We start from the raw sequence: 113,728 nt of genomic DNA on the forward strand, positions 1-113,728 counted from the left end.
CCGCCGCTCAGCAGTCAGGCCCCCACCATCCGCGTACCGCATAACACCGGCATACCGCAGGGATCACCCAACGTCACCACCCGAAGGCAATCCGAGAAGGTCAGTAACCATCTACAACGCTGAACCGAGTGATCGTCAGGTGGGGTGAACTTCCATTCCGCCTGGGAGAAGACGACAAAGAACCCCCAGGTCACAGACCTGGGGGTTTCGTGTGGAGCGGGTGACGAGAATCGAACTCGCGCTCTCAGCTTGGGAAGCTGAGAGCATTTGTGGTCGGTTAGGGGCGGTGACCTGGGCGAACTGTTGGGTGGCGGCCTCGCCTGGCGGGGCCTGTCTCACCGTGGCTCCCCGCTGTTCCCCGCTCGTTCTGGTGCGGTTGTGGTGCGGGTTGGCACAGCTACAGCGACGATCGTTGGGAGTGTCGGCCGGGGCTGTCGCCACGGAGTCCGGCGCAAGCGCCTTCGGAAGGTGCCACTCGGGGAGGGGACATGCCTCGCCGGGGCGGCAGCCGCTGGCAGTCCCAGCAGGCCGTGCATCACTCACACTGCCCCGGCTGACCCGTCGTTCTGACACGTTTCGTGTGAGGGGGACTTCGCTGTGCGAACCCGCCTGGCACACCGATCCCAGAGCAATTCCCCTAATTTCTGACGATCTTTGACAGACGGTAGCCATGATGACTCTCAGGCTGTGACACCGCCCGCGCCGCTCCGCAAATGGTCCCCGACCGCGCGCACGGCGCGAGCCTTGGACAGAGGGGGTAGACATGGCTGACTCGATTGAGGATTGGTACGCACAGTACGACCTGCCAGGGGGCGACCTCACGAGGGCCCCAAATTACCACTACAGCGAAGATGACGACCCAGTCCGCACCTCAGCAGGAGGGGCACTCGTCTACGGCGCACCAGAGCCTTACCGGGAAGATCCCCTCGACTGTGCTGGTTGTGGACACACGCACCCAGAGAGCCTTGATGAACGAGGTCGCTGCCCCTACTGCCGCTGACGACGAGCCATGGACGGGAACGAACGAGACCGAGGTCCCAGTTCAATGCCGGCGCGGCCTCAGTACAGCAGAAAGGCCCGGGCGGATGCCTGGGCCTTCTCCATGGAGCGGGTGACGCTAATCGACCTCGCGCTCTCAGTTTGGGAAGCTGAGGTGATCTGGGGCCTGCTGAAGGACTGACCTGGGGGGAAGGCATCAGCTCCAGGTGACGGGTTCCTCAATTCCCCGCGGTTCCCCGTACGATCCGGCACGGGTCTGGCACGACCTCTTCGTCCCGAACTATCGGCGGGAAGGTCATTGACGGTTCTCAGGCTGCTCAATCAGCCGTGCACGGATTTGGACGTACAACCCTGGTTACTGAGGTTGCTGTACTTCCGTGCTGTACAACTTCGACCTTCTGACGGGCGCTGGCGAGGTTGTTACGGCTTTTCATGGTGTTGGGGTGGGTGCCGCCCAGGACTTGCTTGTATTGGGCGAGGGTGGCCTTGTGCAGGGGGATGGCTCGTCCCGGATCCCTCGCCGACTCGTAGCCGACTGGTCGCCTCAAGTGTCAGAGACGCTTGAGTAGTTCAGCCTTCTTCTCCGCGAACTCCTCGTTCGTGAGGATGCCGGCGTCGTGGAGCGACGCGAGCTTCGCGATCTGCTCGACAACATCCGGCTGAGGTGCGGCCCCGGCCGGTGCCCCATGCTGGCCTCGCTGGATCACCGAAGAAGCGAGGTCCAAGATCTTCTCGGTCACGCCAGGCTGCTCCGGGAGGAGCTCCGATGACTCGGCCTGCGCGGAGGTCTCAGTTACGACCTGCTGGGCCTCGAGCAATACGGAGAAAATCATGAACAGCTTCCCCGGCAACTCAATGATGGACTGATTGCCGTCGGCCCAGTTCACGCGGACGGTGTGCCCGGATTTCAAGGAAGCACCGAGGCCAGCACCGACAGCCTTACCGATCATCCCAGGCAGAGCAGCCGCGGCAGCTTGGCCCATGACGCCAGCGCCACCTTCCCTGGTCGAGAGTGTCTCCCACTCGAGCACGGTCTCGACGTTGAGCTTGTGCCGCTTGAATGGGTTGCGTGGGTGCTGGATCGTGAGTCCGCCGTGGCCTGAGAGAACGCTGCCGCTCGCCAAGTGACCGCCCACCACGCGTCCCTGGTTCGTCAGCGTCTGCAGAATCGCCATTCGCGAAACGTAGAGCAAGACTTCGACCCGAATCAAGCCCAGAAGATCAGCCTGACGTCGTCGACGGGTCGAGAGGCTCAGGCGGGTCGTCGTATGACATCTGAACCTCTTTGAAGACGAAGAACTGGCGCGAGAGGCACAAGCCCGAAGATTCGCAGCGCCGGCGCCGTGACTCTGGCCGTGGGCTCGCGCCCGAACCAGGTGGGAGCCCCTACACCACTTCCCTGGACGCAACCCACAGCTACTTCTTCTTGCCCTGGGTCTTGCCTGAGATCTTGGCGACCTGCTGCTTCCCAGCTCAGGGGTGGTGGGCTCATACGCCTGATCGTCCACGCTGGTCGTCGTTGGCCGTTGTTGAGCAACCTCGGACGGCCCAGGGACGGCCCAGCTTCGGCCCGCTCGACTGACGGCCGGCACCCTCGACACGCCCCGCCTGAACCTCAGCCACCGAAAGTCAGCCACGACGGCGGGAGTGCCGACCGACCGGGCGCGCGTGGCCTCGCTGTACCCCCACCAGCCTCAGCCACGCTGCCGGTGCCATCGACCAGAGGGGTCTGCTGCAGGGTTGGGTGACAGGTCGGTCACGCGGCCCGGAGGGCCGATGGGGTGCTGCGCGCCGAGGTCATGCGGCGCGCGGGTGTGATCAAGAAGCTGCCGCGGGACCTGTGCCCGGACAAGCGCATCACCCGCTCCATCGCCGACAAGCGCTCGCTCAAGCTGTGGCCGCTGGTCGGCGTGTTCGACGAGTGCCAGAACCTGTTCGCCCACCCCAAGTACGGCAAACAAGCCGGTGACGACGCCGAGTTCATCATCAAACTCGGCCGCGCCCTGGGCGTGATCCTCATCCTGGCCACGCAGCGCCCCGACAAGGACTCGCTCCCGACCGGGATCAGCGGCAACGTCTCCATCCGCTTCGCCCTCAAGGTCGCGGGACAGGTCGAGAACGACATGATCCTCGGCACGTCCGCGTACAAGAACGGCGTGCGCGCCACCTCCTTCCGCCCGGAGATCGACGCCGGTAACGGCTACCTCGCCGGCGCGACCGCGCTGCCGGTCGTGGTCCGTACCGCCTACCTGGATGACAACGCCACCCACGCCATCGCGCAGCGCGCGCACGCTCTGCGCAAGGCCGAGGGCACGCTGTCCGGGCACGCCCTCGGGGAGGACGCCGAGAGCACGTCGGGACCGTCGTACGACCTGCTCGCCGATGTGGCCGCGGTCGTCCCGCCCTCGGAGAACCGGGTGTGGAACGAGCGGATCGCTGCCCGCCTCGCGGAGCTGCGGCCGGAGATCTACGGCGGCTGGAAGGGCGAGAACGTCACCTCCGCGCTCAAGCCGCACGGCATCAAGACCACCGGTGTGGCCGGGACGACCGACGACGGGGAGCGCACCACCCGCCGCGGCATCGTCCGCGACGACCTCACCATCGCGATTGCGGAGCGTGACGAAAGCCGGGGTGCCGCCTAGCCCCGATCGGCTGCTACCGGTAGCGGGCTCGCCTGCTACCGGTAGCACCCCCGCTAGCACCCCAAACAGCACCCGATCAGGGATCTAGCGGACAGCACCCCACCTGCGAAAACCCCGGAAAACGGCCCGGAGGGACCCCGATGACCCCCATAGCCCTCGCTATCGCATGCCTACTCACCATCACACTCTGTTACGGCACTCTGTGTGCGGGGAGCCCGTTCGGCACCTGCCGCAAGTGCAACGGCTTCGGCTTCGCCACCACCACCGACCGCAAAGGACGCCCCAAGCGCGGCAAGCACTGCCGCCGCTGCAAGGGCCGCGGCAAACGCGTCCGCATCGGCCGATGGATCTACAACCGCGCCTCACGGATCTACCGCGCAGGCATCCGCTGACACGAAAGGAGGCCACCCCATGGCCGTGACCGTCTCCCTGGTCCTGCTCTTCGGACTCGTCCTGTTCTTCCTGCTCCGCTCCAAGTCCCTCGGCTACGGCGCCGCGTTCATCGCCGCGATGTTCGGGTTCTTCCTCGCCTCAACCGGCGCCGCCGGACCCATCAACGAACTCACCCGCGCCGTCATCAACGCCATCCCCGACCTGTGACAGGAGACCGGCCGTGAACGAACAGATCATCGCCCGGCACTGGCTCGCCCTCATCGCCCCCAAGGCAGCGCCCGCCCTCGCCACGTCCACCGTGCTGATCCTGGCCCGCATCTGGAACGCCAAAGGCGCCGAACACTCGATCGGCAACGCCGTGTTGATGGCCGCGCTCTCGCTCGCCGCCGCCACGGCCGGCGTGTGCGCGAGCATCGGCCGCGCCGGAGACCCCGTGATCGCCGGAACCGCGTTCGCCGCCTCCGGAGGGCTCGCCCTCGCAGGCGTGGCCGGATACGCCGACGGCACCTCGCTGCCGCTCCTGCTGTGGGTGCTCGCCACCGCCGCCGCGTACGGGCTCGCCGCGCGGTACTGGCGAGACGACCGCCGAACGCGAGTGGCGTACGAGCGGCACGTGAGCGACCGGCGCGAGGAACGCGCCCACATCGAGCACGTCGAGACGATCCGCGCCACCACGCAGATCGAGGTGGCCCGCACCGGTGCCGCCTACGCCGAACAGCTCGCCCAAGCCCTCATCACCCGCGCCGCCCTGCCCGGCTTCGACGCCCAGGCGCTCGCCAGCGCAGGACTGCCCGAACTCCCGTCCTTCAGCACCGGCAAGGAGTACTGACCCATGTTTGAAATCCGCATCATCTGCGACCCGGCCGACACCGTCCGCGTCAGCGAGGTCCTGGCCGCTGCCTTCACCACCGGTCCGGCGCGCCAGCACCCCACTCGCGACGGTCAGCGCGCCCGCCTGTACCTCACCGCCGACCACCGTCCGGCGCCGGAGTCGTGGCCCGCGCCGGAAGAGGCGTACGCGCTCGCCCCGAGCATCATCAGCGAGATCGGATGGACCGCCCGGACCGCAGCCGACAGGCCGTTCTTCGACGCGCTCAACCGGGAGTTCTGGCTCCGCAAGGCCGCGGTGCTGGACCGCATCGCGCTCAGCAACGAAGCCGACAACACCGCCGGCGACGCGACCGACCTCGCCACCCGCGCCGCACAACGGCTGATCGAGCTGGACGCCGCGGCCGCCGTCAGCGACCCGCGCGCCTACGTCCGCCAGCAGTACGCCCGTTGGGCCAAACAGCAGCAGCGCGCGCAGCTGGTAGCGGCGGGCCGTTGCCCGAACTGCCAATGGCTGGAGCGTGACTGCAACTGCGCTGATCACCCCGACGCCTAGCAACGCCGCGGCGGCGGGACTCCCCAGCAAGGTCGCCCGCCGCCGCGGTTCTCCCTGCCCATCCGAAGACAGAACAGGAGAACCACCAGCATGCCGTACCCGGATGGCTCTGCCCAGCTCACCGCCGCCCTTGACGCAGCGTCGCGTGGCTGGCGCGTCTTCCCTCTCATCCCCGGCGACAAGCGCCCGGCCGTCTCCGACTGGGAGACCCGCGCCACCACCGATCCGGACCGCATCACCGGAGCATGGTCCGTCGGCGCGTTCAACGTCGGTGTCGCCACCGGCCCTTCCGGTCTGATCGTCATCGATTTGGACAGGCCCAAGCACCCCGAGGACACCCCGCCGGCCGCATGGGCGGAGCACGGTGTCAGCGACGGCGCCGACGTCCTTGCCGTGCTCTGCGCAAGCCACGGCCAGCCCTTCCCCGCCGACACCTACACCGTTCGCACCTGGAGCGGCGGCACCCATCTGTACTTCCTCGCCCTCGAGGGCGAGCCCCTGCGCAACACCGCCGGGGACAGCGCCCGCGGACTGGGCTGGAAGGTCGACACCCGCGCATGGGGCGGACTCGTCGTCGGCGCGGGCAGCACCTTCGCCGGACACCCGTACAAGGTCACCCGCCACGCCCCTGTGGCGCCCCTGCCGGACTGGCTCGCCGAACTCCTGCGCCCGGCCCCGCTGCCCCCGCAGACCCCCATCACCGTCGCCCTCACCGGCCACGGACGACGCACCGCCTTCCTCCGCTCCGCGATCAACGGGGAAGTGGAGCGGGTCACAGGCTCCGGCCCGCACGAGCACAACAACGCGCTCTACATCGCCGCCGTCGCCCTCGGGCAGCTCGTTGCCGGAGGCGAGCTGAGCGAAGCCGACGTCACCGGCTGGCTGCTCACCGCCGCGCTCCAAGTCGGCCAGGGCGAGCGCGAGGCACGGCGCACCATCGCCTCCGGCCTGCGGGCCGGGGTACGGCGTCCCCGGACGGTCGCCGCGTGAGCACCCACCCGATCCCGCCCCTGCACCTGTACTCCGTGCCCAGCGATCCCCAACCGTCGGCCGTGCCGCCGCCGAAGCGAGAGCGTCCGCGGACCGCATGGACGGCTGATCAGCTCATGGCTGCGGACTTTCCCGAGCCGAAGTGGGCAGTGCCCGGCATCCTCGCCGAGGGCGTGAGCCTGCTCGCCGGACCGCCCAAGGTCGGCAAGTCCTGGCTTTCCCTCGGACTCGCCCTCGCTGTCGCAGCCGGAGGCCAGGCCTTCGACTCCGTGCCGGTCGACGGCGGCCCCGTGCTCTACCTCGCCCTGGAAGACACCCCGCGCCGTCTCCAGACCCGCATGGGCAAGCTCCTGGGAGGCCAGCCCGCGCCCGCCGGGCTCACCCTCGTGACTGAGTGCCCGCCTTTCCCCCAGGGCGGCACAGAGGCCATCGCGCAGTGGCTGGACCGTAACCCCGACGCCCGAATGGTCGTCATCGACGTGTTCGCCAAGATGCGCGGCCAAGCCCCACAGGGCGTGTCCGCGTACGACGCGGATTACGTCGCCGTCGGCTACGCGAAGCGCCTTGCGGACCACTACGGCATTGCGGTCGTCCTGGTCCACCACGTCCGCAAGGCAGGCTCGGACGACTTCCTGACGGAGGTCTCCGGCACCAACGGCATCGCGGGAGCCGCGGACGCAACGCTCGTACTCAAGCGGGCCCGCGGGCAGGCGGACGGCATCCTGCACGTCACCGGCCGCGACGTAGACGAAGCCGAGTACGCCCTCAGCTTCCAACCCGCCTCCGGCGCCTGGCACTTGCTGGATGGCCCGGCCACCGACCACACCGTCGGAGACACCCGGGCCACGATCCTCCGGCACGTCCGTGCCCACCCCGGCGCGAAGCCCAAGGACATGACAGGCGAGCTGCCGCACGTCGACATGGACACGATCCGCCGGACCTGCGCCCGCATGGCCGAGGCGGGACAGCTCACCAGGGACGCCGGCGGCCGGTACTACCCGGACACCGAGACCCGGACATAGGGCGCCCCGGAGGTGTCCGAGCTGTCCGGCTGTCCGGTTAACCCCCCTGAGCTGCAAGAACGCCCCGGACAGTCGGAATTGGAGCTGTCCGGGCTGTCCGGGTCGACCGAAGCCGAAGGGACGGCGGTATGAGCACCCGCGCGCTGGACGAGAAGTTGACCGTCGCCGAGGTCATCACTGATCTGAAGGTGGCTCCGTCGACCTTCTACCGGTGGCGCCAGCTCGGCAAGGGCCCGCGCTCGATCAAGCTGCCGAACGGCGACGTGCGCATCCGCAGGTCGGAATACGAGCGGTGGCTTGCGGAGCGGGAGGACGCCGCGTGAGCACGACCGAAGACACCCCGGCTCTCCGCCCCCACGGGGAGGGCCGGCCGGGGTACTCCCTCGACGTCCGGCTGTGGAAGGTCACGAAGGTCGACCGCAAGGCACGCCCGTATCAGCTCCGGTGGGTCGTGGGCGGGAAGGTGAGCAGCGCGACGTTCGCCACGTCGGCACTCGCCGAGAGCCGACGCTCGGAGCTCCGGCAGGCCATGCGGCGGGGCGAAGCGTTCGAGATCGCGAGCGGACAGCCTGAGTCCGAAGTCCGTGCGGCGGCTGAAGCGGTGGCAACGGCGGCTGAGGCCGAGCCGTCGTTGCGGTGGTTCGAGTTCTGCCGGAAGTACGTCGCCGGTCGGTGGCGGATGAGCGCCGCGAAGACGCGTGAGGGCATGGCGGACGGGCTCGCGGCCGTGGCGCTGGCCATGGTGAAGCGCGGGGACGACGCTCCTGACGACAAGGACCTGCGGCTGGCCTTCCGGTGGGGGATCGTCCCCGCGAACGCGGGGGAGGATCCGCCGGCCGAACTGAAAGCCGCGTACGAGTGGCTCACGACGCAGGACAGGCCGGTTGCCGACCTGGCGGACGTCGAGGTGTTCGAAGACGTGGTGTACCGCCTCAGCTACCGGCTGGACGGCACCCCGGCGGCGGGAGAGACCCACAGACGGCGGCGCCGCGCCTTGAACACGGCCCTCGAACACGCAGTCGCCGCCAAGGAACTCCCAGAGAACCCGCTCCACGGAGCCCGCGGGAAGCGCGTGGGCTCCGCCGGGGTGGTGGACCGCCGCGTGCTCGTGAACGCCGTACAAGGGCGCCAATTACTTACGGCCGTCTCGTACGTCGGCTCTTGGGACCGCAGCCGCGGGCGGCGGCTGGTGGCGTTCTACGGGGCCCTGTACTACGCGGGGCTCAGGCCCGCTGAGGCGGTCGGGTTGAGGCTCTCCGATTGTCACCTACCGGAGAAGGGTTGGGGCACGTTGACGCTGCGGGAGACGCGCCCTGTCTTGGGCAAGCAGTGGACCGACTCCGGGGAACGTCACGACCGTCGAGGATTGAAGGCGCGGGAGGCCAGGAGCGATCGACCGGTGCCCATCCCGCCCGTCCTGGTGGTGATCCTGCGGGCACACCTGGGCGCGTTTGGCACGGCCAAGGAAGGGCGCGTGTTCGGCAATGAACGCGGGGGAGTGGTTGGCTCCTCCACCTACTGGCGGGTGTGGGAGGAAGCGCGAGAGTACGCGCTCTCACCTGAGCACGTCTCCTCGCCGCTGGCCGGACGCCCGTACGACCTGCGGCACGCTTGCATCACCCGGTGGCTGAACGCGGGGGTACCGATTGCCGAGGTAGCGCGGCGGGTCGGCAACTCTCCAGAGGTGATTCATCGCCGCTATTACGGTTGTATCGACGGTCACGAAGAGATAGCCAACTCCAAGATTTCGGATGCGTTGGAGGCAGACGGTGATATCGCATTGAGTTTGTAACGCGATCTTGATGATGGTTTGGTCGGCCGTCATCTTCCACGATTCACTGCCGAGTACTCGCACCTTCCCGACAGTCGAGTCACCTTAGAGCTCATAACACGATCATGAGCAGGCCTTCTTGAGGCGTCGCCAGCACAGGCTGCAGGCGAGGGAGACGAAGGCGTCGTGGAGTTCGGTTCGGCGTTCCCAGCGGACGGCGAGTCGTTTGAAGTGGTGGAGCAGGGCGAAGGTCTGCTCGACGACGTAGCGGAGCTTGCCCAGGCCCTTGATGTTCGGGGCGCCCTTGCGGGAGATGACCGGCAGGATCCGCCGCTTGCGGAGCTCCTCGCGGTTCGGGTTGGAGTCGTAGCCCTTGTCTCCGAGCAGGGCTTCTGGACGCCTTCGAGGACGACCGGGGCGGCCGGCGACGGGTGGGATGTGGAGCTTGGCGCCGGGTTTGCCCCGGTCAACCGGATTCGGCCCTACGAGCTGACCCCCGTTTTCGCCCGGACCGAGGCAGAATCAACCAGGGCAGCGGACCAGTCGATTCTCCTGCGGCACCCAGCCGGTCAAGGACTTCGTTGTGGAGGCGCCGCCACAAGCCGGCTCTTGTCCAGGCAGCGAATCGGCGGTGCGCAGTGGCCGGGCTCACGCCGAAGCAAGGCGGCAAACGACGCCAAGCACACGACGTGGTCAGCGCATACACGATCGCGCAGAACACTTTCCGGTCCGCCACCGGAGCCGTTCCACCGCCCTGCCGTCGCGGCTTGAACGGTGGTATCAGCGGTGCCGCAATCTCCCACAGCCCGTCAGGAACGAGTTCGCGCTCAAGATCCACAGCCATGGTTGGCGATCATGCCTCAAAGTGGCTACGCGCGATGTCGGCCCGTCCGGGAGTGCGACGGCTGCCCAGCGCGGTCTTCTAACCTGATCGCGTGATCGACTACGACGATTCCGGCCGTCCTATGGTTCAGGTGGGAGACTCCGGGCCCGCACGCCTACTGCTCTCGGAACCGGCCCGACGGTACGAAGACGAACCAACGCTCGACTTCCTCGTCAGGGCCCACGGGCCCTGGGGGAACGTCGAGACCTCGGTGGAGACCTGGGACGGCGACGGACTCCACACCTTCCTCGCCTCACTTGCCGAAGACTTCCGGGGCTGGGAAGGAGTGCGCACCTGGCACTCCCTCTGCTACGACCTGACCCTCTCAGCGGAACACCAGGGTGGCCACGTCCAACTGACCTGGGGCATCCGCGATCGGGCACCCTCCGAGGAATGGCAGTTCGAGACCAACACGGCGCACGCGGCCGGGGAGGACATGCGCAACCTCGCCGCCGAAATCCACACGTTCATTGCGAGCGTCGCGGAGTAGCTAGCTGAACCCCACCACATGAGATGACGCCTAAAGGGACTTGCGGGCCGTGATCGAACCGCTGAGTCTGCAGCGCGCGGGACGTCCGCTCTTACTTGCCGAAACGGCGGGCAATCGCACCGTTAAGCCCCTTAATCCAATCAATGAAGTCCGACCCCTCCCATCCAAGCGCGAAACGGGCGTAAATTACGCAACCAATAGATGCGGCGAAGATGAAGTTGCCAACCCATTTTGCGGCCTTTGTTGCGTACTTTTCCAGGACGGAAAAATCGGTGCCCTGTGTGATGTTCACGTCGCGTCCCGCCGCGTACAAGTGGGAGTTGTCATGAGCTTCGCTGTGCATGGCGACGTACCGCTGGTCATTGTGCTGAGGTGGGTATTCGTTGAACTGCCAGTCGCGGCTGGGGTAGTTCTCGCCGGGGCGTGGTGCTGCGCCGTAGTACTCGGCCCCATCCGTATACTCGGTAGGCGGCACTTCACGGCGACCGAACTCATCTGGCTGATAGTCACTCATTGCTGTTGAAAAAATTCTGGTCTTGACCTGCCATGAAGATTCGGCTGTTGTTGTGAGCGTATCCTGATTGACGTATGCTGGCTTGATTCGCTTGCGGAGCGCGTAGCGACTCGGCTAGAGCGCGAATTGCAGCTGGGTTCATCTGCATTAGAGTGACCGCCTCGGAATGCCATTGCTCGCTAAGGAGTCGTTCGAATTGACTCCTAGAGTCTCCTGACAGCCTCATCAGTTCGCTGCGATTCATCTGCAGCATCTGTTCGGTTGCTTGCGCCCTGTCGGGTTGAAAGCGCTGCCATATATCGAGGACTCGAGTGCGGGTCTCCTGCCAGGCATCTGTAGCCATCGCCGCTACGATAGCGCCACCAAATGTGGTTGCTAGGGCTACAACTTCCGGATCCATGCTGCCTCCGCTACGTTCCGGGGCAGCGCCGCCCCAGTAAGAGAGACTACGCGTAGAGGCCAGTCGGGCGGCATAGGACATTTGAGTTCAATGCTGCCGATCAAAGACGTAGCCGCGCTACGTCCGTTTAATTGCACCTACTGTCGGCTACCCAATCGACGCTCTCTCGTGGCAACGCAGCGACAGAAACCCGTATGTCACGTCCACTTGGCATGCCGACCGCCTCGTCCGCGCATCGAACTGCGTCGCATACCGCAAGGTCGCGGAGATGCCCAAGGGTGACGACCGTGAGGCGGCAGAAGCGAGGTTGAAACGCCGTGGCGGCCTGCGCGGTGGCGCAGGGCGGCAAGCCCGGCGGGTGGGAGGTCGCGGGCCACTGGAGCGCGCAGCTGCGGCACGTTGCGTGTATCGCGAATAGTGCGTGGCTAGTGAGAGACAACGAGAGAGGGCGGGAATCAGTGAGACTGACTCCCGCCCTCTACTCTCGGCATCCGCCCTGGTCAGCGCTTGATTTCTGCTGTTCCTAGGCGAGTGCCCCCGGCAGGATTCGAACCTGCGCACACGGCTCCGGAGAGCATGCAGACACCGGGGTGCATTAGCGGCCTGACCTGCGGAGCAGCCAGTGAGTGCCCACGCTGGCCTCAGGGTCACGCACTGCTCACGCACGCGTGACGCACGGGGGTACCGGTAGCGCACTGGTTGCGGACCAGGGGCGCACGATCTTCTTCTACGTCGTCGTTTTCGTGCAGTTCCTGTTCCTGGCCGTCACGCCGATGATCGGCGCGTTCCTCAGACCATCCAGCTCCGGGGAACGCTGCTGCGTGGTCGGCGCGGTGGGAGCGGGCGTCCTGGTCCTCCTGACCCTGTGAACCCTCATCGACTTCTGGCCCCTGTACATCGGCACCACCATCCCGATCGAACCGTGGCGGTCAGGGATGTGGCTCGATGCGTGGGTTTAGCCACGCAGACGCACAATGAGGGCGCTACCAACGGTCGTGCCCTTGTGGTCGTTGTTGGCCGTTAGCCGTTGTGGTCGGTCGCCCTCGGCCGGCCCGAGGACGGTCCAGCCATCGGACCAAACCACGGATAGCTTGCGCGCGATTGTGAGCCGACAGGATCTGCTGACCTGCTAAAACCTGACCGATCGGCCTTGAGACCACATATGGCTCAGCCGGAACCGACCCCTTCGCAAGCGCCACAGGCTGCTCAGAGCCGATGTGCCTCTCGCTCAGTCAGCCGAGTGCGTCAAGCTGTTGTGGACGTTCAATCTTGGTCAGCCCTGGGCTTAGCCCAGCCAGCGCCCACCCACCTCAAGACAGGCAACCATCGCGCGTTGTACCTTGTCATCGGTGTAGGAGACGACCAGGGAGGAAGCGTGCAGGAGACACGCCCGCCAGAACACGACCAGATGAGCATCGTGTTCCTCGGCTCCTTCAACCCCAAAATCTTTCAACCTGCTTGGTTCGCAGCACAGGGCCTCATTCGCCAAGAGGAGGCGACTGAGGCCCAAATTGAAGTTATCAGCAATGAAATCTGCGTCTTCGAAACAAGCTGGTTCCGGCTCGAAGTTTTCAACGAGCGATGGGCCATGATCAGCCGCGCAACTCCTGCCATTGAGATGTTGCGTGATCTCGTTGTGGCGACCTTTGAAATCCTGTCGCACTCCCCAGTGGCAAAAATCGGGTTGAATGCGTACGGGCATTACAGCATGCCAAATCGCGAAACGTTGGATAAGTTCGGGCATACCGTAGCGCCGAAAGACGAAATTTGGGGCCCTGTACTGGAAGATCCGAGACTTCTGACGCTGACAGTGACGGGCCAAAGAACGGACGGCTTCAAGGGCGCAGTTCGCGCAAAGGTTGAGCCTTCCTCCCGAGTCGATGACGGCCTCTACGTAGAGGTGAACGACGAGTACGTCAACGGGAATTCTGATTCGGCAGACTGGGCTATCAAAATCGTCAGCGAAGAGTGGGAAAATCACCGGGATAGGGTCACTTCGATTCGCGAGAACGTCGTCACCAAGGCATGGGGTATGCGATGACTGTCACAGCTTCAGAAGCAACGCGCATCGATGAATTTAACGCAGCGTCTGGTCAGCATCCCGCCACCGCCACATCTAATTCACCCCTCTCGCACACCACGCCTACGATTCTTCCGCCATCTAGCTTGGAGTCTGTGAACTCACAAACCCCATCAACGCTAGATTCGCGGCCCAAACGCTACAGCTACGATCGCACTCACAAGATTCGGCGACGCAAAGACAGCAAGCAGTTCATTCCCTTGGCTCGCTGGGAAGGAACCGTAGTCGAGCGCTACGACTCATACTTCGTGGCGGAAGTAATTGACCTAAACACAGACGAATCAGCTACGGCAGAATTCGACCTGGCGGAACTGACACCCGGAGATGTCTACCTGTGCGAGCCCGGGGCGCTCTTCTACTGGACTATCGGCTACGACGTGAAAGAGGGAGGGCAGCGCAGCCGGGTATCCGTTCTGCTTTTCCGACGGCTAGGTCCAACCGCAAAGCGAGTGTAGAGCTTGTCTAACGGCACTTCCTTGCAAGGAATCTCCACCTCTCCTCCTGCATCGGATCAGGTAGAAATCAGTGTCTTTGGGCCTGGCGTGGGGGAATGTGTTGTCATCCACCTCGGCAACGCAGAATGGATGGTGGTTGACTCATGCGTGCAGACAGGTTCAAAATCACCTGTCGCGATCGACTACCTCAAACAACTGGGCATAGATGTAGCCGACTCAGTCTCCACGGTAGTCGCCACACACTGGCACGACGATCACGTCAAAGGAATTTCTGCGCTTCTGGAGGAAGCGTCACAAGCTCGATTTTACGCCGCAGGGGCTTTTCGTCGAGACGAATTTCTGGCAGTGGCGCAGCGAACTCACCTAATCTCCAAGTTCTCTTCGGGTGTCGCAGAACTTTCTGCCGTTCGTAAAATTATTTCTCAGCGCAGAGAACTAGGTGGAGGACCGCTAGAGCAGGTTAGCGCTGTCCAAAGAATTTCTTCCGACCCTGGTCGGGCGGTTCAGGAAATCTGGGCGCTTAGTCCCTCCGCCGAGGATGCAGAGCGCGGTATCGAACACATCGCCTCCATAATCGACAATCAGAATGGGAAAGCATCGCGAATCCCGAGCCTACCTCCAAACGACGTCAGTGTCGTTCTCCATCTTGAGACGGCTGCGGGCGCGATTCTCCTCGGGGGAGATTTGGAGCATCATCGGGGAACGCGGACGAGGGGATGGCATGCCATCCTCGACCACCCGGGGCGCCCAACCAGTAAAGCCACGTTCTATAAGGTTCCCCACCACGGATCAGAGAACGCAGACTGTCCAGAAATTTGGCAACACTTGCTTGCAGAACAGCCCGTTTGTGTAATGACTCCATTCGAGCGAGGGAAAACGCCACTACCTCGCCAGTCAGACATCGGGCGTTTGAGGGAAAACGTAGATCGTGTATTCATTACAAGCGCACGACGCTACGCCTCCACGCGGAGAGATGCCAGTGTTGAAAAGGCTATCAGAAGCGGAACGCGTTCTTTCCGGCCGAACAGCTTGAAAATGGGTCACATTCAAGTGCGAGTCATTGATGGAAATTGGGACGTTCGCGGGAATGACTCGGCGGCCATGTACTGAATCAAAGTCGTAGATGGGTGAATGCGAGACCTCCCAAGTTTGGGAGGTCTCGCACCTCAGCCTTGGAAGCCGCCGAGGCTTCCCATGTGCCAGGGGCTCACCAGATCGGACCACTGGCTTGTCACTGCGGCAGGAAGCCGGGTTTGTCCTGCCCGAGGGCGCGGAGCCGCGCGACGTAGTCCTTAGCGGCTGGCTCCGAGCTGTATCGATGTCTCATCTCGGCAGCAAGTTCACGGCTAGTCATGATCAGCGATGGCACCGATTGGCGATCGCCTTCGAGAGCACGCTCCCCCATGAGAAGCGCCTGCTCCAGGTCACCGTCACGGGCAGCCGTGACCCCGAGCGTGACGCGGGCTTCCGCGTTCCGCATCGGCGAGCGTTCGATGCCATCAAAGTCCGTGCCAGTCCGGAGAACTTCCTCGGCCAGCGTTCGCGCTAGCTTGTCCTCGCCGAGCAACCGGTAGCAATCCATCGAGTAGAAGTCGAACTTGGCAGGGTCCACCACGAAGTGGTTATCCAAGTTCTCGGGGTGTGGCATCCCTTCCAACAGGCGTCGCCCTTTGTCTAGAGCCACCTCAACCTGCCGGCGGTCACCAAGTCGCGCCCACGCCTTGGCCTCTTGGCCCGCGAGCTGGACGGCAACACCGTGGTGCGGCGCCGCCTCCGCGCCGGCTCGCGCCGCTGCGATGACGCCGCGGTAGTCCCCCGTTGTCAGAGCGAACCAAGCCCGCATCTCGTGCGCCCACCCAGCCACCTCGGCATGATCCGCCTCTGTTGCGAGTGAGAGCGCCGCCTGCCGCGTCGACTCGGCCGCATGGCGATCACCGGTGTCGTACTCGACGCACCCCACAAGCAGCGCAAGCCAACCAGACATCGCAAGCACCTCGCGGTGCTGAGCCAGCGTAAGGCTCTTGGAGTGCAGCTCGACGACGCGCCGAAGCCACTGCCGCCCTTCGATGAGGAGCTGTTCACTCGGCATGAAGGGATACTCCGAGCACAGCCGGTCAATCGTGATCCTCAAGGCATCGAGCGTGGCAGCGTCGACATCGGAGCGATTGAGGCGGCTGACGATCTCCAGCGTTTCCATGCCGCTCGCCATCAAGAAGGGGCAGGGAAGAGGGCATGCGTCACCGTGCCGAAGAGAGCTGCGATGAGCGGCTGATAGAAGTCATTCGGCGTCTGGCCCGACTCCCAGCGCTTCCACTGGCGGATCATGCTTTCGTCCGCTGGCAGCTCCGTCGGAGCGTGTGCGCGCAGCGCCCTCACCGCGTCACGTTGCGACCAGTCGCGCGCCATCCGTTCGGCAGCGATGCGCCGCGCCCATGCGGGCCTTGCGTCGGTCATGCGCCCTCCTTCGAGTGCCTACACCGAGTCTCGCGCGCGAGCAGGGGGGACAGGGAAGGTGACAGAGCGGTGTCACTGGACATGTCCCCGCCCTCAGTCCTCCGCCCCCAGGCTGTCACTTACCCCACACGCTGTGTCGGCCCCATTCTGGTTGCAGATCAAGCGCCACCCGGTACGGAACGGCTCTCAAGCGCTTCGAGTCGTTCAGTCAACGCCAGGAGTTGGGAGCGGATTTCTTTGATGTCATCCCGCACGTCACCACTGGGGGCAGAGCCGTCGCCGACGAAGTTGCCGAGGTTCCCCGCTGACACGATCAGCCCCTCAGCTCGAAGTGCGGCCAGCCCGTTCTGGATGGTCTGGCTCGCATACCCGAAGCGGTCTATCAGCTCCCGCTGAGACGGAAGTTTCTCCCCCGGCTTCATCCTCTTGATGTCGTCCCGGAGTTCGTCCGCGACCTGCATCGCTTTCGACTTGGGCCCTCCTGTGGCAGTCATGCCTTGAGGTTACCCATCACAGCGAACTAGCGCGCATCACTCCGCAAGGGTTGTGCACCACAGCAGACTAGTGCAAGCTAGTCAGTGAGGGCCCATCCGATCAAAGAGCCTCCGTTTGATCTGCGTCAGCGCCCGGAGGAAAGCCCCGCGCGGGTGAGTACGAAGGAAGTGCTCGTTGGTTGAGAACTCAACAGTGTGACTAGTTCGACGGGGCTCGCCCCGTCTCCGTTGCGGTCCGGGTGATGGCCGCTGGCAGCAACACCTTCGCGGTAGGTGCACCCGTCCTGCCCTTGCGTGTCAGCTCTGGAGAACAGCCGAGCGGATCATCTCTCCCTTGCCGGGAAGTCAGTCGTTCGGCTGCCATCTGGTACGCGCTGCCCTCCTGACGTCAGACGATGACGCCCCCGAATTCCCGGCTCGGGACCGGACGGCTGTACCAACGGCAGTCCGGTGAAGTCCGGTTGCACGAAGCCCCGACAGGGTTCGACTCCCTGACGGGGCGCGCCGGCCGCCGCTGCGCGGTCGCCCCGCGCGGCATGCGCGGACCCACTTCCTTCCCTGAAACGGCGAGCGGTCCCCGGGTGGCACCCCAGGGACCGCGGTGGGGCCGTTTCCCTGCGAGAGGACATCGACCCATGAGGTACATCGGTGCTGCTCAGGCGGGTGTTACCGCCGACACCGACCGCGAGCCCTCGGACGCCGAACTGGACGTCATCGAGAGGGAGATTCCGCTGATCCTGGCGGAGGTCGACCTGTTGGACGTTCAGATCACGACCCTTGACCGTGTCCCGAGCGAGGTGGACACCCGGCGTCTGCGCCGCGCCCGGAACCGGGTGCTGACCCTGCGCCCGGACCTCGCCAACAGCACGTCCACCGCGAGCCTTTCGCGAGGTGCCGCATGCTGACGACGGCCGCTCGCCCCGAGGTGCTGGCCGACCACACCGGCCGGCCCAAGCCCCTGCTGTCCAGTGCGCTTCCCTACGAGCAGGCTCGGTTAAGTGTGGCCTTCCATGAGGCCGGTCACGCCGTGCTGGCCATGTCCTACGGCATCCGCGTGGTGGCCAGTGAGGTTGTTGCCTGGACGGCCGAGAACGGCCGTTGGGCGATGACGGGCAGCACCACGTACGACCTCGGCGAGACCCATGCTTGGCGGTTCGCCGCACAGGCTGCCGCCGGGGAGATCGCACAGGTCGGCTACCTGATGGCCCACGGGCTGTGGACGCCGGAGCGCGCTGCCGCCTGCTCGGCACCGCATGACCGTGAGCAGGCCGTCGACATCCTCGCCGGGTTCGGGTTCCGTCTCGGGCGGGACCACGTTCCCGCAGGTGGCAAGTCCTGGGGGATGGTCCAGGGCATGGCGCGCCGCAAGGTCGGTCATCTGTGGCCCGAGATCCGCACCGTGGCGCACGCCATGAACGACCGGACCGTGCTCACCGGGGACGAGATCGCGGCGCTGACCGGTCGGTCCAACCCGCCGTTGCCGGGGGGTGCGTCATGACGGCCGAACCGAACGCCACTCCCATCGGGGTGCCGCCGCTGAAGCGGGCGGAGAAGGGCGCCATGGGCCTGGCCGCGCTGGCCGCCGCCGGTGTGGGCGCCCTGGGTCTGGCATCGTCGTTCGACGCGGTGACCGGTGCCGCCGTGCGCTGGGACTTCGGGCACCCGTGGATGCTCCCCGTGGGCATCGACGTGGCCATCCCGGTGTTCACTGCGGCGAACCTGCTGCTCATCCGGCTGGGGATGCCGCTGGCCTGGGTGCGGTTCGTGCCCTGGGTGCTCACTCTGGTCACGTGCTGGCTGAACGTGGCGGCCGGCCGCGAGGTGGCCGCGAAGGTCGCGCACGGCACGATGCCGCTGCTGTGGGTGGTGTTCTCCGAGATCGCTGCGCACATGTACGCGGTCCGGATCGGCGCGGCGACGGGCCGCCGGATGGAGAAGATCCGCAAGTCCCGCTGGCTGCACGCCCCGTTCTCCACCTACGCCCTGTGGCGGCGTATGGCGCTGTGGGAGGTCACCTCCTACAGCACGGCGCTTGAGCTGGAGAAGCGCCGCCTGTTGGACCGTGCGGCGATGCGCGAGCAGTACGGCAAGGACTGGCGCAAGACCGCCCCGGAGCGTGAGCGGGTGCTGTTGCGGCTGGGCCAGTTCACCCAGGCGGACCCTGCCGCCGGCACGGTCCAGCCTCAGCCGGCCCCGGTCCCGGCGTCCGCCCCCGTCCCGCAGGAGCGGACGAAGCCCGCCCGCAAAACGACCGGCACCACGGGCAAGGGCAGGACCAAGGCTGCCCAGCGCACTACGGCCGACCTGCTCGCCGAAGCCCGCACCGTCACCACCGACTGGGCGGATACCGACGTGAACGCCGAAGCGCTGCGCAAGGCGCTGCGCTGCGGTTCGGGACCGGCCCGGCAGGTCCGCGACGCCCTGCTCGCGGAGCGGGCCGACGGCCGCGCCCTGCACCCCGTCACGGACCCGTCCGACGACGACCAGGAGGTTGCCGCGTGAACACCCTCGCCACGCTCCTGCTGTCTGCCGCACCGCTGGCCGCCGGATGGGCGGTGCACGTGCGCTGGCTGCTCGGCTGCCTGAACACGGCCCGCCGCGACCCGCTGACGGGTCTGGTGACCCGGGACGGGTTCACCCGCCGGGCCGCGATCCTGCTGAAGGACCCGCGCGCGGTCGTCGTCCTCGCAGACGTCGACCGGTTCAAGCAAATCAACGACACCCACGGTCACGCCGCCGGAGACGTACTGCTGAAGGCGACCGCCGAACGGCTGGCCCGGCACGTCGGCGGTGCTGGGGTCGCGGGCAGGCTCGGGGGCGATGAGTTCGCCGCAGTCCTCATCGACGAGCACGGCACCGCCGCCGACCTGCTGGCCGTGCTCCACGGTGTCCTCGCGCGCCCCGTCGACGGCCACGACCCTGGCTTGCACACCACGGTCTCTCTCGGCTGGGTACGGGCGGCGGACTTCGCCGAGGACGGGCTGTCCGGTCTGCTGCGGCGGGCGGATGAGGCCATGTACGCGGCCAAGCAGGGGCGTGCTGGGCTGCGCCGTGCCGGTTTGGGCCGGCTGTTCGCCACCGTCACCGGCCGCCGTTCCGGCCGCACCGGTGCCCGCACGGGTGCCCCGGTCGTGGCGGTGGCCGCATGAGCGAACCTCTCGCCGCCGTCGCCACGTGGCTGCCGGTGATGGAAGCCGCCGGCCGCCGCTGCCAGTGCTCGGGCCAGTGCGGCAACCCGCATGCCAAGGGGGAGGGCCGCTGCCCGCGCGAGCACGACGGCTACACCAGCAAGCACGGCCACCGCATCCGCCTGATGGCCGCACCGGCCGACCCGTCCATGCCGCCGACCCGGGCCGTCACTCTGCCGCCGTCGGAGCTGCGGGCGTGGTGCCCGGAGTGCTACACGGCCGCCATCCGCCGCGCCGCTGCCCCGGCGGTCGAGGCGCCGGGCCTGTTCGACCTCTGACCTTGAATGGGAGATCAGGCATGAGCCTGACGTTCACTGATCTGTTCTGCGGCGCGGGTGGGTCCTCGACGGGCCTGGTCGGCGCCGGGCTCGAACTGCGCCTGGCCGCCAACCACTGGCAGCGCGCGGTGGAGACGCACGCCGCAAACCACCGCCAGGCGGACCACCTGTGCGCGGACATCAACAACTACGACATGCGGCGCCTGCCCCGGACGGACATCCTGTGGGCCTCGCCGATCTGCACGGAGATCTCCCCGGCCGGCGGCAGGCGCCGCACCCACGGCCAACTCTCTTTGGAACTGGGGGAGTACGGGTCGGTGGAGAACGCGGGCTGGGAACGCACCCGGGCCACCGCCTACGACGTGATCCGGGCGACCGAGGTGCACCGCTACGCCGCCGTGCTGTGCGAGAACGTCCTCGAATTCGCCGTGGACTGGGAGCTGTTCGACTGGTGGCGCAGGGGCATGGAAATGCTCGGCTACCGCTCCCAGGTCGTCTCGGTGTCATCCGCCCACATCGGCGGCGAAGACAACCTCCCGGCACCTCAGTGGCGGGACCGCATCTACATCGTGTTCACCCGCACCGACGTGCCTGTCCCCGATCTCACGCCCTCGCCGCTGGCTCACTGCACCGAGTGCGGGCAGGAAGTGCGGGCAGTGCAGACCTGGCGTAACGGCCGCCGGGTGGGCAAGTACAAGCAGCAGTACGACTACCGCTGCCCGAACACGGCCTGCCGTCACGCCCTGGTGGAGCCGTACGTGCGTCCGGCCGCGTCCATCATCGACTGGTCCAACCTCGGTGTGCGGATCGGCGACCGCGGCGCGCACGGGCTGCGCCCGCTGGCCGCGAACACGGTCAAGCGCATCCGTGCCGGGCTGAACCTGCTCGGTGAGACGCGGATGGTCCTCACGGTCAACCACAGCGGGCACGACGGCCGCGCGGTCCCCGCCGACACGGCGCCACTCGCGGCCCGCACGGTCAAGATCGGCGACGCGGTCCTCGTACCGACCGGCGGCACCTGGAACACTCAGCCGACTCTTACGAGCGAGCCGATGCGCACCAGGCTGGCCAACCCCAAGGGGTTCGAGGCGCTGCTGACCCCGCCGCCGGTCGACGACTCGTTCATCGTCACGCTGCGCCGCAACGCCACCGCCCGCCCGGTCTCCGCACCGGTCGACACGGTGACCGGGCAGGGGCGGCACCACTGGCTCGTCATCCCCTACCGCAACGCGCTCGCCAAGTCGGCCGGCGAGCCGCTGCACACACTCGGCACCAAGGACTCCGCCGGGCTGCTCGGCCCGGCCCCGGAGCTGGACGACTGCCACTACCGGATGATCCAGCCGCGCGAGCAGCTGCTCGCGCAGCGCTTCCCCGCCGACTACATCGTCCACGGCAACAAGGGCGAGCAGACCATGCAGGCCGGAAACGCCGTGTCCTGCAACGTCGCCCAGTGGATCGGCGAACGCGTCACCGAGGCATTGGCCCGCACCGCAGCCCACGCGGCCTAGCTACTACAGGCTGTCCAGGATTCCCAGCACGGCCTTGAGGATTCGCGTCCTGCGGCGGTGCGCCTTGCTGCAGAAGCGTTGGCGGCGCCAGCGGCTTCGCGGCTGTGGCACCGGCGTTTGGCACCACCTGCACGGCCGTGTCCCGTTCTCAGATTCCCCCATGCCGCTCACCGTAGCGGCGCCGTGCGGGGTCCGTCCGTCCACCTTCTACAGCGTCGTCCGGACCCCGCCCTACCTCCCTCTCGGAAGGACCCTTCAGTGAACCACCCCGACGACAACGAACTCTTCAACCGGCTGGAAGCAGAGATGACAGCCGACTCCAGGGCCGAGGTAGTCGACCTCGGCAAGGCGCGGTCGGCCCGCACCGAGTCGGGCGACCGGTCGCCCGACTCGCTCGCGGACGGGTCGGGCGATGAGTCGGCCGACCCGAGTACCCGGGTGATGGTCGACCGCGAGACGCCGACCGCTACCGGTCCGGGCTATCTCGGTCGGCTCGCCGGAGCCAAGCGCCGGGCGGTTGTCCCGCTCTGGCTGAAGTCGCTGGCGGAACTCAAGACCGCGTCCGCGTGGGTGGCCCGCCACTACGCGCACACCGCCGGCTATCATGCCCTTCGCACCCCGGTCTACGCCGCTCGCCTTGCCTTCCGGGCCCCGACGGGCGCGGCCCGGTTCGTCGGCGGCACGATGCGGTGGGTCGCCGACCGTGAGGGCGAGCCGGTCCGCCTCGCCGCCGTCCGCCGCGAGGACGCCGCCGAGTACCTGAAGCTGTCGCGGCAGCGCGACGGCCGGGTGAGGCTGCGCACCATCGTGGCCGTGCTCGCCCTGTTCACCGGAATCGGTGCCGCGCTCGCCCTCTACGTCCTCGCCCCGGACTGGCTCCAGGCGGTGTCGGTGGCCGCGGTCGTGCTGGCGTTAGGCTCCGCCGGACGCCAGGCCGATGCCCCGGTCGTCCACAGGGCTGTGGAACTTCCCGACGCGCCCAAGCTCACCTCGGACATTGTGCTCCGGGCGCTGGGGGCACTCGGTATCCCGGCGATCAACCAGGCGCGGGGCAAGGGCCGGGACGGGTTCGCGTTCACCGCCCCGATCACCCGCGACGGGCCCGGCTGGCGTGCCGAGGGGGACCTGCCGTACGGCGTCACGGTCACCGACGTGATGGACCGCCGCGAACGCCTCGCCTCCGGGCTGCGCCGCCCGCTGGGATGCGTGTGGCCCGAGGCGGTGCCGGACGAGCACACCGGCCGTCTGGTGCTGTGGGTGGGCGATCAGGACATGTCCAAGACCAGGGCGCCCGCGTGGCCGCTGGCCAAGGCGGGTTCGGTGGACCTGTTCAAGCCCGCCGCGTTCGCCACCGACCAGCGCGGACGCTGGGTCGAGGTCACCCTCATGTACATCGCCGGGGTGATCGGCGCGATCCCGCGCATGGGCAAGACGTTCCTGCTGCGCCTGCTCCTGCTGCTCGCCGCCCTGGACCCGCGCGCCGAAGTGCACAGCTACGACATGAAGGGCACCGGCGACCTGGACCCGGTCGGCGACCAGGTCTCCTACCGCCACCGGGCCGGAGAGGACGAGGAGGACTTCGAGTACGCGCTGGCCGACATGCGCGAGGTCCGCGGCGAGCTGCGCCGCCGGGCCAAGGTGATCCGCTCGCTTCCCCGGGACATCTGCCCGGAGTCCAAGGTCACCACCGAGCTAGCGAACAAGCCAGCGCTGGGACTGCACCCGATCGTGATCGGGGTGGACGAGTGCCAGAAGTGGTTCGAACACCCCAAGTACGGGGCCGAGTTCGAGGAGATCTGCACCGACCTGGTCAAGCGCGGACCGGCCACCGGAATCGTGCTGCTGCTGGCCACCCAGCGCCCGGACGCCAAGTCGCTGCCCACCGGGATCAGCGCCAACGCCTCGGCCCGCTGGTGCCTGAAGGTCATGGGCCAGCTGGAGAACGACATGGTGCTCGGCACGTCCTCGTACAAGCGCGGGGTGCGGGCGACGATGTTCTCCTGGGCCGACAAGGGCATCTGCTACTTCGTCGGCGAGGGCTCGGACGCCCGCATCGTGCGCTCCGTGAACGTCAACTCGGTGCTGGCCGAGACCATCGCCCTGCGCGCCCGCGCGGCACGCGAGAAGGCGGGCACGCTCGCCGGACACGCCCTCGGACAGGAACCGCAGGTCAGCGAGGCGGCCGGATACGACCTGCTCGCCGACATCCTCGCCGTCGTCCCCGCGGAGGAGCCCAAGGCGTGGTCGGAAACCGTCGTCGCCCGGCTCGCCGAACTGCGGCCGGACGTCTACGGCGGCTGGGACGCCGAAGGACTGGCCGCAGCCCTCAAGCCCCACGGCATCACCACCGGCCAGGTATGGGGCAAGACCGAGTCCGGCAAGGGCGCCAACCGGCGCGGCATCGAACGCGCCCGCATCACCACAACGATTGCGGAGCGTGACGGAAAGCGGGACGCGGGCTGAGCGGAGAACGCCGCTAGACCTAGCACCACACCCCGCTAGGTCTAGCGGCACCGCTAGCACCCCACATCACACGTGATCAGGCCGCTAGTGCCTAGCGGCCCATCAGCGGAAACCCCGAAAACCCGCCCGGAGGGCCCGTCATGACCCCCATCCTCGCCGCTGTCGCCTGCCTGATCGCCGTCACGTTCGGTTACGGCGGGCTGTGTGCGGCCTCGCCGTTCGGCAACTGCCGCAAGTGCCGCGGTATGGGCCACGCACTCAAGACCGACCGCAAAGGACGCCTCAAGCGCGGCAAGGACTGCCGCCGCTGCAAGGCCACCGGCAAACGCATACGCGCCGGCCGCTGGCTCTACAACCGCTGGGCCCGCATCTACCGCGCCGGCACCGGCTGAGCACGCGACCGGCGACCGCCCGTCATGAGACGGACCCCGCTCCTAGCTGGAGCCAGGCAGGCACGGCCGCCGGTCTGTCGCCCCGAACTTGCCAGCACCCAGGGCGCGCAGAGCCTATCCACCCGCTCACCTCGCCCGGAAACGAGTTCCCGTGATCCTCAACATCTCCGCCGTGCTGCTGTTCGGCGCCGCGTCCGCCCTCGCCGTCAAGACCAAGTCCGCCGGTGGCGGCGCCGCCCTGGTGCTGTTCCTCTTCGGCTTCTTCGCCGCAGGAACCGGCGCCTACGAACCCATCCACAACCTCGTCCAGGCGTCCGCCACCGCGCTGGCCGACCTCGGCAACTGACGGGAGAGACCATCGTGAACGAACCCATCGTCACCCGGCACTGGCTCGCCCTCGCCGCACCCAAGACCGCACCCGCCCTCGCCACCACGACCGTCCTCGCCCTCGCCCGCGTCTGGAACGCCAACGGCGCCGAACACTCCCTCGGCAACGCCGTGCTGATGACCGCCCTGTCCATCGGCGCCGCCGCTGCGGGCGCGTGTGCGAGCGTCGGCCGCGCCGGAGACCCGGTCATCGCGGGCACCGCGTTCGCCGCCTCCGGAGCGCTCGCCTTCGCCGGCGTCGCCGGATACACCGACGGGCTCCCGCTCCCGCTGCTGCTGTGGTCCGTCGCCACTGCCGGCGCCTACGGCCTCGCCGCCCGCTACTGGCGCACCGACCGCCGCACCCGCACGGCGCACGAACGGCACGTGAGCGACCGCCGCGAGGAACACGCCCACCTCGAACGCCTGGAAGCCATTCGCGGCACCACGCAGATCGAGGTGGCCCGCACCGGCGCCGCGTACGCCGAAGCCCTCGCGCAGGCCCTCACCGCCCGCGCCGCACTGCCCGGCTTCGACCCGCAGGCGCTCACCGCGGCCGGGCTGCCCACCGTCGTCGGCCCGGTCGGCGACGCCCCGCGCGGCATCGCCGCCGCGCCCGCCGCCCATCAGATCCCCACCCACACCGAAAGCGAGTGATCCACATGTCCGTGGGAGAGACCCCCGTCACCATCGTCGGCAACCTGGCCGCAGACCCTGAACTGCGCTTCACCACCAGCGGCGCCGCCATCGCCAAATTCTCCGTCGCCTCCACCCCGCGCAGCTACGACAAGACCACCAACCAATGGCAGGACGGCACCGCGATGTTCCTGCGGTGCACCGCCTGGCGCGACCTCGCCAACCACGTCGCCGAGTCCCTGACCAAGGGCATGCGCGTGGTCGTCACCGGCCGCCTGCGCCAGCACAACTGGAAGACCGACCAGGGCGAGAACCGCTCCATGCTCGCCCTGGAAGTCGACGACATCGGCCCCTCGCTGCGCTTCGCCACGGCCACGGTCGAACGCGCCCAGCGCAACGGCGCCGGATCCGCCCCGGCCAACGACGCCTGGAACAACGCCGCACCCGCTCCCGGCGGATGGAGCGCATCCGCTTCGGCCGGTGCCCCGGCGACAGGCGACGAGCCGCCGTTCTAGAAACGCCCGGGGCGGCCGTCTCTCACCACAAGACCACCGCCGCCCCGGCTCTCTTGTCCCTTCGACAGAACAGGAGACCTCCAGCATGACACCCACAGGCAAGACCGCCTCCCCGCCTCCCTCGGACCGTCCGGACGGGAACCCCCTGCGCACCGCGCTGTACCTGGCCACCGCCGGAGTGCCGGTGCTGCCCCTGCGGGCAGGGAAGGTGCCGTTCGGCAACTGCCGCGCCTGCGCGAACGGCGCCTGCGGCGGCCGGCCGCACATGAAGAGCGCGGGCCCCTGCCAGTGCCCCTCGGTGTGCCACGGATGGGCCGCTGCCACCACGGACCCCGACGTGATTACCTCCCGCGCGTGGGCCCCGGCATGGCGGCAGGCCGTCTCCATCGCCTACCACCCGGGCGGCGCGGGACTGACCGTCCTCGACCTGGACAACGCGGCGGCCATCGCGTGGGCACGCATGACACTCCAGGCCACCCGCACGGTGCCGACCGCCCGCGGTCAGCACTGGCTCTACCGAGGGGCCATGCGGTCCGTCAACGCGGTCCGGCCCGGCGTGGACGTCAAGTCGCTCATGGCCTACGCCCGCTGGCTCGGCCCCGGCGACGGCATCATGACGGACCTGCCGTCCGCCGTCCGCGCGCTCGCCGTGCGAGAAGAGGCCACCCCACCCCGGGGGAGGGTGGCCTCTTCTTCCAGCGCGCACCCACGGTGGGACCGGACCGTTGCCAGCGGGTGCAGGCACACTGAGCAGTACGTGCGCACCGGCCTGGAACACGGGCTCGCCCTGGTCCGCAGCCACACCGAATCCGGCGCGGGATCGCAGGCCTTTCAAGTGGCCCGGTTCCAGGCCAGCCGGCACGCGCAGTGCCCCGGACCCTGCGGGCTGGACGCCATCGGCGCGCAGATCATCGACGCGGCCGTCTCCGTCGGCGTCCCCGAGCGGTACGCCCGCCGCGCCGTCGCCAACGGCCTCAACGCCGTTACGGACGGGGCGACATGAGCACCAATCCGATCCCTCCACTGCACCTGTACTCGGTGCCCAGCGATCCTGAACAGGCCCCGCGCGAGCTGCCCAAACGGGAGCGCCCGCGCACCGCCTGGACAGCGGATCAACTCATGGCCGCAGAGTTTCCCGAACCCAAGTGGGCAGTGCCCGGCATCCTCGCCGAGGGCGTCAGCCTGCTCGCCGGACCGCCCAAGGTGGGCAAGTCCTGGCTGTCCCTCGGCCTGGCCCTCGCGGTCGCCACCGGCGGGAACGCCTTCGGCTCCCTGCCCGTCGACAGCGGCCCGGTGCTCTACCTCGCCCTGGAAGACACCCCGCGCCGTCTCCAGACCCGCATGGGCAAGATGCTCGGGAACCAGGCCGCTCCGGCCGGACTGACCCTGGTGACCGAGTGCCCGCCCTTCCCCCAGGGCGGCAGCGACGCCATCGCCAACTGGCTGGAGCGCAACCCGGACGCCCGCCTGGTCGTGATCGACGTCTTCGCCAAGATGCGCGGCCAAGCCCCACAGGGCGTGTCCGCGTACGACGCGGACTACGTCGCGGTCGGCTACGCCAAGCGGATCGCCGATCACTACGGCATCGCCGTGGTGCTCGTCCACCACGTCCGCAAGGCAGGCTCGGACGACTTCCTGACCGAGGTGTCCGGCACCAACGGCGTCGCCGGCGCCGCGGACGCCACGCTCGTGCTGAAGAGGGCGCGGGGCCAGGCGGACGGCATCCTGCACGTGACCGGACGTGACGTGGACGAAGCCGAGTACGCGCTTCAGTTCCGAGCCGCCTCCGGAGCCTGGCAGATGCTCGATGGCCCGGTCACCGACCACACCATCGGCGACACCCGCGCGGTGATCCTCCGCCACGTTCGGGAGAACCCTGGTACACGCCCGCGGGACATCGTCGCCGCACTGCCGCAGCTCGATGCCGAGAACGTCCGCCGCACCTGCTCGCGCATGGCCGCAGACGGACAGCTGACCAAGGACGCCAGCGGCCGGTACTACCCGGACACCGAGAGCCGAACACAGGGTGCGCCGGGGGTGTCCCAGCTGTCCGACTGTCCCAGTACCGCACCTGAACTGCACGAACAGGTGGGCCAGCCGGAATCGGGACTGTCCCACCTGTCCCACTCCCGTTCCGCTGGTGAGAACTCGGAAGGAACCGACCGTGGCGCGTGACGAGATGCTCACGATCTCCCAGGTCATAGAGGAAATCGGCGTGCCTCTGTCGACCTTTTACCGCTGGCGGCAGCTGAGGAAGGGCCCCAAGGCCATCAAGCTCCCGAACGGTGCCGTACGTATACGCCGTTCGGAGCTGGAGCGCTGGATCGCAGCCTTGGAGGAAGCCGCGTGACCAATCGCAAGGCCAACGCAGTTCCGGGCGCTCGTGGAGGCGAGCGCCCGGCCGGGTACGAAGAGCCCATCCTTTCCACCGACGTCCGAGTCTGGAAAGTCAGCAAGATCTCCAGCAAGACAGCGCCGTACCAGCTTCGTTGGGTCGTCGCCGGAAAAGTGCGCCACGCGACTTTCACGACAACGGCGCTTGCCGAGAGCCGCCGTGCGGAACTGTGGCGGGCTATGCGCAAGGGCGAAGCCTTCGACGTGGAAACCGGGCTTCCCGAATCGGAACTCCGGGCAGCGGCAGAGAAGGCGATCACCAGGCCGGACTCGTCATGGTGGGACTTCTCTCGCGAGTACATGGCAGTGCGCTGGCGCACCGCCGCAGCGAAGACGCGTGAGGGGCTGGCGGACAGTCTCGCTACCGCAGCTCTCGGCATGATGGGGGAGAGCCCCGGCACGCCGGCCCTAGAAGACGTGCGGCGTGCCGTGCGGTGGGCCGTCGTACCGGCTCACAAGGATGAGCAGCCTCCACCGGACCTGGAGAAGGCTTGTGCGTGGCTGGCGAGTCATTCTCTTCGTCTGTCGGCTCTCAGGGACTCCAAAGTTGTGCGTGACGTCCACTACTGGCTGTCGTTCAAGCTGGACGGCAAACCGGCGGCAGCGGATACGTACAAGCGTCGCCGTCGCGGATTCAACACGGCCATGGACTACGCGGTTCAAGAGGGATACCTGGAAGGGAATCCACTGGCGGGAGTGAAGCGGCCTGCTTCTAGCGGGAGCGATGCTGTGGATCCGAGGGTCCTGGTCAATGAGGTGCAGGGGAGCCAGCTGCTCACGGCTGTCTCGTACGTCGGCTCGGTGCACCGCAACCGGGGGCGGCGCCTTGTCGCCTTCTTCGGTTGCATCTTGTACGCGGCGATACGTCCGGCCGAAGCGGTCGGACTCCGGTTGTCTGACTGCCAGCTCCCTGAAAAGGGATGGGGGACGCTCACTCTCTGGGAGACGCGTCCGATCTCGGGTAAGAAGTGGACCGACTCAGGCGAGCGGCACGACAAGCGAGGGCTGAAGTCGCGGGAGTCTGGAACGGACAGGCCGGTACCAATCCCTCCCGTTCTGGTAGCGATGCTACGAGCACACCTGAAGGAGTTCGGCACCGCTAAGGACGGGAGGATCTTCCCCAATGAGCGTGGGGACCTACTCGGTACCTCTAGCTACTGGCGGGTGTGGCAGGAAGCCCGGCCACTAGCACTCCCACCGGACAAGGTGGCTTCGCCCTTGGCTCGGAAGCCGTACCACCTGCGGGCCACGTGCATCACGAACTGGCTTCGTGCCGGTCTCCCAGTAGCGGAGGTGGCCAGGCGCGTCGGTAACTCGCCGGAGGTCATCCACCGCCGATACGCCGGCGTCATCGACGACAGTGAAGCAGAGAACAATAAGAAGATCGAAAAGGTGATGGGATGGGAGGGCACTTAAATGGAGGGCGCCGAGCGGGTAGCCGATGGCGCGAGTTCCACCTCTGGCGCTAGGGCGCCCTCGTTGGTGCGGAGCAGGCACTGAACCGCGTTACAGATCTCTCTGCGCCATTTGGCGGCTCGCTCCGCTTCCCGCGCGGTCCGGTCCCTGGTCGGGCTTGCGCTCCCGTCCACATCCTTCTTCAGCCCGGCCGACGGACCGTACCGCGTGCACAGCGATCAGCCACGTAACGGCAGAGGAGAGGCCGTTGTCGCTCTGGCGGGCGGGCGTACCACTCCATCAAGACAAAGACCAGCCTAGAACGCGGGCTTTGGACATCTCGGCCACAAGTAGTCAACTGGTCTCTACACTGAGTCGACCGTGATACGGGTGAAGGGTGCGAGGTGGGGGCGGGGATGAGTACCGAGATCGTACCGGTGGTGCAGCAGGCCTGGCCGTACATCTCAGCAGCGCTGGCTACATACGGGGGTGCGGTGCTGGTCAGGACGGAGAGTGCGGCGGCAGAAGCCACGGCAAATGTCGGACGCCGGATTTTGCATCTGTTGTGGCGCCGCGGTGATGAGCTGGAGCGGGCTGCGTTCGAGGAGGTTGTACAGGAGGCAGCGGCTGCCCAGGAGGACGAGGACGCTGCCGGCGCACTGCGCCAACAGATCAAGCGGACGCTGCGCGAGGACGCCGAATTGCTGCGACAGGTGACCGCGCTGCTGTCCGGTGTCGCGCCGGTGACTAACATCGCATCCGGGACACGGGCAGTCGCTGCCCAGCGCATCGACGTAGTGGTGACCGGCGACCACAACCAGGTCACCAAGTGAATGGTGCACCGCCACCGAGGGAACCGGAGCAGACTGCCGCCTCGGGCGAACGATCAATCGCTGGACGGGGCATCAACGTCGCAGTGACTGGCGATAACAACCAAGTTCACCAAGTGATGTTGTCGGCTGCGGAGGTACAGGCAGCGAAGGATATCCACGTACCGCTGGGCGCTGGCTATCTGCCGAGTCCAGCACACGGGGTATTCGTCGGTCGACACAGGGAGTTGGAGCGGCTGCGTGTGGCTCTAGCCCGGCAAGGTGAAGCAGCCGTGACCCAGGCTCAGGCTGTGCACGGCCTGGGCGGAATCGGTAAGAGTGCTTTGGCCCTGCACTACGCCCATCGCTACCGAGGCGCTTACAGCCTGGTGTGGTGGATCGCTGCCGCCTCTCCCGAACAGATCGACGCCTCTCTGGCAGCCCTAGCCGTGCGGCTGCACCCACAGTGGGCGGCCACCGCTCAACCGGATCAGCGCACAAACTGGGCGATCACCTGGTTGCAGTGGCATCCCGAATGGTTGCTCGTCTACGACAACGTCGAAGACCCTGAACACCTGCGCCCATACTTGGGCACTCTGAGCGGCGGACATCATCTAGCCACCAGCCGCATAGCCGTCGGCTGGCACACCATCGCGCCTACCCTTCCTCTAGATGTCTTGGCTCCCGACGCTTCGGTTGACCTGCTGTGCACCCTGGCCTTGGTGGGCCAGTCGCCCACAGACCAACAGCGGCAGGACGCCGCAGACCTAGCCGCAGACTTGGGGTACCTACCCCTGGCTCTGGAACAGGCTGGGGCGTACTTACATCAGACAGGCATTGATTTCGCCACCTACCGCCAACGGCTCGGCCTGATGCTAGACAGAGCCGCCGATGGTATCGACCCTGAGCGGACCGTCGCCCGCATTTGGAACCTAACTTTGGTGGCCATCACCGCCCGCAATGAGTTGGCAGTAACTATTCTGTACGCCTTAGCTTGGCTTGCCCCGGATCATTGTTCACGCACCCTGCTGACACCGCTCGCCTCTGACGTAATTGAGCTAGATGAAGCTCTGGGTGTCCTGCGGGCTTATAGCATGGTTTATTTCAACCAGCAGACCGTGAACGTCCATCGGCTTCTACAGACGGTACTGCGTCAACGTGCCGCGATTCAATCTCGCGGAGGCGAAGCGCCTTCTGGACTCACGGAAGCCGAAAATGTTTTGGCCGAAGCTGCAAGTGCGGCAGAATTCACGGAGGCGGTAAGTAATCCCATTTGGGATTCCCTGGCCCCGCATGTCATAGCCCTAGCGGAAAATGCGCCAGCGAGTCACGAATCTGCGACTTTGATGGATCTCTTTTGTGATTTCGGTGACTATTTTCACGCGTGCAAGCAGAATTCTCGGGCTGTGCCCCTCTGGGAGGTCGTGCGAAATCGACTCACGCAAGAAATGGGTGAGGTCCATCCGAGTACCTTGATTGCCTGTAATAATCTTGCTGGCACCTATGTGGCTGCTGGAAAATATGTTGAGGCAATATCAACCTGGGAGAGTGTTAAGACCGCATGCGAACAAGCCCTAGGGGAGGTGCATCCCACCACTCTATCCATCTATAACAACCTGGCATATGCGTACACGATGTGTGGGGATACGGATAAAGCTATTCCCCTTTACAAAGTCACCCTTTCCCGACGGGGAAGGATTTTGGGGAGGGTGCATCGCGATACGCTGGCGGCGTGCAACAACCTCGCTTATGCTTACCAAGAAAATGGAGATCTGCGCCAAGCCGTCTCTCTTTACGAAGAGACCCTAAGGGAAACCGTGGAATCCCTGGGGGAATTCCATCCGGACGCCTTGAATACGATGAATAACCTCGCTGGCGCCTACGAGGCATCCGGCGACGGAGAGCGCGCCATCATTCTCTATGGAAAAGTTGTTGCTCATGCCGATCGGGTATTGGGAGCTACTCACACGGATACACTCCTTGCTCAGACTAACCTGGCATGCGCTTACATGAAAGAGGGTGATCCTGTAAAAGCGGTTCCAATGCTGCAAAAAGTGCTCGCTGTGGCCGAGAAAACATTGGGTGAAGGGGACCCCTATACCCTCATTATTCGAAGTAATCTTGCATATGCGTACGGGGAGATCGGGGAAGCAGAGCGGGCGATCTCCGCTTATGAGGATTACCTCACTCAAGCGGAAAGAGTGTTAGGTGATGACCATCCCCATGTTGAGCTGGCTCGAGAAGCCCTTACTGATCTCCAAATAAGTCAACAGAGAGGCGAATGATGTAATGGCTAGGATTCAGACGCAGGTTCGCCGCGTGCTGGTGCACACGATCAGCCTGTTGCTGTCTCCGGCGGGGAACCGTACGTAGGGCCAGGAGTCATCGACAGCCCTGATCTGCCCCATGCGAATAGGCTGCTGATGCTGGCCGCGCAGCTCCATGGCGCGCTTCAGGTTCATCGATGCCCTGGCGGCGTGTGTGCCGCAGTCGGGTCCGTAGATAGGTGAGTCGCTCAGCAGGCAAAGCGCTGTCCCGGACTGCGTGGAGAGTGGAGCTACGAGGAAGGGGCCGGCGCGTGTTTGGCCCACACGCTCCTCACACGTGATCCGTGCGCAACAACGAGAGAGGGCGGGAGTCAGTGAGACTGACTCCCGCCCTCTTCTCTCGGCATCCGCCCTGGTCAGATCCCAAATTTGGGAGGTGATGTGGCGAGTGCCCCCGGCAGGATTCGAACCTGCGCACACGGCTCCGGAGTGGATGCCTAGATCAGCTGGCGTGACCTTCTGGCCTGCGGTGGAGTCCCTCAGCGGGTTTTAGCGGTACCGAGTGTGTCGGAGGTGTGTCGGACGCCCTCGCGATGCCCGAGTCGTCAAGCCGGTGAACCTGCGTCAGGTCTACTCGGTCCGTCGGCCGTTCAAGGCAGCCTCGCCCGTGTCTGCGCCCACCTCACGCTCGTGTGCGCCGTTGTCACCGCGCCTGCGCCTGGGTAGGCTGCGCCTTGCCATGCGGACCTGGGCTGAAGTGCTGGGGCTGACAGCAACCCGCCGTTGACCATGCGAACGGGCAAGTAGCTCGTACGACACGTCAATTGGCAGGACTTCCCATTACTTGTGGCCGCATTGGTGCGCGTTTGTGCTGGTGCGGCTTCTGAGACGTGATGTGAGACAAAAGTGATTTATTCGTTCATCGCGCACACGAGTCCGGGGCGGAGCAGAGTGTTCGCCCTTGTGAAAGGTCCTCGCGAAGAGTTGGAGGCAGTGACCACGCTGGGAGCTGGCGATCTCCATCTAACCGAGGAACTGGTCGACGCGCTCAACGGCTTCCTGGCCGACCGGGACGATACGGCTATCGGCGTAGTCCTGAACCGAGTCCCGAAGCCTGTGCGCATGGCCACGCAGCGATACCTCAAGGAGAAGTGCCCGCCGGTGCTCGGAGCCTTTAGTGGGTTCGGTCCGATCGACGTGGTTCGCCCTGCTGTCTACTTCAGAGACATCGATGATGAGCTGGAGGAGTATCTCGAGGGTGCATACATGATCGGGCTCGGTATTCGCATGTCGAACGAGCGGGACAGCGAAGGTGACGTCGAGTGGGTTATGCAGTTGCTCAGCGATGAAGTCTCCGTGCCAGCCAGCGCCGAGCCTCGCACATGGGAGCTTCCCGCAGAAGCGAAGCTCCTGCAGACCTGGACGAGTAAGCAACGCAACGGCCCTGTCGGCCCCGTTCGCGGCGCGCTCAATGTGGCGGAGGAAGCAAGCGGCCAGGGGCGTTGGGTAAGGATCCATACGTTGCTTCACAGCGACCGCGATGTCGACTTCGAGGGCAACGGAACTTCGGAGTTCGTCGTCGACGTCTTCGATGCGCCTATCCCGCTGCAGCGCTTGGAGGAGTAGTGGGTGGTACTGCCGTGCTCGGCAGTCACGGCTGTTGAGCGCGGCAGCTCGGCTGCCGCAGTCGCCGGAAGCTTCGCGGCCCAGCGAACAGGTCTTGTGGGTCTGGCACGTCTGCACGGACGCTTGCGGCGGCTCAGCCTGCGCCAGGCCATGGGGGGGGCTTACCAGGACGGTGGTTATGCCGGCCTCCTGTCTGCGCCCTCACGAGCCAAGCCAGACCGGAAGTCGCCTCCGGCTCCTACGCCCATTGGTGTCCGGCTTCGCCGGCAGCTGTAACACGCGGGGGGCGCCCGGGGTGTTACAGCCTCTCGGAGCCGGGCAGGGCGTTCGATGCCGTCCCATGGACGCGGCCGCAGCACGCCCTTGCTCTGTTAGGCGAGCGCCGTATGGTCGACTCAAACAGACACGGAGGTTAAATGCCTGAACAGGTAGGCGAGTTCAGATGGTGGTGGATCAAGTTACGCAACCCGAGAGATGCGCGGTTCTTCCTGTACTACGCCAACAGTGGGGCTGCGGACGCTCAGGTTCTACGGGTATGCGATCGAGACGGCCTTGATCACGCGGTCTTGATCTGGAACATCTGTCATGGCTCCCTGAATGGCAGCGCCAGGGGCTGGGACGTCGGCTCATGCGATGGGCTCTGCGTGCGGGACCGGGCTACGACTGGGTCACGTCAAGCCAGTCGCCTGACGGCCAGCAGTTCTTCCCTGTGCTGGCACGCGAGACCGGCGCAGCGCTTACCAACAAAGGGAAGACGTGCGCGCACATCGACGTGGCGAACCGGGCCTTTCCCCGACCTCGACTCGTACGCGATATCTGAGTGCGTCCGCCCCGACCCGGACACCCCGGACGCCCTCTATTCAGGCTGTCCGGGCGATAGCGCAGGTGAGAGCCATAACCGGACAGCCGGATAGTGCGGACACCTCCCAGCGCGGTTGCATCGGACCCGGACAGTCCGTCCGGCCCCTCTCCCGTTCACTGCCGCACGCTGGTCATGGCCGCGGTTACACGCAAGAGGTGCTGGCCCGCCTGGTGGGTCGGAGCACTGACTGGCTGGCGAAGATCGAGACTGGCCGCAGGAAGCCGCCAGGATCGAGGCCGTGGGGCGAGCGCTACGGTCGGCGTCGTCGACCTCGTGGTCTGGGCCGGACAGGTGCGTGTGGTCCGGGCGACGGGGCACTTGGAGAGTCGTTCGGCGGCTTGAGGGGGGCGACGGGTTCAGGCGGTTGGCCATCGACAGTTTCTAGACCAGGCAGGAACCCGTGGTCGGGGTTGATACGACCGTTTTGGGCGCGCTCGGGTACTGGCAGGATGCGGCGTCGATTCAGTTCAGCTACATCGATCAGGGGTGAGGCCAAGATGCGGTCGAGTAACTCCGCTTGCTGCGGCTCAAGGGCAGTTACGTGACTGAGTACGGCGAGTATCTCCACAAGTTCCCGACTCCACTCGTGCTCCCAGTGTTCGGGGCGCTCGCGGTCGAGTTCACTGGTCACCTTGCCAGCGGTGCGGTTGCTGCGGTATGCGAGCCAGCTGTCGAGTACGTTGCGTCCGCCAGTGGTGTAGTTGCGCATGCGCGGCGTGACGCCAGTAAAGATGCCCTCTTCGATGATCAGGCGCTCGTTTTCGGGGTCGTAGTTGATAGCGGAGGGGAGTTTGTCAGGCGCGACTTCTCGGGCGTACGTGATCTCGGGGTGCAACCGTCGCCACCAGTTTGACGTGCCTGCTGGGCGGCCGTTGCCGGCGTCGATGCAACGTGTGCCGAATGTGGAGGCCCACAGAATGTGGTGGCCCAGGCTGACGGCTTCATGCCAGAGGTCGCTGGCGGCGGTCAGGGGTATGCGCACGCCCGGTGAGTTGAGGTCGTCTGCATAGCGCTCGGTGAAGGCGGGATGGGCGGTGACGGCGGCCATGTAGGCCAGCAAGTCTTCAGGGAGGACTTCTCTAAAGCCGTAGGAGTTGGCGAGGTGACGTAGCAACCCGGGGGCGATGTTGGGCGTGCTGTCGGCGTGGACGAGCGGCAGAACGCGACCGCCGTTTCCATTGAAGTAGTGCATGTCGGGAATGAGGGCGGTGAAGAGCAGCGCCGGCCCCGTCTGCAGCCGCTGCGAATGCTGTTCGACGACGAAGAACTGGTCATCGTGTGCGGCATGCCATAGTTCTGGACGGGAACGGTCTATGACGCGCCCGTCGGGTATAAGCCACTGGCGGTCGAAGGCTCTACGGGCGATACGTACTGGAGTAGGACACGGACCTTGTTCGTCGCGGAGGAGAGTTCGTGGATGGGGGTGGCCGGGTATCTGGAGGGCTTCCTTGTTCAGGGCGCGGTCGCCGGTTTCTTTGAATAATTCTTGTTGCGTGATGGGATCGCGTTCCTGGATGAGGCGGTCCCATCGTCGGTGCAGCACAGATTTGGATGGGCTGATGACCCAGTTCCGATTAGGCTTTATACCCGGCTTGCGCCAGGGCATGAGGTCAGTGAGGGCGGGAAACGCATCCCAGCCGCTGCGGGATGCAGGTGTGAAGGGGGCATGCTCGGCAGGCCGGGATGTCTGCCAGACGGGACCTGCAATATGTAAGTCGTGTAGTTGCTGTTCTTTATCATGGCGGGTGCCTTGGACGGCCGTGTAGTGGACGGGGGCGAGTTGGTCTCGACGTTCGCCTTGTTTACGGACGAAGATGGCGATGGCCAATTCCTGCTGGACGCCAGGGAAAAAGCGGCTGCTGAGTGGGGGCCTCTTGGTTTCAGGAGTGAGGTCGATGACCCAGCCCTCGGTGCAAGTGCGACGCAGGTATGAGCGCATTCCCTGAAAGCCGGCGCCGCGAATGAACCCGCCGGTGCTGACGAAGCAGACAACGCCGTGGCGGTCGTCTTCGTACTGGTCAAAGACTTTGTGAGTGGCCCAGCGCCAAAAGTAGGTGCACAGGCTTTTCAACTTGTTCTCGTACACTCCTGCCGCGCCGCGCAACCGGAAGGCGTCCAGGGGCGGGGACCCTCGGTCTGGAGATCCGTTCTCGATCCATCCTCCCTGGCCCTCTGCCTGTTCGCGGTGGGGAGGGTTGCCGATGACTACAGTGATGCGCTCCTCGCGCTGGATGGTGCTGGCGGCTTCAGCGTTGTCGCGTAAGGGACCCCACAAGGCACCGTATCGGGTGAAGAGCTCGCTTGGACGCCAAGGGTCGGCGAGGGTGTCGGCAAGATGTAGACGCATGTCGCTCAGCCGGACCCGAGCGTTAAGAGAACGCAGTATCTGTCCGACGCGCATCTGGGCGACAGCGAAGGCACCCATCTGCTTTTCAAAGCCGATCAACCGGCTTGCAAGTTCTTGTACGGATTCGGCGCGGAACCCGTCATTGCCGCCCTCGGATTGCTTGCGGGCTACAAGGTCGATGATGCCGGTAAGGAAGGTGCCGGTGCCCATGGCCGGGTCGATAATGGAAACGCCAGGGTCGGCGAAACCGTCCTGGCAACCCAGCGTGGTGATCAACACCTCATCGACAAGACGGATCATCTCCTTCATCAATGGTGCCGGGGTGTAGTAGGTGCCGGAGTTCTTACGGAGGTCGGGGTCGTACTCCTGCAGGAAGTGTTCGTAAAGGTGCACGTGGAAGCCGGGGTCGCTAGAAAGGGCACTCTGCCAGTCGATGGCATCGATGACGCGAACGAGCATGTCGAGGCTGTCGCGAAATTCTCCCTCGACTTGGTCTGTGAGAATCTGTAGGGCGCGCCCCATGACGGAGTGCTCCGCTCCCAGACGCCGACCGACCTCATGCAGGCTCATCTTGGAGAGTGTGTTGCCGTGCCCATCGGCGATGTCCGAGCTGGCTAGCAAGAGTGCGAAGGTGACGGATTGGGCGTAGCGGTCGGCGAAGGACGCACGTCTGTCCCGGTCATCGGTACTGGGAAAGAGATCGACTTCAAGGTTGGATGCCAGGTCGGTGAAGGGGCGCCGATGGCGGGGGACGCGGGCTTCGGCGTCGAGACGGTCGTGGACGGCATCTCGTAGAAGAGTGCACAGGGGGGCTACCTGGGCAACCACTTCCCGCATCGACGTCAACGGATGCGGCTGCCAACTGAAGAACGCTGTCAGCATTGATTCAAAGGCGGCTTCGCTGGCTACCGGTAGCCGAAGGCGGACGCCTGCGGTACGCAGATCGCCCTCGAGGTGGATGGTTTCGCCATGCTGCCGGCCGGAGCGGTACATGATCCATGTCTGGCCGTTGGTGTATATCAAGTTGGGCAGCTTTGCCATGCCCTCCCACTGTCGGCGGTCGCGTTGATTCAGCCCGCCGGGATGGATCACGCTCTTGTCCGGGCTCTTCAGCTCGACGTAGCCGACGATGTTGCGCGACAACTTCCCGATCCGCACAGCCAGGTCAGGGCGTATTCGGTGCGCGGCGATAGCTACCTCGGCATGCAGGACAGCCTGCAACCCCAACGCGCCTGCCGCGTCGACGAGAAGCGTCTCCACGGCGCGGCGTATCGCGGCTTCCTTCTGCCCATGCAGCAGTGCCTGCTTGCAGGTTGCACCGAACTGACTGACGATTTGCCGAAGCCCGTCCCTGCGCTGCATCCCGCCCCCAGAGGCCAGCACACTCCCGGTGTCCAACTCGACACACGGTAAGGGCGCGGTCACCAATCGTCGAGAGCGCCTCAAGGCCGCGTACCTCGAACGTCTACGACAGCGCCCACTCCTCCACGGGCCTTGATCAGGTAGGGAAGATTCCACCCCATCCCTCGTGAGGCAGACCGGATCGGAAGTCGCCTCTGGCTCCTACGCCCTTCGGAGGTCGGCTTCGCCGACGGGCTGAAACTTCTCCCCGGGTGTTACAGCCTGTCTGTGGCCGGACAGCCCGGACAGCGGCCCAACGATCTGTCCGGCCCATTGGCGCAGGTGAGAGCGCTAACTGGACAGCCGGACAGCTTCAAGCACCGGTCCTTCAGACCCGGACAATCTGTCCGGGTTCGCTCCTGCTCAGTGCCTCACGCTCATTGTGGGGCTGTTGGAGGCCGAGATCGCCTACTAGCTCCCGGCCGCGTCGGTACCGTGAGAGACGCCCCTACTCAGCAGCGGGAGGCAACACCCCATGCGTGGTCTCGGAGATCACCTCAGCATCGGCGAGCGCATTGCGTTCTACCGCAAGCGCCGCGGCTATACGCAGGAGGTGCTGGCCGGCCTGGTAGGTCGTAGCACTGACTGGCTCGCGAAGATTGAGACCGGGCGCCGGAAGCCGCCGCGTATCGACATGCTTGCGGAGTTGTCCCGCATCCTGCGAGTCCAGCTCGGGGATCTGCTTGGGCAGACCGTCCTCATGGAGGATGAGCGGCAACAGGATGACGTCCCCGCTGTGCGTGACGCCCTCATGAGCCCGCGTCGCCTCTCACGCCTGCTGTTCGGTCCCGATGCAGAGGCTCAGCTCCCGACTCCCGCCCCTATGGCCGTACGCGTGGAACAGGCGTGGAACGACTACCAGGGCGGACGGCTCGGCACTGTTGTTGCTGCGCTTCCTGCATTGCTCCAGACGGCGCAGGAGCTGGAAGAGCGAGCCGCGCGGCACGGCGAAGAGCGCGGCGACTGCTGGGCAGTGTCGGCCCGTACGCATCATCTCGCGGCTACAACACTGGCGAAGGTCGGGGAGTCGGACGTCTCTTGGCTCGCTGCCGAGCGGGCGATGCGAGCCGCTGATGAGTCGGACGACCCGCTCGTGCTGGCGTCCGCAGCACGGTCTGGCACGCATGCCCTGCTTGCCAACGGGCGCTACGACGACGCCCTTGAACTGGGCAACACGGCTGCGGCCTGGCTAGCGTCCCAGGTGTCCGTGCACGATCCAGCGGCGCTCAGCCTGCTTGGAATGATCCATCTCCGAGCGGCTGTCGCCGCAGCGCGGCATCAGGACCGGCCGACGGCTACGGGCCTTTTAGATCGTGCCGAAGAACTCGCAGGCGACCTCGGGTCTGATGAGAACTATTGGCAGACCGGCTTCGGGCCAACCAATGTCCTGCTCCATCGCCTGTCCATTGAGCTGGATCTCGACAATGTCTCGTACGTTGTGGAGCACGGCCGAATCAACGTCGACCACATGCCGCAGGAGCGCAGCGTCTCGCACCGCATCGATTACGCACGTGCTCTGTCGCTTGCCGGCCAGGGCGACGAGGCATTCACAGCGCTGCGTATGGCTGAGCGCACTTCGCCGCAGCTTGTGCGCAACAATCCGAGAGTGCGCGAGACGCTCAGGGATTTGATCAAGCAGTCACCCGTGACCGGTGGATCGCGTTCATCCGAAGTATTCGTGATGGCTCAGCGGTGCAGGGCGGTGCAGTGAGTTCAGGTAGGCGCGGGGTGCTCGGCGTGGTCGGATCGGCGGCTGGAGGTGTAGAGGCGCTGCGTACTGGCCTTGTCGAGCCAGCGATGACGCGAGGCTGGCAGGTGGCTGTCACCCTGACGCCGACTGCTGGTCAGTGGCTGCGGATGAGCGGCGAGGTTGACCGGCTGGAAAAGCTCACCGGCCTGCCTGTGCGTGACGAACCGCGTCTGCCTGGTGAGGCTCGACCGCATCCAGCGGTCGACTGCTACGCGGTCGCTCCTGCTTCGGCCAACATGGTTGCCAAGCTCGCGGTCGGCCTGATGGACAACCAGGCTCTGACCCAGGTTGGTGAGGCTATCGGCACCCTCGATCTACCAGTTGTCGTCTTCCCGCGCGTGAACGCGGCGCATGCTCGCCATCCCGCGTGGCAGGGCCACGTGGACGTCCTCGTTGCCGGGGGAGTTCGTATCGTCTATGGCCCCGATGTCTGGCCGTTGTACGAGCCAAGGGAAGCGCCGGCCGGACGGGAACTGCCGTGGGCGGCCGTTCTGGATGCCGTGGACGCAGCCACTCTCTGACGTCTCGTCAACCTGTCTGACCTGCATGAGAAGAGGACCCGGACACTCTGTCCGGGTCCTCGCCTGCTGAGGGCCGCATGCTCGTGGGCATGCCAGGGATCAACGATCGGATCGGTGAGTTAGGAGGCTTAACTCCTGCGGAACTTGCCGTGATTGAAGCGAGTTTGAGCAAGGCGCGCGCCACGGCAGAGCAGCTGGTGAGGCGTGCGGATGAACTCACTGCGAGGGTGGAGTCTCGTCGCCGACAAGGTGTTCCAGGCGGTCCAGCCGCTCACCGAGCAGGCGAAGTGCGTCATGAATCGAGCTGAGCTCTGCCGCGAGGGCGGTGAACGCCGGACTACTGCCTGGCTCGGTCCCGAGCGGCAGCGATGGGTCGCGGACGAACGTTCCGCGGCCCTGTTGAGTGAGAACCAGCCCCTCGTCGCGGAGTTGGCCATACGCGCTCTGCACAGTCATGAGCTGCACGCCGAGGTCTTTGGCAAGTTTGCGAGCGGCGGGGAGCTGATCTCCCGGGTCGTATCCGGGGCGCGGTCCCGTGATCTTCTCGCGGAATTCCGCAGCGATCTCCTTGGCCGTGGGTGCCTGCCTGTGCGCGTCTGGGCTCTGCTCCATAGGTCCGAGAGTAGCTGGACCTAGGTCAATCTCCGGTTCTCGGGCCGACCCTGTTGACAGTCAGATTGACATAGGTCAATCTGAAATTGCGACGCCGGGACTCCCCAGCAAGGTCGCCCGACGTCGCGGCCCTCCCTGCTCCTTCGACCCTGGAGAACGTCCATGCGCACATACGTAGGCCATCAACAGGCGGTTTCCGCTGATGACTTCGTAGAACTCGCCCTTGGCACCCCGGTTGAGCTGTGGCTCGGGGTAGAGGGCGAGACGGACGAAGAGCGCGCGGCTCGCTTGGATGCGGCGCGCGACATCCTCGCCGATAACCCGGAGCTGCCCGACGACGTGAGCCGGATCGCCGCTGAGGCGATCGAGGCGTACGCACCGGAGCTGTTCAACGTCGTCCCGCTGACCCGTCCCGCCGGCCGTCGCCCGGTGCGCAAGGGGGCGGCGGCATGAGCGAGGATCCGAACTTCCAGGACCGCATGTTCCTGGAGAGCGAGGCCGTCTACCAGCGCATCCTCGACGGCCAGGTCGGAGACGTGGAAGCCGAACTGATGGAGGCCCAGCTCCGGGCATCGCAGGACGGTGAGAGCGCATGAGCGCGCCGGAGACCATCGGGCGTCGGGCCGTGCCGCCGTTGACGACGCCGGAACTGTGGCTGTTAGGCGCGGTCGCCTTCCTTGCGGCCGGGGTCGGCGGCCTGGGCTTGGCCTCTTCCTTCGAGGCGGTGTCCGCAGCCGGAGCGCGCTGGGGGTTCGCTTCCCCGTGGATGCTGCCCGTGGGCATCGACACGGCGATCCCGGTGTTCACCGCGGCGTTCCTGCTGCTGATCCGTACCGACATGCCGCTGGGCTGGGTGCGGTTCGTTCCGTGGGCGCTGACCGGGGTGACGTGCTGGCTGAACATCGCGGCCGGGCACTCGCTGTCCGCGAAGCTCGCGCACGGCACGATGCCGCTGCTGTGGGTGGTCCTGTCCGAGGTGGCCGCGCACGTCTACGCCTCCCGGATCGGCGCCGTCACCGGCCGGCGGATGGAGAAGATCCGCCGCTCTCGCTGGCTGCTCGCCCCGCTGTCGACGTTCGCCCTGTGGCGCCGCATGACGCTGTGGGAGGTCACCTCGTACGCGGACGCGCTGGGGCGCGAGCGTGAGCGGCAGTTGGCCCGCGCGGAGCTGCGCGAGCGGTTCGGCTGGCGGTGGCGTTCCAAGACGCCGCGGCCGGAGCGGGTGTTGTTGAAGCTGGGTGAGCTGGCCCCGGCCGGTGACGACCTGTCGCCTGTTCTGCCGCAGGACCCTGAGCCGCCGCAGCAGGAGACGTCCAAGCTGCCGCGCAAGCGCACCGCCAAGCCGAAGACCAAGACCGGCAAGGCGCCGCGGACTCCCGCTGAGCTGCTCGCCGAGGCGCGCGAGGCTACGGCTGGATGGGCGGACGACGCGATCAACGCTGAAGCGATCCGCACCACGCTGCACTGCTCGGCCGCGAACTCCCGCGTGCTGCGGGACCTGCTGCTCAGTGAGCGCGCGGACGGCCAGCGCCTGCACCCCATTGACAGCACCGACGACGGCGAGCGCGGCGAGGGGGCGGCAGCATGAGCACCCCGGCCACCGTCCTGCTCTCCGCACTGGCCCCGGCCGCGGGCTGGGCTGTCCACGCCTGGAGGCTGCGGGCCCGTCTCGACACGGCACGGCGTGACCCGCTGACCGGCTTACGGACCCGCGACGGATTCACCCGCCGCGCCACCGTCCTGCTCAAGGACCCGCGCGCGGTGGTGGTGCTGGCCGACGTGGACCGCTTCAAGCAGATCAACGACACCCACGGGCATGCGGCCGGGGACGCGCTGTTGAAGGCGACCGCCGACCGGCTCACCCACTACGTCCAAGAGTCCGGTGTGGCTGGGCGGCTCGGGGGAGATGAGTTCGCCGCCGTCGTCATCGATGACCACGGCACCGCGGGCGACTTGCTCGCTGTCCTGCACGGCGTGCTCGGCCGCCCGGTCGACGGCCAGGACCCGGCCATGCGGACCACGGTCTCGCTCGGCTGGGTACGTGCCGCGGACTTCCCTGACGATGACCTGTCGGGGCTCCTGCGGCGCGCTGATGAGGCGATGTACGCGGCCAAGCAGGCCCGCGCCGGAATGCGCCGGGCCGGGCTGGGTCGGCTGTTCGCCACCGTCACCGGACGGCGCGCCGGCCGGACCGGCGCCCGCACCGACGCGCCGGTTGTCGGGGTGGCGGCCTGATGTCCACGGCCTTCGGCAAGTGCTACGACCCCAACGGCACCCGCTTCGGCGTTCCCACCTACCCGTGGCGTTTCGCCCCGGACGGCTACGCCACCCGCCGCCAGCTCCGGGACCGCGGGCTGAGGCCCGGCGGACAGCCGATCGCGGCGCAGGTGATGCGCCGCCATCGGGGCCGGAAGTCCGGGGTGCAGGTCGCCTACCTCTACCGCGTCGACCGGGCCCGCCCGGTGCGGCCGATGACCTCCCGCAAGTGGGGCGCGCTCGCCCTGGCGATGCTCGCCCGCCGCACCTGCCCGCAGTGCCAGTTGGACGCCGGATACGTCATCCCGACCTCGCTCGGAGCCTGCGTGTCCTGCGCCTACCTCGAGGAACAGCGCGCTGCATGACCAGCACGGCGGGCCCGACTGCCCACCTCCTACAGCGACGGCCGGGCCCGCCCTTTCCCTCCCGAGAGAAGGAACTGTCAGTGAAACACCCCGACGAGGACAACGAACTCTTCAACCGGCTCGAAGCCGAAATGACCGACCCCGTCGCCCCGTCCGGGGGCGAGGTGGTCGACCTCGGCAAGGCCCGCACTGCGCGTGGCGAGTCGACCGACCCGAGCCCCGACCAGTCGGCCGACTCCCGGCCGTCGCAGTCGGCCGACCCGGAGCCGACCGAGTCGGCCGACGGACGGCCGACCCTGGTCGACAGCACGGTGCCGACCGTGTCCGGGCCCGGCGTCATCGACCGGATCAAGAACTCCAAGCGGCTGGACGTCTTCCCGGCCTGGCTCAAGTCGGCCGCGGAGTTTCGGGAAGCGCTCGGCTGGCTGGCCGGGCACGCCTGGCACACCGTCGCCTTCCACGCGGTCCGCGTCCCGTTCGTCTACCTGCCCAAACTGATCTGGCGAGCCCCGCGCGGCGCCCTCAACTCGCTGGGCAGGGTGGGCCGCTGGTCCGTGGACGCCGAGGGTGAGGCGCTGCGGCAGTACACGGCTACGAACGAGCAGGTCGACGAGTACCTGAAGCTCTCCCGGCAGCGGGACCGGCGCGTGAGGCTGCGGATGATCCTCACCGTCCTCGGTTCCCTGTTCGCCCTGGGCATGGCTCTGTTCCTGGTCTATGGCGCGGAGCCGGTGACGCAGGTCATCGCCGCCGCGGTGGCGGTGCTCGGCTTCGGGTTGGCCGGGGCGCCGGCGGATGCTCCGCTGGCGACGCGGGCGGTCGTCAAGACCGAGGTGCAGAAGCTGACCAGCGACATCGTGGTCAAGGCCATGGCTTCCATCGGCATCGGCCAGATTGCTTCCGCGGTCGCCAAGGGCAAGGACGGCATTCAGTTCGCCGCTCCCATCACCCGCGAGGGCCCCGGCTGGCGCGCGGACATCGACCTGCCGCTCGGCGTCACGGTCGCGGACGTGGCCGACCGGCGGGCCCGACTGGCCTCCGGCCTGCGCAGGCCGCTCGGGTGCGTGTGGCCGGACGCCGACCCCAACGAGCACGAGGGACGCCTGATCCTGTGGGTGGGGGACCGGGACCTGTCCAAGACCGGCATCGTTAAGTGGCAGCTCGCAGGCGCCCGCAGGCACGACATCTTCAAGGGCATCCCGTTCGGCCTGGACCCGCGCGGCCGTGGCCAGTCGGTGCCGATGATCCAGCACAACGTGCTGATCGGCTCCCAGCCCGGCCAGGGCAAGACCGCCTCCGTCCGTGTCCTGGCCTGCGGGGCGGCACTGGACCCGTCGGTGGAAATGTGGCTGCACGAGCTGAAAGGCACCGGCGATGTCGACGCCCTCGCCTGCACCTGCCACCGGTTCGTCTCCGGCATCGACGACGACTCCATCAAGTACGCCGCCGACTCCCTCACCCTGCTGCGCGCCGAGGTCATGCGCCGCGCAGCCGCGATCAAGAAGCTGCCGCGGGACCTGTGCCCGGACAAGCGCATCACCCGCACCATCGCCGACAAGCGCTCGCTGAAGCTGTGGCCGCTGCTCGCCGTGTTCGACGAGTGCCAGAACCTTTTTGCCCACCCCAAGTACGGCAAACAGGCAGGTGAGGACGCCGAGTTCATCATCAAGCTCGGTCGCGCCCTCGGGGTGATCCTGATCCTGGCCACCCAGCGCCCGGACAAGGACTCGCTCCCGACGGGGATCAGCGGCAACGTGTCCATCCGCTTCTGCCTCCGCGTCGCCGGGCAGGTCGAGAACGACATGATCCTCGGTACGAGCGCGTACAGGAACGGCGTGCGCGCCACCGCGTTCCGACCGGAGATCGACGCAGGTAACGGCTACCTCGCCGGTGCCGGCCCCCTGCCGAGCGTGGTCCGCACCGCCTACCTCGACGACCCGGCCACCAACACCATCGCCCAGCGCGCCCTCGTCCTGCGCAAGGCCGAAGGCACCCTGTCCGGCCACGCGCTCGGTGAAGACGCCGAGAGCACCTCGGGTCCGTCGTACGACCTGCTCGCCGACGTCGCCGCGGTCGTCCCGACCTCGGAGAAGCGGGTGTGGAACGAGCGGATCGCCGCCCGGCTCGCGGAACTGCGACCGGAGATCTACGGCGGCTGGAAGGGCGAGAACGTCACCAGCGCGCTCAAGCCGCACGGCATCAAGACCACCGGCATCGCCGGGACCACCGACGACGGCGAGCGCACCACCCGCCGCGGAATCGTTCGCGACGACCTCACCACCGCGATTGCGGAGCGTGATGGAAACCGGGGCGCCGCCTAGCCCTGCACCACCGCTACCGGTAGCGGGTCCACCTGCTACCGGTAGCACCCCCGCTAGCACCCCAAACAGCACCCCACCTGTGATCTAGCGGATAGTACCCCACCTGCGAAAACCCCGGAAAACGGCCCGGAGGGACCCCGATGACCCCCATAGCCCTCACTGTCGCCTGCCTACTCGCCATCACACTCTGTTACGCGGCTCTGTGTGCGGGAAGCCCGTTCGGCACCTGCCGCAAGTGCAACGGCTTCGGCTTCGCCACCACCACCGACCGCAAGGGACGCCCCAAGCGAGGCAAGCACTGCCGCCGCTGCAAGGGCCGCGGCAAACGTGTCCGCGCTGGCCGATGGATCTACAACCGCGCCCAGCGGATCTACCGCGAAGGAACGCACTGACAGCGGACGCGAGACGGCCGACGGTGCCCGTCATGAGACGTACCCCGCTCTTTGCAGGAGCTAGGCGGGCGCAACCGTCGGCCAGCCGCCGAGGGCTGCCAGCACCCCGGGGCCCGACGCATCCAACCAACCCTCTCAGCGAACCGTCAAAGGAGATTCCCGCCGTGGCCGTCACCGTCTCGCTCGTGGCCCTGTTCGGACTCGTCCTGTTCTTCCTGCTGCGCTCCAAGTCCCTCGGCTACGGCGCCGCGTTCACCGCCGCCGGGTTCGGCTTCTTCCTCGCCTCCACCGGCGCCGCCGGACCCATCAACCAACTCGCCGTCGCCCTCATCGACGCCATCCCGCACTCGTGAGGAGTGGGCACGTGAAAGAACAGATCATCGCCCGGCACTGGCTCGCCATCATCGCGCCCAAAGCGGCGCCCGCCATCGCCACATCCACCGTGCTCATCCTGGCCCGCATCTGGAACGCCAACGGCGCCGAACACTCCACCGGCAACGCCGTGTTGATGACTGCGCTCTCGCTCGCCGCCGCGGCGGCCGGCGTGTGCGCGAGCATCGGCCGCGCCGGAGACCCCGTGATCGCCGGAACCGCGTTCGCCGCCTCCGGCGGACTCGCCCTCGCGGGCGTGGCCGGATACGCAGACAGCCCCTCGCTGCCGCTGCTGCTGTGGGTGCTCGCCACCGCCGTCGCGTACGGGCTCGCCGCGCGGTACTGGCGCGACGACCGCCGCACGCGAGTGGCGTACGAGCGGCACGTGAGCGACCGGCGCGAGGAACACGCCCACATCGAGCGCGTCGAAGCCCTGCGTGCCGGAGCGCAGATCGAGGTGGCCCGCACCGGCGCAGCCTATGCCGAACAGCTCGCCCAAGCCCTCATGACCCGCGCCGTCCTGCCCGGCTTCAACGTCAAGGCAGTCGAAGCCGCCGGACTGCCCGGACTCCCGTCCATCAGCACCGGCAAGGAGCACTAACCCATGTTCGAGATTCGCATCATCTGCGACCCGGCCGACAAGGATCGCGTCAGCGAGGCCCTCGCCGCCGCCTTCACCACCGGTCCGGCGCGCCAGCACCTCACCCGCGACGGCCAGCGCACCCGCCTCTACCTCACCGCCGACCACCGCTGCGAGGCGGAGCCGTGGCTGGCGCCGGAAGAGGCGTACGCGCTCGCGCCGGACATCGTCCGTGAGATCGGATGGACGCTGCAGACCGCCCGCGCCGTAGCGGCCGGCACCTACACGTCCCGCGAGTTCTGGCTTCGCAAGGCCGCTGTGCTGGACCGCATCGCCCTCCAGGACGAGAGCGAGGGCATTTCCACCGCCGCCGCAAACGCGGCCCGCAAGCTCATGGACTTTGACGAGGAACCGGTGCGCTGCGACCCGCGCGCCTACGTCCGTCAGCAGTACGCCACTTGGTCCAAACAGCAGCAGCGCACGCAGCTGGTAGCGGCGGGCCGTTGCCCGAACTGCCAGTGGCTGGAGCGTGACTGCAACTGCGCCGATCACCCCGGCGCCTAGCAACGCCGCGGCGGCGGTACTCCCCAGCAAGGTCGCCCGCCGCCGCGGTTCTCCCTGCCCATCCGAAGACAGAACAGGAGCATCCCAGCATGCCGTACCCGGACGGCTCTGCCCAGCTCACCGCCGCGCTTGACGCAGCGTCCCGTGACTGGCGCGTCTTCCCCCTTATCCGCGGCGACAAGCGCCCGGCCATCTCCGACTGGGAGACCCGCGCCACCACCGACCCGGACCGCATCACCCGCGCCTGGTCCGTCGCCGCCTTCAACGTCGGCATCGCCACCGGCCCCTCCGGCTTGATCGTCATCGACCTGGACAAGCCCAAGCACCCCGACGACACCCCGCCGGCCACTTGGGCCGAGCACGGCGTCACCGACGGCGCCGACGTCCTCGCCGTACTCTGCGGGCGCCACGGCCAGCCCTTCCCCACCGACACGTACACCGTCCGCACGTGGAGCGGCGGCATTCACTTGTACTTCCTCGCGCCTGAGGGCGAGCCCCTGCGCAACACCGCCGGGGACAGCGCCCGCGGGCTGGGCTGGAAGGTCGACACCCGTGCGTGGGGCGGACTCGTGGTCGGCGCGGGCAGCGCCTTTGCCGGCCACCCGTACGAGATCACGCACAACGCCACCGTGGCGCCCCTGCCGGGTTGGCTTGCCGAACTGCTGCGCCCGGAGCCGCTGCCCCCTCAGACACCCATCACGGTTGCCCTCTCTGGGCGCGGCCGGCGAACTGCCTTTCTCCGGTCCGCCGTCAACGGGGAAGTGGAGCGGGTTACCGACTCCGGACCGCACGAGCACAACAACGCGCTCTACGTCGCCGCAGTCGCCCTCGGACAGCTTGTCGCCGGAGGCGAGTTGCGCGAAGTCGAGGTCATCGGCTGGCTCCTCACTGCCGCGCTCCAGGTCGGCCAGGGCGAGCGTGAGGCGCGGCGCACCATCGCTTCCGGGTTCCGGGCCGGAGCCCGGCGCCCCCGGACGGTGGCGGCATGAGCGCCAACCCCATTCCGCCCCTGCACCTGTACTCCGTGCCCAGCGACACCGAGGCAGCCCCGGTCCCGCCGCCGAAGCGGGAGCGCCCGCGGACCGCATGGACGGCCGATCAGCTCATGGCTGCCAGCTTCCCCGAGCCGAAATGGGCCGTGCCCGGCATCCTGGCCGAGGGCGTCAGCCTGCTGGCCGGACCGCCCAAGGTCGGCAAATCCTGGCTCTCCCTTGGACTGGCGCTCGCGGTCGCCGCTGGAGGCCAGGCGTTCGATTCCGTGCCCGTCCAGGGCGGACCCGTGCTCTACCTCGCGCTGGAGGACACCCCGCGTCGCCTTCAGACCCGGATGGGCAAGCTCTTGGGCGGACAGCCGGCACCCGCCGGGCTGACCCTGGTCACCGAGTGCCCGCCCTTCCCTCAGGGCGGAACCGAAGCCGTCGCGCAGTGGTTGGACCGCAACCCTGACGCCCGCATGGTCGTCATCGACGTGTTCGCCAAGATGCGTGGACAGGCCCCGCAGGGCGTGTCGGCGTATGACGCGGACTATGTCTCCGTCGGCTACGGGAAGCGCCTCGCGGATCACTACGGCATCGCCGTCGTCCTGGTCCACCACGTCCGCAAGGCAGGCTCGGACGACTTCCTGACGGAGGTGTCCGGGACCAACGGCATCGCTGGCGCGGCAGACGCCACCCTCGTACTGAAGCGGGCCCGCGGGCAGGCAGATGGCATCCTGCACGTCACCGGCCGCGACGTGGACGAAGCCGAGTACGCCCTCAGCTTCCAAGCCGCCTCCGGTGCCTGGCACTTGCTGGATGGTCCGGTGTCCGACCACACCGTCGGCGACACCCGTGCCACGATCCTGCGCTACGTCCGTGCTCACCCCGGTGCGAAGCCGAAGGACATGGCGGGCGAGCTGACGAACGTCGACCTCGACACGATCCGGCGCACCTGCAACCGCATGGCCGACGCCGGGCAGCTCGCCAAAGACCCCAGCGGCCGGTACTACCCGGACACCGACACCCGGACACAGGGCGCCCAAGAAGTGTCCGCACTGTCCGGCTGTCCGGTTACAGCCTCTGACCAGCACGAACACCCCGGACAGGCGGAATTGGAGCTGTCCGGCCTGTCCGGTGCGGACAAAGCGGAAGGGATGGCGGAATGAGCGCCCGCACGGTCGACGAGAAGATGACTGTCAAGGAGGTCATCGATGATCTGAAGGTCGCCCCGTCGACCTTCTACCGGTGGCGCCAGCTCGGGAAGGGCCCCCGCGCGATCAAGCTCCCGAACGGTGATGTGCGGATCCGGCGGTCCGAGTACGAGCGCTGGCTTGCGGAGCGGGAGGACGCTGCGTGAGCACCGAGAACGACACCCGAACCGGGCGCCCTCGAGGGTCGGCCCGGCCGGGCTACTCTTTCGACGTCAAGCTCTGGAAGGTGTCCAAGACCGGCCGCAAGTCCCGCCCGTGGCGCCTGCGGTGGGTGGTCGCCGGACAGGTGCACAGCGACACTTTCACCACGGCCGCGCTCGCGGAGAGCCGGCGGTCGGAGCTCTGGCAAGCCATGAACCGGCGCGGTGAGGCGTTCGAGATCGCATCGGGCCTGCCGGAGTCCGAGGTGCGCTCGGCAGCGGAAGCAGCCGAAGCGGCCCGGGCCGAACCGCTGTTGCGGTGGTTCGAGTTCTGCCGGAAGTACGTGGCCGGGCGGTGGCGTACGAGCGCGGCCAAGACCCGTGAGGGTATGGCGGACGGGCTCGCCGCCGTGACCCTCGCCATGGTCAAACGCGGAAAGGAAGCTCCCTCGGATGAGTACCTGCGGTTGGCATTCCGATGGGGGATCGTGCCCGCGAACGAGGGGGTGAATCCGCCGGCTGATCTTAAGAGCTCGTACGACTGGCTCACCACGGCGGGCCGGCCAGTCGTGGACCTGTTTGACACCGAGGTTTTCGAGGACGTGCTGTACCGCCTCAGCTACAAGCTGGACGGCATGCCTGCGGCGGGCGACACGTACAAGCGGCGGCGCCGTGTCCTGAACACCGCCCTCGAACACGCCGTTGCCATGGGGGAGCTACCTGAGAACCCTCTACAGCGGGTCCGCCGGAAGCACATCGGTTCCAACGCCGTCGTTGACCGGCGTGTCCTTGTGAACGCAGTCCAGGCCCGCCAGTTACTCACCGCCGTCTCCTACGTCGGATCGTGGGATCGGTGCCGTGGGCGGCGTCTGGTGGCCTTCTACGCCGTGCTGTACTACGCCGGGCTACGCCCTGCTGAAGCGGCCGGGCTTCGGTTGTGGGATTGCCACCTCCCAGAGACGGGTTGGGGCACGCTGACGCTGCGGGAGACGAGACCCGTCTCCGGTAAGCAGTGGACCGACTCCGGGGAGCGCCACGACCGTCGGGGTCTCAAGGCGCGGGAGGCAAGCACTGATCGGCCGGTCCCGATTCCGCCTGTGCTGGTCGCGATCCTCCAGAGGCACCTAAATGAGTTCGGTACGGCGAGAGAGGGACGCGTCTTCGGTAACGAGCGTGGGGGAGTAGTCGGCTCATCCACCTACTGGCGGGTGTGGGAAGAGGCGCGGGAGTACGCGCTCCCCCCGGAGCGCGTTTCCTCGCCTTTGGCTGGGCGTCCGTACGACCTGCGGCACGCGTGTATCACACGCTGGTTGAACGCGGGGGTACCGATTGCTGAGGTGGCCCACCGGGTTGGCAATTCCCCGGAGGTGATCCACCGCCGCTACCACGGTTGCATTGACGGGCACGAGGAAGCAGCCAACGAAAAGATCTCGAAGGCTCTGGAGGCGGAAGGGGATCCCATCTGACACGGTGACGAATTACGGTAATCGAGTAATGTGGATTTCCGTAATTCGTCGACTTCATCCCGCTTGGACTACGGCTTGCACTTTCGGGCCCAGCCAAGCCAATTCGGGGTGATTCTTGATGCGCTCGAATAGGGCCTCAGGGGCTCCCGTTTCGCGCAGCATGCACAAAATGTAGAGCCAATAAAGAGACTCGGCTAGAAAGTACTTCGCGCCTCCTCCTTGGTCTGGTCGCTTGCCGAGGTGATGGCCGATGTCATTCCGGTTGGACGCTGCGACGACGGACCAGGATTCCGAGTCTCCAACCAGGGTACTGAAAGGATCTCCAGCTAGCTCGCGGCAGTGCTTCAGGGCCCCGAGGAGCTTTACGTTCTTGTTGCCGATGCGGGCCCTCGCGAACGCTTCGATAGCCGTTGCGCGATGAAACAGGCGGTCTTCAACGAAGAGGCCCTTGCGGTATCGACTTGCCATCACCCTGCCGAGGGTGCTGCGATGGCGATTGACTGTCTCCATCCACTTTGCAACGCCTTCGATCCCACCCAAATCATCGAAGGTGAAGAACATGTCCGACGGGTGAATCTTCCCAGGCTTCTTGCTCGAATCTCGTGGGATCCACTCAGTAAAGAAGCCAATTGGCATTCGGTGTTGAGAGCCATCCGAACCGAGTGCAACGTCCGGGTGCGAGAAGGTGAATTCGTCGTACTCGGCGACGCGACCTGTAGCGATGCTGACCAAGTCTTGCATGTCGCTCGCATATTCGATGGCGAGTGAAGTTGAAGTCAACTTGGGGAATTCGAAGGAATATACGCAAGATTCACGCAGTGATTGTTCTGTTCCCGTGTGTGGTGCTGAGCCGACACGATGCTGAATCTTTAGAGAAACGCCGTCAGATAGCTTCGCGGTGTGATCGGGTTGCTTATGTACTTGCAGCGACGCGAAGGGCATTCCTGCTTCCTGCTCCTGGATGCCATGGTGCTGGATAGTGATCCCTTGGTGCCCTACCCATTGAGTCAGATATCGCAGGTTTACCGTGACGCGATCGGCGTTCGGTTCATCCGGCTCGGTGTAGTGGACGCCCCTAAATACCTGATGGACGTGAATCTTCTCAGTCTCTCCGCCTGGCGAGAAGAGAGAGCCCTTGTAACTCTTTTGGTAACAGTCCTCGAGATGGTATTGCTTCCCATCTGCGAGACCGTGAATGCGTTCGTAGGTTTCATCATGGGAGCCGCGTGCTGAGGTGAATGAGCCGATCAGGCGCAGTTCTGATCCAGAGTCTGGGGAGTGCGAAAGAATCCCCGCCACCTTCTGGTCTTCGTGGTCCGGGAGCCACCACAGCCCTTCTGCTTCGAAGGTGCGCAAGCTCTCTGGCATGGAAGCCTCCACGAAGGTGACGAGACGGGGGGTGAGCCTCGCTCTGGTTCTTGATGACAGCAGGCTCTCGGTGGCGCTATGCGCCCTATGGGACCAGTGCGTGCCATGTCAGGTTTGAAAGAGACTAGGAACCCAGGAGTTGTGCAGCAACCAATTTGAACGGTCCCGCAGAGGGGCCTGTCGGCATCTGCCGCGGCAGCAAGAGTGTGTCGGAGGTGTGTCGCGAACGCTGAGAGGCAACGAGAGAGGGCGGGAGTCAGTGAGACTGACTCCCGCCCTCTTCTCTCGGCATCCGCCCTGGTCAGCGCTTAATTTCTGCTGTTCCTAGGCGAGTGCCCCCGGCAGGATTCGAACCTGCGCACACGGCTCCGGAGGCCGTTGCTCTATCCCCTGAGCTACGGGGGCGTGTCGGGCGCTTTGTGTGCGGCGACGGGTAGAACCCTACCAGCTCTTTCCGGGGTGATCGCCACGCCTTTTGGTCGGGGGCGGATGGTGTTGCGGGGGCGGCAGGGAGGGGTGAGGGGTGAGTGAGGGAGTAGGGGTGGAGGCCGGCACCGGTGGTGGGGGTGGGGTCGGCTCGGGGGCGGGGCCGCACGGGGTGGAAGTGGGGAAAACCCGGACGCGGCGGTGGGCGCGGACCTACTCTCGATGTGTGCCAGGCGTGTCCGGGCGGGTGCTTGTTGTGGACGACAACAAGGTCATCCGGCAACTGATCAGGGTCAACCTCGAGCTGGAGGGTCTCGAGGTCGTGACCGCGGCTGACGGTGCCGAGTGTCTGGACGTCATCCATCAGGTTCGGCCCGATGTCGTCACCCTCGACGTCGTGATGCCCCGGCTCGACGGTCTGCGTACCGCCGCTCGCCTGCGGGCCGATCCCCGGACCCGGAATCTTCCCCTCGCCATCGTCAGCGCCTGTACGCAGTACGAGGTCGAGAGCGGGCTCGACGTCGGTGTCGACGCCTTTCTCGCCAAGCCCTTCGAGCCGTCCGAACTCGTCCGTCTTGTAAGGCAGTTGATGGAAGGGCGCGATCCGGGTGAGGGCGCCGGTGGGAGCGCCGGTGGCGCCGTCGAGGAGACCGAGCGCGCGGGGCGCACCGGGCATCATTGAGTCGCGTCACCTAGTGGGTCGGCGCCAGGCTTCTGGGAGTCCGTCACCGAGTGGGCGGGCGTCAGGCTTCACCGAGTGGGCGGGCACCGGTTATCGCGGGCACCGGTCATCAATGAGTCGCGCCGTCACGTCGTAAGCGTCGTAAGCACCGGTCCCGCTCACTGAGCCGTGTCGTCACCTGTCGCCTCGGCCGTCCGTATCGGGCTGCTCGGCCGTCCGTCGAGCGGTCCGGGTGAGGTCGGCCGTCACTCATTCACACATACGCCGGACCGGCGGGTTCATCCGTTCGTGCGCGCCGCGCCCTGGTCGTCTTCCACTTGGACCTCTTCCACTGCTCCGCACATTCACGGATTCCGGCTCAGCCGCCGATATGCCCTTGCTTCGCCCCGGCCCGGCTCGTCGATCGCGGTTCGACCGTGCGCCGGTCGTGCGTCGGTGGTCCCGGCTCGGGCCGGCTCAAGAGCATCGGCATCCCGACCGACCCCAGCGGCCGCAACCGCAAGCCGCGCTCCGCCGAGCGCCCCGGGCGGCCGCGGCCGCAACCCGCGCCGCGCTCCACCGACCGCCGCCCCCCGGCAGCCCGCAGCCGCAACCCCAACCGCGCCCCGCCGAGCGCCCCCGACTGCCACAACCACAAGCCGCACTCCACCGACCGCCCCCGCAGCCCCTCCGGCACCGACACCCCCGGCAACCGCCCCCCGGCACCCCCGACAGCCGCCCCCGCGCCTCCCCCCGGCACCGACACCCCCGACAACCGCCCCCGCGGCCCCCGGCAACCGCACCCACCCCCCGCCCCCCCCCGTCCACATCCCGGACCATCCCCCAAACCGGCTCGCTTTCCCACCCCCCTCCTCCCCTAGGCTTGTCCCGTGACTCCCGTCGAGCTCTCCCGTACCGTGCTGCGCGCGGTGCGTCGTGCTGTCGACGTGGGGGAACTGGGTGGTGTCTCCGTGCCCGAGAGGGTCGTTGTCGCGGCGCCGGGGCCCGGGGGGTGCGGGGACTACGCGAGCAACGTCGCGCTCCGGCTGGCCGGGCAGGCTCGGCGGCCGGCGCTCGAAGTCGCCGAGACCCTGCGGACCTACATCGCGCGGGAACCCGGCGTCGCCGACGTGACCGTCACCGGACCGGGGTTCCTCAACATCACCCTCGCGGGTGGCGCCTCCGCCGATCTGGTGGAGGCGGTGCTGGAGCAGGGCACGCGGTACGGGCACGGCGACTCCCTGACCGGGCAGGTCGTCGAGCTGCGCGTGCCGTACGACACGCGGGCCGAGATCGTCGCCGACACCCTCGTACGGATCGTCGCCACCCAGGGCGGCCGTGCCGAGGTCCGGCACTCCGAGCCCGTGAATCTCCGGCCCGTGCCCGCGCCCGAGGACCCCGCCCCCCTCGGTCACGACGCCGCCCGCTGGGCGCTGCTCCATCCCGCGCCGCACGACCGGCCCCGGATCAGCGCCGACCACCTCCTCCAGCGCGAGAGCAACCCTCTCTTCCGCGTCCGCTACGCCCACGCCCGCACCCGGGCCCTCCACCGCAACGCCGCCACCCTCGGCTTCACCGGTGACTCCAGGGGCCCCGACCCCACCCCCGCCCCCGGCGAAGCCGATCTCCTCGCCGCCCTGGCCGAGTATCCGCATGCCCTGCGTCTCGCCGCGCGGCATCGGGCGCCCGACCGGCTGGCGCGGCAGCTCGTCTTGACCGCTGACGCGCTCCTCGGTTTTCAGCACGCCGTGCTGCCGCTCGGCGACGAGAAACCCTCGGCCGCCCACCGTGCCCGGCTCGCGCTCGCCGAAGCCGCCGGGGCGGTGCTGGCCGGCGGCCTGTCCCTGCTCGGCATCAGCGCACCCGAATACCTTTGACGAAGTAGAGAGCACCGCAGACATGAGCCGTTCCGCACACCCCGCCGGCCCCCGTCACGCCGACGTCCTGCCCGAGGGCCACTACAGCGCCCCGCCCGCCGACCTCAACGCCCTCGACCCGAAGGTGTGGTCGCACACCGTCAGCCGTACGGAAGACGGTGTCGTGAGTGTCGGGGGACTCGAAGTCACCGCGCTGGCCGAGGAGTTCGGCACTCCCGCGTACTTCCTCGACGAGAGCGACTTCCGGGAGCGGGCGCGGGCCTGGCGCACCGCGTTCGGGCACGACGCCGACGTCTTCTACGCGGGCAAGGCCTTCCTCTCGCGAGCCGTCGTACGGTGGCTGCACGAGGAGGGGCTGAACCTGGACGTGTGTTCCGGGGGTGAGCTGGCGACCGCCCTGTCGGCCGGGATGCCCGCCGACCGCATCGCCTTCCACGGCAACAACAAGTCCGAGCACGAGATCCGTACGGCCGTCGAGGCCGGCGTCGGGCGGATCGTGCTCGACTCCTTCCAGGAGATCGTGCGGGTCGCGCACATCGCGCAGTCCCTGGGCACGCGGCAGCGGGTGCAGATCCGGGTGACGGTGGGCGTCGAGGCGCACACGCACGAGTTCATCGCCACCGCGCACGAGGACCAGAAGTTCGGGATCGCGCTCGCCGACGGGCAGGCCGCCGAAGCCGTACGGCGGGCACTCGCGCTCGACGCGCTCGAACTCGTCGGGATCCACTCGCACATCGGCTCGCAGATCTTCGACATGGCCGGCTTCGAGGTCGCCGCCCGGCGCGTCGTCGCGCTGCTGGCCGCCGTGCGCGACGAGCACGGCGTCGAGCTGCCCGAGATCGACCTCGGCGGCGGTCTCGGCATCGCGTACACCAGCGACGACGACCCGCGCGAGCCGCACGAGATCGCCAAGGCGCTGAGCGAGATCGTGACCCGTGAGTGCGAGGCCGCGAAGCTGCGTACGCCGCGGATCTCCGTGGAGCCGGGGCGCGCCATCGTCGGCCCGACCGCGTTCACGCTGTACGAGGTCGGCACGATCAAGCCGCTCGACGGGCTGCGCACCTACGTCTCGGTGGACGGCGGCATGTCCGACAACATCCGCACCGCGCTGTACGACGCCGAGTACAGCGTCGCCCTCGTCTCGCGCACCTCCGACGCCGAGCCGATGCTCGCGCGCGTCGTCGGCAAGCACTGCGAGAGCGGGGACATCGTGGTCAAGGACGCATTCCTGCCGGCCGACCTCGCGCCGGGCGACCTGATCGCGGTGCCGGCCACCGGCGCGTACTGCCGGTCCATGGCCAGCAACTACAACCACGCCCTGCGCCCGCCCGTCGTCGCCGTGAAGGACGGCGTGGCGCGCGTGATCGTCCGCCGTGAGACGGAGGAGGACCTCCTGCGTCTCGACGTCGGGTGACGTCGGGCGACAACGGGTGACGTCAGGTGATCGGATGGACCGGATCCGGCGGGTGCGGACCGGGACGGAAGATCTCCTGTCGTCACCTACCAGAAAAATGAAATGGACGTCTCACGATCCGGACGAAGGGTAGAAACTCCCGTCCGGTGAGTGAGACTGGTCCAACCGAAGACGGTATGAGGAAACGAGGTCGGATGATGCGTACGCGTCCGCTGAAGGTGGCGCTGCTGGGCTGCGGGGTTGTCGGCTCAGAGGTGGCGCGCATCATGACGACGCACGCCGACGACCTCACGGCGAGGATCGGCGCCCCCGTCGAGCTCGCCGGGGTCGCCGTCCGCAGGCCCTCCAAGGTGCGCGCGGGCATCGACCCCGACCTGATCACCACCGACGCCACCGCTCTCGTCAAACGCGGGGACATCGACGTGGTCGTCGAGGTCATCGGCGGCATCGAGCCCGCTCGCACACTGATCACCACCGCGTTCGAGCACGGCGCCTCCGTCGTCTCCGCGAACAAGGCGCTGCTCGCCCAGGACGGAGCCGCCCTGCACGCGGCCGCCGAGGAGCACGGCAAGGACCTCTACTACGAGGCCGCCGTCGCCGGCGCCATCCCGCTGATCCGGCCGCTGCGCGAGTCCCTCGCCGGCGACAAGATCAACCGGGTGATGGGCATCGTCAACGGCACCACCAACTTCATCCTCGACAAGATGGACTCCACGGGGGCGGGCTACCAGGAGGCCCTCGACGAGGCCACCGCGCTCGGGTACGCCGAGGCCGACCCCACCGCCGACGTCGAGGCGTTCGACGCGGCCGCCAAGGCCGCCATCCTCGCCGGGATCGCCTTCCACACGCGGGTGCGCCTCGACGACGTCTACCGCGAGGGCATGACCGAGGTCACCGCCGCCGACTTCGCCTCGGCGCGGGGGATGGGCTGCACCATCAAGCTGCTCGCCATCTGTGAGCGGGCCGCCGACGGGGGCTCGGTGACGGCGCGCGTCCATCCCGCGATGATTCCGCTGACCCACCCCCTCGCCTCCGTGCGCGGCGCGTACAACGCCGTGTTCGTCGAGTCGGAGGCCGCCGGCCAGCTCATGTTCTACGGGCCGGGCGCCGGCGGCGCCCCGACCGCGTCCGCCGTCCTCGGCGACCTGGTTGCCGTCTGCCGCAACAGGCTCGGCGGTGCGACCGGCCCCGGCGACTCCGCGTACGCGCAGCTCCCCGTCTCGCCCATGGGCGAGGTCGTCACGCGGTACCACATCAGCCTCGACGTGGCCGACAAGCCCGGTGTTCTCGCCCAGGTCGCCACCGTCTTCGCCGAGCACGGGGTGTCCATCGACACCGTGCGCCAGTCGGGCAAGGACGGTGAGGCCTCCCTCGTCGTCGTCACCCATCGCGCTTCCGACGCGTCCCTCGCCGGTACCGTCGAGGCGCTGCGCGGCCTCGACACCGTGCGGGGTGTCTCCAGCATCATGCGGGTTGAAGGAGAGTAACCAGCAATGACCCACCAGTGGCGCGGAATCATCGAGGAGTACCGGGACCGGCTTCCGGTGTCCGACAGCACGCCGGTCGTGTCGCTCCGCGAGGGCGGTACGCCGCTCGTGCCCGCGCAGGTGCTCTCCGAGCGCACGGGCTGCGAGGTCCACCTCAAGGTGGAGGGTGCCAACCCGACCGGGTCCTTCAAGGACCGCGGAATGACCATGGCCATCACGCGGGCGAAGGAGGAGGGCGCGAAGGCCGTCATCTGTGCCTCCACCGGCAACACGTCGGCGAGCGCCGCCGCCTACGCCGTACGGGCCGGGATGGTGTGCGCCGTCCTGGTGCCGCAGGGCAAGATCGCGCTCGGCAAGATGGGCCAGGCCCTCATCCACGGTGCCAAGATCCTCCAGGTCGACGGCAACTTCGACGACTGCCTGACGCTGGCGCGCTCGCTGTCCGACAACTACCCGGTGGCGCTGGTCAATTCGGTGAACCCGGTGCGTATCGAGGGCCAGAAGACCGCCGCCTTCGAGATCGTGGACATGCTCGGCGACGCGCCCGACATCCATGTCCTTCCGGTGGGCAACGCGGGCAACATCACCGCCTACTGGAAGGGGTACAGGGAGTACGCCGCCGACGGTGTCGCCGGGAAGACTCCGCGCATGTGGGGGTACCAGGCGTCCGGCTCCGCGCCCATCGTGCGCGGCGAGGTCGTCAAGGACCCGTCGACCGTCGCCACCGCGATCCGGATCGGCAACCCGGCCTCGTGGCAGTTCGCGCTGGCCGCGCGGGACGAGTCGGGCGGCCTCATCGACGAGGTGACGGACCGTGAGATCCTGCGCGCCTACCGGCTGTTGGCGGCGCAGGAGGGTGTCTTCGTCGAGCCCGCGTCCGCCGCGTCCGTCGCCGGTCTGCTGAAGGCCGCCGAGCAGGGCAAGGTCGACCCGGGTCAGCGCATCGTCTGCACCGTCACCGGCAACGGCCTCAAGGACCCCGACTGGGCCGTCGCGGGCGCTCCGCAGCCGGTCACGGTCCCGGTGGACGCGGCGACGGCGGCGGAACGGCTCGGCCTGGCGTAGGTCCGGTCCGGGTCCGGGTCCGGTGCGGTTGTGGTCCAGAACCGGTCCCGTCCGAGTCGAGGGCGGGTCCGGTCCGGGTTCAGGGCCGGTCCGGTCCGAGTCCAAGGTCGGTCCGATCCGAGTTCAGGGCGGGTCCAGCGCTGGTTCAGGGCGGGTCCAGCCTTGGTTCAGGACCGGTCCGGTCGCGGTTCAGGGCCGGTTCGGCTCAAGGTCGGAGCCGTCCGGCCCAGGGACGGGACCTGCCCGGTCCAAGGGCAGGACACCGCTCCGGCGGGCGTGACGACAGGTCCCGACCGGCGTGACGCCGGGCTCGGAATGGCGGGAACTCCGGCCATTTCTGGCGGGAATCCGTCGGTGACGGACAGGCCGGCGGTGACGCGCGCGGGTGGGGCCGGTGGCCCCGCCCGGAGCGGCGGGGGCCGGTTCAACCGTGAGGAACTCGCCGCGAACGGGCGGGAAACCGGCGGAAAGCCGACGGAAACCGTTCGCTCGCGGGGGTCATCCCCATGCCGACCCGACGGGGGGTGCACGAGGGGCTTACGACACGCATCGTGCGCCTCCTGTGCGCCCTATGTCGCCACAGAACCTTCCTTCGATAGGCTGTACCGAACCCGCCCGCCGCATATGCCGCGGTGCCGCGCGGTCATCGCGGACCCCGGGTCCACGTGCCCGTCCGTCGTGGTTCATCTCGCAGTTCCTCGTCAATCTCGTACATCACGCAGCTCAAGGAGAGTCATCGAGCGATGGCCGGTCCAGCGTTCCGCGCCGCCGCCGTCCGGGTGCGCGTCCCCGCCACCAGTGCCAACCTCGGCCCGGGTTTCGACGCCTTCGGCCTGTCACTGGGGCTCTATGACGACGTGGTCGTCCGGGTGGCCGACTCAGGACTGCACATCGACATCGCGGGTGAGGGCAGCGAGACGCTGCCGCGCGACGAGAAGCATCTCCTCGTACGTTCCCTGCGCACCGCCTTCGACCTGCTCGGCGGACAGCCGCGCGGCCTCGAGATCGTGTGCGCCAACCGCATTCCGCACGGCCGGGGTCTCGGCTCCTCGTCGGCCGCCATCTGCGCCGGCATCGTCGCCGCGCGCGCGGTGACCATAGGCGGGGACAGCAGGCTCGACGACACCGCGCTCCTGGAGCTCGCGACCGAGATCGAGGGGCACCCCGACAACGTCGCGGCCTGTCTGCTCGGCGGATTCGCGCTCTCCTGGATGGAGTCGGGCGCCGCGCGCGCCATCAGGATGGACCCCGCGGACTCCATCGTTCCGGTGGTCTTCGTCCCCGGAAAGCCCGTGCTCACGGAGACCGCGCGCGGTCTGCTGCCGCGCACCGTCCCGCATGTCGACGCCGCCGCCAACGCGGGCCGCGCCGCACTGCTCGTCGAGGCTCTGACGCGGCGCCCCGAGCTGCTGCTGCCCGCCACCGAGGACCGGCTGCACCAGGATTACCGCGCACCGGCGATGCCGGAGAGCGCCGCGCTCGTCGAGCGTCTGCGCGCCGACGGCATCCCGGCTGTGATCTCCGGCGCGGGACCCACGGTCCTCGCGCTCGCGGACCGCGCGTCGGCCGACAAGGTGGCCGATCTCGCAGGTCAGGGCTGGGCCGCCAACCGTCTTGACCTCGACGCACAGGGGGCGTGCGTGCTGCCCCTGGCACCTGTCGAGGTCGATTGACGACGCACGGTTGCCGGATTTGGAGAGGGGGAATGTTTGTTGGATCCGGTAGTGTTAACCTCAAGTCTGCACCCGACCCCACCATGGCGAGGTGCTTCGCGTCCCTGTCCGGGACACCCATTCTTCCGGGAGCCTCCCAAACTGCTACGTGCCTTGCATTGGGTGCTATGCGCTGAGCAGTGCTGAGCACGCTCCGGAACCGGCGTGACCGAGCCGATGACACCGAACCTCAGTGCCACGGCTCAGGAATCGTCATCACCAGCAATGTCTTCCGCCGCTTAGGCGGACCACCGCCCCGGCACGGTCCACACAGCAAGGGCCAATGCCGGACAGCACAACCGGTCGCCGAGCCAGACAGGCCGACGTCCGCTCCAGGGAAGGACCCTTCGTGAGCGACACCACCGATCTGATGGGCGCACGTGTCGAGGAGACCGCTGCCGCGCCCGCCACGGACGCCTCCGCGCCTGCCACCGGTGCCGGCTCCAGGCGACGCCGCGGTACCGGCCTCGAGGGCATGGTGCTGGCCGAGCTGCAGCAGGTCGCGTCCGGCCTCGGTATCAGGGGCACCGCGCGGATGCGCAAGAGCCAGCTGATCGAGGTCATCAAGGAGGCCCAGGCCGGAGGGGGTGCCCCGGCCAAGGCCGCGTCCGACGACGCCGCCGAGACCAAGCCGAAGCGCCGCGCCACCTCCAAGGCCCGTACGGGTGACGAGTCCGCCGCCCCGGCCGCGGACAAGGCCGAGAAGGCCGCCGAGAAGGCCGTGGCCCAGCAGCAGATCGAGATCCCCGGCCAGCCGGCCGGCGGTCCGTCCCGCACGGGCGAGGCCGACCGCGGGGCGGACGACGCCCCCGCCGAGCGCCGCCGTCGCCGTGCCACCGCCGAGGCGGGCAGCCCCGAGGCGGTCACCGCCGAGGCGAAGAGCGAGTCGAAGGCCGAGACGCAGGGCGACGCCGAGGGCGCCGAAGGCCGTCGTGAGCGGCGCGACCGCCGTGACCGCGACCGGGGCGGCCGTGACCGCGACCGCCGTCCGGCCAAGGGTGACGAGCAGCAGGGCGGCCAGGGTGCCGGCCAGCAGCGCCCGGACCGTCAGGAGCGCCAGGACCGCCCCGACCGTCAGCAGCAGGGCGGCAGCCGTCAGGACCGTCAGCAGCCCCGTGACAACGCCCCGCGTGACAACGGTCCGCGTGACAACGGCCCGCAGGACGACGACGACTTCGAGGGCGGCCGCCGCGGCCGGCGTGGCCGTTACCGGGACCGCCGTGGCCGTCGTGGACGCGACGAGATCGCCGAGCCGCAGGTCGCCGACGACGACGTGCTGATCCCCGTCGCGGGCATCCTCGACATCCTCGACAACTACGCGTTCATCCGTACGTCGGGCTACCTGCCGGGTCCCAACGACGTGTACGTCTCCCTCGCCCAGGTCCGCAAGAACGGTCTGCGCAAGGGTGACCATGTCACCGGCGCGGTCCGTCAGCCCAAGGACGGTGAGCGCCGCGAGAAGTTCAACGCGCTCGTGCGCCTGGACTCGACCAACGGCATGGCCCCCGACTCCGGTCGCGGCCGGCCGGAGTTCAACAAGCTCACGCCGCTGTACCCGCAGGACCGGCTCCGTCTGGAGACCGACCCGGGTGTGCTGACGACGCGCATCATCGACCTCGTCGCGCCGATCGGAAAGGGCCAGCGCGGTCTGATCGTGGCCCCGCCGAAGACCGGCAAGACCATGATCATGCAGGCGATCGCCAACGCGATCACGCACAACAACCCCGAGTGCCACCTGATGGTCGTCCTGGTCGACGAGCGTCCGGAAGAGGTCACCGACATGCAGCGGTCGGTCAAGGGCGAGGTCATCTCCTCGACCTTCGACCGTCCGGCAGAGGACCACACCACGGTCGCCGAGCTCGCCATCGAGCGTGCCAAGCGTCTGGTGGAGCTGGGCCACGACGTCGTCGTGCTGCTCGACTCGATCACGCGTCTGGGCCGTGCGTACAACCTCGCCGCCCCGGCCTCCGGCCGCATCCTGTCCGGTGGTGTCGACTCGACCGCGCTGTACCCGCCGAAGCGCTTCTTCGGTGCCGCGCGCAACATCGAGGACGGCGGCTCGCTGACCATCCTGGCCACCGCGCTCGTCGACACCGGCTCGCGCATGGACGAGGTCATCTTCGAGGAGTTCAAGGGCACCGGCAACGCCGAGCTCAAGCTCGACCGGAAGCTCGCCGACAAGCGTGTCTTCCCGGCGGTGGACGTCGACGCGTCCGGTACCCGTAAGGAAGAGCTGCTGCTCGGCAGCGACGAGCTCGCCATCACCTGGAAGCTGCGTCGCGTGCTCCACGCGCTCGACCAGCAGCAGGCGATCGAGCTGCTGCTCGACAAGATGAAGCAGACGAAGTCGAACGCCGAGTTCCTGCTCCAGATCCAGAAGACGACGCCGTCGCCGGGCAACAACAACGACTGACGTCTTCGCGACCGAGGTCGTTCGCGACCGGAGTTCGCAGGGCAGAAACCGCAAAGGGCCGCCCCCGTCACCCAGGTGACGGGGGCGGCCCTTTGCGCTGTTCGGCACACGTGTACGATCGCGCCCTTGAACAACTGCTGAAGCAGATCTGAACTCTTATCTCTGAGGGGGGACTTGAGTGGATACGTCCACGTCCGGAGGCGGTAGGCACAGACGCCGCATACGGATCGCCGTTCCGTTCGCCGCGGCGGGCCTCGCCGCGGTGGTCGCCGGCGCGCTTCTGATGTCGTCCGCGAACGCCGCGCCCAGCGCGACGCCGCCGACTCCGACCGTGCGGCCCACCCACTCGACGCCGTCCCAGGCCACGCTGGAGAAGCGTGTGGCGGACGCCGTCGCCGGTGACGACATCGCGGGCCGGACGACTCGGAAGGCGTCCCTGAGCGCCGGAACGAACACGGCGAGGGTCGACCCGAAGATCATCGGTGGTACGACGACCACCATCTCCACGGCCCCGTGGATGGCGCAGCTCTGGTACTCCGACAGGAACGCCGGCATCGGCTTCTTCTGCGGCGGTTCCGTCGTGGCGCCGACGAAGATCCTCACGGCCGCGCACTGCGTCAAGGGCTACGACTGGAAGGCCCACGGCGCCGTCGTCACCGGCACGGCCCAGCTCGCGAGCGGCAGCACGCTGCCGTCGGGAGCCACGGTCAGCGCTCCCTGGCGCCAGTGGAACCACCCGTCGTACAGCTCGACGACCATCGACAACGACATCGCGATCATCACGCTGGCGAACCCCGTCAGCGCGAAGCCGATCCGCATGACGACGTCGGGCGACACCGCGTCGTACGCGTCCGGCACCAAGGCCACGCTCTACGGCTGGGGCCGCACCACCTCCACCACGCAGGACATCTCCCCGGCGCTGAAGACGGCAACGCTGCCGATCAACTCCGACGCCACCTGCAGGACCACGTACGGCACCGACTTCGTCGCGGGCCACATGGTCTGCGCGGGCACCAAGGCGACCGGCACCGACGCCGGCACCACCACGGCCTGCAACGGTGACTCGGGCGGCCCGCTGATCGTGAACGGCCGCATCGTCGGTGTCGTCTCCTGGGGTGTCGAGGACTGCGTCGCGAAGGGCGCGTACAGCGTCTTCTCGAAGGTCACCACCTACGCCGGCGCCGCCTACCCGCGCGTCGAGGACACCAACCTGAGCGGCGACCACAAGGCCGACCTGTGGGTCCGCAACTCGTCGACCAAGACGGGTTACTCGAAGGACTCCAAGGGCACCTCGTTCGCCGCGCGCGTCTCGTGGGGCGGCTGGGCCGGCGTCAACACCGTCGTCCAGGCGGACCTGAACCGTGACGGCTACCAGGACCTCGTGGTGCGCGACAGCGCCAGCGGAGACATCTTCTGGATGCACTACGTGAAGTCGATCGACGACTGGTCGACGGACAAGATCTTCACCAACTGGAAGGCCCGCACCCGCATCATCGCCCCCGGCGACATCACCGGCGACGGCCTGCCCGACCTTCTCTCCGTCGACTCCACCGGAGCGATGTGGGAGTACCCGGGCAAGGGCAACGGCACCTTCTCCGCGCGGATCCAGGTCCGCACCGGCTGGAACCAGTACAACTCCATCCGCGGGCACGGTGACTTCACCGGCGACGGCAAGCCCGACCTGATCGCGCGCAGCAGCTCCGGCTCGTACGTCTACCTGTACAAGGGCACCGGCAAGACCGGCAGCGACGCCTTCTCCAGCCGCATCAAGGTGCGCACGTGGGCCGGCTACGACGCCTTCGACGCGCCCGGTGACGTGACCGGCGACGGCAAGGCCGACTTCCTCGCCCGCACCCCCGGCGGCACGCTCTACCTGTACCCCGGGACCGGAAAGGCCACCAGCGAGATCTTTGCCACAAGGATCTCGGTAGGTACCGATTTCAAGCAGTACGACATCTTCGGCTGACATCGCAGGTGAGCAGGGTTCTCCCCGCTCCGGCCGAGCATAAAACGATCACGCAAAGTGCCCACCGCGTCACGCGGTGGGCACTTTGCGTCGTGCAACCCTTTCCCGAGTTTCCCCGTCTGACCGTACGGAGTGACCATGGAGCGGTACGCCTCGTCACGACCAGATGGGCCTGGCCCTGAAAGCAGGGGGTAACCGACCGCAAAGAGGAAGCCGAGGTACACATGCCCGCCGAGAGCACGCCGGAGCCCGCCATACCGGGCGACCCCGGCAACAGCACCCCGCCCCGCCCGAAGGGCAGCCGCCGCAAGCCCCGCAGCGCGCGGAGCAAGGCCCTGCTCGTCACGGCCTGGACCGCGGCGGGTGTCGTGGCGCTCGGCGGCGCCGGAGCCGGCTATCTGTTCTTCAAGCTCAACGGCAACCTCAAGAGCGTCGACATCAACCAGGCGCTCGGCAGCGACCGGCCCCTGAAGGTCGACAACGGCTCGGAGAACATCCTGGTCCTCGGCTCCGACACCCGCTCCGGCACCAACAAGAAGCTGGGCGGCGGCACCGACGACGGCAGCGCCCGCTCCGACACCGCGATGATCGTCCACGTGTACAAGGGCCACAAGCGGGCCAGCGTGGTCTCGATCCCCCGGGACACCCTCGTGAAGCGGCCCTCCTGCACCGACTCCCGGGGCACCGTCCACGGCGCGGTCTCCGACGCGATGTTCAACTCCGCCTACTCCACCGGCGGCGCCGCCTGCGCGGTGAAGACCGTCGAGTCCATGACCGGCATCCGCATGGACCACTACATCGAGGTCGACTTCAGCGGCTTCCAGAAGCTGATCGACGACCTCGGCGGCGTCACGGTCACCACGACCAAGGCCATCTCCGACAAGGAGAGCCATCTGCACCTCTCGGCCGGGTCCCACGAGCTCAACGGCAAGCAGGCGCTCGGCCTGGTCCGTACCCGGCACGGCGTCGGCGACGGTTCCGACCTCGGCCGCATCCAGCTCCAGCAGGCGTTCATGAAGGCGCTCGTCGACCAGGTCAAGCACATCGGGCTCCTGTCCAACCCGAAAAAGCTGTACGACCTCGCCGACACCGCGACCAAGACGGTGACCACCGACTCCGACCTCGGCAGCGTCACCGACCTCGCGTCCTTCGCGGGCGGCCTCAAGCGCATCGGCTCGTCCCACATGACCATGGTGACGATGCCGGTCCAGTACGACCCGGCCGACGGCAACCGCGTCCTGGTGGACAAGGCCAAGGCCGAGCTGGTGTGGAAGGCCCTGGCGGCCGACCGGCCGATCCCCAAGGCCGCCACCGAGGGAACCGCCACCGGCACCGCGAAGGGCGTCGTCAGCCCCGGCTGAGCCCCGGCGGACACGCCCGCGGGCCGGCCCGCCGCCCCCCGGCCGACGTGCACGCGCGCCCACCCGCCGCGCCCGGCCGCCAAGCGCGCAGGTCAGCCCCCTCCGGCCCGCGCCACGGCCGCGGGGAATAGATCGCCGCGTCCCCCCGTTTTGGGGGATACGGCCAGTGCTGGCAGACTGGTACGTCGGTCCCGGTTCACGCACCCGCATCCAGCGGCGGCGACCCGGCGCCCTCCCGAAACTAGGAGACACCTTGAAGCGCGACATCCACCCCGAGTACGTCGAGACGCAGGTCAGCTGCACCTGTGGCGCGTCGTTCACCACTCACAGCACGATCTCCAGCGGCACCATCCGCGCCGAGGTCTGCTCCGAGTGCCACCCGTTCTACACGGGCAAGCAGAAGATCCTCGACACCGGTGGCCGTGTGGCCCGCTTCGAGGCCCGCTTCGGCAAGGCTGCCGCTGCCAGCAAGTAGCGAGCCCACAGCGCCGGTCTTCGGAGTCCCCCGCACGGGGACCCCGGGACCGGCGCTTTGCGGTCCAGCCCCCTCCCCGGGCTCTCGACGCGTTCGAGCAAGGGGAACCCCACGCCGTACCTACGTCCCCGCACCCTGCACGGAGCCGGGGACAGTCCATTGGAGCCGGAGATGTTCGAGGCGGTCGAGGAACTGATCGGCGAGCACGCCGATCTGGAGAAGAAGCTCGCTGACCCGTCGGTCCACGCCGACCAGGCCAACGCGCGCAAGCTCAACAAGCGCTACGCCGAGCTGACCCCGATCGTCGCGACGTACCGCTCCTGGAAGCAGACCGGGGACGACATCGGCACGGCCAAGGAGTTCGCCGCCGACGACCCCGACTTCGCCGCCGAGGTCAAGGACCTGGAGAAGCAGCGCGAGGAGCTCACCGAGAAGCTCCGCCTGCTGCTCGTCCCGCGCGACCCGAGCGACGACAAGGACGTCATCCTGGAGATCAAGGCGGGCGCCGGCGGTGACGAGTCCGCCCTGTTCGCCGGTGACCTGCTGCGCATGTACCTGCGCTACGCCGAGCGCGTCGGCTGGAAGACCGAGCTCATCGACGCCACCGAGTCCGAGCTCGGCGGCTACAAGGACGTCCAGGTCGCCGTGAAGACCAAGGGCGGCCAGGGCGCCACCGAGCCCGGCCAGGGCGTCTGGGCCCGCCTGAAGTACGAGGGCGGCGTGCACCGCGTGCAGCGCGTGCCCTCCACCGAGTCGCAGGGCCGTATCCACACCTCCGCCGCCGGCGTGCTCGTCACGCCCGAGGCCGAGGAGGTCGATGTCGAGATCCTCGCGAACGACCTGCGGATCGACGTCTACCGCTCCTCGGGCCCCGGCGGCCAGTCCGTCAACACGACCGACTCCGCGGTGCGCATCACGCACATTCCCACCGGAGTCGTCGCTTCCTGCCAGAACGAGAAGAGCCAGCTCCAGAACAAGGAGCAGGCCATGCGTATCCTGCGCTCCAGGCTCCTCGCGGCGGCGCAGGAGGAGGCGGAGCGGGAGGCCTCCGACGTCCGCCGCAGCCAGGTCCGTACCGTCGACCGCTCCGAGAAGATCCGTACGTACAACTTCCCGGAGAATCGCATCTCGGACCACCGCGTCGGCTTCAAGGCGTACAACTTGGACCAGGTCCTCGACGGAGAGCTCGACGCCGTCATCCAGGCCTGCGTCGACGCGGACTCGGCCGCCAAGCTCGCCGCCGCGTAACAGACGACAACAGCTCGGCGCCGTACACCTCACGACAACAGCTCAGCCCCGGAGGACCAGCGTGAACCTGCTGCTCGCGGAAGTGGCCCAGGCCACCCAGCGGCTGGCCGACGCCGGCGTGCCCTCGCCGCGCAACGACGCGGAGGAGCTCGCCGCCTTCGTGCACGGCGTGAAGCGGGGCGAGCTGCACAGTGTCAAGGACACGGACTTCGACGCCCGCTACTGGGAGGTGACCGCGCGCCGCGAGGCCCGCGAGCCGCTCCAGCACATCACGGGGCGCGCCTACTTCCGCTACCTCGAACTCCAGGTGGGACCCGGCGTCTTCGTCCCCCGCCCGGAGACCGAGTCGGTCGTCGGCTGGGCCATAGACGCCGTCCGCGCGATGGACGTCGTCGAACCGCTGATCGTCGACCTGTGCACCGGCTCGGGCGCCATCGCGCTCGCCCTCGCCCAGGAGGTCCCGCGCTCCCGCGTGCACGCCGTGGAGCTGTCCGAGGACGCCCTCCGGTGGACGCGCAAGAACGTCGAGGGGTCCAGGGTCGACCTGCGCCAGGGGGACGCCCTCGCGTCGTTCCCCGACCTCGACGGCCAGGTCGACCTGGTGATCTCCAACCCGCCGTACATCCCGCTCACCGAATGGGAGTACGTACAGCCGGAGGCCCGCGACTACGACCCCGAACTCGCCCTGTTCTCCGGCGAGGACGGACTCGACCTCATCCGCGGCATCGAGCGCACCGCGCACCGGCTGCTGCGCCCCGGCGGTGTCGTCGTCATCGAGCACGCCGACACCCAGGGCGGACAGGTGCCGTGGATCTTCACCGAGGAGCGGGGCTGGGCCGACGCGGCCGACCACCCGGACCTCAACAACCGGCCGCGGTTCGCGACCGCCCGCAAGGCGATGCCGTGAGCGCGGCCCGCCAGGCCCCGGCGCGCGCCGCCCTCGCGCGCCCGCGCCCCGCGTCCGCCCGCATCGCGTTTCTTCGCACCCCCAGCCAGCAGTACGTGTATGAGGAGGCCCGCTAAATGGCACGGCGATACGACACCAACGACGCGACCGACCGCTCCACAGGTCTGCGTGAGGCGGCGTCCGCCGTCCGCCGTGGCGAACTGGTGGTCCTCCCCACCGACACCGTCTACGGCATCGGCGCCGACGCGTTCACCTCGGAGGCCGTCGCCGATCTGCTCGACGCCAAGGGCCGGGGCCGCAACATGCCCACCCCCGTCCTCATCGGCTCCCCGAACACCCTGCACGGCCTCGTCACGGACTTCTCCGAGATGGCCTGGGAGCTCGTCGACGCGTTCTGGCCGGGTGCCCTGACCCTCGTCGCCAAGCACCAGCCCTCGCTCCAGTGGGACCTGGGGGACACCCGGGGCACGGTGGCGATCCGTATGCCGCTGCACCCGGTCGCCATCGAGCTCCTCACGGAGGTCGGCCCGATGGCCGTGTCCTCCGCCAACCTCACCGGCCACCCCGCGCCGGAGGACTGCGACGCCGCCCAGGGCATGCTCGGCGACTCCGTCTCGGTCTACCTGGACGGCGGCCCGACCCCCGGCAACGTGCCCTCCTCGATCGTCGACGTCACCGGCAAGGTGCCCGTCCTGCTGCGCGCCGGCGCACTGTCGGCGGAGGAGCTCCGGAAGGTCGTACCCGACCTCGAGGTGGCGAATTGACAGCCCCCGAGGCCTCCGGGCTCCCCGCTCGGCCGGAGCAGGGAGCAGCCCCATGCGTGGCATAGGCACGGGGATCACCGGGACCGGCGGATCCCCGAACGGGTCCTTCCGCATCCTCTATGTCAGCACCGGCAACGTGTGCCGCTCGCCGATCACCGAGCGGCTGACCCGGCATGCCCTGGCCGACCGGCTGGGCGACCCCCTGTGGGGCGGTCTCATCGTGGAGAGCGCCGGCACCTGGGGCCACGAGGGCGCGCCCATGGAGGCCAACGCGGCGACCGTGCTGACCGACTTCGGCGCGGACCCCTCCGGCTTCGTGGGGCGTGAGCTCCTCGACGACCACGTCATCCGCGCCGACCTGGTCCTGACGGCCACCCGCGACCACCGGGCCCAGGTCATCTCCATGGGTCACTCCGCCGGTCTGCGCACCTTCACGCTGAAGGAGTTCACCCGGCTGGTGCGCGCCATAGACCCCGCGACCCTGCCGCCCCTCCGGGACGGCGTGATCGAGCGTGCCGTCGCCCTGGTGCGGGCCGCCGCCGCGCTGCGCGGCTGGCTGCTGGCCCCGACGGCGGAGGCCGACGAGGTGTTCGACCCGTACGGGGCGCCCCTGCCGTTCTTCCGGTCCATCGGGGACGAGATCAACGAGGCACTGGACCCGGTCGTCACCGCTCTGACGGGGGTACCCGCGCGGACGTGACACCGGGCGTGCCACCGGTCCCGGTTCTACATTGGACATAAGCGTCCCCCCGCAGATGTCCGGAGTCCACCATGCCGGTCGCCACCATGCCCGATGCGGATGTACTGAGCCGCCAGGATCCCGAGCTCGCCGAGATCCTGCGCGGTGAGCTGGACCGGCAGTCGACCACGTTGCAGCTCATCGCGGCGGAGAACTTCACCTCGCCGGCCGTGCTGGCGGCGCTCGGCTCGCCGCTGGCGAACAAGTACGCCGAGGGCTATCCCGGCGCCCGCCATCACGGCGGCTGCGAGATCGTCGACGTCGCCGAGCGGATCGCCGTCGACCGCGCCAAGGCCCTCTTCGGGGCCGATCACGCCAACGTGCAGTCCCATTCCGGGAGTTCGGCCGTGCTGGCCGCGTACGCCGCCCTGCTGCGGCCCGGTGACACCGTGCTGGCGATGGGCCTGCCCTTCGGCGGTCATCTCACGCACGGGTCGCCCGCGAACTTCTCGGGCCGCTGGTTCGACTTCGTCGGCTACGGCGTCGAGGCGGAGTCGGGACTGATCGACTACGAGCAGGTGCGCACCCTGGCCCGCGCACGTCGCCCCAAGGCCGTCGTCTGCGGGTCGATCTCGTACCCCCGGCACATCGACTACGCGCTGTTCCGGGAGATCGCCGACGAGGTCGGCGCCTATCTCATCGCGGACGCCGCCCATCCGATCGGGCTCGTCGCGGGGGGAGCGGCGCCGAACCCGGTGCCGTACGCGGACGTCGTGTGCGCCACCACGCACAAGGTGCTGCGCGGGCCGCGCGGCGGGATGGTCCTGTGCGGCGGCGAGCTGGCCGAGCGGGTCGACCGGGCCGTCTTCCCGTTCACGCAGGGCGGTGCGCAGATGAACGCCATCGCGGCGAAGGCGGTCGCGTTCGGCGAGGCGGCGACCCCGGCCTTCACGGCGTACGCCCATCAGGTGACCGCGAACGCGCGGGTGCTGGCCGCGGGGCTCGAGGCGGAGGGGCTCGCGGTCACCACGGGCGGCACCGACACCCATCTGCTGGTCGCGGATCCGGTGCCGCTCGGCGTAGACGGGCGGACCGCGCGGGGCCGGCTGGCCGCGGCCGGTATGGTCCTCGACACCTGTGCGTTGCCTCACGGCGACGCCCGCGGCCTGCGGCTCGGTACCGCGGCGCTGACCACGCAGGGGATGGACGAGCCGGAGATGGCGCGGGTCGCGGCCCTGTTCGCGGGGGTGCTGCGGGACGAGATCGACAGCCGGACGGCACGGGAAGAGGTGCGGGAACTGACGGGAAGATTTCCGCCTTATCCGGACTGACCGGGGGTACGCGTACCGAGCCGCACAGCCACACGTGCAACCATCGTCGCTACCCGAAAGTCCTCAACCATATGCGTGCATCGCTAGGGTGTGGGGCTGTGATGGCCAGCGAGACCTGTGGGGAAGCCCGTGCGTGAATACCTGCTGACGCTCTGCATCACGGCCGCGGTGACGTACCTGCTGACAGGGCCGGTACGGAAATTCGCGATCGTGGCCGGAGCCATGCCGGAAATCCGGGCGCGTGACGTGCACCGTGAACCCACGCCGAGGCTCGGCGGCATCGCGATGTTCTTCGGTCTGTGCGCCGGTCTGCTGGTCGCGGACCACCTGACGAACCTCAACGAGGTCTTCGCCGACTCGAACGAACCGCGCGCCCTGCTCTCTGGAGCCGCGCTGATCTGGCTGATCGGCGTGCTGGACGACAAGTTCGAGATCGACGCCCTGATCAAGCTCGGCGGCCAGATGATCGCCGCCGGCGTGATGGTCATGCAGGGTCTGACGATTCTGTGGCTGCCGATCCCCGGGGTCGGCCTGGTCGCGCTGACCCAGTGGCAGGGCACGCTCCTGACGGTGGCGCTCGTCGTCATCACGATCAACGCGGTCAACTTCGTGGACGGCCTCGACGGGCTGGCCGCCGGCATGGTGTGCATCGCGTCCGCCGCGTTCTTCCTGTACGCCTACCGGATCTGGTACTCGTACGGCATCGAGGCGGCCGCCCCGGCGACGCTGTTCGCGGCGATCCTGATGGGCATGTGCCTGGGCTTCCTGCCGCACAACATGCATCCCGCGCGGATCTTCATGGGCGACTCGGGGTCGATGCTCATCGGGCTGGTGCTGGCCGCCGGCGCCATCTCCATCACCGGGCAGATCGACCCCGATGTGATGAACCTCTTCACCGGTTCCCCGCGCAACACCGTGCACCAGACGGTGCCCGTGTTCATCCCGCTGCTGCTACCGCTGACGATCATCGCGATCCCCGCCGCCGACCTGGTGCTCGCGATCGTGCGGCGCACCTGGCGCGGGCAGTCGCCGTTCGCCGCGGACCGGGGGCATCTGCACCATCGCCTCCTGGAGGTCGGCCACTCGCACAGCCGCGCGGTCCTGATCATGTACTTCTGGTCGGCGCTGATCGCGTTCGGTGCCCTCGCGTACTCGGTCAACTCCGGGGCCATGTGGAGCGTGCTCACCATCGCGGCGCTCAGCGCCGTCGGTCTCGTGCTGCTCCTGCTGCCGCGCTTCACGCCGCGTGCCCCGCGCTGGGCCGAGCACCTCTTGCCGCCGCGCTACCGCCGCCGCAGGGCCGCCGCGGCCACCGCGGGGGACGTGGCGCCCGTGACCCACGAGGCTGCGTCGGCGGGCGAGCCGGACGAGGCGCGTGAGCACCGTGCTCCGGCGGCTGCCGGAGTCTCAGGAGTCAACGGAGCGACGGCGATCGGAACCCGTCCGCGACTCCTGGACCGGCGTGAGGCCGAGTCCTCGCGCTGAGCCGAAGGTAAGAATCTGACTAACGCGTGACCAAATCGTGGGGGAGTAAAGCGCCCCAATATCAGACAAAGGGGCGCTTGAAATGCACAGACGCGCAGCTTCACTCTCATGTGTGACAGTCAGCACACCAACCAGGTAAAGACCTCATCAAATAGTTTGTGATACGGTTCACGAGAACCCAGGGCAGAGCCGAAGGACCCCTGTACGACGGTCCTTTGGCGTGAGGTTCTCTCTCAGCCCGGGACTACGCTCGTCCATGACGACACGCCCCCCTTAGCAAGCGGAGTTGCCGCCATGCCGTCCAATGACGCCCGGATCCTCCTTCAGGCCGCCGTACCCACGGCTGCCGTCGGCGCGATTGCCGCCGTCGTCAGCGGTGTGGTCGCCGGCGGCAAGGGAGCGCTCGGGGCGGTCGTCGCGACGCTGGTGGTGCTTCTCTTCATGGGGCTCGGCCTCTACGTCCTGCAGCGCACCGCCAAATCGCTTCCGCACTTGTTCCAGGCGATGGGTCTCCTGCTCTACACGGCACAAATTCTTCTGCTCTTCATCTTTGTCGCCGCGTTCAAGAACACATCGCTGTTCAATCCCAAGTCCTTCGCGCTCACCCTGGTCGTCACCACACTCGTGTGGATCGGCGCACAGGCACGTGCCCATATGAAGGCCAAGATCCTCTACGTCGAACCCGACTCCTCGAAGGCCGAAAAGCCCGAAAACAAGGGGCACTCGTCGTGAGGGGTAGGGCCGGGATAAGTGCACGCAGGAGATCCTGCTATCGTCCGGTGCCAACTGCGGCATCGCGGGCGCGGGCATCTGAGCTGACGCCTGTTCGATCGCGAGGCTTGATGCCCCTCTGCCGCCCCCACATCCGTAACACCAGCCCAGTGCCGAACCGCGGCTGCGCGCCGCGCCGACACAACGAGGATGCCGTACCTATGCGCCACGCTGAAGGAGCCCGCGGTGAGTGCTGACCCGACGCAGGTGCTCGCCTTCGAGACCGACTGCCACATCTTCGACGGTTGTGGCTTCCCGGCACCCGGCCTGCACTCGTTCCTGTTCGAGCCTCTCTGGGGCGACGGGGACAGCAACTTGTACTTCAACAAGACGATGCTCCTGGCGCTGCTCGGCTCGATCGTCATCGTCGCCTTCTTCTGGGCCGCCTTCCGCAAGCCGAAGGTCGTCCCGGGCAAGCTGCAGATGGTCGCGGAGACCGGCTACGACTTCATCCGTCGCGGCGTCGTCTACGAGACGATCGGCAAGAAGGAAGGCGAGAAGTACGTTCCGCTGATCGTCTCGCTGTTCTTCTTCATCTGGATGATGAACCTCTGGTCGATCATTCCCGTCGCCCAGTTCCCGGTCACGGCGATCATCTCGTACCCCGCGGTACTGGCCGGCATCGTCTACATCGTCTGGGTGTCCCTGACGTTCAAGCGCCACGGATTCGTCGGAGCGTTCAAGAACTTCAGCGGCTACGACAAGTCGCTCGGCCCGGTTCTTCCGCTGGCCATGTTCATCGAGCTGCTCTCGAACCTGATCGTCCGGCCGTTCACGCACGCGGTGCGACTCTTCGCGAACATGTTCGCGGGTCACACGCTGCTGCTGCTGTTCACGATCGCCACCTGGTACCTGCTCAACGGCTTCGGGATCGTCTACTCGGGCGTCTCGTTCATCATGGTCATCGTCATGACGGCCTTCGAGCTGTTCATCCAGGCCCTGCAGGCGTACGTGTTCGTGCTGCTGACCTGCACCTTCATCCAGGGCGCGCTGGCCGAGCACCACTGAGCGCCCTTCCCCGCACCCCGCATTCGTCCGGTGGCCACCCCCCACCGGTCCGTAAAGAAAAGGAAGAACTGGCATGTCCCAGACCCTTGCCGCTGTCTCCGGCTCGCTCGGCTCGATCGGTTACGGCCTCGCGGCCATCGGCCCCGGCGTCGGCGTCGGCATCATCTTCGGTAACGGCACCCAGGCTCTCGCCCGTCAGCCCGAGGCCGCCGGTCTGATCCGCGCCAACCAGATCCTCGGCTTCGCCTTCTGTGAGGCGCTCGCCCTCATCGGTCTGGTCATGCCGTTCGTCTACGGCACCTGATCCACCCGATCAGCGACAGCCCACTAGACGAAAGGCACTGACATGAGCCACCTGCTCATTCTGGCGGCCGAGGAGAAGGAAAACCCCCTCGTCCCGCCGATCCCCGAGCTTGTCATCGGCCTGCTCGCCTTCGTCATCGTCTTCGGCTTCCTGGCCTGGAAGCTTCTCCCGAACATCAACAAGGTTCTGGAGCAGCGTCGCGAGGCCATCGAGGGCGGTATCGAAAAGGCCGAGGCCGCGCAGACCGAGGCCCAGAGCGTTCTCGAGCAGTACAAGGCTCAGCTCGCCGAGGCCCGTCACGAGGCCGCGCGCCTGCGCCAGGACGCCCAGGAACAGGGCGCCACGCTCATCGCCGAGATGCGCGCGGAAGGCCAGCGGCAGCGCGACGAGATCCTCGCCGCCGGTCACACGCAGATCGAGGCCGACCGCAAGGCCGCCGCTCAGTCGCTGCGTCAGGACGTCGGCACGCTTGCCACCGACCTGGCCGGCAAGCTCGTCGGCGAGTCCCTCGAGGACCACGCCCGCCAGAGCCGTGTCATCGACCGTTTCCTCTCCGAGCTTGAGGAGAAGGCCGAGGCGGCTCGATGACTGCACACGGAGCGAGCCGCGAGGCAACCGCAGCCGCACGTGAGCGTCTCGACGCGCTGACGGACTCGACGTCCGTGGACGCGGCCCAGCTCGCCGACGAGCTGGCCGCGGTCACCACGCTGCTTCACCGCGAGGTGTCGCTGCGTCGGGTCCTCACCGACCCGGCGCAGCCCGGCGAGGCCAAGGCCGAGCTGGTCCAGCGCCTGCTCGGCGGCCAGGTGGGCGGCAGTGCCGCAGACCTGGTGTCCGGCATGGTGCGTTCCCGCTGGTCGCAGCCCCGCGACCTGGTGGACGCCCTCGAAGAGCTCACCGCCACCGCCGACCTCACGGCGGCGCAGCGGACGGGCTCGCTCGACAACGTCGAGGACGAGCTGTTCCGCTTCGGCCGGATCGTCGCCTCGAACACCGAGCTGCGCGCCGCGCTGACCGACCGGGCTGCCACCACGGCGGCCAAGAGCGAGCTGCTGCACAGCCTGCTCGGCGGCCGGGCCGACGTGACGACCGAGCGTCTGGTGACGCGTCTCGTGACCGCGCCGCGCGGACGTAGCCTGGAAGCGGGACTCGAGTCCCTGTCCAAGCTCGCCGCCGAGCGCCGCGACCGCATGGTCGCCGTGGTCACCTCCGCGGTGCCGCTGAGCGACGGACAGAAGCAGCGCCTCGGCGCCGCTCTGGCGAAGCTCTACGGCCGCCCGATGCACCTCAACCTCGACGTGGACCCCGATGTCCTCGGCGGGATCCGGGTGCAGGTCGGCGACGAGGTCATCAACGGCTCCATCGCGGACCGTCTCGAGGACGCCGCCCGCCGCATGGCGAGCTAGTAACCACACAAGCAGTACGCAATTACGGCCCTGGTTGGGCCGTGCAGAGGATTCACCTCTCATCGGGGGGAGTCCCCCATCCCCCCAAGTGAAACTTCGGGCCCAACAAGGAGAGCAGGGAACCCAGATGGCGGAGCTCACGATCCGGCCGGAGGAGATCCGGGACGCACTGGAGAACTTTGTCCAGTCGTACCAGCCGGACGCGGCCTCGCGCGAGGAGGTCGGTACGGTCACCGTCGCCGGCGACGGTATCGCCAAGATCGAGGGTCTTCCCTCGGCCATGGCGAACGAGCTGCTGAAGTTCGAGGACGGAACCCTCGGCCTCGCGCTGAACCTGGAAGAGCGCGAGATCGGTGCGGTCATCCTCGGCGAGTTCAGCGGTATCGAAGAGGGCCAGCCGGTGCAGCGCACCGGTGAGGTGCTGTCCGTCGCCGTGGGCGAGGGCTACCTCGGCCGCGTCGTCGACCCGCTCGGCAACCCGATCGACGGTCTCGGCGAGATCGAGACGTCCGGCCGCCGCGCCCTCGAGCTGCAGGCCCCGGGCGTCATGGTCCGCAAGTCGGTGCACGAGCCGATGGAGACGGGCTACAAGGCCGTCGACGCGATGACCCCGATCGGCCGTGGCCAGCGTCAGCTGATCATCGGCGACCGTCAGACCGGCAAGACCGCGCTGGCCGTCGACACGATCATCAACCAGCGCGACAACTGGCGCTCGGGCGACACCAAGAAGCAGGTCCGCTGCATCTACGTCGCCATCGGCCAGAAGGGTTCGACCATCGCCTCCGTGCGTGGCGCCCTCGAAGAGGCCGGCGCGCTGGAGTACACGACCATCGTCGCCGCCCCGGCGTCCGACCCGGCCGGCTTCAAGTACCTTGCGCCGTACACCGGTTCGGCCATCGGTCAGCAGTGGATGTACGAGGGCAAGCACGTCCTCATCATCTTCGACGACCTCTCGAAGCAGGCCGACGCCTACCGCGCCGTGTCCCTGCTGCTCCGCCGCCCGCCGGGCCGCGAGGCCTACCCCGGCGACGTCTTCTACCTGCACTCCCGTCTGCTGGAGCGCTGCGCGAAGCTCTCCGACGACCTGGGCGCCGGTTCGATGACGGGTCTGCCGATCGTCGAGACCAAGGCGAACGACGTGTCGGCGTTCATCCCGACCAACGTCATCTCCATCACCGACGGCCAGTGCTTCCTGGAGTCCGACCTGTTCAACGCCGGCCAGCGTCCGGCCCTGAACGTCGGTATCTCGGTCTCCCGCGTCGGTGGTTCCGCCCAGCACAAGGCGATGAAGCAGGTCTCCGGCCGTCTTCGCCTCGACCTGGCCCAGTACCGCGAGCTGGAGGCGTTCGCCGCCTTCGGTTCCGACCTGGACGCCGCGTCGAAGTCGCAGCTCGAGCGGGGTCAGCGTCTGGTCGAGCTGCTCAAGCAGGCTCAGTACCAGCCGATGGCCACCGAGGACCAGGTCGTCTCCGTGTGGTCCGCGACCACCGGCAAGATGGACGACGTCCCGGTCGCCGACATCCGCCGCTTCGAGAAGGAGCTCCTGGAGTACCTGCACCGCAAGGAGCAGGGCCTCATGACCTCCATCAAGGAGGGCGGCAAGATGTCGGACGACACGCTCACCGCCATCGCGGACGGCATCGCTGACTTCAAGAAGCAGTTCGAGACCTCGGACGGGAAGCTTCTCGGCGAGGACGCTCCGGCCGCCGCCAAGTGACGTAAGGAAGGGACCTGACTCATGGGAGCCCAGCTCCGGGTCTACAAGCGTCGCATCCGATCCGTCACCGCGACCAAGAAGATCACCAAGGCGATGGAGATGATCGCCGCCTCGCGCGTCGTCAAGGCGCAGCGCAAGGTGGCGGCCTCCACGCCCTACGCGACCGAGCTCACGCGCGCGGTCACGGCGGTCGGCACCGGCTCGAACACCAAGCACCCGCTGACCACGGAGGCGGAGACGGCGACCCGTTCCGCGGTTCTGCTCCTTACGAGCGACCGCGGACTGGCCGGCGCCTTCAACTCCAACGCCATCAAGGCGGCGGAGCTGTTGACCGCCCGTCTCGAGGCCGAGGGCAAGAAGGTCGACACGTACATCGTCGGCCGCCGCGGTCTGGCCCACTACAACTTCCGCGAGCGCAAGGTCGTGGAATCGTGGTCGGGCTTCACCGACGAGCCCACCTACGCGGACGCGAAGAAGGTCGCGGGTCCGCTGATCGAGGCGATCGAGAAGGACACGGCGGAGGGCGGCGTGGATGAACTCCACATCGTCTACACCGAGTTCGTCTCGATGATGACGCAGACGGCCATCGACGGCCGGCTGCTGCCGCTTCGCCTCGAAGAGGTGGCGGAGGAAGCGCCCGAGGGCGAGATCCTTCCGCTGTACGAGTTCGAGCCGTCGGCGGAGGACGTCCTTGACGCCCTTCTGCCGCGCTACGTCGAGAGCCGTATCTACAACGCGCTGCTCCAGTCGGCTGCCTCCAAGCACGCCGCCACGCGCCGCGCGATGAAGTCGGCGACCGACAACGCGGGAGACCTGATCACTTCGCTCTCCCGCCTTGCCAATGCGGCCCGCCAGGCCGAAATCACCCAGGAAATCAGCGAGATCGTCGGCGGCTCCGCAGCCCTTGCCGACGCGACCGCGGGGAGTGACAAGTAATGACGACGACTTCTGAGACGGCCGTTGCCACGGGCCGCGTCGCCCGGGTCATCGGCCCGGTCGTCGACGTGGAGTTCCCCGTCGACGCGATGCCGGACATCTACAACGCCCTTCACGTCGAGGTGGCCGACCCGGCCAACGCCGGCGAGAAGAAGACGCTGACCCTGGAAGTCGCCCAGCACCTGGGTGACGGCCTGGTCCGTACGATCTCCATGCAGCCGACCGACGGTCTGGTCCGCCAGGCCGCGGTCACCGACACGGGCGCGGGCATCACCGTCCCGGTCGGCGACTTCACCAAGGGCAAGGTGTTCAACACCCTCGGTGAGGTGCTGAACTCCGACGAGAAGTACTCGGGCGAGCGCTGGTCCATCCACCGCAAGGCCCCGCGCTTCGACGAGCTCGAGTCGAAGACCGAGATGTTCGAGACCGGCGTCAAGGTCATCGACCTTCTCACCCCGTACGTCAAGGGTGGAAAGATCGGTCTGTTCGGTGGTGCCGGCGTCGGCAAGACGGTGCTCATCCAGGAGATGATCTACCGCGTCGCCAACAACCACGACGGTGTCTCCGTGTTCGCCGGTGTCGGCGAGCGCACGCGTGAGGGCAACGACCTCATCGAGGAGATGGCGGACTCGGGCGTCATCGACAAGACGGCCCTTGTCTTCGGCCAGATGGACGAGCCCCCGGGCACCCGTCTGCGCGTGGCCCTCGCGGGTCTGACCATGGCGGAGTACTTCCGCGATGTGCAGAAGCAGGACGTGCTGTTCTTCGTGGACAACATCTTCCGCTTCACGCAGGCCGGTTCCGAGGTCTCGACCCTGCTCGGCCGCATGCCCTCCGCGGTGGGTTACCAGCCGAACCTGGCCGACGAGATGGGTCTCCTCCAGGAGCGCATCACCTCGACCCGCGGTCACTCGATCACCTCGATGCAGGCGATCTACGTCCCCGCGGACGACCTGACCGACCCGGCCCCGGCCACCACGTTCGCCCACCTCGACGCGACGACGGTTCTCTCCCGTCCGATCTCCGAGAAGGGCATCTACCCGGCCGTGGACCCGCTGGACTCCACGTCCCGCATCCTGGACCCCCGCTACATCGCGGCGGACCACTACGCGGCCGCGATGCGCGTCAAGTCGGTTCTTCAGAAGTACAAGGACCTTCAGGACATCATCGCGATCCTCGGTATCGACGAGCTGGGCGAGGAGGACAAGCTCACCGTCCACCGCGCCCGTCGCGTGGAGCGCTTCCTGTCCCAGAACACCCACGTCGCCAAGCAGTTCACCGGCGTCGACGGGTCGGACGTCCCGCTGGACGAGTCGATCGCGGCCTTCAACGCGATCATCGACGGCGAGTACGACCACTTCCCGGAGCAGGCGTTCTTCCTCTGCGGTGGCATTGAGGACCTCAAGGCCAACGCCAAGGAGCTCGGCGTCTCCTGAACCTCGTGTTCTTGAGTGAGGGGGCGGGGCCGCACCTCGCGGGGTGCGGTCCTTCCCCCTCCGTACGCCTACTAGACTTTGACCCAACACCCGGCAGCAACGCCGGGTGGTGACCCGAGGAGCCCACCTTGGCTGCTGAGCTGCACGTCGAGCTCGTCGCCGCGGACCGCAGTGTCTGGTCCGGCGAGGCCACCCTGGTCGTCGCGCGTACCACGTCCGGCGACATCGGCGTCATGCCCGGTCACCAGCCGCTTCTCGGTGTGCTGGAGTCGGGCCCGGTGACCATTCGTACGAGTGATGGTGGAACGGTCGTCGCCGCGGTGCACGGCGGTTTCATCTCCTTCGCCGACAACAAGCTGTCCCTGCTGGCCGAGATCGCCGAGCTGTCGGACGAGATCGATGTCCAGCGTGCGGAGCGGGCGCTCGAGCGCGCGAAGTCGGACGCCGACGCGTCCGCCGAGCGTCGCGCGGACGTCCGTCTGCGCGCGGTGTCGACGCGCTGACCATCGGTGCGACCCCAGGCCTTTAGGCGCTGGGGGAGCACTGTGTGAAGCTTTGACTCAGCCGCGGCTGGGACCGGATCACTCCGGCCCTGGCCGCGGCTGAGGCAAATCCGGACGTTTTTTCTTTTCCGTTACCTAGGAGACGAGGAGGTCGGTGTCGATGGTCCTCGCTCTGACTGTGTGCGGAGTGGTAGTAGCGCTCGTGGTGGTGGGGTTGTTCGTCTTCGGTCTCCGCCGCCGGCTCATCCAGCGTTCCGGCGGGACGTTCGACTGCAGCCTGCGCTGGGACGTCCCCGAGAAGGGTGACCCCAGCGGCAAGGGCTGGAGCTACGGGGTGGCCCGCTACAACGGCGACCGGGTCGAGTGGTACCGCGTCTTCTCGTACGCCCCCCGCCCGCGCCGCGTCCTCGAACGTTCGGCGATCGAGGTGGCCGGCCGTCGCGCCGCCGAGGGCGAGGAGGAGCTCGCGCTGCTCTCCGACGCGATCATCCTGGCCTGTCAGCACCGCGGGACGCGCCTCGAACTGGCGATGAGCGAGGACGCGCTGACCGGCTTCCTCGCCTGGCTGGAGGCGGCCCCGCCCGGACAACGGGTGAACGTCGCGTAGCGACCGTGGGATGGGGGTCCCCCGGCCGCGGAGCGGTTGGGGGGAGGGTGAACGTGGCCCGAGGCCCCGGAACAGCGAACCGCGGACAGACCCGGAGGTCTGCCCGCGGTTTTCGATGTGCTGTGGACCCGTTTCCGGGCCGGTGATCAGTTCAGGCCGCTGTTGATGGCGCTGACGAGTTCACCGTTGCTGGTGTCGCCGCTGAACTCCCAGAAGAAGGCGCCGCCCAGGCCCTGGCTCTTGGCCCACGACATCTTCGTGCCGATGGTGGCCGGGGTGTCGTACGACCACCAGTTGTTGCCGCAGTAGGCGTACGCGGTACCGGCGACGAGGCCCGTGGACGGGCACGACGTCTTCAGGACCTTGTAGTCCTCGATGCCCTGCTCGTACGTGCCGGCCGCCGGGCCGGTCGCCGAGCCGCCGGGCGCGGACTGGGTGACCCCGGTCCAGCCGCGGCCGTAGAAGCCGATGCCGATGAGCAGCTTGCTCGCGGGCACTCCCTTCGACTTGAACTTGGCGATCGCGTCGGCGGTGGTGAAGCCGGGCGTCGGGATGCCGCTGTACGAGGTCAGCGGGGAGTGCGGGGCGGTCGGGCCCTGCGCGGCGAACGCGCCGAAGAAGTCGTACGACATGACGTTGTACCAGTCGACGTACTGCGAGGCGCCCGCGTAGTCCGCGGCGTCGATCTTGCCGCCGGAGGTGCCGTCGGCCGTGGTGGCCGCGGTGACCAGGTTGCTGGAGCCGAACTTGGCGCGCAGGGCCTGCATCAGGTTCTTGTAGGCCGCGGCGCCGCTGCTGTCACAGGAGAGACCGCAGGCGTTCGGGTACTCCCAGTCGATGTCGATGCCGTCGAAGACGTCGGCCCAGCGCGGGTCCTCGACCAGGCTGTAGCAGGAGTTGGCGAAGGCGGTCGGGTTGGCCGCCGCCTGGGCGAAGCCGCCGGACCAGGTCCAGCCGCCGAAGGACCAGAGGATCTTGATGTTCGGGTACTTGGCCTTCAGCTCGCGGAGCTGGTTGAAGTTGCCGCGCAGCGGCTGGTCCCAGGTGTCGGCGACGCCGCTGACCGACTGGTCGGCGGTGAAGGCCTTGTCGTAGTCGGCGTAGGAGTCGCCGATCGCGCACTGGCCGTTGGTGACGTTGCCGAAGGCGTAGTTGATGTGCGTGATCTTGGCGGCCGAGCCCGACGTCACCAGGTTCTTGACGTTGTAGTTGCGGCCGTAGATGCCCCACTCGGTGAAGTAGCCGAGCTTGACGTTCTTGCCGCTGGGCGGCGGGTCGGTGGTGCCGCCGGTGGTGTGGACGGCGACGGAGCCGCTGACCGGACCGGTCTGGTCGGCGGTGTCACGGGCCTGGACGGTGTACGAGTAGTCGGTGCCGGCGGTCAGGCCGGTGTCCGTGTACGAGGTCGTCGTCACGGTCGCGACCTTGCTGCCGCCGCGCAGGACGTCGTAGTTCTTGACGCCCTTGTCGTCGGTGGCCGCGCTCCAGGAGAGCTTCACCGAGGTGTCGGTGAGGGAGGACGCGGTGGGGGTGCCCGGCGCGGAGGGCGCGCTGTCGCCGGGGACGGTGGTGCCACCGTCACAACTGCCGCCGTTGAGCGTGCAGTTCGACGGGGAGCCGGCGCCGGCGCCGTTGAAGCCGAAGGAGACGGAGGCGCCCGCGGCGAGCGTGCCGTTCCAGGACTTGTTCTTGGCGGTCCAGTGGGTGCCCGAGCTGGTGACGTCCGCGTCCCAGGCCGAGGTGACGGAGGTGCCGGAGGGGAAGTCCCACTGGATCGTCCACGAACTGATCGCGGTGGTACCGGTGTTCTTGACGGTCCACTTGCCTTCGAAGCCCGTGCCCCAGTCCTGGGTCTTCGTGTACGTGGCGGTGGCGCTGTCGGCCGCGTGGGCCGGACTCGCGAGGCCGACCAGGCCGGCCAGGGGGAGCAGCAGCGTGGCGAGCCCTGCCGTCGCTCGTTGTCTGAAGCGCATTCCGCGCCTCCTCGGGGGAGTTGGGGGAGGGAGGGGCGTGACTGAGCCTTCACACCCACGGTGCCGTGAGAATAGGAAGGTCTGGACCACAGGTCAATAGGTCTGGACCACTAGTTCCCTGTCCCTCTTGATCCTCAACTCCCCTACGGGTGCAGCGCATTGACGGACGGTCGTGCCGCTCTGACGGGCCGGCAGGCGGCTGACGTGGGCCTTCGTGTCCCCGCGCGCGGTCGGACCGGAGCCTTGGGCGGGGACGGCGAAGGGCGCCCGCGACGGCGGGCCCGAAGGTCGCTTCGGGCCCGGCGCGGACGCCCTGACCGTGTCCGGCGGAAGAGTCCGGGAGTCGCTCAGCGCTCCCCGCCCGGGACCCACAGCACGTCGCCCACGTCCTTGTTCGCCGTGCGCGCCAGGATGAACAGGAGGTCCGAGAGGCGGTTGAGGTAGGTGGCGGTGAGCGGGTTCATCGCCTCGCCGTGGACCTCCAGCGCCGCCCAGGTCGAGCGCTCGGCCCGGCGCACGACCGTGCACGCCTGGTGCAGGAGCGCCGCGCCGGCGGTGCCGCCGGGCAGGATGAAGGAGCGGAGCTTCTCCAGCCGCTCGTTGAACAGGTCGCAGTCCGCCTCCAGCTTGTCGATGTAGAACTGCTCGACCCGCAGCGGCGGGAACTTCGGGTCCTCGACGACGGGCGTCGACAGATCCGCGCCCACGTCGAACAGGTCGTTCTGGACCCGGGTGAGGACCTGGACGACCTCGTCCTCCAGGCCGCCCAGCGCGATCGCCGTACCGATCACCGCGTTCGCCTCGTTGGCGTCGGCGTACGCCGAGATCCGCAGATCGGTCTTGGCGACCCTGCTCATGTCCCCGAGGGCCGTGGTGCCCTGGTCGCCGGTCCGGGTGTAGATGCGCGTCAGATTGACCATGGAGTCAATCTAGACGTCCCCGCGGGCCCGGGAGGCGCCGTGCCCGCGAGGTGCGGATCACAGGGCGCGGACCCGGCCGGTGAGGGTGCGCCGGGTCCGCGGGACGGGACGTGACGGGTGTCTCACGCCCTGAGACCGTGACACGCGTTACTTACGGGTTTCCCGCCCCCTTCCGAACGCTACTCTCCGCCGAAGAGGCATACACAAGCAGCGTGTTAAGGGAGTCTGAGTGGCTGGGAAGCTCGCCGTCATCGGAGCCGGACTCATGGGGTCCGGTATTGCCCAGGTCTCCGCACAGGCGGGCTGGGACGTCGTTCTGCGCGATGTCACCGACGAGGCGCTGAACCGCGGCCTCGACGGCATCAGGGCCTCGTACGACAGGTTCGTGAGCAAGGGCAAGCTGGAAGCCGCCGACGCGGACGCGGCCCTCGCGCGCATCACGGCGACCACCGACCTGGACGCCGCCGCCGACGCGGACATCGTCGTCGAGGCGGTCTTCGAGAAGCTCGAGGTCAAGCACGAGATCTTCCAGGCCCTGGACAAGATCGTCCGCCCCGACACCGTGCTCGCCTCCAACACCTCCGCGATCCCGATCACCAAGATCGCGGCGGCCACGGAGCGCCCGGAGCGGGTCGTCGGCGTGCACTTCTTCTCGCCGGTGCCGATGATGCAGCTCGTCGAACTGGTCCGCGGCTACAAGACCAGCGACGAAACGCTCGCCGCCGCGCGCGCGTTCAGCGAGTCCGTCGGCAAGACCTGCATCGTCGTCAACCGTGACGTCGCCGGCTTCGTGACCACCCGTCTCATCTCGGCCCTCGTCGTCGAGGCGACGAAGCTGTACGAGTCGGGCGTGGCCAGCGCCGAGGACATCGACCTCGCCTGCCGGCTGGGCTTCGGCCACGCCATGGGCCCCCTGGCCACCGCCGACCTCACGGGCGTCGACATCCTGCTGCACGCCACCGGCAACATCTACACCGAGACCCAGGACGAGAAGTTCGCCCCGCCGGAGCTGATGCGCCGGATGGTTGACGCCGGTGACATCGGGCGCAAGAGCGGGCAGGGCTTCTACAAGCACTGAACGATCATGCGGCGACCGGGACACCGGTCGCCGCATGTGCCACGGACGCCGTGCACGCCTCTTGGATGTCACTCCATGAGGTGAATTCGGTATCGGTTCGCTTACAGACGGCAACCTCCGGGGCTCTCAGGCAGTCAGACCATGCACAACATGCAGACGCGAAGACGCGGAAACAGACCCACGCGGAGTTACGAGACGCATTCTCGGGGAGCGCATATGTACATCAGGGGCGACCACGCCGAGCTGGTCGTCGGGGGCCGCCTCGACGTACGCAGCGCGGCGGACGCCCGCACGGTCCTGCACACGGCCGTCGACGACGGAGCCGGCGACCTGGTGCTCGACCTGTCCGAGCTGGACTCCTGGGACGCCACCGGGCTCGGGGTCATCATGGGGGCCCACCGGCGTGCCGGACGGTGCGGCCGACGGCTCGTACTGCGGGACGTACCGCCGCAGATGCAGCGCCTGCTGGTGGCCACCCGGCTGCACCGGATCCTGGCGATCGAGGGTGGCATCGGGGTCGAGTCCCTGCCCCGGGTGTGACCTGAGCGCGACCCGGCCGCTCCGCGTGCGCGACCGCGTACGCGTCCCCACCGGTGCCCCGGTCCGCGCCCCGTGCACAATCCTCACGAAGCCGTGACCCTTCGGGCGGCGCGGTACCCCGCCTGTTCGTAGATACTGTGCGAAGGTTTAGGGTTCGGCTGCCCGCCGACCGAAACCCTACGAGCGGGCACCGGACCAGAAGCGACAGAGCGGTGTGCAGCCAGGCCGGGAGGGCATCGGCACACGACGCTTTTGGGGGGCTTGGGACATGGACCCGATCAACCGCGGATCGGGCGAGCACGGCCATGAGGACGACGGCCAGGTGACTCGCCCGCGCCCGCCGCGCGACCCGCTCGCGACGGACCTCGGACAGCACAAGCCCGCACTCGTCCGCACGGTCAGGCTCGTCACGGGCGAGTTCGCCCTCACCGTGAACCCCGTCGACGGCAGCGAGCTGGAGAACTGCCCGCCGCACGAACGCCCGCGGCCGCCGGCCAAGCGCGGCGCCGCCGAACGCGCCGACCTGGCCCGCGCGGCCCAGCCGCCCGTTCCGCCCGGCCCCTCACAGCCCCGGCTGCCGCTCCTGGAACGCCACGAGGAGCGCGAGCGGATCGTCCGCCTTCTCGCACGCGGCCGCTCGGTACGGCTCACCGGCCCCTCGGGATCGGGCCGCACCGTCCTGCTGGACGCCGTCGGCGAGGACTGCGCGGACCTCGCCCCCGACGGTGTCGTCCGGCTCTCCGGCTACGGACGTACCGCGAGCGACGTCCTGCACGACCTCTTCGCCGTCGTCTACGAAGCCCCCCTGCACCGCCCGGACCACGACGAACTGCTCCGGCTCGTCCGCGAGATCGGCGCGGTCGTCGTCCTCGACGACGCGGAGATCGGCGGCAGCGCCCTCGACGTACTGCTCGACGCCACCCCCGAGTGCGCCTTCGTCATCGCCGCCACCCCCGACATACCCGCCCCGTCCGCCCGCGCCCAGCTCGACGAGGTCCTCCTCGGCGGCCTCGACCGCAGCGGCGGTCTCGAACTGCTGGAGCGCGCCGTCGGACGCGTCCTGACCGAGGACGAGTCGAACTGGGCGGGCGACCTCTGGTTCGAGTCCGAGGGGCTGCCCCTGCGCTTCATCCAGGCCGGGGCACTGCTGCGCCAGCGCGACCGGATGCAGGCGAGCGAAGAGGCCTTCGACGACTACGGCGTCTTCCAGGAAGCCCCCGCCGACGCGACCTTCGAGGCCGGCGACGGCGCCGACGTGCCGCTGCCCTCCCTCGCCGAGGGAGCCGCGCCCGCCGCCCTGCTCGCCTCGCGGCTCAGCGAGTCCGCGCGCGCCACCCTGCGCTTCGCCGTCGCGCTCGGCGGCGAGGTACCCCACCAGGCCCATCTGCCCGCACTCGTGGGCGATACCCACGCCGACGCCGCGCTCGCCGAACTCGCGGCCTCCGCGCTGGTCTCCCCGGTCGGCACCCGCTACCGGCTCGCCGCCGGTGTGCAGGCCCAGCTCGAGGTCTCCGGCTACGCGGACGCCCTCCAGGAGAGCGCGCTGGCCGCCGCCCGGCACTACACCTGGTGGGCCGGGCATCCCTCGGTCACCCCGGAGCGGGTCTGCGCCGAGGCCGACGCGCTGCTCGCCGCCCTGGACGTGCTCGTCCCCGTCACCACCGTCCCGCAGGACGAGGAAGAGGACAGCGCCTCCGTCCAGCTCGCCCGCACGGCCGCGCCCGCCTTCGCGGCCGGGCTGCACTGGAGCGCCTGGGAGCGCGTTCTGCGTCTCGGCGTCGAGGCCTCCGAGCTCGCCGACGACCTGGGCGAACAGGCCTACTTCCACCACGAGCTGGGTGTCCTCGCGCTGTGCGGCCTCCAGCTCGACCGGGCCCGCGCCGAGCTGGAGGCCTCCGTCGCCATGCGCGGCGAACTCGCCGACAAGCGCGGCATCACCGCCGGCCGCCGCGCCCTCGCGCTGGTCGCCGACCGCTCCGGAACCCCGCAGCTCACCAGCGGGGGCACCCCGTCGGGCGAAGAGGTGCCCGACGCGCGTCACGACGAGTCGATGTCGCCCCCCGGCGGCGTACCGGCCGCCGCCTCCCCGCGCACCGACCCGTCGGACGACACCATCGCGGTGCTCGCCCACCCGGGCGGCGCCGGCTTCCCCGCGGCCAAGCCGCGGAGCGTCGCGGGCCGGCTCGTCAGCGGCACCCGGCGCAACCTGGTGGCCGCGGGCGCGGGCGCGCTCCTCGTGGCCGTCCTCGGCACCGTGGTGACCCTCGGCGCGACCTCGGACCACAAGAACGACACCCCGTCCGAGAAGGTCGGCGTCAACCCGTCGGCCACCCAGGACGCCCAGGACGACAGCCTGGGGGCGGACACTCCGAAGAAGGGCGACGACTCCTCTTCCGGCGTCGTGGCCACGCCCACCGACCCGGGCCCCGACGGCACGTACGGCACCTCGGACGACCCGACGCCGACGGCCACGGCGACCCGGCAGCCGTCCGCCGGCCCGAGCGGGACGCGCACCGGCACGGGCAAGCCGTCGAAGTCGGCCTCCGCGTCGCCGTCGCATCGGCCCTCGCCCCGGCCGTCCTCACCGTCGCCGAAGCCTACGAAATCCTCCCCGTCACCGTCCTCGACGAGCCCTTCGCCGACGTCACCGTCGCCGTCACCCAGCACCTCGACGAGCCCGGACACCTCCGACTCCGCGAGCGGCCCCGTGGCGACCGGCGCGCCGCACAAGGCGGCCGCGGCGTCGGACGGCGGACTGATCTGACCGTTCGGTCCGGACGCACGCCGGCCGGACCCCGGGGAAGCGCGAGAGGGCCGGATCCGACAACGGATCCGGCCCTCTGTGTCGTATACGAACCCGGGGGGCTCAGAACAGCCGCAGTTTGTCGTCCTCGATGCCGCGCAGGGCGTCGTAGTCCAGGACCGCGCAGCCGATGCCGCGGTCGGTGGCGAGGACGCGGGCCTGCGGCTTGATCTCCTGGGCGGCGAAGATGCCGCGGACCGGCGCGAGGTGCGGGTCGCGGTTCAACAGCTCCAGATAGCGCGTGAGTTGCTCCACGCCGTCGATCTCGCCGCGCCGTTTGATCTCCACGGCGACGGTCTGTCCCGCGGCGTCCCGGCACAGGATGTCGACCGGGCCGATGGCCGTCATGTACTCGCGGCGGATGAGCGAGTAGCCCTCGCCGAGGGTGTCGATGCGGTCGGCGAGCAGCTCCTGGAGGTGCGCTTCCACGCCGTCCTTGATCAGGCCGGGGTCCACGCCGAGTTCGTGCGAGGAGTCGTGGAGGATCTCCTCCATCGTGATGATGAGCTTCTCGCCCGCCTTGTTGATGACGGTCCAGACGCCTTCGTCGTCGCCGGACCCCTCCTTCAGTGTGCAGGGCGGCGACATCCAGTTGAGGGGCTTGTAGGCCCGGTCGTCCGCGTGGATCGAGACGCTGCCGTCCGCCTTCACGAGGATCAGGCGGGGCGCCGACGGGAGATGGGCGGTGAGCCGGCCCGCGTAGTCCACGGAACAGCGGGCAATGACGAGACGCATGGTCGGCAACGCTACTCGACCGGCGGCGGTGCACGCGATTCCCGTACCCGTCCCGCACCCGCCTCCCGCGCCCTGCCCCGAGGCGGAACCGACGGTTCGCACCATTTGTTCCACCGGTCGGCGCCGCCCGGCCCGGACGGTGTTTTCGCGGGTCACCCCATTGATCCTGAAGATTCCCTGTTCCGCCGTGGCCGATTGTCGGCCTACCGGGTGTTCGCTATGTGCCCATTCTCCTGGTGCCGTTACCTGCCGATGCTTACCGTATGAACGGGAGGTCGCGGTACATGTACTCAGCGTGTTCGATACCGCGGTCCCCGTCCCTGTCCGGCAACCCCCGAGGTGTGGGGGTGCGAGAGGAGTACCCATGTCGCTCGACGTCTCACCGGCCCTACTCCAACAGGCCGAGCGAGGCGAGGTCGATGAAGCAGAATTCGTCGACTGCGTCCGGACCTCCCTGCCCTACGCGTGGGAGATGATCAGCTCCCTGGTGGCCCAGCTGAAGGTGGACGGCGGAACGTTCGCCGACAACCAGACGCCCCCGCCGGACGAGCAGGCACGTGGCCAGCTGCTGCGTGCGCTCGCGAGTGACGCGATACGCGGCGCGCTGCAGCGGCACTTCGGAGTGCGGCTGGCCTTCCAGAACTGCCACCGGGTGGCGGTGTTCCCACTGGACGACTCGGTGGACGACACACTGGCACGCTTCACCTCGGTCCGCAGTCAGTTGCTCAACCAGTCCCCGGAGTTCAGGGACTGCTGACGCACTGATGCCGCACTGCTTGCCGCTCCGTACGCGGGAGGTGCATTGGTACTGGGGCGGCAAGCTCCCCGCGTGTCCGGCCCGTAGGGGCCGGACCCCGTGCGGTCACCTGAGCTGGGGCAGCACCTCGGCCCCGAGCCGCCGTACGTTCTCCTCGGTGGCGGCCAGGTCGCCCGAACCCTCGACGAGCAGCGCGAAGCGCCCGATGCCGGTTCGCTCGGAGGTCGCCGCGAGCCGGTCGGCGCACAGCCGTGGCGTGCCCACCGGGTGCAGCCCGCAGAGCAGTTCGGTGTACGCCACCGGGTCCCGCATCGAGCGGACGCGGTCGTCGACCGTCACATGGGCGTCCAGGCCCTGCCTCAGCCAGCCCGGCATGGCCTTGACGAGCGTCTCGACGGCGTCGGTCCGGCGGTCCGCGATCTGGCAGACGCCGGCGGAGACATGGGCGGCGGTGAGGATCTCGTCCGACGGGCGGCCCGCCGCGCGCGCGTGGCGCCGCCACAGCGCGACCATTTCGGCCTTCTCCTCGTCCCCGACGTGCATGCCCAGGAGCATCGGCAGTCCGCGCTCGGCGGCGAGGCGCACGCTCGCGGGCGAGGTGCACGCCACGACGACCTCGGGGCCCGGAGCTCCGCTCAGTGCCTCCGACGGGCGTGGTACGACGGGGACTTCACGGAACGAGAACCGCTCGGAGGAGGCGGCGACCGACGGCTCGCGCAGCCAGCGGATCAGTAGATCGAGTGACTCCGGGAATCCGTGTTCGTATGCCGCCAGGCCCGCTCCGAAGACCTCCAGGTCGACCCAGGGGCCGCCGCGGCCGACCCCGAGCGAGAACCGTCCGCCGGACGTCAGGTGCAGCAGGGCGGCCTGTTCGCCGAGTGCCACGGGGTGCGCGGTGGGCAGCACGCTGACCGCCGTGCCGATCCGGATCCGGTCGGTGCAGCCGAGCAGATACGCGGCGAGTGTGACGGCCGACGGGCATGTCCCGTACGGCACGAAGTGGTGTTCGGCCAGCCAGACCGCGTCGAGCCCGGCCTCCTCGGCGACCTCGGCGGACCGCACCGCGCGGTGCAGGGCCTCTCCCTGGCCCTGTCCAGGGAACTGGGCGGCAAGTACAAAACTTCCAACGTGCATCGAACTTCCTGCTTCCTCGGCTCCGACACGGAGCTCCCCCACCCGGCATAACCGCCTGACACGTGCCGAAGACACGGCCTTGCGGGGAGATTTGCGGATTGTCTGGGAATTGGGCTGTCCGAAGACCGTCCGAGGACTGTCCGAAGGGGGATCTGCGCGGGTTGGCGGAGTACGCGTACCCGTGTGCCTCCCGCGTAGGCTTGGGTTGGCCCCTGCTCCCTGTATAGCTCCGTGAGGTGTCCCTTGTCCCCGCGTCGCAACCGCCCGAAGGACGCCGGCTCGTCCGGCGGCAGCCCCGAGGAGGACTCGTCGGACCGTTACGGCGGCTGGCAGTCCACGGAGAGCTGGCAGGGCGACGAGTGGAGCGTGCGTCATGTGGCGGGCGCGAGCGCGCAGGGCAAGACCTACCGCTGCCCCGGCTGCGACCAGTTGATCCCGTCCGGGGTGCCGCACGTGGTGGCATGGCCGGAGCACTCGGGCGTCGACGAGCGGCGGCACTGGCACAAGGCCTGCTGGAACGCGAAGGACCGCCGCACCTCGCGGGTGCAGCGGTCCCGTAACGCGCCCAGGTTCTAGGCGACTTCGGCCCCTCCGGCCTCAAGAGGCATGAGGGGCGCGGAGGTCAGACGTCGCGGCGCTCCAGGAGGACGAAGGCGGCGACGATCGCCGCCGCCGTGACCCCGGCGAGCAGGCCGAGCTGGGCGGCGCCGTTGCCGCTCTCGTTGTCCAGCCGGAAGACCCGGGCCAGCGAGCTGATGGCGGCGTACTCCTGCATCTTCTCGCCGATCGTCCGCAGGGTCTCGGACATCATCAGGAACGCGGGCAGGATCGAGGGCAGCAGCACCACACCGAGCATCGTGGTGATCGCGCCCGCCGAGTGGCGCAGCATCGAGCCCACGGCGAGCGAGAGCATGCCGAGCAGCGAGACGTACAGCGCGCCCATGAAGACGGTGCCGACCCACGGGATGTCGGAGCCGCCGGTGTGCAGGCTCGCCGTGAACAGGCCGATGAGCCCGATCGCGAACGCCGAGACGGTGAACGCGACCGCGAAGAAGATGATCAGCTTGGCGGCGAGCACCCGGTGCCGCTGCGGCGAGGCCGTGAACGTCGTACGGATCATGCCCGTGCCGTACTCGGAGGAGACCACCAGGACGCCCAGCGTGATCAGGCAGAGCTGGCCGAGCAGCAGTCCGATGAACGCGGGGACCGTGAACGGGACGTCCCCGAAGTCCTCGTCCGTGGTCTGCACGGCGACCAGGAAGCCGATGCCGATCACCAGGAGCAGGAAGGTGCCGAGCGTCCACATCGTGGAGCGCACCGACTTGATCTTCGTCCACTCGGAGTGGAGCGCGTGCCCGAGGTGGGTGCGGGTGACGGGGATCGGCGAGGTGTACGTCGTGCCGGGCGCCGCCTGCCAGGCGGGGGCGGCCTGCTGCGGCATCGGGGGCTGGGGCGTGCTCATCGGGCGTCCTCGGGCTTGGTCAGGTCGGCGGCGGGCGCGGTCGTGGGCGCGGCCTCGGGCGCCGGAGCGGGCGCGGCGGCGGGCGCCGGGGGGCTCGCGGGAGCCTGGGCGTACGGGTTGGCGTCCGGGGCGCCGGGGGCGGCCGGAGCGCCGTACGGGCCGGGAGCACCGGCGACGGGGGCCGCGGGGGCGCCGTAGGGACCGGCCTGCGGCATGGCGAAGGGCTGACCGCCCTGCTGGGGCGGCAGCGGCGCGTACCAGCCGGGCTGGCCCTGGCCCGCCACCGGCATCTGCGGCGGCGGCATCGCGCCCGGCGGCAGCGGCTGCTGGAGCCCGGCCTTCTGGTCGGCGGTCGAGCGGTAGTCGACGGCGCCCTGCGTCATCCGCATGTACGCCTCCTCCAGCGAGGCCTGGTGCGGAGACAGCTCCCACAGGCGGACGTCGGCGGAGTGCGCGAGGTCGCTGATGCGGGGGAGCGGCAGGCCGGTGACGCGCAGCGCGCCGTCCTGCTCGGGCAGCACCTGGCCGCCGGCCTCGGTCAGCGCGGCGGTCAGCTTCTCGCGCTGCTGCGGCTCGGTGTCGGGGGTGCGCACCCGGGCGAAGTCGGCCGAGTTGTGGGAGATGAACTCCTTGACGCTCTGGTCGGCGAGGAGCTGGCCGCGGCCGATCACGATGAGGTGGTCGGCGGTCAGCGCCATCTCGCTCATGAGGTGCGAGGAGACGAAGACCGTACGGCCTTCCGCGGCGAGGGACTTCATCAGGTTGCGCACCCAGAGGATGCCCTCGGGGTCGAGGCCGTTGACCGGCTCGTCGAAGAGCAGCACCTGGGGGTCGCCGAGGAGCGCGGCGGCGATGCCGAGGCGCTGGCCCATGCCGAGGGAGAAGCCCTTGGAGCGCTTCTTCGCCACGTCCTGGAGGCCGACGACGCCGAGCACCTCGTCCACACGGCGGGCCGGGATGCCCGAGAGCTGCGCCAGGCTCAGCAGGTGGCTGCGGGCGCTCCGGCCGCCGTGGACGGCCTTGGCGTCGAGGAGCGCGCCGACCTGGCGGGGCGCGTTCGGCAGCCTGCGGTAGGGGAAGCCGCCGATCGTCACCTGACCGGAGGTGGGATTGTCGAGGCCGAGGATCATGCGCATCGTCGTCGACTTGCCCGAGCCGTTGGGCCCGAGGAAGCCGGTGACCGCACCCGGCCGGACCTGGAAGGAAAGGTTGTACACGGCTGTCTTGGCGCCGTAGCGCTTCGTCAGGCCGACTGCCTCGATCATTCTCCGCACCCATCGAAAGGTTCAGGACGTCGGGGCGCACGCCCCCGTAAGGGTTAGGAGGATATCCGGGCGCCGACGGTTCCACTCAAGGGGAAGTAAAGTCCCGCCCATCGACTGGTGAAAGATCCAGCAGAAAGCTGAATTTCGTACGTGTGTCCTGTCAGGTACGCGCTCCGATGGGGTGCTCACCCGCGTTGCTCGGAGCGACCTCCGGATTCCCGGGTTTCCGCGGCGGGCCGGGGGGCGATGTCCGGCAGGATTGGTCGTAAGGGGCACCGGGAACACTGTCACCCCGGGCGAAAGTCCCGAGCAACTTGTCTGCGGGGGTGGGGAGTTGAGCCTTCGGGGTCGGCGTCGCCCGATGATGCGGGGCCGGACGCACCCGCGTTTCCGCAGGTCTGTGCGCTGGTGGATCGCCGGACGCACCGTTCACGCGCTGCTGCTCACCACACTCGGCGGACTGGCCGGTCTCGCCGTGGCCATAGCCACCGCGTGGACGCTGACCGAGCCCTCCAAGCGGTCGATGGGGAGCCGGTTCTCGGATCAGGAGCGGCTTCTCGACCTGAGCCTCACCGCGCTCCGGGCGTGTGTCGGGACCGACAATCTGGAGCCGGAACCCGACAGCACACCGCACCAGCTGCTGGCCACCCTGGCCTCGGTCACCGGGTCCCTGGTGCCGGCGGTGCTGCTCGGCATCGTCCTGATCAAGATGTTCACGGTTCGACCACTGGTCTGGCGCGCCAAGGCGAGTGTCTCGCTCGCCACCATGTCGTCCTCGCCGGTCTTCGCCGACGCTCACCGGGGCAGCCAACTCGCCGTCATCGCGGTGCGCTTCTACCAGCACATCGCCAACGTCGACATCATGGACGCGCGCGCCGAGGCCCATCTGCGCTTCCTGGAGGAGTCACCGCGCCGCGACGGTCTGCTGGCGCTGTACAAGCAGCGGCTCAAAGTGGTGGGCGAGGACGGTCGGCTCTGCGACGAGCGCGTCTGGTGCGTGGTGGAGCAGCAGGCGCCCTTCACCCTGTGGATACCGGTCGGGGCGGCGGTCGGCACGCTCCCGCTCACCTCGCTCCAGGGCAAGGACCTGCGTGGTCTGCGGGGTGTGCGCATCCTGGTGAGGTTCACCGCGCGTGCCGCGGGCACGGGCATGGAGCTGAACGACGAACGCTGGTTCTCCCTGGATGGCGAGAACCTGGAACTCGGTCAGTTCGTTCCGGTGAAGCCGGACCTGGACCTTCCCGTGGCCGCCTGGGAGGGCTGGCCGGAGTTCGACGGACTACGGCCCGAGACACCTACGCGTCCCGCTTCTTGAGCAGCGCGTAACCGCCGGCCAGGGCCGCGGCCACCCACAGCACCATGATGCCGAGGCCGCCCCAGGGACCGTAGGGCGTGTCGTCGATGGGCGTCACCACCCGCAGGATCCTGCTGCCGGCCTGGTCGGGGAGGTAGCGGCCGACCTTCTTGGTCGCGGAGACGGCGCCCAGGATGTTGGAGATCAGGAAGAAGAACGGCATCAGGATGCCGAGCGAGAGCATCGGGGAGCGCAGCATCGCCGCGACGCCCATCGAGAAGACGGCGATGAGCGTCATGTAGAGCCCCCCGCCGATCACCGCGCGCAGCACCCCCGGATCGCCGATCGACGTCCTGTGCGTGCCGAGCGCCGCCTGGCCCACGAAGAACGTGATGAAGCTGGTGATCATTCCGACGACCAGGGCGAGGCCGGCCGCCACCGCGACCTTGCTGAACAGGAAGGTGCCGCGCTGGGGGACCGCCGAGAGCGAGGTGCGGATCATGCCGGTGCTGTACTCGTTGCCGACGACGAGCACCCCGAACACGATCATCGCGAGCTGCCCGAGGGTCATGCCCGCGAAGCTGATGAACGTCGGGTCGAACGTGAGCCGGTCCTGCCGGCTCAGGTTGTCGAACTCGTTGCGGGAGAGGAGCGAGATGAGCAGGCCCAGCGCGATCGTCACGACCGCCGCGAGGCTCAGCGTCCACACCGTGGACGAAACGGAACGGATCTTGGTCCACTCGGACCTGAGGACCTGGGTGGCCGCCATTCTCAGCCCTTCCTCCAGTCGCCGCCCCATCGAGGGGCGGGGGGCGTGTCCGGCGGGAGCTCCCGCTCCGGCGGTGTCTCGGTGGTGTGGGCGTGGTACTCCACCGACTCCGCGGTCAGCCCCATGAAGGCCTCCTCCAGCGAGGCCTGCTGAGGGCTCAGCTCGTGCAGCACGATCTGGTGCTGCGCGGCCAGTTCCCCGAGGTGCTCCGGCTTCCCGTCGTCCACCTCCAGCGCCCCGCCGCTCGTCTGGACGACCGTGATCCCCGCGCTCTTCAGCACGTCGAGCAGCCGCTCGCGCTGCGGGGAGCGGACCCGGACGTACGAGCGCGAGTTCTGCCGGATGAAGTCGGCCATCGAGGTGTCGGCGAGCAGTCTGCCCTGGCCGATGACGACGAGGTGTTCGGCGGTCAGCGCCATCTCGCTCATGAGGTGCGAGGAGACGAACACCGTACGGCCCTGGGACGCGAGAGATTTCATCAGATTGCGGATCCAGTGGATGCCCTCGGGGTCGAGGCCGTTGACCGGCTCGTCGAACATCAGGATCCGCGGGTCGCCCAGCAGCGCGCCCGCGATGCCGAGCCGCTGGCCCATGCCCAGGGAGAACCCCTTCGCCTTCTTCCGGGCGACCGCGGTGAGGCCGACGGTGTCGAGGACCTCGTGCACCCGCGCCCTCGGGATGCCGTTGCTCTGGGCGAGGCACAGAAGGTGGTTGAAGGCGCTGCGGCCACCGTGCATCGCCTTCGCGTCCAGCAGGGCGCCGATGTACTTCAGCGGGTCCTTGAGCCGGTCGTAGTGCTGTCCGTCGATCCGTACGTCGCCCGTGGTGGGGCGGTCGAGCCCGAGCATCATCCGCATCGTCGTGGACTTCCCGGCGCCGTTGGGGCCGAGGAAGCCGGTCACGATGCCCGGCCGGACGGTGAAGGTGAGGTTGTTGACCGCCACCTTCTCGCCGTACCGCTTCGTCAGCCCCTCGAGCTCGATCATGCGGCCACGCTAAGACCGCCCCCGGGGGCCTGCCACTTGACACGACAAGGCCCGCGCCCTCGGGAGAGGGAACGGGCCCTGGTGTCGTGCCGTGCGGTTACCGGGACTGCTGCGCCGGAACCCCGCGGGAGATCGGCTCGTCCTCGGCCGGACCCGTGGCGGCGGCCACCGCGGCGCCCGTGAGCGTCGCGAGCATCTCGCGGACGTTCGTGAGCTGCGCGTTGATCGAGTCGCGGCGGTTGGTGAGGGCGGCCAGCTCGCGCTCGGATTCCGAGCGGATGCGGTCGGCCTTGGCGTTCGCGTCGGCCACGATGTCCTCGGCCTGGCGCTGAGCCGTCTCCACCGTCTGGCGGGCGCGGCGCTCGGCGTCCGTGCGCAGCTTCTCGGCCTCCAGGCGGAGCTGCTCCGCGCGGTGCTCGATCTCCGCGAGGCGCTTCTCGGCCTTGGCCTGACGCGAAGCCAGGTCGCGCTCGGACTGCTCGCGGCGCTTGGCGAGGTTCGTCTCGAAGTCGGCGGCGGCCTGGGCGGCCTTGGCGCGGGTCTCCTCGAAGAGGGCGTCCGCCTCCTCGCGCTTGGACGCGGCGTCCTTCTGCGCCTCGGAGCGGAGCTGGGAGGCCTCGCTCTTGGCCTTCTCGACGATCCGGACGCCCTCGTCCTCCGCCTTGGACTTGCGGTCCGCGGCGAACGACTCGGCGTCGTTGCGCACCTGCTGAGCGGCCGACTCGGCGAGCTCACGGTGCTGCTCGGACGCGCGACGGGCCTCCTCGCGCAGGTCCTTGGCCTCCTCCTCGGCGAGGCGGAGGATCTTCTCGACGCGGGCGCCCAGACCGGCGTACGACGGCTCTGCGTCGCTCACCTGGGCCTGGGCGTTCTGCGTTTCGAGATGGAGTTCCTCGATGCGCTTTTCGAGGGCGGTGATACGGGCCAGAGCGCTGTCACGGTCGGAGACGAGCTTCGAGATGCGTTCGTCCACCTGAGCGCGGTCGTATCCACGCCGCACAAGCTCGAAGCCGTAGGGGGAAGTGTCGCTCATGGGGTTCCTGTCGAATGAGACCGGTGAGGTGATAGGTGGAATCCTAGGGGGCAATGCGGTGTGTCATCGAGCGGATACGTGTTTGATCTGGAGAATGACACTCCTTTTGGGTGGCGGGCTGTCGGAAGGCTTGCCAGAACCTGTGACAAACCTCCCAGAAAGCACCTGAATCCGTGCTTCCCGCCAGGGCCTGTCCGGCGGACAGGCCCCGAAGCCACCGCGCGTCCGGCACCTCGGCCCAGGGGCCGCCGTCCGATCCGGACGACCGGCCCTAGCTCTCCGACGCCTTGCCGCCCGAACGGGCCGCCCCGGCGGCCGCGGCCGCCTTCACCCCGCCGTCCTTGCCGCCCCCAGGGGCCTCGAAAGACTCCAACGCCTCAAGGACGTCCTGGACACGGGAGATCTCCGTGTTGATGTCCTCGCGCCGGCGGACCAGGACCTCCAGGTCGCGCTTGCCCTCCTCGACGGCGGCCTTCGCCTCCTGAATGGCCTCGGACCTGATCTTCTCCGCCTCGGTGACGAGCGAGGACTTCTTCTGCTCGGCCTCCTTGAGGAGCCCCTCGGCCTTGCGCACGGCGGCGATCCGGACCTTGCTCGCCTCGGAGTTCGCCTCCGCCACCAGGTCCTTGGCCTTCGCCTCGGCCTCCGCGAGCTGGTCCTCGGCGGCCTTGATGAGCGCGTCGCACCGGTCGCCCGCGTTCTTCATCGCCTCGGACGACTCACGGCGCGCCCGCTCGTGCAGATCCTCGATCTCGGACGTGACACGGTCGCGCAGCTCTTCCGCGCGCTCCCGGATCGCCGTGGCGTCCCGGCGCGCGCCGACCAGCAGCTCGTCCGCGTCCGCACGGGACCGCTCCACCAGCGTGTTGCCCTCGACGGTCGCCTCCGAGACGAGCCGCTCCGCCTCGCCACGCGCCACACCCACCATGGTGTCGGCCTGCGACTCGGCGTCCGCCGTCGTCTTCTGCGCGCTCTGCTGCGCGTCCGAGAGCAGCTTGTCCGCCTCGGACGCCGTCTCGGAGATGAGCGTGTCGACCTGCTCGGCCGCCTCGGAGCGCTTCTTGTTGGCCTCCTGGCGCGCCTCGTCCAGCAGACGCTCGGACTCCTCGCGCGCCGCCGTCGTACGCCGCTCGGCCTCCTCCGTCGCCCGCACCTTGAAGCGCTCGGCCTCGGTACGGATCCGCTCGGAGTGCTGCTGGGCGGAGCCGACCGCCTCGGCGGCCTCGGCGCGCAGCCGCTCCGCGTCACCGGTCGCGTCCGAGATGAGCTTCTCGGCCTTGGCCACGGACTCGGCGCGTACCCGCTCGGCCTCGGCCGCGGTCTCGATCCCCAGCCGCTCGGCCTCCGCCGCCGCCTCGGTGATGAGGGTGTCCACCTGCGCGGCCGCGTCCGAACGGATCCGGTTCGCGTCCTCCCGGGCGTCCGCACGGGTACGCGCGGCGTCCTGGTCGGCGTTCGCGATGGCGTCCGACACCTCGGTGCGCACCCGCTGGGCGTGCTCGGAGGCGTCCGAGCGCATCCGCTCCGCCTCCGCGATCGCTTCCGCGACCGTGCGCTCCGCGAGCGCGCTCGCGGCCTCCCGCTCCTCGTTCGCCTCGCGCCGCATCCGCGCCGCGTCCTCGCCGGCCCGCTCGCGCTCGGCGTACGCGTCGGCGCGGACCCGGTCCGCCTCCTCCTGCGCCTCGGTGCGCGTACGGTCCGCCGCGTGCTCGGCGGCCGAGCGCAGCCCGGTGATCTCCTCCTGGGCCTGCTCGTGCAGCCCCGCCACCGCGTCCCGCACCTGCTGCGCGGTCTGCTCGGCGTTGGAGACCATCTCGGTCGCGCGCCGGTCGGCCTCCTCGACCAGCCGTACGGCCTCGGTCTGGGCCTCCTCGACCCGCTTGCGCGCGGACGCCAGCAGTTCCTCGCTCTGCTCGCGGGCCCGCTCGCGCTCCTGGTCGGCCTCCTGGCGCGCCGAACCGAGGGTCTCCTCGGCCTCGCGGCGGCGCCGGGTGGCCTCCTCCTGGGCGGCGGCCAGCGTCTCGGCACCCTCGGCCGCCAGACGCTCGGCGGCGGCCTGCGCCTCGCCGCGCACCCGGTCGGCGCTGTCCTGGGCCTCCGACTTGAGCCGCTCGGCCTCCGCCGCGGCCTCCGAACGCAGCCGTACGGCGACGGTCTCGCCCTCGGCACGGGACGCGGCCGCGTCCGCCGCGGCCTCGTCGCGTCGTCGGTCGGCCTCCGTCTCGGCCTGGGCCTGGAGCGTACGGATCCGCTCGGCGGACTCCGAACGCAGCCGGTCGATCTCCTCGGAAGCCTCGCGGCGGATCCGCTCGGCCTCCGCCCGCGCGTCGGTCAGCGCCTGCTCGGACGCGGCCAGACGCTCCTCGGCCTCCGTGTGCTGCCGGGCCAGCCCTTCGGCGGCCTCGGCCTGACGGGCCTCTATGGCCCGCTCGGTCTCCTCGCGCTGCCGCTCGGCGGCCCGCTCCGCGTCGGCCGCGATCGTCCCGGCCTGCTCCTCGGCGTCCGCGCGGTGCCGGTCGGCCTCCGCGCGGGTCCGCTCCAGCGTCTCCTCGGCCTGCCGGCGCAGCGTCGTGGCGCGCTCGATGGCCTCGGTACGGACCTTCTCGCTGTCCGCCGTGGCGGCCTGGCGCAGCTCGTCCGCGTCCGCCTTCGCCTTGCCGAGCAGCTCCTCGGCGGTCCGGGCGCCCTCCTCGATCTGCTGGACGGCCTCGCGCCGGGCCTCGGCGCGGATGCGCTCGCCCTCGGCGACCGCGTCCGAACGAAGCTGCTCCGCGTCCCCGCGCAGCCGCCGCGCCTCCTCCTGGAGTTCGACGGTCTTGGCGCGGTACTCCTTGGTGTCGTCCTTCGCCGTGCCCTTGAGCTGCTCGGCGATGTCGTGCGCCTCGGCGCGCAGCCGGTCGGCCTCGGTCTCCGCCTCGGTGCGGATCCGCTCGGCCTCCTCGGAGGCCGCCTTCGTGGTCCGCTTGGCTTCCTCGGACGCCTTGTTCAGGACGTCCTCGGCGGTACGGGCCGCCTTGGCGAGCTGGGAGGCGGTCTCCTCGGCCGTGAGGCTGCGGGCGCTCTCCTCGGCCTCCGCGACGATCGTCTCGGCCTTGCTGCGGGCGTCCGCGACGATCTGCTCGGCCTCGGACTTGGTGGTCTCGGCCTCCTGGTTGGCCTCGCCGACCAGCCGGGCGACCTGCTCCTTCGCGGTCCGGGTGCGCTGTTCGTTGACCGACTCGGCGTTCGCGATCGTCTTCGCCGCGGCGTCCTTGGCCTCGGTGAGGACCTTGTCCGCCTCGGTCTGGGCCTCGCGCAGTGCCGTCTCGGCGGCGCTCATCCGCTGCTCGGCGGCGCGGCTCAGCTCGCCGGCCTGACGGCGGGCGTTGTCCGACTCGCTCGCCGTGCTGCTGCGGAGCTGCTCGGCGTGGTCGGTGGCCTCCTGCGCCTGCGTCGAGGCGGCGTTCAGCAGCCGCTCGGCGTCCGTGCGGGCACGGCGCAGCAGCGCCTCGGCCTCCGCGCGGGCCGTCTCGGCGTCGGTGGTGAGCCGCTGGCGGGCCTCGGCGGCGACCCGTTCGGCCTCCGCGCGGGCGGCGGCGAGCGCCTGGTCGGCCTCGGCGCGCGACTCGTCCAGCAGCCGGCGGGCCTGGGACTCGGAGCGGGCGCGGAGCTGTTCCGCCCACGCCACGTTCTCGTTGACGTGCGACTCGACGGTCTGGCGGCGCTCCGCCAGCTCCTGGTCGAGCTGCTGACGCCGGGTGACGGCCTCCTGGTGCAGCTCGGCCTGGAGCCGTGCGGAGTGCTCGGCGTGCTCCTGGAGGAGACGCTGGGTCTGCGCCCGTGCCTGGCTGATCTCGCGCTCGGCGTCGACGCGAAGCTGGTCGGCCTGCATCTGGGCATTGCGGAGCATCTGCTCGGCCTGATAGCCGATGTCGGCCCCGTCATAGGCAGGACGGGTCGCCAGACTGCGGCGCGCCTCGTGCAGCTTGGCGCGCAGCACCTCGACCTGATAGCCGCGGTCCTCGGCGTGCTGGACGGCCTTCTCCCGCTCGGTCTTCAGCCGTTCCATCTCGGCCTCGAACCGAGAGAGGTGGTCGACGTCAGCCGCCGGCTCTCGCTCCTGGCGTTCGTAGCCCCGCACTGCGCGGTCCCATCCGTCCCCTGGTCGCATCTGATTCCGAACGAGCACCGTTCTTCCGCCGAACGGGGCCCCCGGGGAATGGTGTCAGATCAACGGCGGAGCAAGGGCTGTCGCCCCGACGCTCGCCCCCCGAAACCTGGACCCCGGCCCTTGGTCCCGCCCACCGGAAGGTGCCAGGACCGCGGCCGTCCCCCGCGAAAGGCGACGGCCGACCCCAACCCTACCGGCCCAGATATACGGAGGTCAGTGCTCAGGTGACTCAACCGCCGCCGAAGTGACCAGTTCTGTCAGTACGCCGTGGCAATCCTTGGGGTGCAGGAACGTGATCCGGGACCCCATGGACCCGGTCCGGGGCTGGTCGTAGAGCACCCGGACGCCCTTCGAGCGGATGTCCGCGGCGTCACCGTCGACGTCCGCGGTGCCGAAGGCGATGTGGTGCACGCCCTCGCCGTTCTTGGCCAGCCACTTGCCCACGGCCGAGTCCTCGCGGGTGGGTTCCAGCAACTGGAGGTAGGAGGCGCCGCCGTCGGACGTCTCGTTGATCTTGAGCATGGCCTCTCGCACGCCCTGCTCCTCGTTGACCTCGGAGTGGAAGACTTCGAAGCCGTACGTCGCTCGGTAGAACTCGACAGTCGTGTCGAGGTCGAAACAGGCGATCCCGATGTGGTCGATTCGCGTCAGCATGGAGTCAGTGCAGCGCTCCCGGCGTGGTTACGCAACGTGCGCGCGATCACACTGCGGGCCGGATGACGGGTGGCCTACCGCTCAGTACATTCTCAGTAAACCCTCGTTCACTCCTCGGCTGTGCAAGCCGGTAAGGGGATCGCACCTCATGTCTGGAACGAACAGCAACACCTCGGTGATCGTCGCGGGCGCCCGTACGCCCATGGGACGACTGCTGGGCTCGCTGAAGTCCTTCTCCGGGGCCGACCTCGGTGGCTTCGCGATCAAGGCCGCCCTCGACCGCGCCGGCATCGGCGGCGACCAGGTGCAGTACGTGATCATGGGCCAGGTGCTCCAGGCCGGGGCAGGGCAGATCCCGGCACGCCAGGCCGCCGTCAAGGCGGGCATCCCCATGAACGTCCCGGCGCTCACCATCAACAAGGTGTGCCTCTCCGGCCTGGACGCCATCGCCCTCGCGGACCAGCTCATCCGCGCCGGCGAGTTCGACATCGTGGTCGCCGGCGGCCAGGAGTCCATGACGAACGCCCCGCACCTGCTCCCGAAGTCCCGCGAGGGCTTCAAGTACGGCGCCATCGAGATGCTCGACGCCATGGCGTACGACGGTCTGACGGACGCCTTCGAGAACATCGCCATGGGCGAGTCGACGGAGAAGCACAACACCCGTCTCGGCATCCAGCGTCCGGTGCAGGACGAGATCGCCGCCCTGTCCCACCAGCGCGCGGCCGCCGCCCAGAAGAACGGCCTCTTCGAGGCGGAGATCACACCGATCGAGATCCCGCAGCGCAAGGGCGAGCCGGTCGTCTTCAGCAAGGACGAGGGCATCCGCGCCGAGACGACCGCCGAGTCGCTCGGCAAGCTGCGCCCCGCCTTCGCCAAGGACGGCACCATCACCGCCGGCAGCGCCTCCCAGATCTCGGACGGCGCGGCCGCCGTGGTCGTGATGAGCAAGGCCAAGGCGCTGGAGCTCGGCCTGGAGTGGATCGCGGAGATCGGCGCCCACGGCAACGTGGCCGGCCCGGACAACTCGCTCCAGTCGCAGCCCTCGAACGCCATCCTGCACGCCCTGAAGAAGGAGGGCCTGGAGGTCGAGGACCTCGACCTGATCGAGATCAACGAGGCCTTCGCGGCGGTCGCGGTCCAGTCAATGAAGGACCTCGGCGTGTCCACGGAAAAGGTGAACGTCAACGGCGGCGCCATCGCCCTCGGCCACCCGATCGGCATGTCCGGCGCCCGCCTGGTGCTGCACCTGGCCCTCGAACTGAAGCGGCGCGGCGGCGGCGTCGGCGCGGCCGCCCTGTGCGGCGGCGGCGGTCAGGGCGACGCCCTGATCGTGCGGGTGGCCAAGGCCTGACCCGCGTTCGACCGACCGACCTCTCGTGAACGGAGCTGTGATGCAGGACGTCTCCTCGCTGGTGACCCAGGCCAGGGAAGGACGGCCGCGGGCGGTGGCCCGGCTGATCTCCCTCGTGGAGGGCGCGGCACCGCAGCTCCGTGAGGTCATGGCCGCGCTGGCCCCGCTGGCCGGCAACGCGTACGTGGTGGGCCTCACGGGCTCGCCCGGTGTCGGCAAGTCGACCTCGACGTCGGCGCTGGTGACGGCCTACCGCCGGCAGGGCAAGCGGGTCGGCGTACTGGCCGTCGACCCGTCCTCGCCGTTCTCCGGGGGCGCGCTCCTCGGCGACCGTGTCCGGATGTCCGACCACGCCTCTGACCCGGGCGTCTACATCCGCTCGATGGCCACGCGCGGGCACCTGGGCGGGCTGGCCTGGTCGGCCCCCCAGGCGATCCGCGTCCTGGACGCGGCGGGCTGCGACGTGATCCTGGTCGAGACGGTGGGCGTCGGCCAGTCGGAGGTGGAGATCGCCTCCCAGGCCGACACCTCCGTCGTCCTCCTCGCCCCCGGCATGGGCGACGGCATCCAGGCCGCCAAGGCGGGAATCCTGGAGATCGGCGACGTGTACGTCGTCAACAAGGCCGACCGTGACGGGGCCGACGCCACCGCCCGCGAGCTGAACCACATGCTCAGCCTCGGCGAGTCCCGCGGGCCGGGGGACTGGCGCCCGCCGATCGTCAAGACGGTCGCCGCGCGCGGCGAGGGCATCGACGAGGTCGTCGAGGCCCTGGAGAAGCACCGGGCGTGGATGGAGGAACGTGGCGTCCTGGCCGAGCGCCGGCTCGCGCGGGCGTCCCAGGAGGTCGAGACGATCGCCGTCACCGCGCTGCGCCGCCGCATCGGCGACCTCCACGGCGACCGTCGCCTGAGCACCCTCGCGGAGCGCATCGTCGCCGGTGAACTCGACCCGTACGCGGCGGCGGACTCTCTGATCGAGGGCCTGAAGGAAGCCTGACCGGCACCGCCCAGTCGATCCGACGGGCACCGCCGATCCGGACCGGCCACCGAGCCGATCCGGACCGGCCACCGAGCCGAACCGGACCGGCGGTCTCGGGCGCGACGGAGAGTCGGGCCCGAGCGCCGGTCCAGGGCCTGGCGGAGAGCCGAACCGCACCGGAGATCCCGGGTGCGACGCGGAGTTGAACCCACCGGCGCGACGGCGGACGGTACCGCTCCGCGTGCGGCGCGCGCGCCCGCAGCCGGGCGGAGCGGAGCGCCCCGGCGCGCTGAGGCGCGAGGCGATGCGCCGTACACCGCCCAGTGCACCCGCCGGGACGGCACGCCCCCTTCTCGGGCAACTCGGCGCGCACCGCGGAGGGATGCCCCGGGAGGGGCCGTGCCGGGGGAGCCGAGCCATCGCGGTGTTTCCGGGTGCGGTGGTGCGCGCGAGTGGCTGTCGGACGGTGGGCCGACGCGGTGCGCCGCGACGCGCAGCCACGGCTGGTGCCGGCCTCGCACGAGGTCCGGGGCAAGTGTCCTGGACGGGCGGGTCCGTTCGGCGGCGCGGGAGTCGGTGAGGCGGGAGTTGGTGGTGCCCGAGAGCGACTCTCGGTCGGTGGGCCGGCGACCGATGTGCCGCGACGCGCGCCGGCGGCCCGGGCCTCGGCGGCCCGGGACCTGACGTGAGCCTTCGAGGCGGGGCGGTTCCCTTCGGCGGCGCGGGAGTCGGCGATTCGGGAGTCGGTGGCGCGGGAGTCGGCGGCGCGGGAGTCGGTGGTGTGGGTGGGAAATCCCTGGCCGGGGTGTCGTGGGCGCTGTTACGTTGTGGGCATGTTCCTCCTCTTGGCGTAGGGCCCGCTCAGGCCCGCGACGCGGACACGGCACCGTGGCCGTGGCGTCGCGGCACTCCGGCGACCCCTGTCCCGCCTCGGTGTTGAGGAACTCCACCCATGTCTGCGTCAGCCTCGCGGCCGTCCTACGCCGCGCTCTTCCGCATGCCCCACGCCCGCCGCACCTTCGCGGCGGCCATGACCGGCCGTCTCTCGTACGGCGTCGTCTCCCTGGCCATGATGCTCACCACGACCCGCGCCACCGGGTCGTACGCCGTGGCCGGCACGGTCATGGCGCTGTTCGGCGCGATGAGCGTGTTCCTGTCGCCCGCCCGGGCGGCGCTGATCGACCGGCACGGCGCCCGCCGCGCCCTGATCCCCATGGCCTCGCTGTACGCGGGCCTGCTCACGGCCTTCGCGGTCACCGCCTGGCGCCCCGGCGCTCCCGTTCCGGTGATCGCCGCGCTCGCGGTCGCCGCGGGTGCCTGCACCCCGCCGCTCGGCCCCACGATGCGCGCCGTGTGGGGCGAAGTGGTCCAGGACGAACGGCTGTTGCAGCGTGCCTACAGCCTGGACGGCGTCGTGGAGGAGATCCTCTTCGTCTCCGGACCACTGGTCGTCGGCGCGGTCGTGCAGACGGCGCCGCCCGCCGCCGCGGTCGCGCTCAGCGCCCTGCTGGTGTGGTCGGGAACCCTGGCCTTCGTCCTGTCCCCGCTCGTGGCGGGCGTCCGTCCGCCCGCGGCGCGAACGGCAGGCGGCGGGCACGGCGGGCGAACCGGCCGGACCCTGGGGCGGGTCCTGGCCCGGCCCGTCGTCGTGGCGTCGGGCGTCGGCCTCTCCCTCGGCGCGGTCGACCTCCTGGTCATGGCGTTCGCCGAGCGGCACCATCACGGCGCGGGCGTGGTGGCCTGGGTGCTCGCCGCACTGTCGCTGGGCAGCGCCCTGGGCGGTCTGCTGAACGGCGCGGTCGACTGGCGCCTTGCCCCGGGTGCACGGCTGCCGCTCCTGGCCGGCGCGCTCGGCCTCGCCCTGCTCGGCGCGGGGCTCGCCCAGAGCCTCGGGGCGCTGGCCGTGGCCGTCGCCTGCGCCGGCTTCTTCGTCGCCCCGGCCCTGACGACGTCGTATCTGATGGCCGACGCGGCGGCCCCGGCGGGCTTTCGCACCCAGGCCGGCGCCTGGGTCAACACCGCGGTGAACGCCGGGAGCTCGGTGGGCACCGCCGGTGCCGGCCTGCTGGTGGGCCGGCTGCCACTGGGGCTGTGCTTCGCGGTCTCGGGCGCGGCCGCGATGGCGGCGGCCCTGGCCTGTGCGCGGAACGCACGGACCCCGCGTCCGGGTGCGGACGCGGGGAACGGTGTGGCCGGCGGCGCGCGGCCCGAGGTGACGGACGGCGCGCGACTGCCCGGCTGAGGACTTCCGCCGGGACCGGGCCGCGGAGGCGGCGCCCGGTCCTACGGCTTGCCGCGCTGCCCCAGCAGGTGTTCGGCGATCGGGCGCAGCGACTTGTGCAGGTCCTCGAGCGCCTCGGGTGACAGCAGGTCGATGAAGTGCCGCCGCACGGACGCCACATGATGCGGCGAGACCTTCTTCATGGTCTCCATGCCGTGCTCGGTGAGGACCGCGTACAGCCCCCGGCGGTCGGACTCGCAGTTCTCCCGGCGCACCAGGTCCGCGTTCTCCATACGCGTGATCTGGTGCGAGAGCCGGCTCTTGGACTGGAGGGTGGCGGACGCCAGGTCGCTCATCCGCAGGCGTACACCCTCCGACTCGGAGAGGTTCACCAGGATCTCGTAGTCGTTCATCGTCAGCCCGAACGGCTGGAGGTCCCTCTCAAGCTGGTACGTCAACAGCCTGTTGACCTCCAGGTGGGTGCGCCAGGCGCACTGCTCCGCATCGGTCAGCCAGCGTGTGGCCGTCTCGGTCTCCATAAATGAAGTCTACCTAAAATGTTGAAATGCGAACTAGTGAGGGGTTGTGTGACCGTGCGCACGTGTTCGACGTGCGTTCGACGTCACACTCCGCAGACTACCGCTCACAGCCCGAAGCGACGCTGGAGGTCCCCGAGCTGTCCGGGAAGGCGCGGTGCCCCGGCCTGCTGCCCGTGCTGACCGGGCACCCCTCCCGCGCCGGGCACTCCGGCCTGGTGCGGGACCGCCCCCGTGGCCTGCTCGGCCATCAGGATCTCGGTGGACTGGAGCAGCACCGTACCCGCTCCCACGAACTCGAACTGGTGCTCCTCGCCGGAGGCCCCTCCGAGGCCCGTCATCGCACGTAGACCGCCCATCACGCCTGTCATGTACCCGTGGTCGTAGTGGTGGCAGGGAGAGGGGCAGTCGGCCCAGCCGACGAGGGCCTGCGGGTCCACCCGGATCGGGGGTTCCATGAACACCACCGGACCGTTGGACGCGGCCACGAACTTGCCGGTTCCGATCAGTGTCAGAAAGCCCGGCACGATCGACTGCTTGAGCGCGAGACTTGGCTGAAAAGCGAGCAAGTTGCCAGAGCGAATGGTCAGGTTGCCGTCGTCGAGGTCGTACGAATTCACGTCGAAGGCCCGGTCGGCGAGCAGCATCTTGCCCGAACCCTGCGCCACGACCCAGTCGCTCGCGTGCAGTGGCGAATGGAACGACGTACGGACAAGACGGTCAAGTCGGCCGTGCCCGATGCCGTTGAACTCCATCGATCCGTAGTAGGCGATCATCTTGCCCTTCTGCAGGAACCACTCGCTCCCTTTGAGTTCCACGCAGAAGGTGTAGTTGTTGACGTTGTCGTCGACCGGCAGCGACATCGGATCGTGGATCACCGGACCGCCGGGGACTCCGTACCCGCTCACAGCTTCTCCTCCGAGGCCTGGACGTACACCGAACCGCTGCCGCTCAGCTCCAGCTGGAACGCCTCGCCCGAACCGCGTCCCACCATGTCGCGCCAGCCCAGCGCCGTGGACAGCTTGTTGCGCACGTCGCCGTGGTGCGCCACGTACGCCTGCGGGTCGACGTGCACCGCCCGCTGCGGGGTGATCGGGACCTCGAAGACACCGCCGTGCGCCATGACGGCCACGGCCCCGTGCCCCTTGAGCGTGGTCGTGAAGAGCCCCTGGCCCGTCACCTGACCCCGCACCATGCCCATGACGCCGCCCTGCGAGCCCAGGAACATCGTGCCCTGCTGGAGCGTCCCGTCGAAGGCCAGCAGCCGGTCCGCCTCCACGTACAACGTGTCACCCGTGAGGCTGATCACGTGGACGTGGTGGCCGCCGTGCCCGAAGAGCACCGTGCCCGAACCCTCCACGGTCATGAGGGGGGTCGCCTCGTTGGCCAGCCGGCGGCCGATCATCGACATCACCCCGCCCTGCCCACCCTGGATGTTGGGCGTGAACGACACCTCGCCCTTGTACGCGAGCATCGCGCCGCGCTGGCTGAACAGCCGCTGCCCCGGCAGGACCGTCGCCTCGACCACCTTCGAGTTCACCTCGCGGAACGCCATCTCACACATCCCCCGCGATCGTGTTGCGTTCACTGGGCTGGACGTAGACCAGCCCGTCGCCCTCGAAGCGCATCTGGAACGCCTCGCCGCCGCCCTCGCCGAGGAACGTGCGGAACGTCACACCGGACTGCAGCGACTGCCGCACATTGCCCTGGTGTGCGATGTAGGCCCCCGGGTCGACCGTCAGCGGGTACTGCGCGCTGACCCGCAGCACCACCGCCGGCCCGTCCGAGGTGATCGCCGCCTGGCCGTGGCCCTCGACGGTCGTCGTGAACAGACCGTTGCCCTGCGAGGCGCCGCGCAGCCCCGTGAACGTCGTGCCCGTGCGCAGGCCCGTGTCCGTGGCGAGCAGATTGCTCGACTCCACGTACAGCTTGTCCCCCTGAAGGGCCACCAGATTGATCTCCGAGGCCCGGTCGGCGAACCAGCAGGTGCCGTGCCCCTTCACCTCCATCACCGTCATCTGCTCGCCGGTGAGGCGCCGGGTCACCATCCCCCGGAGTCCCTCGCCGCCCCCGCTCAGCTTCTTGAAGGCCATCTGGCCGTCGTACGCGACCATGGAGCCGTTCTTCGCCTTCACGGCGTCCCCGGTCATGTCGACGGCCAGCACCTTGCTGCCCTGAAGTCGAAACATCGCCACGCAGTGAAGGTAGCCGCACGGCCGGACCACCGACAGAGCCTCCGGGCGGATCCCCTCCCTGATCCGCCCCCTAGGGGGTGTGGCCTTGGTGTGACCTCCGGCGCCGTCGGGGCCCCCGGACCCGGGATCCCGCCCGCCGGATGCCACAATGGCCGGGACGCTTGTGCTTGCGTTCACAAGGAAGCGTTCCCCCGACAGCGATCCCACCGAAGGTGACCCGTGGACATAAAGACCGCCACCGCACTCCGCCGGCTCCGCCTGGTCTCGGCCCCCGAGGCCGTTTCCTTCCTGCTGCTGCTCGTCTGCTCGGTGCTGAAGCGGACCACGGACTTCAACGCCGTCCCCGTGATGGGCGCGGTCCACGGCGTCCTCTTCGTCCTGTACGTGATCTTCTGGGCGGACGCCTGGAACCGCGCCCGGTGGAGCGCCCGTACCGGCGTCCTCTACTTCGTCCTGTCGGTCCTGCCCACCGGCGGCTTCTTCGCCGAGCGCAAGCTCAAGCGCGAGGCCGAGGACGCGGTCGTCGCCTCCCGCGCCTTCGCCGAAGGGGCCGTGAAGGCATGATCGTCGCCTTCTCCGTGACACCGCTCGGCGTCGGCGAGGACGTGGGGGAGTACGTCG

108 protein-coding genes, 2 tRNA genes and 2 pseudogenes (1 of these 112 cut by a window edge) are annotated in these 113,728 nt (G+C 68.6%); 85 read left to right on the forward strand and 27 right to left on the reverse strand.

Translation table 11 applies throughout. From position 1 onward, the window contains the following. Positions 1–212: 212 nt before the first annotated feature. Both ACIQ7M_RS34535 and ACIQ7M_RS34540 read right to left on the reverse strand, forming a co-directional pair. Positions 213–352 (reverse strand) — tRNA-Gly (locus ACIQ7M_RS34535). A gap of 1,198 nt (positions 353–1,550) precedes the next feature. Beyond that, the gene (locus ACIQ7M_RS34540) at positions 1,551–2,174 is read right to left on the reverse strand and encodes an SHOCT domain-containing protein (RefSeq protein WP_403651589.1); all 624 of its coding nucleotides are present in this window, start codon (positions 2,172–2,174) and stop codon (positions 1,551–1,553) included. Between the two features lie 606 nt (positions 2,175–2,780). Between ACIQ7M_RS34540 and ACIQ7M_RS34545 the strand changes: the two genes are divergently transcribed. The 9 genes from ACIQ7M_RS34545 (at position 2,781) to ACIQ7M_RS34585 (ending at position 9,222) form a co-directional block, all read left to right on the forward strand. Continuing rightward, positions 2,781–3,641 (forward strand): hypothetical protein, encoded by an 861-nt coding sequence (locus tag ACIQ7M_RS34545; RefSeq protein ID WP_403651591.1) that lies wholly within the window; start codon positions 2,781–2,783, stop codon positions 3,639–3,641. A 140-nt stretch (positions 3,642–3,781) separates the two neighbouring features. Next, positions 3,782–4,033 (forward strand): hypothetical protein, encoded by a 252-nt coding sequence (locus ACIQ7M_RS34550; RefSeq protein ID WP_403651593.1) that lies wholly within the window; start codon positions 3,782–3,784, stop codon positions 4,031–4,033. A 19-nt stretch (positions 4,034–4,052) separates the two neighbouring features. Beyond that, entirely contained in the window at positions 4,053–4,241 is a 189-nt protein-coding gene (locus ACIQ7M_RS34555; protein WP_164192113.1) for a hypothetical protein, read from the forward strand. A 13-nt stretch (positions 4,242–4,254) separates the two neighbouring features. After that, entirely contained in the window at positions 4,255–4,863 is a 609-nt protein-coding gene (locus ACIQ7M_RS34560; RefSeq protein ID WP_403651595.1) for a hypothetical protein, read from the forward strand. A 3-nt stretch (positions 4,864–4,866) separates the two neighbouring features. Then, positions 4,867–5,418 (forward strand): hypothetical protein, encoded by a 552-nt coding sequence (locus tag ACIQ7M_RS34565; protein WP_403651597.1) that lies wholly within the window; start codon positions 4,867–4,869, stop codon positions 5,416–5,418. A 90-nt stretch (positions 5,419–5,508) separates the two neighbouring features. After that, entirely contained in the window at positions 5,509–6,408 is a 900-nt protein-coding gene (locus tag ACIQ7M_RS34570) for a bifunctional DNA primase/polymerase (RefSeq protein WP_403651599.1), read from the forward strand. 35 nt (positions 6,409–6,443) lie between these two features. Continuing rightward, a complete protein-coding gene (locus ACIQ7M_RS34575) occupies positions 6,444–7,430 on the forward strand; it encodes an AAA family ATPase (RefSeq protein WP_403651826.1) in 987 nt (328 codons plus the stop codon). Positions 7,431–7,558: 128 nt separating this feature from the next. Beyond that, on the forward strand, positions 7,559–7,753 hold the full coding sequence (locus tag ACIQ7M_RS34580) for a helix-turn-helix domain-containing protein (protein WP_366501996.1): 195 nt from the start codon (positions 7,559–7,561) through the stop codon (positions 7,751–7,753). Further along, complete coding sequence (locus tag ACIQ7M_RS34585) at positions 7,750–9,222, forward strand: tyrosine-type recombinase/integrase (RefSeq protein WP_403651601.1); 1,473 nt, start codon at positions 7,750–7,752, stop codon at positions 9,220–9,222. The genes ACIQ7M_RS34580 and ACIQ7M_RS34585 overlap by 4 nt, the downstream gene beginning before the upstream one ends. Before the next feature lie 102 nt (positions 9,223–9,324). Here ACIQ7M_RS34585 and ACIQ7M_RS34590 read toward each other — a convergent pair. Then, positions 9,325–10,045, reverse strand: a pseudogene (locus tag ACIQ7M_RS34590) (transposase). Between the two features lie 121 nt (positions 10,046–10,166). Between ACIQ7M_RS34590 and ACIQ7M_RS34595 the strand changes: the two are divergent. Continuing rightward, positions 10,167–10,574 (forward strand): DUF6228 family protein, encoded by a 408-nt coding sequence (locus ACIQ7M_RS34595; protein WP_403651829.1) that lies wholly within the window; start codon positions 10,167–10,169, stop codon positions 10,572–10,574. Between the two features lie 91 nt (positions 10,575–10,665). Here the strand turns inward: ACIQ7M_RS34595 and ACIQ7M_RS34600 are convergent, their stop codons facing one another. Together ACIQ7M_RS34600 and ACIQ7M_RS34605 are read right to left on the reverse strand one after the other, a co-directional pair. Next, on the reverse strand, positions 10,666–11,088 hold the full coding sequence (locus ACIQ7M_RS34600) for a hypothetical protein (RefSeq protein ID WP_403651603.1): 423 nt from the start codon (positions 11,086–11,088) through the stop codon (positions 10,666–10,668). Beyond that, positions 11,081–11,488 carry a hypothetical protein gene (locus tag ACIQ7M_RS34605; RefSeq protein WP_403651605.1) on the reverse strand — a complete coding sequence of 136 codons (408 nt, stop codon included), beginning with the start codon at positions 11,486–11,488 and terminating at the stop codon, positions 11,081–11,083. The genes ACIQ7M_RS34600 and ACIQ7M_RS34605 overlap by 8 nt, the downstream gene beginning before the upstream one ends. 668 nt (positions 11,489–12,156) lie before the next feature. Between ACIQ7M_RS34605 and ACIQ7M_RS34610 the strand changes: the two genes are divergently transcribed. The 3 genes from ACIQ7M_RS34610 to ACIQ7M_RS34620 all read left to right on the forward strand — a co-directional run bounded on the left by ACIQ7M_RS34610 (position 12,157) and on the right by ACIQ7M_RS34620 (position 15,133). Continuing rightward, the gene (locus tag ACIQ7M_RS34610) at positions 12,157–12,357 is read left to right on the forward strand and encodes a hypothetical protein (protein ID WP_403651607.1); all 201 of its coding nucleotides are present in this window, start codon (positions 12,157–12,159) and stop codon (positions 12,355–12,357) included. A gap of 506 nt (positions 12,358–12,863) precedes the next feature. Next, complete coding sequence (locus ACIQ7M_RS34615; RefSeq protein ID WP_403651609.1) at positions 12,864–13,529, forward strand: hypothetical protein; 666 nt, start codon at positions 12,864–12,866, stop codon at positions 13,527–13,529. A gap of 581 nt (positions 13,530–14,110) precedes the next feature. Then, entirely contained in the window at positions 14,111–15,133 is a 1,023-nt protein-coding gene (locus ACIQ7M_RS34620; protein WP_403651832.1) for a hypothetical protein, read from the forward strand. Positions 15,134–15,254: 121 nt separating this feature from the next. Here ACIQ7M_RS34620 and ACIQ7M_RS34625 read toward each other — a convergent pair whose 3' ends face one another. The 3 genes from ACIQ7M_RS34625 to ACIQ7M_RS34635 form a co-directional block, all read right to left on the reverse strand. Beyond that, complete coding sequence (locus ACIQ7M_RS34625; protein ID WP_403651613.1) at positions 15,255–16,220, reverse strand: XRE family transcriptional regulator; 966 nt, start codon at positions 16,218–16,220, stop codon at positions 15,255–15,257. An 11-nt stretch (positions 16,221–16,231) separates the two neighbouring features. After that, on the reverse strand, positions 16,232–16,477 hold the full coding sequence (locus ACIQ7M_RS34630; RefSeq protein ID WP_403651615.1) for a hypothetical protein: 246 nt from the start codon (positions 16,475–16,477) through the stop codon (positions 16,232–16,234). Between the two features lie 158 nt (positions 16,478–16,635). Further along, positions 16,636–16,971: a winged helix-turn-helix domain-containing protein gene (locus ACIQ7M_RS34635; RefSeq protein ID WP_403651617.1), complete on the reverse strand. Its 336-nt coding sequence runs from the start codon at positions 16,969–16,971 to the stop codon at positions 16,636–16,638. A 635-nt stretch (positions 16,972–17,606) separates the two neighbouring features. On the opposite strand from ACIQ7M_RS34635, the gene ACIQ7M_RS34640 reads away from it, so the two are divergent. From ACIQ7M_RS34640 to ACIQ7M_RS34730, 19 genes and pseudogenes are all read left to right on the forward strand, one after another. Then, positions 17,607–17,876: a DUF6284 family protein gene (locus ACIQ7M_RS34640; RefSeq protein ID WP_403651619.1), complete on the forward strand. Its 270-nt coding sequence runs from the start codon at positions 17,607–17,609 to the stop codon at positions 17,874–17,876. Then, positions 17,870–18,469: a hypothetical protein gene (locus ACIQ7M_RS34645; protein ID WP_403651621.1), complete on the forward strand. Its 600-nt coding sequence runs from the start codon at positions 17,870–17,872 to the stop codon at positions 18,467–18,469. Before ACIQ7M_RS34640 ends, ACIQ7M_RS34645 begins: the two co-directional genes overlap by 7 nt. Continuing rightward, positions 18,466–19,473 (forward strand): DUF2637 domain-containing protein, encoded by a 1,008-nt coding sequence (locus tag ACIQ7M_RS34650; protein WP_403651623.1) that lies wholly within the window; start codon positions 18,466–18,468, stop codon positions 19,471–19,473. Before ACIQ7M_RS34645 ends, ACIQ7M_RS34650 begins: the two co-directional genes overlap by 4 nt. Beyond that, positions 19,470–20,120 carry a GGDEF domain-containing protein gene (locus ACIQ7M_RS34655; protein ID WP_403651625.1) on the forward strand — a complete coding sequence of 217 codons (651 nt, stop codon included), beginning with the start codon at positions 19,470–19,472 and terminating at the stop codon, positions 20,118–20,120. Before ACIQ7M_RS34650 ends, ACIQ7M_RS34655 begins: the two co-directional genes overlap by 4 nt. Further along, on the forward strand, positions 20,117–20,437 hold the full coding sequence (locus ACIQ7M_RS34660; protein WP_403651627.1) for a hypothetical protein: 321 nt from the start codon (positions 20,117–20,119) through the stop codon (positions 20,435–20,437). The genes ACIQ7M_RS34655 and ACIQ7M_RS34660 overlap by 4 nt, the downstream gene beginning before the upstream one ends. A 20-nt stretch (positions 20,438–20,457) precedes the next feature. After that, a complete protein-coding gene (locus ACIQ7M_RS34665) occupies positions 20,458–21,945 on the forward strand; it encodes a DNA cytosine methyltransferase (protein ID WP_403651629.1) in 1,488 nt (495 codons plus the stop codon). 258 nt (positions 21,946–22,203) lie between these two features. Continuing rightward, positions 22,204–24,408, forward strand: a complete 2,205-nt coding sequence (locus ACIQ7M_RS34670) for a cell division protein FtsK (RefSeq protein ID WP_403651631.1) — start codon at positions 22,204–22,206, stop codon at positions 24,406–24,408. A 140-nt stretch (positions 24,409–24,548) separates the two neighbouring features. Further along, the gene (locus ACIQ7M_RS34675; RefSeq protein ID WP_403651633.1) at positions 24,549–24,800 is read left to right on the forward strand and encodes a hypothetical protein; all 252 of its coding nucleotides are present in this window, start codon (positions 24,549–24,551) and stop codon (positions 24,798–24,800) included. A gap of 151 nt (positions 24,801–24,951) precedes the next feature. Further along, positions 24,952–25,146, forward strand: a complete 195-nt coding sequence (locus ACIQ7M_RS34680; protein WP_398394298.1) for a hypothetical protein — start codon at positions 24,952–24,954, stop codon at positions 25,144–25,146. Between the two features lie 14 nt (positions 25,147–25,160). Next, positions 25,161–25,823 (forward strand): hypothetical protein, encoded by a 663-nt coding sequence (locus tag ACIQ7M_RS34685; RefSeq protein WP_403651635.1) that lies wholly within the window; start codon positions 25,161–25,163, stop codon positions 25,821–25,823. A 5-nt stretch (positions 25,824–25,828) separates the two neighbouring features. Then, positions 25,829–26,317 carry a single-stranded DNA-binding protein gene (locus ACIQ7M_RS34690; RefSeq protein WP_403651637.1) on the forward strand — a complete coding sequence of 163 codons (489 nt, stop codon included), beginning with the start codon at positions 25,829–25,831 and terminating at the stop codon, positions 26,315–26,317. Between the two features lie 85 nt (positions 26,318–26,402). Further along, positions 26,403–27,320 carry a bifunctional DNA primase/polymerase gene (locus ACIQ7M_RS34695; protein WP_403651639.1) on the forward strand — a complete coding sequence of 306 codons (918 nt, stop codon included), beginning with the start codon at positions 26,403–26,405 and terminating at the stop codon, positions 27,318–27,320. Next, positions 27,317–28,492, forward strand: coding sequence for an AAA family ATPase (locus ACIQ7M_RS34700; protein ID WP_403651641.1), 1,176 nt, complete (start codon positions 27,317–27,319; stop codon positions 28,490–28,492). Before ACIQ7M_RS34695 ends, ACIQ7M_RS34700 begins: the two co-directional genes overlap by 4 nt. 4 nt (positions 28,493–28,496) lie before the next feature. Beyond that, the gene (locus ACIQ7M_RS34705; protein WP_403651835.1) at positions 28,497–28,667 is read left to right on the forward strand and encodes a helix-turn-helix transcriptional regulator; all 171 of its coding nucleotides are present in this window, start codon (positions 28,497–28,499) and stop codon (positions 28,665–28,667) included. Next, entirely contained in the window at positions 28,664–30,127 is a 1,464-nt protein-coding gene (locus tag ACIQ7M_RS34710) for a tyrosine-type recombinase/integrase (RefSeq protein ID WP_403651643.1), read from the forward strand. The genes ACIQ7M_RS34705 and ACIQ7M_RS34710 overlap by 4 nt, the downstream gene beginning before the upstream one ends. 395 nt (positions 30,128–30,522) lie before the next feature. After that, a complete protein-coding gene (locus ACIQ7M_RS34715) occupies positions 30,523–30,939 on the forward strand; it encodes a hypothetical protein (RefSeq protein WP_403651645.1) in 417 nt (138 codons plus the stop codon). A gap of 269 nt (positions 30,940–31,208) precedes the next feature. Beyond that, complete coding sequence (locus ACIQ7M_RS34720; RefSeq protein WP_403651647.1) at positions 31,209–33,200, forward strand: tetratricopeptide repeat protein; 1,992 nt, start codon at positions 31,209–31,211, stop codon at positions 33,198–33,200. A 975-nt stretch (positions 33,201–34,175) separates the two neighbouring features. After that, a complete protein-coding gene (locus tag ACIQ7M_RS34725) occupies positions 34,176–34,808 on the forward strand; it encodes a hypothetical protein (protein ID WP_403651649.1) in 633 nt (210 codons plus the stop codon). Between the two features lie 885 nt (positions 34,809–35,693). After that, positions 35,694–35,885, forward strand: a pseudogene (locus ACIQ7M_RS34730) (helix-turn-helix domain-containing protein); the annotation flags it as partial. Positions 35,886–35,920: 35 nt separating this feature from the next. On the opposite strand, the gene ACIQ7M_RS34735 reads toward ACIQ7M_RS34730, so the two are convergent. Next, positions 35,921–39,379 (reverse strand): type ISP restriction/modification enzyme, encoded by a 3,459-nt coding sequence (locus ACIQ7M_RS34735; RefSeq protein WP_403651651.1) that lies wholly within the window; start codon positions 39,377–39,379, stop codon positions 35,921–35,923. 514 nt (positions 39,380–39,893) lie between these two features. Here ACIQ7M_RS34735 and ACIQ7M_RS34740 point away from each other — a divergent pair. Together ACIQ7M_RS34740 and ACIQ7M_RS34745 are read left to right on the forward strand one after the other, a co-directional pair. Next, positions 39,894–41,129, forward strand: a complete 1,236-nt coding sequence (locus tag ACIQ7M_RS34740) for a helix-turn-helix domain-containing protein (protein WP_403651653.1) — start codon at positions 39,894–39,896, stop codon at positions 41,127–41,129. Between the two features lie 17 nt (positions 41,130–41,146). Beyond that, a complete protein-coding gene (locus ACIQ7M_RS34745; RefSeq protein WP_403651656.1) occupies positions 41,147–41,689 on the forward strand; it encodes a flavoprotein in 543 nt (180 codons plus the stop codon). A 216-nt stretch (positions 41,690–41,905) separates the two neighbouring features. Here ACIQ7M_RS34745 and ACIQ7M_RS34750 read toward each other — a convergent pair whose 3' ends face one another. After that, positions 41,906–42,301, reverse strand: coding sequence for a GntR family transcriptional regulator (locus ACIQ7M_RS34750; RefSeq protein ID WP_389856306.1), 396 nt, complete (start codon positions 42,299–42,301; stop codon positions 41,906–41,908). Between the two features lie 162 nt (positions 42,302–42,463). On the opposite strand from ACIQ7M_RS34750, the gene ACIQ7M_RS34755 reads away from it, so the two are divergent. From ACIQ7M_RS34755 to ACIQ7M_RS34820, 14 genes are all read left to right on the forward strand, one after another. Further along, positions 42,464–42,754, forward strand: a complete 291-nt coding sequence (locus ACIQ7M_RS34755; protein WP_403651659.1) for a hypothetical protein — start codon at positions 42,464–42,466, stop codon at positions 42,752–42,754. Next, complete coding sequence (locus ACIQ7M_RS34760; RefSeq protein ID WP_385630728.1) at positions 42,751–42,897, forward strand: hypothetical protein; 147 nt, start codon at positions 42,751–42,753, stop codon at positions 42,895–42,897. The genes ACIQ7M_RS34755 and ACIQ7M_RS34760 overlap by 4 nt, the downstream gene beginning before the upstream one ends. Then, positions 42,894–43,889 (forward strand): DUF2637 domain-containing protein, encoded by a 996-nt coding sequence (locus ACIQ7M_RS34765; protein WP_403651662.1) that lies wholly within the window; start codon positions 42,894–42,896, stop codon positions 43,887–43,889. Before ACIQ7M_RS34760 ends, ACIQ7M_RS34765 begins: the two co-directional genes overlap by 4 nt. After that, entirely contained in the window at positions 43,886–44,536 is a 651-nt protein-coding gene (locus ACIQ7M_RS34770) for a GGDEF domain-containing protein (protein ID WP_403651665.1), read from the forward strand. The genes ACIQ7M_RS34765 and ACIQ7M_RS34770 overlap by 4 nt, the downstream gene beginning before the upstream one ends. Next, the gene (locus tag ACIQ7M_RS34775; protein WP_403651668.1) at positions 44,536–44,922 is read left to right on the forward strand and encodes an RRQRL motif-containing zinc-binding protein; all 387 of its coding nucleotides are present in this window, start codon (positions 44,536–44,538) and stop codon (positions 44,920–44,922) included. Before ACIQ7M_RS34770 ends, ACIQ7M_RS34775 begins: the two co-directional genes overlap by 1 nt. Positions 44,923–45,002: 80 nt before the next feature. After that, positions 45,003–47,243, forward strand: a complete 2,241-nt coding sequence (locus ACIQ7M_RS34780; protein WP_403651671.1) for a cell division protein FtsK — start codon at positions 45,003–45,005, stop codon at positions 47,241–47,243. 140 nt (positions 47,244–47,383) lie between these two features. Continuing rightward, complete coding sequence (locus tag ACIQ7M_RS34785) at positions 47,384–47,635, forward strand: hypothetical protein (protein WP_403651674.1); 252 nt, start codon at positions 47,384–47,386, stop codon at positions 47,633–47,635. A gap of 164 nt (positions 47,636–47,799) precedes the next feature. Continuing rightward, positions 47,800–47,988 (forward strand): hypothetical protein, encoded by a 189-nt coding sequence (locus tag ACIQ7M_RS34790; protein ID WP_403651677.1) that lies wholly within the window; start codon positions 47,800–47,802, stop codon positions 47,986–47,988. Between the two features lie 11 nt (positions 47,989–47,999). Next, a complete protein-coding gene (locus ACIQ7M_RS34795) occupies positions 48,000–48,608 on the forward strand; it encodes a hypothetical protein (protein WP_403651680.1) in 609 nt (202 codons plus the stop codon). 3 nt (positions 48,609–48,611) lie between these two features. After that, a complete protein-coding gene (locus tag ACIQ7M_RS34800) occupies positions 48,612–49,151 on the forward strand; it encodes a hypothetical protein (protein ID WP_403651683.1) in 540 nt (179 codons plus the stop codon). An 89-nt stretch (positions 49,152–49,240) separates the two neighbouring features. Beyond that, a complete protein-coding gene (locus ACIQ7M_RS34805; protein WP_403651686.1) occupies positions 49,241–50,140 on the forward strand; it encodes a bifunctional DNA primase/polymerase in 900 nt (299 codons plus the stop codon). Beyond that, positions 50,137–51,294 (forward strand): AAA family ATPase, encoded by a 1,158-nt coding sequence (locus tag ACIQ7M_RS34810; RefSeq protein ID WP_403651689.1) that lies wholly within the window; start codon positions 50,137–50,139, stop codon positions 51,292–51,294. Before ACIQ7M_RS34805 ends, ACIQ7M_RS34810 begins: the two co-directional genes overlap by 4 nt. Further along, positions 51,291–51,485, forward strand: coding sequence for a helix-turn-helix transcriptional regulator (locus tag ACIQ7M_RS34815; protein WP_403651692.1), 195 nt, complete (start codon positions 51,291–51,293; stop codon positions 51,483–51,485). Before ACIQ7M_RS34810 ends, ACIQ7M_RS34815 begins: the two co-directional genes overlap by 4 nt. Next, the gene (locus tag ACIQ7M_RS34820) at positions 51,482–52,945 is read left to right on the forward strand and encodes a tyrosine-type recombinase/integrase (protein ID WP_403651695.1); all 1,464 of its coding nucleotides are present in this window, start codon (positions 51,482–51,484) and stop codon (positions 52,943–52,945) included. The genes ACIQ7M_RS34815 and ACIQ7M_RS34820 overlap by 4 nt, the downstream gene beginning before the upstream one ends. A 54-nt stretch (positions 52,946–52,999) precedes the next feature. On the opposite strand, the gene ACIQ7M_RS34825 is transcribed toward ACIQ7M_RS34820, so the two are convergent. Both ACIQ7M_RS34825 and ACIQ7M_RS34830 read right to left on the reverse strand, forming a co-directional pair. Next, entirely contained in the window at positions 53,000–54,313 is a 1,314-nt protein-coding gene (locus ACIQ7M_RS34825) for a hypothetical protein (protein ID WP_403651698.1), read from the reverse strand. Positions 54,314–54,646: 333 nt separating this feature from the next. Beyond that, positions 54,647–54,718, reverse strand: a tRNA-Arg gene (locus tag ACIQ7M_RS34830). A 199-nt stretch (positions 54,719–54,917) separates the two neighbouring features. Here ACIQ7M_RS34830 and ACIQ7M_RS34835 point away from each other — a divergent pair. The 26 genes from ACIQ7M_RS34835 (at position 54,918) to ACIQ7M_RS34960 (ending at position 84,272) form a co-directional block, all read left to right on the forward strand. Then, on the forward strand, positions 54,918–55,421 hold the full coding sequence (locus ACIQ7M_RS34835; RefSeq protein WP_355760560.1) for a response regulator: 504 nt from the start codon (positions 54,918–54,920) through the stop codon (positions 55,419–55,421). A gap of 869 nt (positions 55,422–56,290) precedes the next feature. After that, positions 56,291–57,277, forward strand: coding sequence for an ArgS-related anticodon-binding protein NrtL (gene nrtL, locus ACIQ7M_RS34840; RefSeq protein ID WP_403651701.1), 987 nt, complete (start codon positions 56,291–56,293; stop codon positions 57,275–57,277). Between the two features lie 22 nt (positions 57,278–57,299). After that, a complete protein-coding gene (lysA, locus tag ACIQ7M_RS34845) occupies positions 57,300–58,691 on the forward strand; it encodes a diaminopimelate decarboxylase (protein WP_355760519.1) in 1,392 nt (463 codons plus the stop codon). A gap of 194 nt (positions 58,692–58,885) precedes the next feature. Further along, positions 58,886–60,178, forward strand: coding sequence for a homoserine dehydrogenase (locus ACIQ7M_RS34850; RefSeq protein ID WP_389846876.1), 1,293 nt, complete (start codon positions 58,886–58,888; stop codon positions 60,176–60,178). A gap of 6 nt (positions 60,179–60,184) precedes the next feature. Further along, positions 60,185–61,243 carry a threonine synthase gene (thrC, locus tag ACIQ7M_RS34855; protein ID WP_355760513.1) on the forward strand — a complete coding sequence of 353 codons (1,059 nt, stop codon included), beginning with the start codon at positions 60,185–60,187 and terminating at the stop codon, positions 61,241–61,243. Between the two features lie 743 nt (positions 61,244–61,986). After that, positions 61,987–62,916: a homoserine kinase gene (gene thrB, locus ACIQ7M_RS34860; RefSeq protein ID WP_355760510.1), complete on the forward strand. Its 930-nt coding sequence runs from the start codon at positions 61,987–61,989 to the stop codon at positions 62,914–62,916. Positions 62,917–63,304: 388 nt separating this feature from the next. Beyond that, positions 63,305–65,368 carry a transcription termination factor Rho gene (gene rho, locus ACIQ7M_RS34865; protein ID WP_403651706.1) on the forward strand — a complete coding sequence of 688 codons (2,064 nt, stop codon included), beginning with the start codon at positions 63,305–63,307 and terminating at the stop codon, positions 65,366–65,368. 178 nt (positions 65,369–65,546) lie between these two features. After that, the gene (locus tag ACIQ7M_RS34870) at positions 65,547–67,334 is read left to right on the forward strand and encodes a trypsin-like serine protease (RefSeq protein ID WP_403651709.1); all 1,788 of its coding nucleotides are present in this window, start codon (positions 65,547–65,549) and stop codon (positions 67,332–67,334) included. 224 nt (positions 67,335–67,558) lie between these two features. After that, a complete protein-coding gene (locus ACIQ7M_RS34875) occupies positions 67,559–68,695 on the forward strand; it encodes an LCP family protein (RefSeq protein WP_403651712.1) in 1,137 nt (378 codons plus the stop codon). Between the two features lie 253 nt (positions 68,696–68,948). Beyond that, positions 68,949–69,170, forward strand: coding sequence for a 50S ribosomal protein L31 (gene rpmE / locus ACIQ7M_RS34880; protein WP_355760499.1), 222 nt, complete (start codon positions 68,949–68,951; stop codon positions 69,168–69,170). Between the two features lie 171 nt (positions 69,171–69,341). Further along, complete coding sequence (gene prfA, locus ACIQ7M_RS34885) at positions 69,342–70,418, forward strand: peptide chain release factor 1 (protein ID WP_355760496.1); 1,077 nt, start codon at positions 69,342–69,344, stop codon at positions 70,416–70,418. Positions 70,419–70,479: 61 nt separating this feature from the next. Continuing rightward, positions 70,480–71,325, forward strand: coding sequence for a peptide chain release factor N(5)-glutamine methyltransferase (gene prmC, locus ACIQ7M_RS34890; RefSeq protein ID WP_355760493.1), 846 nt, complete (start codon positions 70,480–70,482; stop codon positions 71,323–71,325). 116 nt (positions 71,326–71,441) lie between these two features. Beyond that, a complete protein-coding gene (locus ACIQ7M_RS34895) occupies positions 71,442–72,089 on the forward strand; it encodes an L-threonylcarbamoyladenylate synthase (protein ID WP_355760490.1) in 648 nt (215 codons plus the stop codon). Positions 72,090–72,141: 52 nt separating this feature from the next. Next, complete coding sequence (locus ACIQ7M_RS34900; protein ID WP_355760487.1) at positions 72,142–72,789, forward strand: protein-tyrosine-phosphatase; 648 nt, start codon at positions 72,142–72,144, stop codon at positions 72,787–72,789. Positions 72,790–72,875: 86 nt separating this feature from the next. After that, a complete protein-coding gene (glyA, locus tag ACIQ7M_RS34905) occupies positions 72,876–74,099 on the forward strand; it encodes a serine hydroxymethyltransferase (RefSeq protein ID WP_389846860.1) in 1,224 nt (407 codons plus the stop codon). A 129-nt stretch (positions 74,100–74,228) separates the two neighbouring features. Continuing rightward, positions 74,229–75,584: an MraY family glycosyltransferase gene (locus ACIQ7M_RS34910; RefSeq protein ID WP_355760481.1), complete on the forward strand. Its 1,356-nt coding sequence runs from the start codon at positions 74,229–74,231 to the stop codon at positions 75,582–75,584. 294 nt (positions 75,585–75,878) lie between these two features. After that, on the forward strand, positions 75,879–76,316 hold the full coding sequence (locus ACIQ7M_RS34915; protein ID WP_355760478.1) for a hypothetical protein: 438 nt from the start codon (positions 75,879–75,881) through the stop codon (positions 76,314–76,316). A 225-nt stretch (positions 76,317–76,541) separates the two neighbouring features. Continuing rightward, the gene (gene atpB / locus ACIQ7M_RS34920) at positions 76,542–77,363 is read left to right on the forward strand and encodes a F0F1 ATP synthase subunit A (RefSeq protein ID WP_355760475.1); all 822 of its coding nucleotides are present in this window, start codon (positions 76,542–76,544) and stop codon (positions 77,361–77,363) included. Between the two features lie 73 nt (positions 77,364–77,436). Then, positions 77,437–77,667: an ATP synthase F0 subunit C gene (atpE, locus tag ACIQ7M_RS34925; protein WP_028804225.1), complete on the forward strand. Its 231-nt coding sequence runs from the start codon at positions 77,437–77,439 to the stop codon at positions 77,665–77,667. Between the two features lie 42 nt (positions 77,668–77,709). Continuing rightward, a complete protein-coding gene (locus tag ACIQ7M_RS34930) occupies positions 77,710–78,255 on the forward strand; it encodes a F0F1 ATP synthase subunit B (RefSeq protein WP_355760471.1) in 546 nt (181 codons plus the stop codon). Next, positions 78,252–79,073, forward strand: coding sequence for a F0F1 ATP synthase subunit delta (locus ACIQ7M_RS34935; RefSeq protein ID WP_355760468.1), 822 nt, complete (start codon positions 78,252–78,254; stop codon positions 79,071–79,073). The genes ACIQ7M_RS34930 and ACIQ7M_RS34935 overlap by 4 nt, the downstream gene beginning before the upstream one ends. Before the next feature lie 127 nt (positions 79,074–79,200). Further along, entirely contained in the window at positions 79,201–80,790 is a 1,590-nt protein-coding gene (gene atpA, locus ACIQ7M_RS34940; RefSeq protein WP_355760465.1) for a F0F1 ATP synthase subunit alpha, read from the forward strand. A 21-nt stretch (positions 80,791–80,811) separates the two neighbouring features. Further along, positions 80,812–81,726: a F0F1 ATP synthase subunit gamma gene (locus ACIQ7M_RS34945; RefSeq protein ID WP_355760462.1), complete on the forward strand. Its 915-nt coding sequence runs from the start codon at positions 80,812–80,814 to the stop codon at positions 81,724–81,726. Next, positions 81,726–83,162 (forward strand): F0F1 ATP synthase subunit beta, encoded by a 1,437-nt coding sequence (atpD, locus tag ACIQ7M_RS34950; protein ID WP_355760460.1) that lies wholly within the window; start codon positions 81,726–81,728, stop codon positions 83,160–83,162. Before ACIQ7M_RS34945 ends, atpD begins: the two co-directional genes overlap by 1 nt. Positions 83,163–83,290: 128 nt before the next feature. Beyond that, positions 83,291–83,665 (forward strand): F0F1 ATP synthase subunit epsilon, encoded by a 375-nt coding sequence (locus tag ACIQ7M_RS34955; RefSeq protein WP_355760457.1) that lies wholly within the window; start codon positions 83,291–83,293, stop codon positions 83,663–83,665. Between the two features lie 160 nt (positions 83,666–83,825). After that, entirely contained in the window at positions 83,826–84,272 is a 447-nt protein-coding gene (locus ACIQ7M_RS34960; RefSeq protein ID WP_355760454.1) for a DUF2550 domain-containing protein, read from the forward strand. Between the two features lie 146 nt (positions 84,273–84,418). Here the strand turns inward: ACIQ7M_RS34960 and ACIQ7M_RS34965 are convergent, their stop codons facing one another. Both ACIQ7M_RS34965 and ACIQ7M_RS34970 read right to left on the reverse strand, forming a co-directional pair. Continuing rightward, positions 84,419–86,245, reverse strand: coding sequence for a glycoside hydrolase family 18 chitinase (locus ACIQ7M_RS34965; RefSeq protein ID WP_355760451.1), 1,827 nt, complete (start codon positions 86,243–86,245; stop codon positions 84,419–84,421). Between the two features lie 347 nt (positions 86,246–86,592). Then, complete coding sequence (locus ACIQ7M_RS34970; RefSeq protein ID WP_386982760.1) at positions 86,593–87,165, reverse strand: cob(I)yrinic acid a,c-diamide adenosyltransferase; 573 nt, start codon at positions 87,163–87,165, stop codon at positions 86,593–86,595. 229 nt (positions 87,166–87,394) lie between these two features. Between ACIQ7M_RS34970 and ACIQ7M_RS34975 the strand changes: the two genes are divergently transcribed. From ACIQ7M_RS34975 to ACIQ7M_RS34985, 3 genes are all read left to right on the forward strand, one after another. Further along, positions 87,395–88,243, forward strand: a complete 849-nt coding sequence (locus tag ACIQ7M_RS34975) for a 3-hydroxyacyl-CoA dehydrogenase family protein (protein WP_403651728.1) — start codon at positions 87,395–87,397, stop codon at positions 88,241–88,243. 216 nt (positions 88,244–88,459) lie between these two features. After that, complete coding sequence (locus tag ACIQ7M_RS34980) at positions 88,460–88,783, forward strand: STAS domain-containing protein (protein ID WP_355760442.1); 324 nt, start codon at positions 88,460–88,462, stop codon at positions 88,781–88,783. 268 nt (positions 88,784–89,051) lie between these two features. After that, a complete protein-coding gene (locus ACIQ7M_RS34985) occupies positions 89,052–91,547 on the forward strand; it encodes an ATP-binding protein (RefSeq protein WP_403651731.1) in 2,496 nt (831 codons plus the stop codon). Between the two features lie 102 nt (positions 91,548–91,649). Here ACIQ7M_RS34985 and nucS read toward each other — a convergent pair whose 3' ends face one another. Next, positions 91,650–92,321: an endonuclease NucS gene (nucS, locus tag ACIQ7M_RS34990; protein WP_403651734.1), complete on the reverse strand. Its 672-nt coding sequence runs from the start codon at positions 92,319–92,321 to the stop codon at positions 91,650–91,652. Between the two features lie 364 nt (positions 92,322–92,685). On the opposite strand from nucS, the gene ACIQ7M_RS34995 reads away from it, so the two are divergent. After that, positions 92,686–93,078, forward strand: coding sequence for an SCO5389 family protein (locus tag ACIQ7M_RS34995; RefSeq protein WP_103550954.1), 393 nt, complete (start codon positions 92,686–92,688; stop codon positions 93,076–93,078). 105 nt (positions 93,079–93,183) lie between these two features. Here ACIQ7M_RS34995 and ACIQ7M_RS35000 read toward each other — a convergent pair whose 3' ends face one another. Continuing rightward, complete coding sequence (locus tag ACIQ7M_RS35000; protein WP_403651737.1) at positions 93,184–94,212, reverse strand: LLM class flavin-dependent oxidoreductase; 1,029 nt, start codon at positions 94,210–94,212, stop codon at positions 93,184–93,186. 243 nt (positions 94,213–94,455) lie between these two features. On the opposite strand from ACIQ7M_RS35000, the gene ACIQ7M_RS35005 reads away from it, so the two are divergent. Beyond that, positions 94,456–94,788 (forward strand): ATP/GTP-binding protein, encoded by a 333-nt coding sequence (locus ACIQ7M_RS35005; protein WP_355760430.1) that lies wholly within the window; start codon positions 94,456–94,458, stop codon positions 94,786–94,788. A gap of 46 nt (positions 94,789–94,834) precedes the next feature. On the opposite strand, the gene ACIQ7M_RS35010 is transcribed toward ACIQ7M_RS35005, so the two are convergent. Together ACIQ7M_RS35010 and ACIQ7M_RS35015 are read right to left on the reverse strand one after the other, a co-directional pair. Next, entirely contained in the window at positions 94,835–95,674 is an 840-nt protein-coding gene (locus tag ACIQ7M_RS35010) for an ABC transporter permease (protein WP_355760427.1), read from the reverse strand. Next, positions 95,671–96,939, reverse strand: coding sequence for an ABC transporter ATP-binding protein (locus ACIQ7M_RS35015; RefSeq protein ID WP_355760424.1), 1,269 nt, complete (start codon positions 96,937–96,939; stop codon positions 95,671–95,673). The genes ACIQ7M_RS35010 and ACIQ7M_RS35015 overlap by 4 nt, the downstream gene beginning before the upstream one ends. Positions 96,940–97,339: 400 nt before the next feature. On the opposite strand from ACIQ7M_RS35015, the gene ACIQ7M_RS35020 reads away from it, so the two are divergent. Beyond that, a complete protein-coding gene (locus ACIQ7M_RS35020) occupies positions 97,340–98,254 on the forward strand; it encodes a hypothetical protein (RefSeq protein ID WP_403651742.1) in 915 nt (304 codons plus the stop codon). Here ACIQ7M_RS35020 and ACIQ7M_RS35025 read toward each other — a convergent pair. From ACIQ7M_RS35025 to mce, 5 genes are all read right to left on the reverse strand, one after another. Further along, complete coding sequence (locus ACIQ7M_RS35025; protein ID WP_355760416.1) at positions 98,235–99,002, reverse strand: ABC transporter permease; 768 nt, start codon at positions 99,000–99,002, stop codon at positions 98,235–98,237. The two genes, ACIQ7M_RS35020 and ACIQ7M_RS35025, sit on opposite strands and share 20 nt — an antisense overlap. Before the next feature lie 2 nt (positions 99,003–99,004). Beyond that, positions 99,005–99,988 carry an ABC transporter ATP-binding protein gene (locus ACIQ7M_RS35030; RefSeq protein ID WP_403651745.1) on the reverse strand — a complete coding sequence of 328 codons (984 nt, stop codon included), beginning with the start codon at positions 99,986–99,988 and terminating at the stop codon, positions 99,005–99,007. A gap of 97 nt (positions 99,989–100,085) precedes the next feature. Continuing rightward, on the reverse strand, positions 100,086–101,021 hold the full coding sequence (locus tag ACIQ7M_RS35035; RefSeq protein ID WP_355760410.1) for a cellulose-binding protein: 936 nt from the start codon (positions 101,019–101,021) through the stop codon (positions 100,086–100,088). A 271-nt stretch (positions 101,022–101,292) separates the two neighbouring features. Then, the gene (gene scy / locus ACIQ7M_RS35040) at positions 101,293–105,141 is read right to left on the reverse strand and encodes a polarized growth protein Scy (protein ID WP_403651750.1); all 3,849 of its coding nucleotides are present in this window, start codon (positions 105,139–105,141) and stop codon (positions 101,293–101,295) included. A 243-nt stretch (positions 105,142–105,384) separates the two neighbouring features. Then, a complete protein-coding gene (gene mce, locus ACIQ7M_RS35045; protein ID WP_389846835.1) occupies positions 105,385–105,825 on the reverse strand; it encodes a methylmalonyl-CoA epimerase in 441 nt (146 codons plus the stop codon). A gap of 148 nt (positions 105,826–105,973) precedes the next feature. Here mce and ACIQ7M_RS35050 point away from each other — a divergent pair, with 148 nt between their 5' ends. The 3 genes from ACIQ7M_RS35050 (at position 105,974) to ACIQ7M_RS35060 (ending at position 110,397) form a co-directional block, all read left to right on the forward strand. Beyond that, a complete protein-coding gene (locus ACIQ7M_RS35050) occupies positions 105,974–107,176 on the forward strand; it encodes an acetyl-CoA C-acetyltransferase (RefSeq protein ID WP_355760401.1) in 1,203 nt (400 codons plus the stop codon). Between the two features lie 40 nt (positions 107,177–107,216). Further along, the gene (gene meaB, locus ACIQ7M_RS35055; RefSeq protein WP_355760557.1) at positions 107,217–108,173 is read left to right on the forward strand and encodes a methylmalonyl Co-A mutase-associated GTPase MeaB; all 957 of its coding nucleotides are present in this window, start codon (positions 107,217–107,219) and stop codon (positions 108,171–108,173) included. Positions 108,174–109,107: 934 nt separating this feature from the next. Next, positions 109,108–110,397 carry an MFS transporter gene (locus ACIQ7M_RS35060; protein ID WP_403651754.1) on the forward strand — a complete coding sequence of 430 codons (1,290 nt, stop codon included), beginning with the start codon at positions 109,108–109,110 and terminating at the stop codon, positions 110,395–110,397. Positions 110,398–110,438: 41 nt separating this feature from the next. Here ACIQ7M_RS35060 and ACIQ7M_RS35065 read toward each other — a convergent pair whose 3' ends face one another. The 4 genes from ACIQ7M_RS35065 to ACIQ7M_RS35080 all read right to left on the reverse strand — a co-directional run bounded on the left by ACIQ7M_RS35065 (position 110,439) and on the right by ACIQ7M_RS35080 (position 113,101). Next, the gene (locus ACIQ7M_RS35065; protein ID WP_355760395.1) at positions 110,439–110,915 is read right to left on the reverse strand and encodes a MarR family transcriptional regulator; all 477 of its coding nucleotides are present in this window, start codon (positions 110,913–110,915) and stop codon (positions 110,439–110,441) included. A gap of 104 nt (positions 110,916–111,019) precedes the next feature. Next, a complete protein-coding gene (locus tag ACIQ7M_RS35070; protein ID WP_403651757.1) occupies positions 111,020–111,820 on the reverse strand; it encodes an AIM24 family protein in 801 nt (266 codons plus the stop codon). Continuing rightward, positions 111,817–112,467 (reverse strand): AIM24 family protein, encoded by a 651-nt coding sequence (locus ACIQ7M_RS35075; RefSeq protein WP_386982786.1) that lies wholly within the window; start codon positions 112,465–112,467, stop codon positions 111,817–111,819. Before ACIQ7M_RS35075 ends, ACIQ7M_RS35070 begins: the two co-directional genes overlap by 4 nt. 1 nt (position 112,468) lies before the next feature. Then, positions 112,469–113,101: an AIM24 family protein gene (locus ACIQ7M_RS35080; RefSeq protein WP_355760553.1), complete on the reverse strand. Its 633-nt coding sequence runs from the start codon at positions 113,099–113,101 to the stop codon at positions 112,469–112,471. Between the two features lie 225 nt (positions 113,102–113,326). On the opposite strand from ACIQ7M_RS35080, the gene ACIQ7M_RS35085 reads away from it, so the two are divergent. Continuing rightward, on the forward strand, positions 113,327–113,671 hold the full coding sequence (locus tag ACIQ7M_RS35085) for a DUF3817 domain-containing protein (protein WP_355760388.1): 345 nt from the start codon (positions 113,327–113,329) through the stop codon (positions 113,669–113,671). After that, positions 113,668–113,728: the 5' portion of an MTH1187 family thiamine-binding protein gene (locus ACIQ7M_RS35090; protein ID WP_389505491.1), read on the forward strand. The gene runs 233 nt beyond the window's last position; the window shows 61 of its 294 coding nt (coding positions 1–61); the start codon lies at positions 113,668–113,670; its stop codon lies beyond the right edge, outside the window. Before ACIQ7M_RS35085 ends, ACIQ7M_RS35090 begins: the two co-directional genes overlap by 4 nt.

This window comes from Streptomyces sp. NPDC096324, from assembly GCF_044763015.1.
In the GTDB taxonomy this organism is placed as follows: Bacteria; Actinomycetota; Actinomycetes; order Streptomycetales; family Streptomycetaceae; genus Streptomyces.

Coding starts and splice junctions, on each gene's coding strand:
- ACIQ7M_RS35060 (WP_403651754.1), top strand. CDS start 109,108: ATGTCTGCGTCAGCCTCGCGGCCGTCCTACGCCGCGCTCTTCCGCATG.
- ACIQ7M_RS34555 (WP_164192113.1), top strand. CDS start 4,053: ATGGCCGTGACCGTCTCCCTGGTCCTGCTCTTCGGACTCGTCCTGTTC.
- ACIQ7M_RS34945 (WP_355760462.1), top strand. CDS start 80,812: ATGGGAGCCCAGCTCCGGGTCTACAAGCGTCGCATCCGATCCGTCACC.
- ACIQ7M_RS34715 (WP_403651645.1), top strand. CDS start 30,523: ATGAGTACCGAGATCGTACCGGTGGTGCAGCAGGCCTGGCCGTACATC.
- ACIQ7M_RS34645 (WP_403651621.1), top strand. CDS start 17,870: ATGCTGACGACGGCCGCTCGCCCCGAGGTGCTGGCCGACCACACCGGC.
- ACIQ7M_RS34695 (WP_403651639.1), top strand. CDS start 26,403: ATGACACCCACAGGCAAGACCGCCTCCCCGCCTCCCTCGGACCGTCCG.
- ACIQ7M_RS34895 (WP_355760490.1), top strand. CDS start 71,442: ATGGCACGGCGATACGACACCAACGACGCGACCGACCGCTCCACAGGT.
- ACIQ7M_RS34900 (WP_355760487.1), top strand. CDS start 72,142: ATGCGTGGCATAGGCACGGGGATCACCGGGACCGGCGGATCCCCGAAC.
- ACIQ7M_RS34550 (WP_403651593.1), top strand. CDS start 3,782: ATGACCCCCATAGCCCTCGCTATCGCATGCCTACTCACCATCACACTC.
- ACIQ7M_RS34605 (WP_403651605.1), bottom strand. CDS start 11,488: ATGGATCCGGAAGTTGTAGCCCTAGCAACCACATTTGGTGGCGCTATC.
- ACIQ7M_RS34930 (WP_355760471.1), top strand. CDS start 77,710: ATGAGCCACCTGCTCATTCTGGCGGCCGAGGAGAAGGAAAACCCCCTC.
- ACIQ7M_RS34875 (WP_403651712.1), top strand. CDS start 67,559: ATGCCCGCCGAGAGCACGCCGGAGCCCGCCATACCGGGCGACCCCGGC.
- ACIQ7M_RS34970 (WP_386982760.1), bottom strand. CDS start 87,165: ATGGTCAATCTGACGCGCATCTACACCCGGACCGGCGACCAGGGCACC.
- ACIQ7M_RS34625 (WP_403651613.1), bottom strand. CDS start 16,220: ATGGAAACGCTGGAGATCGTCAGCCGCCTCAATCGCTCCGATGTCGAC.
- ACIQ7M_RS35035 (WP_355760410.1), bottom strand. CDS start 101,021: ATGAGCGACACTTCCCCCTACGGCTTCGAGCTTGTGCGGCGTGGATAC.
- ACIQ7M_RS34985 (WP_403651731.1), top strand. CDS start 89,052: ATGGACCCGATCAACCGCGGATCGGGCGAGCACGGCCATGAGGACGAC.
- ACIQ7M_RS34580 (WP_366501996.1), top strand. CDS start 7,559: ATGAGCACCCGCGCGCTGGACGAGAAGTTGACCGTCGCCGAGGTCATC.
- ACIQ7M_RS34690 (WP_403651637.1), top strand. CDS start 25,829: ATGTCCGTGGGAGAGACCCCCGTCACCATCGTCGGCAACCTGGCCGCA.
- mce (WP_389846835.1), bottom strand. CDS start 105,825: ATGCTGACGCGAATCGACCACATCGGGATCGCCTGTTTCGACCTCGAC.
- ACIQ7M_RS34700 (WP_403651641.1), top strand. CDS start 27,317: ATGAGCACCAATCCGATCCCTCCACTGCACCTGTACTCGGTGCCCAGC.
- ACIQ7M_RS34595 (WP_403651829.1), top strand. CDS start 10,167: ATGGTTCAGGTGGGAGACTCCGGGCCCGCACGCCTACTGCTCTCGGAA.
- ACIQ7M_RS34650 (WP_403651623.1), top strand. CDS start 18,466: ATGACGGCCGAACCGAACGCCACTCCCATCGGGGTGCCGCCGCTGAAG.
- ACIQ7M_RS34540 (WP_403651589.1), bottom strand. CDS start 2,174: ATGGCGATTCTGCAGACGCTGACGAACCAGGGACGCGTGGTGGGCGGT.
- ACIQ7M_RS34600 (WP_403651603.1), bottom strand. CDS start 11,088: ATGAGTGACTATCAGCCAGATGAGTTCGGTCGCCGTGAAGTGCCGCCT.
- ACIQ7M_RS34675 (WP_403651633.1), top strand. CDS start 24,549: ATGACCCCCATCCTCGCCGCTGTCGCCTGCCTGATCGCCGTCACGTTC.
- ACIQ7M_RS34960 (WP_355760454.1), top strand. CDS start 83,826: ATGGTCCTCGCTCTGACTGTGTGCGGAGTGGTAGTAGCGCTCGTGGTG.
- ACIQ7M_RS34570 (WP_403651599.1), top strand. CDS start 5,509: ATGCCGTACCCGGATGGCTCTGCCCAGCTCACCGCCGCCCTTGACGCA.
- ACIQ7M_RS35000 (WP_403651737.1), bottom strand. CDS start 94,212: ATGCACGTTGGAAGTTTTGTACTTGCCGCCCAGTTCCCTGGACAGGGC.
- ACIQ7M_RS34825 (WP_403651698.1), bottom strand. CDS start 54,313: ATGCCAGAGAGCTTGCGCACCTTCGAAGCAGAAGGGCTGTGGTGGCTC.
- thrB (WP_355760510.1), top strand. CDS start 61,987: ATGGCCGGTCCAGCGTTCCGCGCCGCCGCCGTCCGGGTGCGCGTCCCC.
- ACIQ7M_RS34755 (WP_403651659.1), top strand. CDS start 42,464: ATGCGCACATACGTAGGCCATCAACAGGCGGTTTCCGCTGATGACTTC.
- glyA (WP_389846860.1), top strand. CDS start 72,876: ATGCCCGATGCGGATGTACTGAGCCGCCAGGATCCCGAGCTCGCCGAG.
- lysA (WP_355760519.1), top strand. CDS start 57,300: ATGAGCCGTTCCGCACACCCCGCCGGCCCCCGTCACGCCGACGTCCTG.
- ACIQ7M_RS34630 (WP_403651615.1), bottom strand. CDS start 16,477: ATGACCGACGCAAGGCCCGCATGGGCGCGGCGCATCGCTGCCGAACGG.
- ACIQ7M_RS34850 (WP_389846876.1), top strand. CDS start 58,886: ATGATGCGTACGCGTCCGCTGAAGGTGGCGCTGCTGGGCTGCGGGGTT.
- ACIQ7M_RS34965 (WP_355760451.1), bottom strand. CDS start 86,245: ATGCGCTTCAGACAACGAGCGACGGCAGGGCTCGCCACGCTGCTGCTC.
- ACIQ7M_RS34995 (WP_103550954.1), top strand. CDS start 92,686: ATGTCGCTCGACGTCTCACCGGCCCTACTCCAACAGGCCGAGCGAGGC.
- atpE (WP_028804225.1), top strand. CDS start 77,437: ATGTCCCAGACCCTTGCCGCTGTCTCCGGCTCGCTCGGCTCGATCGGT.
- nucS (WP_403651734.1), bottom strand. CDS start 92,321: ATGCGTCTCGTCATTGCCCGCTGTTCCGTGGACTACGCGGGCCGGCTC.
- ACIQ7M_RS34980 (WP_355760442.1), top strand. CDS start 88,460: ATGTACATCAGGGGCGACCACGCCGAGCTGGTCGTCGGGGGCCGCCTC.
- ACIQ7M_RS34805 (WP_403651686.1), top strand. CDS start 49,241: ATGCCGTACCCGGACGGCTCTGCCCAGCTCACCGCCGCGCTTGACGCA.
- ACIQ7M_RS34765 (WP_403651662.1), top strand. CDS start 42,894: ATGAGCGCGCCGGAGACCATCGGGCGTCGGGCCGTGCCGCCGTTGACG.
- ACIQ7M_RS34640 (WP_403651619.1), top strand. CDS start 17,607: ATGAGGTACATCGGTGCTGCTCAGGCGGGTGTTACCGCCGACACCGAC.
- atpA (WP_355760465.1), top strand. CDS start 79,201: ATGGCGGAGCTCACGATCCGGCCGGAGGAGATCCGGGACGCACTGGAG.
- meaB (WP_355760557.1), top strand. CDS start 107,217: ATGCAGGACGTCTCCTCGCTGGTGACCCAGGCCAGGGAAGGACGGCCG.
- ACIQ7M_RS34750 (WP_389856306.1), bottom strand. CDS start 42,301: ATGGAGCAGAGCCCAGACGCGCACAGGCAGGCACCCACGGCCAAGGAG.
- ACIQ7M_RS34915 (WP_355760478.1), top strand. CDS start 75,879: ATGCCGTCCAATGACGCCCGGATCCTCCTTCAGGCCGCCGTACCCACG.
- thrC (WP_355760513.1), top strand. CDS start 60,185: ATGACCCACCAGTGGCGCGGAATCATCGAGGAGTACCGGGACCGGCTT.
- ACIQ7M_RS34935 (WP_355760468.1), top strand. CDS start 78,252: ATGACTGCACACGGAGCGAGCCGCGAGGCAACCGCAGCCGCACGTGAG.
- ACIQ7M_RS34660 (WP_403651627.1), top strand. CDS start 20,117: ATGAGCGAACCTCTCGCCGCCGTCGCCACGTGGCTGCCGGTGATGGAA.
- ACIQ7M_RS34775 (WP_403651668.1), top strand. CDS start 44,536: ATGTCCACGGCCTTCGGCAAGTGCTACGACCCCAACGGCACCCGCTTC.
- ACIQ7M_RS34760 (WP_385630728.1), top strand. CDS start 42,751: ATGAGCGAGGATCCGAACTTCCAGGACCGCATGTTCCTGGAGAGCGAG.
- ACIQ7M_RS34565 (WP_403651597.1), top strand. CDS start 4,867: ATGTTTGAAATCCGCATCATCTGCGACCCGGCCGACACCGTCCGCGTC.
- ACIQ7M_RS35065 (WP_355760395.1), bottom strand. CDS start 110,915: ATGGAGACCGAGACGGCCACACGCTGGCTGACCGATGCGGAGCAGTGC.
- ACIQ7M_RS34665 (WP_403651629.1), top strand. CDS start 20,458: ATGAGCCTGACGTTCACTGATCTGTTCTGCGGCGCGGGTGGGTCCTCG.
- ACIQ7M_RS34800 (WP_403651683.1), top strand. CDS start 48,612: ATGTTCGAGATTCGCATCATCTGCGACCCGGCCGACAAGGATCGCGTC.
- ACIQ7M_RS34815 (WP_403651692.1), top strand. CDS start 51,291: ATGAGCGCCCGCACGGTCGACGAGAAGATGACTGTCAAGGAGGTCATC.
- ACIQ7M_RS34770 (WP_403651665.1), top strand. CDS start 43,886: ATGAGCACCCCGGCCACCGTCCTGCTCTCCGCACTGGCCCCGGCCGCG.
- prfA (WP_355760496.1), top strand. CDS start 69,342: ATGTTCGAGGCGGTCGAGGAACTGATCGGCGAGCACGCCGATCTGGAG.
- ACIQ7M_RS34810 (WP_403651689.1), top strand. CDS start 50,137: ATGAGCGCCAACCCCATTCCGCCCCTGCACCTGTACTCCGTGCCCAGC.
- ACIQ7M_RS35025 (WP_355760416.1), bottom strand. CDS start 99,002: ATGGCGGCCACCCAGGTCCTCAGGTCCGAGTGGACCAAGATCCGTTCC.
- ACIQ7M_RS35015 (WP_355760424.1), bottom strand. CDS start 96,939: ATGATCGAGGCAGTCGGCCTGACGAAGCGCTACGGCGCCAAGACAGCC.
- atpD (WP_355760460.1), top strand. CDS start 81,726: ATGACGACGACTTCTGAGACGGCCGTTGCCACGGGCCGCGTCGCCCGG.
- ACIQ7M_RS35075 (WP_386982786.1), bottom strand. CDS start 112,467: ATGGCGTTCCGCGAGGTGAACTCGAAGGTGGTCGAGGCGACGGTCCTG.
- ACIQ7M_RS34705 (WP_403651835.1), top strand. CDS start 28,497: ATGCTCACGATCTCCCAGGTCATAGAGGAAATCGGCGTGCCTCTGTCG.
- ACIQ7M_RS34785 (WP_403651674.1), top strand. CDS start 47,384: ATGACCCCCATAGCCCTCACTGTCGCCTGCCTACTCGCCATCACACTC.
- ACIQ7M_RS34735 (WP_403651651.1), bottom strand. CDS start 39,379: ATGCAGCGCAGGGACGGGCTTCGGCAAATCGTCAGTCAGTTCGGTGCA.
- ACIQ7M_RS34635 (WP_403651617.1), bottom strand. CDS start 16,971: ATGACTGCCACAGGAGGGCCCAAGTCGAAAGCGATGCAGGTCGCGGAC.
- ACIQ7M_RS35030 (WP_403651745.1), bottom strand. CDS start 99,988: ATGATCGAGCTCGAGGGGCTGACGAAGCGGTACGGCGAGAAGGTGGCG.
- ACIQ7M_RS35080 (WP_355760553.1), bottom strand. CDS start 113,101: ATGTTTCGACTTCAGGGCAGCAAGGTGCTGGCCGTCGACATGACCGGG.
- ACIQ7M_RS35010 (WP_355760427.1), bottom strand. CDS start 95,674: ATGAGCACGCCCCAGCCCCCGATGCCGCAGCAGGCCGCCCCCGCCTGG.
- ACIQ7M_RS35050 (WP_355760401.1), top strand. CDS start 105,974: ATGTCTGGAACGAACAGCAACACCTCGGTGATCGTCGCGGGCGCCCGT.
- ACIQ7M_RS34740 (WP_403651653.1), top strand. CDS start 39,894: ATGCGTGGTCTCGGAGATCACCTCAGCATCGGCGAGCGCATTGCGTTC.